Here is a 98795-nt window from a genome sequence, read left to right as displayed (position 1 = left end):
ACCCTCTCCCAGCGGTTCCTTTCTGCCTCAGCGGCAGGAAAAGTCATAAGACAAGTGATTCCGGTTCGGATCGAACCGGAATCACTCTCCTTGTTCTGTCGTGTTTTCTTCCCGCGAACCGGTTCCCACTTCGCTCGAAAACACTCTATTGCGGCGCGCGATTTTTTCGACGCTCCGGTTTTTGCGAAAGAGACGTTTATGACCGCGACCAAGCCCAAGAAGAAGCTCGTGATCTTTTGCGACGGCACGTGGAACGAGCCGACCGAGCGCGGCACCAATGTCGTGCGAATGCTGCAGGCCACCGATTTTGTCGACGCCGACGGCAATCCGCAGCTCACCCATTACATCGCCGGAGTCGGCACACGCAAAGACGAGAAGGTCGTCGGCGGCGCATTCGGCTTCGGCATCTCCGACAATATCAAGGACGCCTACGCCTTCATCGTCAGCAATTACGAACCGGGCGACGACATCTATCTCTTCGGCTTCAGCCGCGGCGCCTATACGGCGCGCAGCATCGCCGGCCTCATTCACAATCTCGGCGTGCTGCAACGCTGGAATCTGCCGCTCGTCTCCATCGCCTATGACCATTACAAGGACAGGGCCGAGGAGTGGCGCCCGGGCGGCGCCTCCGCGCAGACATTCCGCGACGAGAATTGCCATCCCTATCCCGCCAAGGTCAAATTCCTCGGCGTGTGGGACACGGTCGGCGCGCTCGGCGCACCCTATGGCGAAATTCTCGGCCGGCTCATCGACAAATTCTTCCACACGAGCTTTCACGATGTGACGCTGAGCACGAGCGTCGATTCCGCCTATCACGCGCTGGCGGCGGACGAGCGTCGCTGGCCCTTCCGGCCGACGCCGATCGCGCTCACCGACTATCATCGCGAGCGCAATGCGAGAAACATCGCCGAGCGCGGCTTTCCCTTCTACACCGAGCGCTGGTTTCCGGGCGTGCACTCCAATGTCGGCGGCGGCTATGAGGAGCACGGCCTCTCCGACTATGCGCTGGTGTGGATGGCCGAGCGCGCCGCCGATAATGGCCTGAAGCTTTTGAACTTCGCCAATGTGAAGCTCTCCTTCACCCGGCCCTTCGGACCCGATCCGGCCGAGAAGATTCAGAACAGCCAGACATTCTTCTATCGTCTGGCCACCGTGCTGCTCGTGAAGCTGCCGGCGACGCTCGGCCTGCCCTCCGTCTATCCGCTCGCCGACCAGCGCCTCGCCAAATATGTGACCTGGAGCGGCGATTACATCCGCCCGATCAACGCCGGCGAGGATTTCGGCCCGGTGCGCGAAAAAGCGGAGATCGACCCCGCCTATCGGCCGAAGCAGCTGGCCGCTCTCGCCGTCGCGACGGAAACAGCGCCAGAGAAGGAGAAAGTGCGCGAGCCTGCGTGAGAGGCGCTCGCGCTCAGCGCCGCCGCTCTCTCACATAGCCCCGCAGGACAGCGTTGATGCGCCGCTGATAGCCGGGACCTTCCTTCTTGAAGAAGTCGATGAGGTCCTGGTCCAGCCGGATGGAAATCGTCTGCTTCTTCGGCGGAATGACGACCTCGGCCTTGCTCCAGTCGATCGGCTCGAATTCCGCCCAATCGGGATCGCTCGCGATCGCCGCATCGATTTCGGCGTCCTCTCGATCGCCCGTGCGCTGCGCGGTTTTCGAACCGCTCCCGCTCGATCTGTCCTTCATTCCGGTTCGCCCCGCGGCTCGAGCCTAGCGCTCGACGAAGGGATGCGTATATACAATCGCATTGCATGTCGAGTGGGCTGCCGACCGACCGTATTGTGGGTAGCGGGCACAAAGCCGACGCCGCGCGCGCCGAATGCGTCGACAATGCTACTAGGACACGATGCGATACCCTCCCTCCTTCCTCGATGAAATTCGCGCCCGCGTGCCGGTCTCGGCAGTGGTGTCGAAGAAGGTCAAGCTCAAGAAGGAGGGGCGCGAGTGGCGCGGGCTTTCGCCCTTTCAGGCGGAGAAGACGCCCTCCTTCTATGTCAATGACCAGAAGGGCTTCTACAAGGACTTCTCCTCCGGCAAGCATGGGGACGGCTTCACCTTTCTGATGGAGACCGAGGGCCTCACCTTTCCCGAGGCGGTCGAGCGGCTCGCCGGCATGGCCGGCCTGCCCATGCCGGTGGAGACGAAAGAGGCGCAGGAGGCCGAGCAGCGGCGCGGCTCGCTGACCGAAGTGCTGGAATGGGCGGCGCAATTCTTCGAGAAGCAGCTGCGCGGCCCGGCCGGCGCCGAGGCGCGCGCCTATCTCGCCCGCCGTGAACTAGGTGAAAAAGAGCAGGCGCAGTTTCGGCTAGGCTACGGGCCGAGCGAGCGCTATGCGCTGCGCGACCATCTCGCCGGCAAGGGCGCCAGCGTCGAGACGATGATCGAGGCCGGTCTGCTCGTCCATGGCGAGGACATTGCCGTCCCCTATGACCGCTTCCGCAATCGGATCATGTTTCCGATCGCAGACCGCTCCGGCCGCGTCATCGCCTTCGGCGGGCGGGCGATGGAGAAGGACGCCAAGGCCAAATATCTCAACTCGCCGGAGACGCCGCTCTTCCACAAGGGCGCGACGCTCTACAATCTGCACAACGCCCGCAAACCCGCTCATGAAGCGGGAAACATCATCGCCGTCGAGGGCTATGTCGATGTCATCGCCATGACCGCGGCCGGCTTTCCGCAGACGGTGGCGCCGCTGGGGACGGCGCTGACGGCCGAGCAATGCGGCCTGCTGTGGAACCACGCCGAGGAGCCCATTCTCTGCTTCGACGGCGACAAGGCCGGCCGCAACGCCGCCTTTCGGGCGATCGACACGGCCCTGCCGCTGATCGGCCCCGGCCGCAGCCTGCGCTTCGTGCTGCTGCCGGACGGCCAGGACCCCGATGAGCTCTATCGCTCCGCCGGCCCTTCCGCCGTGGCCGCGGCGGTGGCGGCGGCGCGGCCTCTGGTCGATCTCCTATGGGCGCGGGAGACGGAAGGCGCGCTGCTCGACACGCCCGAGCGCCGCGCCGGGCTCGAGCGTCGCCTCTCCGAGCTCGGCCGCGCCATCGCCGACGAGAGTTTGCGCCGACACTATCAAAAAGAATTCTCCGACCGCTGCGATTCGCTGTTCGGCCGCACGCGCGGCCAATTTCAGCGTCGGCCCGAGGGGCGCCGCCCCGGCGGACAGCAGCAGCGCTTCCGCCGCGATGCGGAGCCCAGGCGCGGCCCGCTGACCATCGGCGCGGCCCTCGCCAATTCCCCGCTCTATCGCGGCACGACGCCCGCCATCGCCCCGCGCGAGGCGCTCATTTTGTTGATTCTCTTGAATCACCCGGAGCTGCTCGCGGCCAATCTCGAGGCGGTTGCGGCGCTGGACTTCGCCTCCGCCGAAGGCGAGCGGCTGCGCGCCGTGCTGGTGCGCAGCCTCGCCGACGGAAGCGGCGCGCGCGAAGAATTCGCTCGCGCCGCCGCCGAAGCCGGGCTACAAGCATTTTGCGAGAAATTGGCCGGCATGGGAGCCCATGCGACGCTGTGGAGCGTGCGCGCAGAGGCGGCTCCGGCGGACGCCGGCGAGAGCTTGCGTCAAGCTCTCGTCTTGCAACATCGCGTGCGCGCATTAGATAAAGAACTTCGGAAAATCGAGGCGAGGTTGGCGATTGCCCCCAACGACCACGATTCCGCGCGTTTAAGCGATATTCAGGCGCAATTGAACGCGCTCGATGGAACCGAAGCCGCTCTCGACGGGTTCGGTTCCCAATCGGGCCGTTCGCTGAGAAGCCTTTGACCGGCAAGCCGAACGGCCGACGAGCCAAAGCTCTACGGATTTGGTTAGGCGGACGTTAAGCCCTGGCCGCGACTGTGGGCTGGAGCGAATCGGTCGGGTCCGTTGCGGAGTCCGCCGGCTTGTCATGCGGTCGGCGCTGTGGTTTTCGTTAAAATGCGGCGAGCGAGAAAGTTAACGATCCCGGCATGGCGCAGCCTTCGGCTCGGGAAGGCGGCGTGGAGTGGGGCTTGGAGCGAAGAATGGCGAAAAAAGACGACGAGAAGGTCGAAAACGAGGGCGCAGTGGCAGTGGAGACCGCCGACGGTCCGCTGCTCGACCTCAACGACGCCGCCGTCAAGCGGATGATCAAGCTCGCCAAGAAGCGCGGCTTCGTCACTTATACCGAGCTCAACGCCGTTCTGCCCTCCGAGGAAGTCTCCTCGGACCAGATCGAGGACGTCTATGCGATGCTCCAGGAGATGGGCATCACCGTCTCCGAGGGCGACGATCCGGACGACGCCGAGGGCGAGGAGCAGCAGGAGGAGGAGGAGGCCGAAGGCGGCGAGCTCGTCGAGTCGCCCCGCGCCACAGCCGTCGCCACGCGCAGCTCGGAGCCCGCCGACCGCACCGACGATCCCGTCCGCATGTATCTGCGCGAAATGGGTTCGGTCGAGCTTTTGTCGCGCGAGGGCGAGATCGCCATCGCCAAGCGCATCGAGGCCGGCCGCGAGGCGATGATCGCCGGTCTCTGCGAGAGCCCGCTGACCTTCCAGGCCATCATCATCTGGCGCGAGGAGCTCGAGGCCGGCAAGGTCCTGCTGCGCGACATCATCGACCTCGAGGCCACCTACGCCGGCCCCGAGGGCAAGAACGCCGGCAAGCCGCCGGTCACGCCGTCCGATCTCGCGCCGGCCACCGCGCCGCGCTCGCCGCCGGCCGCGCTGGGCGACGCCGGCACGCCGCCGGAGGAGGCTTTCGAGGAGGAGGACGACCTCGAGAATTCCGTCTCGCTCTCCGCCATGGAGACCGAGCTGAAGCCCAAAGTGCTGGAGACCTTCGCCCGCGTCGCCGACGCCTATAAGAAGCTGCGCCGGCTGCAGGATCAGAATGTCGAGAACAAGCTCAAGAACGAGACGCTGACCCCGGCGCAGGACCGCAAATACAAGCAGCTCAAGAAAGAGATCGTCACCGACGTCAAATCTCTCTCCTTGAACCAGAACCGTATCGAGGCGCTGGTCGAGCAGCTCTACGACATCAACAAGCGCCTCATCGGCTATGAGACCAAGCTGTTGCGCCTCGCCGATGCGCAGGGCGTGCAGCGCGAGGACTTCATCGACAAGTTCCAGGGCTCGGAGCTCGATCCGAAATGGATCATGCGCGTCTCCAAGCTCGGCTCGCGCGGCTGGAAGGAATTCGTCGCCAACGAGAAGGACCGGATCAAGGAGCTGCGCGGCGAGATTCACGCGCTGGCCACCGAGACGGGCCTCGAGATCGCCGAGTTCCGCAAGATCGTCCATATGGTTCAAAAGGGCGAGCGCGAGGCCCGGCAGGCGAAGAAGGAGATGGTCGAGGCCAATCTGCGCCTCGTGATCTCCATCGCCAAGAAATACACCAATCGCGGCCTGCAGTTCCTGGACCTCATCCAGGAGGGCAATATCGGCCTGATGAAGGCGGTCGATAAGTTCGAATATCGCCGCGGCTATAAATTCTCGACCTACGCCACCTGGTGGATTCGGCAGGCGATCACGCGCTCCATCGCGGATCAGGCGCGCACGATCCGCATTCCGGTGCATATGATCGAGACGATCAACAAGATCGTGCGCACCTCGCGCCAGATGCTGCACGAGATCGGCCGCGAGCCGACGCCGGAGGAATTGTCCGAAAAGCTCGCCATGCCGCTGGAAAAAGTGCGCAAGGTGCTGAAGATCGCCAAGGAGCCGATCAGCCTGGAGACGCCGATCGGCGACGAGGAGGATTCGCATCTCGGCGATTTCATCGAGGACAAGAACGCCGTTCTGCCGATCGAGGCGGCGATCCAGTCCAACCTCCGCGAGACGACGACGCGCGTATTGGCGTCCCTCACGCCGCGTGAAGAACGCGTGCTGCGCATGCGCTTCGGCATCGGCATGAACACCGACCATACGCTCGAGGAAGTCGGCCAGCAATTCTCGGTGACGCGCGAGCGCATTCGTCAGATCGAGGCGAAGGCGCTGAGGAAGCTGAAGCACCCGAGCCGAAGCCGGAAGCTGCGGAGCTTCCTGGACAATTGAGCTATTGGCGATGCCGACGATCGCTTCGTTCTACGGCATCGCCATTCGGATGTACCTCGAATCAAACTGGCGTCGCCGCGAGACGTTGGAGCAGATCGATGGGTTCGATGCCGAACGAGGTCGTTCAGATCGCGGCAGTAGGCCATTACTGCATCGCTGTCCGTTTTCAGGATGGCGCCTCGGGCCTTCACGACTGCTCCTCGCTCCTTCGGGAGGAAGGTCCGATGGCAATTCCGTTTCGTGATCCCGAATTTTTTGCGAAGGTACGGCTCGAGGACGGCGCGCCGACATGGCCGAACGGCTACGACATGTGCCCGGATTGGCTGCGGATGGAAATGGAAGCCGGCGGCGAATTGTCGGGGCCGCTCGCAGCGGAATAATCCGTCGCCGCTGTGAGCGGCAGCAGTCGGCGCATTCGCATTCATGGATGAATCAGTCTCCCGAGGACGGCTTTCCGAAGGACGCAAGCGCCGCGGCGTCGTCTACACGCCCGCCCCCATCGCCCGTTTTCTCGTCGCCCGCACCATTGCGCTGTCGCTCGACGAGCGGCGCGCGGCGCTCCTCGCGCAGCATGGCGGATGCGAGACGCCCGCCTTCTGGCGCGCATGGCTCGACGCTCTCCGTTCCTTCAAGATCATCGATCCCGCCTGTGGCGATGGCGCGCTTCTCGACGTCGCCTACGACGAAATGGCGCGACGCTATGAGGAGATTGCGCTCGGCGCGATGATCGCGCTCGATGTGGCGCGCGAGACGATCGCCAATAATCTCTTCGGGGTCGACATAGATGCGCACGCGGTGGAAGCCGCGCGCCATGCGCTATGGAGCCGATGCCCGAAGATCGGCACGACGAGCGAGCCAAACGGTCCGCGCGACAATTTGCGCGCCGGCGACAGCCTCATCGACGATATTGCGGCGCCCGGCGGCTTCGATGTCGTCATCGGCAATCCGCCCTATGTGCGGATGGAATATCTCAAAGCCGCGAAACCCTATCTCGCGAAACATTACGCCGTCGCCGCGGAGCGCGCCGATCTCTACGCCTATTTCTTCGAGAAAGGCGTGCGATTGCTGAAAGATGGCGGTCGGCTGGGATTCATCTCCTCGTCGAGCTTCTTTCGCACCGGCGCCGGCGAGAGCTTGCGCCGCTTCCTCACGGCAAATGCGATGATCGAGAGCGTCGTCGACTTCGGCGATTTGCGTGTCTTCGACGATGTCGTCACCTATCCGGCGATCGTGACGCTGAGGAAGAGCGCCGAGCGCGGCGATCTTTCCTTTGTTTTGTTGAAGGAGCGCGCGCCGAAGGACCTCGAAACGGAGTTTGCGGAGAAAGCGCGGCGCATGCCGCAGGCTCGGCTCGGCGCCTCCGTCTGGCGTTTCGAGGAGGAGGCGCTGGCGCGGCTGCGCGCGAAGATCGCGAAGGGCCGCAAGACGCTGCGCGAGGTCTATGGATCGCCGCTCTGGGGGATCAAGACGGGGCTCAACGACGCTTTCGTGATCGACGGCGCGACGCGCGACGCGCTCGTCGCCGCCGATCCGCGCAGCGCCGAGATTTTGAAGCCCTATATGCGCGGCGCGAGCATCGGCCGCTGGCGCAGGGCGAGCGAGGACTGGCTCGTCGATGCGCCGAAAGGCGCTTTCGACATTGCGGAATATCCGGCCGTGGAGGCATGGCTCACGCCGCTGCGCTCACGGCTGGAGCGCCGCGCCACGCGACAAAAATGGTTCGAGCTGCAGCAGGCGCAGCTCGCCTATCGCCCTGGATTCGCGGCGCCGAAGATCGTCTTTCCAGACATTTCGCAAGGGCCGAAATTCGCGCTCGACGATAGCGGCGACCTCATCGACGCGACCTGTTTCTGCCTGCCCTGCGCCGATTTCGCTCTGCTCGCCTTTCTCAATTCGCGGCTCTGCTGGTTCGTGCTGCATGCCGTCTCCAATCCGCTGCGCGGCGGCAAATGGCGGCTGCGGCTGAAGGCGCAATATTTGGAGCCGCTGCCGCTGCCCGACTTCGACCCGCAGGCCGCGGACCGGCTCACGGCGCTGGCGCGCGCCAATTGCGATGCGGCCGCCGACCCCGACGATGCCGAGCGCCTCGCCGAGATCGAAATCCGGGAGAGGGAGATCGATGCGATCGTCTACGATCTCTTCGGCTTGTCCGCGGCGGAGGCGGAATTGCTGGAAGCCTCGCTCGCCGGCCAATATTGACACGCGAAATCCCGCCGGGATTGCGCTATATTGCGCTGCATGAACCCGCATCTGCGCCCGATCGGCCTTCCGCTCGAGACTCAGGCCGCCGAGGGACTCCCCCGGCGCTGCTGGAGCGTGGCGGAAATCGAGGAGATGCTGCGCGCCGGCATCATCGATGACGACGAGCGGTTCGAGCTGATCGGCGGGGAGGTCGTGCCAATGTCGCCCAAGGGCGCCCGACACGAATGGGTGAAGGGCGAAGTCAATCGTTTCCTCCAGAAGGCGGCTCCCGCCCATTTGGCCATTATCCCGGAGACCACGCTGCGCCTCGACGCGCGCACTTTCGTCGAGCCGGATTTCTGCGTCTTTCCACGCGGCCTCCCGCTGACGGCCCTCGACGGGCCGGCGCTGCTGCTGGCGATCGAGATCGCCGATTCGAGCCTCGCCTATGACAAGGGCCGCAAGATCGGCGTCTACGCCGCTTTCGGCGTGCGCGAGGTCTGGGTCGTCGACGCCGTGCGGGCCGTGACCTTCGTTCATCGCCGGCTGGGCGCGGCGGGCTATGCCGAGATCGTCGAGCTCGCCGGCGGAGCGCGCCTCGAGCCCATGCTCGCGCCCGAGCTCTCCTTCAGCCTCGCCGAGCTCGGCGTGACGCCCGGCGCGGAAACGCAGTGATCCCATGACGCCGACGACGATCGCCCGGCCCTCGACGACCACCGCGCTGCTGCGCGGCTTTCTGCGCAAATGCCCCCGCTGCGGGCAGGGCGCGCTCTTCGACGGCTATCTGAAGCGCGCCGACGCCTGCCCGCATTGCGCGGAGAGTTTCATCGGCGTCGACGCCGATGATGGCCCGGCCTGGCTCACCATCGGCGTCGTCGCCCATATCATCGTGCCGCTGCTCATATTTCTGGAGACGCGCGCAACGCTGTCCTACGGCGCGGAGGCGGCGCTGGTGCTGTCCGCGACCGTCGTCTCCACCCTGCTGCTGCTGCCGCTCTGCAAAGGCTTTTTCATCGCGGCGGTGTGGGCGTTGGCGAGAAAGGCCGGCTGATCGCCTCGCGCCGATCCTCGATCAGAAAAACTTCACGCGCAGCGTGCCGCCGACAGTCCGCACCGTGTCGGGCAAGCCGATCGTCGTCGGACTGGTCGCCGTGCCGGGACTGAAAGAGTCCATTGGCCGGACGTCGGCGATGTTCTTCGCCCAGACGTTGAGGCTGTAGCGGTCGTCGTCGGTGCGAACGCCGAAGCCGAGGTTGATCAAAGCGTAAGCGTCTTGCCAATAATGAATGACCGCGGTCGGGTCCGTGAGCTCGGATTTGTCGCGCCAGGCGACATTGGCGTAGGTGAATCCGGTGACAGGACGATTCGCCCAATCGCCGAGGCCGTCGAAAATCACGCCGAGCGGACGCTCGTAGTTGAAACCCACGTTGAAGGCGAAAGTCGGCACATCGTTGAAGCGCGAATGCGACCTCGACACCTGGGTCGGCGCCGCCACGGCTCCGCCGCTCCATGTCCAGGCGGCGTCGAGCGGAGCATCGTCGAAGTCGATCCAGCGCGGCTCGGTGATGGCTCCGGCGAAATTCACCCACAGCCCTTCATAGGCGTTCCAGCGGCCGTCGAACTCGAAGCCGCGCAGGCGGGCGTGCTTGGCCGTGCCGAGATAGGTCTGCCGCGTCGGCACGCCGTTGGCGTCGACGACGGAGGTGTCGACGAAATTGGTCTGGAAATTATAGAGATCGTTCCAATAGAAATTCGCATTGATGATCAGCGTCTCGTCGAACCAATTGGTCTTGACGCCGATCTCATAGTCCCATGAGGTCTCCGGCTTGGTGATGACGGGCTGGAACTTCTGGAACACGCCGCCGACGAATATGGCCTGCGCGCCGGTGTTGACGGCGCCCGCCTTCTCGCCGCGTCCGACGAGACCGTAGAAAGTCACATTCTCGGTCGCCTTGTATTGCGGATTGAAAATGCCGGTGAGCGCGTTGAGCGTCGCCTTCTGTCCGCCTGTGTCGTAGAAGCGCTGCCCGCCGCCGGCGACGATCGCGTCGACCTGCTCGATGATCGCGCCATTGCCCGGAACGATCGTGTTCCAGCTGAAATTGGAGCCCGAGCGCACCTCCCAGCTGTCGCGGAGCCCTAGGGTCAGGCTGAACTGCTCGTCGATATGATAGGTGGCGTTGCCATAGGCGGCGATCTGCAGGTCTCGCGCCTTGCCGTCGCGATTGTTGGTCATGTCGCGCAGCAGACGCGGTGCGCTGAACCAAGCCGCGGCGTCCGAGCCGAAATTCGTGTAGGACCGGTTCCAGACATATTCGTAGAAGGAGAAAAGGCCCACCTTCCACTCCAGTGGCTGGTCCTCGGGGGAGGAGAGTCTGAACTCCTGGGAGAACTGCTCCACATAAGTGTTCGAGGCGGTGTTGGTGATCTCGGTCAGATTATTGCCGCCGGTGTTGCGCGGCAGCAGGCGGAACTTGCCGAAGGCAGTGATAGACGTGAAAATGTTCCGGCCGACCTCGACGTTCAGCTCGTTGGAGACGAGATGCTGGCGCTCGTCGAGCGTGCCGAGCCTGGTGTTGAGCGACTTGTAGGGATCGAGCGTCAAGACCGAGCGCCCCAGCCGGCTCTGGAGATTTTGGAAATAGCTGCGGGCCGGCGTCGTGCCATTGGCGTAGATCAACGACGTGTCGCCGATCGGACCGCTGGCGCTGTTGTTGTATTCGTGCGAGGCCGAATAATTGAAAATCAGCCGGTCGGTGAAATTCTCGCCGACATAATAGAGCTGCCCGCGCACGCCCCAACGATTGTCGCCCGGCATGCTCGCGCCCGATATCTGATCGAAGAAATAGCCGTCGCCCTTGTCGTAATAAGCGGCGATGCGATAGGCGAGCTTGTCGTCGATGATCGGCCCGGTGGCGTTGAACTGCTGGAGAACATGCAGATGATTGCCGAACTGGGTCTCGAAGACTTCTTTGCGCTGGAAGGACGGAAGCTGCGTGCGGATCACGATGGAGCCGACCGTCGTGTTCTTTCCGCCATTCGTTCCCTGCGGGCCGAGTGCGACCTCGAGCGATTCGGTGTCGATGAAATTCGCCCATTGAAAGCCGACATGCTTCAGGAACACATTGTCGACCATGAAGCCGGTGTCGAACTCCGATCCGTCGCCGGCTCCCGCGCCTTTGGCGACGCCGCGGATCGCCGGACGCGAGGTGCGTGGATTTCCGAGGCCCGGATTGTAGCTCGGCAGTTTTTGGGCGAAATCGCGCAGATTGTAGAGCTGCTCGCGTTCGGCGGTCTTGGGATCGACGACGACGATCGGACGCGGGATTTTCAACACCTCGACCTTTCGCTTCGACAATTCGCCCGGGAGCCCCGGGTCGCCGGCTCCGACGACGACATCGGCGATTTGCGCCTCCTCGGCGCGCGCGAGAGCGGCGACGGCCGCGGCCAAAGCGAGCGCGGACGACATGGTCAGCATCGCGCGCAGAAGCGCGGGGTAGGCGAGGAAGCAGCGGCGCGGCGCGAGTTCGAAAGTCATGAAGGCCCCCATATATATCTATAATCATACTAGATAAATATATTTATTTGACGCGCGCAAGCACGAATCGTCTGCATGTGACGTCGTCAGCGGCGGCAGCCCGCTTCGTCGAGCGAGGCCACTATCCTATCACTGCAATAGGATTTAGTCCGGGCGCGGCTCCGGCTGGCGCGGCTCCAACGGATGGCCGGCGGCGGACCAGCCATCCGTGCCGCGAGAAAACCAGGAGACATTCGAATAGCCGAGCGCGAGCGCCCGCTTGGCGGCGTTCCACGACATCCAGCAATCGGCGAGGCAATAAAAGACGAGCGGCCGGCTTTTGTCTTCGGCGGTCGCCCTGGCGAGGCCGCTTTCGAAATAATGCAATGCGGCCGGCGCCAATTCGCCATAGCCGGTCTCGGGAAGCCAGACGCTGCCCGGAATGTCGAAACGCGGCTTGTCGCGCCAGACGGCGTCGGGCGGCAAGCCGTCGGGCCTCGGCGGGCGCGGCAGAACATCGACGAAAACCGCCGCCTTGTCCCGCCAGATCGCGAAAGCCTGCGGCGTGTCGATGACGCGGGCGCCGCGCAGAGTGGCGGGAACGGCCGCGCGAAAATCCGACATCCTGTAGCCGTCGGGCTCCGGGACGGTCTCGGCGGCCGCCGCCGTTGCGGCGAGCAGCGCGAGGCCGATCGCGGCGACGAACCCACGGGCGCCGGTCGGCCGCCGCGTCATGGGGCGGGCGTGACCGGGGCGGGCGTGATGGGCGCGTCCGCCTCGTCGATCATCGGAACGCCGAAATCGGCGAGCAGCCTGTCGATCTCGTTCTGATTTTGGGCGATGAGCCGATTGAGCTCGCGCTTCCACTCCTGGTCGGAATGGCGCACCCCCATGGCGATGCGAAAGCTCATGCGCGCGCCCTTGTCCCCCGAAAGCAGCGCCAGCTTCAGCCGGCCCGCGGATTTTTTCGCATGATAGCCGGCGATCGGCCCCCAGAGAATAGCGACGTCGATCGCGCCGCTCTCGAGATCGCGGATCATATCGGCGCCCGGCGCGTCGACGCGCGTGTCGACGACCAGCGGATAGGGCTTCACTGCTCCGAGCAGACCATAGCGCGCCAGAAGATTGCCCGGCGGCGTGTTGGCGACGAGGCCGATGCGCTTGGCCTCGGCGAGGCGCGGATCGGCGAGAGAGGTCAGCCCCTCGAGGTCGGAGCCCGCGCGATAGACCGCCGCATAGGAGGTCCGATAATAGGGATTGGTCGGCTGAACGAGATCGTCGCCCTGCGGCATTCCCATCACCACATCGCACAAATGCGCATTGAGCGTGTTGCGGATGAAGCCGGTCGCGCCCGGATAATAGGAATAGGCGAGATCCTTGCCGAGCTTCTTGGCCAGCAACGCCGCCAGCCGATTCTCGAAGCCGTCGCCGGCGCGGTCGGAGAAGGGCAGATTGCTGGGATCGGCGCAGACGCGCAGAACTTTGGGATCGACGAGTTCGATCGAGCCGCGCGCGTCATCGGCGGCGCCCCGAGGGCGCGCGACGAGCCCCGGCGATTGGGAATGGGCAGGGGCCGTCGCGAGCAGGCTCGCGACGGCGACCAGGGAAAAAGCGAGACGGCGCGACATGGCGCGCGCGGACGCTATTTGGCGCTCATGCACTTCGATTCGGCCTCGGCGAAAGCCGCGGGCTTCTCGGCCTTCTTCTCTGGACGACCGCGGCCGACCGCCTCGGTCGAGCGGGCGCGGATGTAGATGTAGAGGTCGTCGATATAGCACATGGCGTTCTTATTGTCGGCGAAAGCCGGCATGACGCTGTCATTGCCCGCCTGCTTGTTCTCGCGACCGCCGACGACGATGCCGTAGAATTCTTCATAGTTGAAGTTCTTCAGCGAGTTCTTCAGCGCCGGAGCATAGGTCGAGCCTTCGGCGTTGGGGCCGTGGCAGACGTGGCATTCGGCATGATAGCGGCGATAGCCGGAGAAAGTGTACCAGTCGACCGTGCCGTCCGCCTGCACCTTATAGGTCGGCTTGCCCTGGGCGTCGAACCACTTGCCGTCCACTTCCTTGACCGCGGTCGGGTCTCCCGGCGCTTCGGCGCGCGCGGTCGTTCCAACACCCATGAAGACGCTCAGGGCGAGGGCCCCGACGAGCGGCAGTCTCATTACTCCATCCTCCAGCTTTCCATCCACTTAAACACGAGGCGCCCGGCGACGCGCCACGGGGCGTTCGCCGAGCGCCAATCTTATTTTTGGCCGTATCAGTTCGCCGGAGCGACGATCGGCAGCGCGTAGTCGGGCAGAGCGAAGACGGTCAGCACGCCGCCGAGGGCGGTGTAGTCGGACAGCGCCTTATAGCCGCCGACCGCGCCGAGGCCTTCATTGCTCTTGGACAGGCCGGCCGCGAGGCCGATGCCGGCCCAGCCGCCGACGCCGGACAGAACCGCGACATACTGCTTGCCCTTGTGCTCATAGGTCATCACATTGCCGATGATGCCCGACGGAGTCTTGTACTTATACAGCTCCTTGCCGGTCTTGACGTCGACGGCCTTCAGATAGCCCTCGAGCGTGCCGTAGAAGGCGAGACCGCCGGCCGTGGTGACCGTGCCGGACCAGACCGAGAACTGCTCCTTGTTGGACCAGACGATCTTGCCGACGCGAGCGTCCCAAGCGATGAAATTGCCCATATTGGTGTCGCCGGGCGGCGGGAACATCTCCAGCGTCGCGCCGACATAGGGCTGACCCGCCGTGTAGCTGACGCGGAAGGGCTCATAGTCCATGCAGACGTGGTTGGTCGGCACATAGAACAGGCCGGTGTCCGGGTTGAAGGACGCGGGCTGCATGTCCTTGGAGCCGAGAGCCGCCGGGCAGACGCCCTTGGTGTTGACGTCCTCGCCGTTCTGCTGCGTCGAATATTTCGACACGACGAGCGGACGGCCGTAGGTCTTGGAGTTCTTGTCCATGTCGACCTTGGTCGCCCAATTGACGGCCGGGTCATACTTCTCGGCGACGAGCAGCTCGCCGGTCACGCGGTCGAGCGTGTAGCCGAAGCCGTTGCGGTCGAAGTGGACGAGCGTCTTGCGCTTGGCGCCGCCGATCGTCTGGTCGGCGAGGATCGTCTCATTGATGCCGTCATAGTCCCACTCGTCGTGGGGGGTCATCTGATAGACCCATTTGGCGACGCCGGTATCGAGATCGCGCGCCCAGATCGTCATGGACCAGCGATTGTCGCCGGGACGCTGAGACGGGTTCCAGGTCGAGGGATTGCCCGAGCCGTAATAGACGAGGTTCAGCTCCGGGTCATAGGAATACCAGCCCCAGGTCGTGCCGCCGCCGATCTTCCACTGATCGCCTTCCCAGGTGTTCAGGCCCGAGTCCTTGCCGACCGGCTTGCCGAGATGGGTGGTCTTCTCGCCGTCGATCAGCGTGTCGCTGTCCGGGCCCATGGAGTAGCCGCGCCAGGCGAGCTTGCCATCGGCGACATTATAGGCCGTGATGCTGCCGCGCACGCCGAACTCGCCGCCGGCGATGCCGACGAAGACCTTGTCCTTGAAGACATGCGGAGCGGCGGTCGAAGTGGCGCCCTTGGACGGATCGCCGTTCTTCACCGACCAGACCAGCTTGCCGGTCTTGGCGTCGAGAGCGACCAGGGTGGTGTCGGCCTGGGCGAGGAAGATCTTGCCGTCGGCATAGGCGAGGCCGCGGTTCACCGTGTCGCAGCACATCACCGGAACGACGCTCGGATCCTGCTTGGGCTCATACTTCCAGAGGATCTTGCCTTCGTTGTTGAGGTCGAGAGCGTAGACGATATTGGGGAAAGGCGTATGCAGATACATCACGTCGCCGAGGACGAGCGGGGCGCCTTCGTGGCCGCGCAGCACGCCGGTCGAGAAGCTCCAGGCGGGAGCCAGCTTGCCGACGTTCTCGGTGGTGATCTGCTTCAGTTTCGAGTAACGCAGATTGGCGTAGTCGCCCGTCGGCGACACCCAGTCCTTCGGGTTCTTCTGGAGCTCGAGAAGCGCGTCGGCGGCGTTCGCCACGCCGGCCCCGAACAGCGCGAGAATCCCCACCGAAGTCGACAACAACAGCTTATGCATGAGCTTTTCCTCCTGACGACATCACCGTGCGAAAGGCCCGGCGACGCCGCCGACATCGCGCCTTTTCGACGCCCTAAGGCTTTGGGAAGCCGTTTCCTCGTTTTTGCCACGTCGATCAGACGGAACGCCGCGCCCGCAGCCCCGCCAACATCTCCGTCGAGACGCCTTCCGGTTCCCGGCCGGAAAGCCTCTTTTAGGTCGGAAACGGCGGGATAATATGTCGCACAGAATTGAAGCGCAATCCCCAAAACAAGTTCCCGACTTTCCTGATTTCGTGCGTGAAACCGGCGAAAAGCGAGGCTGAAAAACCGATGCTGCAATGCACTATTCGACGGCTCGCCATCGCGTGTCTCTGCCTCGTCGCGAGCGGCGCGAAAAGCTTCGAGCTGACCGAGATCGCGCCCGGCGTCTTCGTCCATCAGGGCGAGACCGCTTTGATGTCTCGCGACAACTTGGGCGGTATCGCCAATCTCGGGGCGATTGTCGGCGAAGAGGCGATCGCTGTCATCGACACCGGCGGCAGCCGCGCCGAGGGGGAAGCGTTTCTCGCTGCGTTGCAGCAGCGCTCGACCAAGCCCATCCGCTATGTGATCGACACCCATGTCCATCCCGATCATATTTTCGGGAATATTGCCTTTCGAGACACGGGAGCCGTCTTCGTCGGGCACAAGAATCTTCCCCGCGCCATGGCGGCGCGCGGCCCGCATTATCTCGCTTCGTTTCGCGAGACGATGGGAACGCTGCTCGACGATGTGAGTCTGGTCCCGCCGACCCTCACCGTCGAGCGCGAGACGACACTCGATCTCGGCGGCCGCAAAATCGTGCTGAAAGCCTGGCGCACCGCTCACAGCGATAGCGATCTCACCGCGCTCGATCCGCAGAGTGGCACGCTCTTTACCGGCGATCTGCTGTTTTTGCAGCATGTTCCGATCGTCGACGGCAGCCTTTTGGGCTTTCTCTCCGTCATCGACGAATTGCGGACGATCGCGGCGGTCCGGGTGGTTCCCGGCCATGGGCCGGCGGTCGCCCCCTGGCCGCAGGCGCTCGATGCCCAAAAGGCCTATCTCGACCATCTCACTCGCGATTTGCGCGCCTCTATCGCCAAGGGCGAGAGTCTCGCGCACGCGGCGGCGGCCGCCGGCCGCAGCGAAAAGCCCAATTGGCTTTTGTTCGAGGATTATCACACGCGCAACGCCACGGCCGGCTTCGCCGAGCTGGAATGGGAGGCCCCTTGAGCGGCCCGCGCGCGGGGCGCTATGATTTTAAAAAGCGCCGGAGGAAGCCAGATGAGCCCTTGGACCGCGAGCCTTCAGGCTCGCAAATCGCCGAATGAGAGCGAGCCTCGAGGCTCGCGGCCCGGTCTCCTTCGTGTCGCGACGGCGGCGGCCCTCTTTTGGGCCGGCGCGGCGCTGGCCCAGGAGCCCAAGATCGATCCTTGGCCGGGCCTCGTCACCGATATTTTCCACGACCGCGCGATAAAGGAGCATGAGGGCGTCGTCGCGCTCGATGCGCCGAAGCGGGCCGAGGACGCCGCCATCGTGCCGATGACGATCACCCTCCTCGAGCCGGGCCTGCGCGCGGCGACGCTGGTCATCGACGAGAATCCCATGCCCATGGCCGCCGCCTTCTCCTTCGGCGTGGGCGCCGGCGTCGCCAAGATCGAGACGCGCGTGCGCGTGAATTCCTACACCAATGTGCATGTCGTCGGCCAAACGGCCGATGGCGCCCTGCATTCGGTGGCGAAATTCGTGAAAGCCTCGGGCGGCTGCTCGGCCCCGGCGATCAAGGATCAGGACGAGGCCGCCGCCAATCTCGGCAAGATGAAATATCGCGAGTTCACGAGCGAGACCCCCGCGCTGCGCGAAGCGCAGATCATGATCCGCCATCCCAATAATTCGGGATTGCAGATGGACCCGATCACCCGCGCCTATCTTCCCGCCCATTATGTCGACAAGGTGGAGGTGCGCCAGGGCGAGGCGCTGATCTTCTCCATGGAGGGCGGAATTTCCCTGTCCGAGGATCCGAGCTTTCGCTTCGCCTACAAGCCAAATGGCGCCAAGGTGATGCGCGTCGAGGCGCGCGACAATCAGGGCAATGTGTTCAAAGGGGAGTGGCCGATCGGCGGGGCGTCCTGAGGCGCTTTTCTTCCGTCGCCTCCACCCATTCCCGCGCCCGTGCCTCCGGCTCGGCGGCGCGCAGAACGTCGGTGACGACGCAGGCGCTGTCCGCCCCCGCAGCCAGCGCCGCGCGGGCGCGCTCCGGCGTCAACCCGCCTATGGCGACGAGCGGAATCGCGCCGATGCGGCGTTTCCATTGGCCGATCTTGTCGAGGCCCTGCGGGGCGAAGGCCATTTGCTTCAGCAGCGTCGGATAGATCGGCCCCAGCGCGACATAATCCGGGTCGAGCGCCAGCGCCCGCTCCAGCTCCGCCTCGTCATGCGTGCTGACGCCGAGCCTTATTCCATGGGCGCGAATGGCGACGATATCGGCCGTATCGAGATCGCCTTGGCCGAGATGCACGAAATCGCAGGAAAGATCGATGGCGAGCCGCCAATAATCATTGACGACGAGCAGCGCGCCATGGGCCGCGCAAAGATCGCGGGCGCGGGCGATCTCCGCGCGCAGCGCCGCCTCCGCGCGATCCTTGACGCGCAATTGCACGAGCCGCACGCCCTGCGGCAACAGCCGGGGCAGCCAATCGGCGGAATCGACGATGAGATAGAAGGGATCGAGCAAAAGCGCGCTCATGACGGGATGACGCTCGATCGAGAGGCGCGCCCCACCCTCCCCTTCAGGGGGAGGGTCGGCCTGCGCAGCAGGACGGGGTGGGGTGCAATCCCCGAGCTTCGGGGGCTCACCCCCCTCCCGAGCGCCTTCGGCGCTCGACCTCCCCCCTCCAGGGGGAGGTGGAAACGAAATCGCGCTCATGCCTCGAGTCCATCGTCGAAGGCGCGGCCGAGCACGGGCGTCGAGGGCGCCGCCATGTCACGCGGCTCCATCAGGCCGGAGAGATAGGCCGCCCGGCCCGCCTCTATGGCGAGCGCGAAGGCCCGCGCCATGGCCACGGGATCGCCGGCGCGCGCCACCGCCGTGTTGAGCAGCGCCGCGTCGAAGCCGAGCTCCATCACCGCCGCCGCCTGCGAAGGCGCGCCGAGGCCGGCGTCGACAATGAGCGGCGTATCGGGAAAATGCGCGCGCAGCGCCCGCAGACCGAAGAGATTGTTGATCCCGCGGCCGGAGCCGATCGGCGCCGCCCAGGGCATCAGCACGCGGCAGCCGGCGTCGAGCAGCTTCTCCGCGACGACGAGATCCTCCGTCGTATAGGGAAAGACGCAAAAGCCGTCGTCGCTGAGGATGCGCGCCGCCTCGACCAGGCCGAAGACATCGGGTTGCAGCGTGTCCTCCTCGCCGATCACCTCGAGCTTGATCCAGCTGGTTCCGAACAGCTCGCGCGCCATTTGCGCGGTGGCGACGGCCTCCTTGGCCGTGCGGCAACCGGCCGTGTTGGGCAATACGCGCACGCCGAGCTCGCGAATGAGCCGCCAAAAGCTCTCGCCCGCGCGCGAGCCCCCCGCCTCCCGCCGCAGCGAGACGGTGACGATCTCCGCTCCCGCCGCGCGGATCGCCTCGGCGAGAATGGCGGGCGAAGGATAGCGCGCCGTGCCCAGCAGGAAGCGGGAGGATAGGACCTCGCCATAGAGGAGGAGAGACGCAGTCATCGCATTCGGCTGGTTCGGGGCTCGACCGGAAACCGCATCGGCCATCAGTGCAGGAACAGCTTTCCGAGCACCAGAAGCGTGAGCGTGATATTGGTCGCGAGCATCCATTTCACGGTGTTGAACTCGCCCTTCAGCAAGGCGAACTCATGCTGAACGTCGCTGTTCTTCGAGTCGAAACGACGACTTCCGCAGCCTTGCGCGCTTTCTCCTCGCTCGCGCCGGCTTCTCGGAGGGCGTCGTAGATTTCCGTGACGATCGTGCTCATGGGCCGACCCTAACATGGAGTTCGTGGAGGAGGTAGCAAGTTCGACAATCCCCTCACCCTCCCTGCCGCGGCGTGACGATCTCGATCGTATCGTCCTCGACCAGCAGCGTCTCGCCGCGATCCTTGCTGCGCACGAATTCCTGGTTGACCGCCGTGGCGACGGTCTGCTCGCTAAAGCCCAATTCCTCGATGAGGCGCTCCAACGTGGGCGCCTCGACCTCGAGCGTCTGCCCATTCACCCTGATTCGCATTCATGACCTCCGGGAAGACCTCACCCGTGAAGAGGAAGCGCGCGACGCGACGCGCCAGCGCCGGCGCCAGAAGAAATCCATGCCGATAGAGCCCATTGACATAGAGCGTCCGACCCTGGCGCGAAATGCGCGGCAGATTGTCCGGAAACGCCGGCCGCACATCCGATCCCGTCTCGACGATCTCCGCCTCGGCGAAAGCGGGATGAATGGCGAAGGCCGAATTGACCAGCTCGACGATGGAGCGCGCGGTGACGCGGGAGCGCTCCTCATTCTCGATCATGGTCGCGCCGACCATGAACACGCCCTGCCCGCGCGGCACCACATAGACCGGATGGCGCGGATGCAGCATGCGGACGGGGCGGGACAATTCGATCTCCTCGCTGCGCAGCACGAGCATCTCGCCCTTGACGCCGCGCAGCGCCGCCAGCTCGCCGCGCGCGGCGAAGCCACGGCAATCGACGATCCAGTCCGCCCGCGGGACAGAATCGGCGCAGAGCCGGATGCGGACATTGTTCATTGTCTGCAAACGTTCGAACAGCGCCGCCATCGCTGCGCGCGGCTCGAGATGCGCCTCCTCGCGAAAATAGAGCCCGCCCGAGAAACGTCCGGCCAGCGCCGGCTCCAGCGCCGCGAGGGCGTCCGCGTCCAGCCGCTCGAAACGCCGGGTGCGACGGGAAAATTCGGTCAGCTCGGCGCGGTCGCGCGGCGGCGCGACGACGAGGCTGCCGGCGATTTTCGCGACGGGAATGTCCTTGGTCCAGAAGGCGAGCGCCTCCTCGCCGAGCGTCGCGACGACGGGCTCGGCGCTCTCCAGCTCGCACCAGGGCGCGATCATGCCGCCGGCGAAATGCGAGCAGCCGCGGCCCGGCCCCGCCGCTCTCTCCACCAGCTCGACCTCGGCGCCGAAAGCCGCGCCGGCGCGGGCGATCTCGAAAGCCGCGGTCAGGCCGGCGACGCCGGCGCCGATCACGCCGATCAGCATCGATGCGGCCCGATAGGGCCGAGGAATATCAGAAACATGCGGCCTCCCTACGCCAGCGCGAACTGGATCAGGTTCGAAGGGTCGCCGAGCCGCTCTTTTTAAAAAAAAAGCTCTTCGGCCTCTCAGCCTCTTGCCGCGCGCAGGGCGCGCCGGCGGCGAGGCTCCCCCGGGCGTTGCGAGAGTCGCGCAGGAATGGCGATGCGTCAAGCGGGGCCGCAACGGCTAGACGCCGGCTAGCCCCCGGATCGCCCCGTCAGCCGCCGCCACAGGCTGAGAAACGGCCGATAGACGAACCGCACCTCATGCCTGCCCTGCGGCGCGGCGACGGCGCGGAACATCACATTGGCGCGCATGATGTCCGCCGGCTCGCCGTCGATCTGCGCCGTCCAGGACGGATGAAAAATATCGTTCAGCACCACATAGCCGCCGCCCTGCGGAACATCGGCGTCGATGATTACCTCCGTATTGCCGTAAGAGCGGATGCGCGCGCCGCTCGCCTCCCCCGGCTCGGGGCGCGAATGCCGGCAGACGGGCGGCTCCTCGAGAAGCACGCTGGCGCGATAGTCGAGATCGGGCCACACGCCATCCTCGATCATCTGCGCGAAATCGACGCGCGTGGCGCAGGTCGCGAGCAGCACGCGCGGCAACGCGCGCTTGTTCTCATAGACATAGGCGTCCTTGGTGCGCGCGATGAATTCGAGATCGCCCGGCTGCAAATTCTTGTCGATCTCCTCGATCGGAACGCCGGTCGCGATGAAGCGCAGCCCGATGAGATCGGCGAGCGTCGAGCGATAGGAGGGATAGAGCTTGGAGAAGACGCGCTGATCGGGAAGCGCGAGATGATCGCCGACGCCGGTCGCCTCCTCGAGCAGGCGCAGCCGCACCGGGTTGTAGCCGAATTCCTGATCGAAGCCATGCACCAGCGAGGCGTTGGGCCAGTGGAAATCTATGCCCGCGAGCTCGGCGCGGTCGCGCCGATCCGGCGCCGCCGTCGCCGCGAGACGCGCCCGCAGCAGAGCGATCGTGTCGTTTTGCGTGTCGGCGCGCAGCACGTCGAAATTCTGCGGCGGCAGCGCGGTCGATTCATTGGGGCCGTTGTTGACGGCGAGATCGAGCGTCATCGTCGCGCCGACGGCGGCGAGCAGCGCATAGCGGCGCGCGGCGAGCTGCGGCGCGAAGGCGATGACGAGAAAGGCCAGCGCGGCGAAGCCGGCGCTCTCGGCGAGCGGCAGCAGCGCCGCGGAAAGATGATCCTTGCTCCAGGCGAGCGCAATGGCGAGCGCAAATAGCGCGGCCAGCGCCGCCGTGAGGAAGCGCAGCGGCGGTCTGCTCGGCGCATTGGCGACGACGTTGAGGCCGAAGCCGGCGAGAAGGGCGAGCACGGCGCAGAGCGGAAAGGTCGCGTCCGCCGGGCGGCGGAAGAGATCGACTCCCGGAATATGGAACATCAGCGCAAAGGCCGGCGTGAAGCGGCCGAGCGCATAGAGCAGCAGCGCCAGCGCTGCGGCGGTGAAAAAGCTTATCTCGCGATTGGACGGCAGGCCGTGGCGCGTCAGAGCGATGAGCGAGACCAGAGGCAGCGCGCCCATATAGACGTCGCACATATTGCGCGCGAGGAAGAGATCCGGCGAGCCGAAGACGAGCGCCGGCGGACCCCAGAAATTCGCGAGCGGACCATCCGTGCCGAAGAGATTGGCCGAGACGAAAGTGAGCAGCGCCGCGGGATGCAGCGAGCCGCGCAAGGCGCCCGCGAGATCGATGGCCGGCCGATTGGATTGTGACGCCAGCTCCATCGTCAGCGAGAGCGGAACGATGATGATGGCGACGCCGCAGGCCGCGCCGGCGACGAGCGGCGCGATGGCGGTGGAAATCTTCGCGTCGTCCGAGAAGACGCGAAAGACGGCGTAGGCCGAGAGGACGAGCACTTCGAGAAAGGCGACCTGATCGCGGCCGAGCACGAGAAAGGCCGCCGCCACGCCGGCATAGGCGCCCCATTGCGCCGAGCGGCGATCGAGCGCGCGCGCGAGCAGGAACAAAGTCACGGGGAACCAGGCGAGGCTCATCACCTGCCCCGTGTGCTGAATGCGCCAAGCGGCCGAGCCGCCGAAGGCGAAAGCCAGCGCGCAGAGCAGCGCGCCTTCCGCCGAGAATTTGCGGTCGCGGAAATAGCCGATGAAGGCGAGCCCGCCCATCGCCAGCATCGCGAAGACGATTGCATCCTCGAGCGCGAAAGAGGGCTCCGGAACGAGCCAGGCCGCGATGAGGAAGAAGGGTGAGAAGATCAGCGATTGCGGATCGGCGAGCTGCGGCGAGCCGGCGAAGACATTGGGCGTCCAGAAGGGCGATTGGCCAGAATGCAGCGCATGGGCGAGAAAGGCGAATTGCGGCTGGAAATGCGCCTTGGCGTCCCAGGGGACGGTGACGCGGCCGGACAGCCACGGAAAAGCGAGAGCTACCGCCGCCGCCAGAAAGACGAGCGCAGCGGCGCCATAGGAAACAGTGGTCTGCGGACGCTCGGTCACTCTCGGCTCACTCCGACGAATCTCGATCACGCGGCATTGCGCATGATTTTTTCAAAAGCGCAAAGGAGAAGGCCGCGCTGGCGCGCTCACGCGCCGACGGCGCGCTGCGGCCGCGGCGCAGCGGCCTGCTTTTCCGCCTCGCCGTCGAAACGGCGCCGCGATTCCTCGATGGTTTCGACATTCTCGAGCGCCCAGTCACCCAGCCGATGCAGCGGCTCACGCAGAGAGCGGCCGAGCGGCGTCAGCTCATAATCGACGCGGGGCGGGATGGTCGGAAAGACGGTGCGCGTCACGAAGCCGTCGCGCTCGGCCGCACGCAGCGTCAGCGTCAGCATACGTTGCGAAATGCCGCCGATGCGCCGCCGCAGCTCGTTGAACCGCAAAGGCCCGTTCCCGAGCGATTCGACGACCAGCACGGTCCATTTGTCGCCGATGCGCGATAGAATGGCCGCAATACGCCCGCATTGGGCAGGAACATGAATGTGACCGCGTTCCAAAAATGTGCCTCCTTGCGCGCCGTCGCGACAGGGAGCAGCCTAGCCTAAGTTACCTCTTTATACTAGGAGCGAGCCGCATGACCCGCCTGTTGCACATCGATTCGAGCATTATGGGAGAAAAATCGCTCAGCCGCCGCCTCACCGCCGAGCTGGTGGAGAAGCTGCGCGGCGACATCCCCGGCCTCGAGGTCGCCTATCGTGACGTCGCCGCCGCGGCGCCGCCCATGCTCTCCAGCGCTCTCTTTTTCGCTCGCGGGGCCGGGACGGAGCCGGAGGACGCCGCGCTGCGGGCCGAGCTGTCCACCGCCCGCGACATTCTCGAGGAGTTTCTCGCGGCCGATATCGTCGTGATCGGCGCGCCAATGTATAATTTCTCCATTCCCACGCAGCTTCGCGGCTGGATCGACCATCTCGTCGTGCCCGGCAAGACCTTCGCCTATACGGCCGCCGGGCTTCAGGGCCTCGTGACCGGCAAGCGGCTCATCGTCGTCTCGACGCGCGGCAGCCTCTATGCGGGGAATGAGGCGCTTTCGGCGCAGGACCATCAGGAGGCCTATTTGCGCACCACCTTCGGCAATCTGGGCGTCACCGATTTCGCCTTCATCCGCGCCGAGGGCGTCGGCCTCGGCCCGGCGCAGAAGGAGGAGGCGCTCGCTTCCGCCCGCCGCGACATCGCCGCTTTGGCGGCCGCCTGAGCAAAAAAAACGGCCCCACGGGCGAACGTGGGGCCGCGACCTGAAGGGGAAATGACTACGTCCTAGAATTCCGCACGACCGCCGGAAAAGCGGCGACTCGCGACGCCACACGCAACCGACGCGATCAATCGAACACGGAGCCCAGCGCCGCTCCGATGAGACCGAAAACCACTGCGCTGGCGAGAATGGCCGGGCCGCCCAGCAGGCCGTAGCCCACCACGCCGCCGATGACCGCCGCTATGCCGCCGACGATCAGCTTGCCCGTGTAATTGTCCTTCTTGCCGGCCTCGCCGGACTTTTCCGCGATATTGTCGGCCATTTGCGCTGCTCCTCGAGAAGGGTGAGCCCTCGACGCCGCATCACGGCTCCTCTCCTAGCAGGCGCGTGTAATGCTCTCGTGAGAGTCTCTTGACGGGGAAGTGACAGGCCTTTCGCCCGGCGCGGCTTTCGCCGGGGACGAAAGCTTAGTAAAGTCGCGCCGCAATTTCGGCCGGCGCGGGGAGCCGGTCCCCAATCGAGGACAAAAGACGTGACAGGGACATTGGATACGAGCGGGCGCGCCACGGCGAGCGTCAATGCGCTGGCGGGCGAGATCGTCGACAGGCTCGTCGCGGGCGCGGAGCGCTATCGCCTCGCCGTTTCGCGCGGAAGCCTCGGAGAGCTGCTGATCGACGCCGGCGCCAAGGTGGCGGGCGGCATAGACGCCGGCCTTCTGCTCACCGAGATCTGCCTCGGCGGCCTCGGCAAGGTCACGCTCTCGCCGGCGCCCGGCCAGAAGAATTGGCCCTTCTGGCTCACCGTCTCCAGCAATGACCCGGTCGTCGCCTGCCTCGCCAGCCAATATGCCGGCTGGAGCCTCAGCCACGAAAAATTCTTCGCGCTCGGCTCCGGCCCCGGCCGCTCGCTGGCGCGCAAGGAGGCGCTGTTCCAGGAGCTCCCCTATAAGGACTCCGCCGATCGTTCGACCATCGTGCTCGAGGCCGGCGCGCCGCCGCCGGAGGCCGTCGTGGCCAAGGTCGCCAATGATTGCGGCGTCTCTCCCGACAAGCTCGCCTTCGTCTATGCGCCGACGCAGAGCCTCGCCGGCAGCGTGCAGGTCGTCGGCCGCGTGCTCGAGGTGGCGCTGCACAAGGCGCATGAGCTGAAATTCCCGCTCGAGCATATTGTGGACGGCATCGCTGCCGCGCCGCTCTCGCCGCCTCACCCGGATTTCGTCACGGCCATGGGCCGCACAAACGACGCGATCATCTATTCCGGCCGCGCTCATCTCTTCGTGCGCGGATCGGCGGCGGCGGCCAAGGAGCTGGCCGAGAAACTGCCGAGCTCGACCTCGCGCGACTACGGACGGCCTTTCGCGGAAATTTTCAAAGCGTATAAGGGCGACTTCTACAAGATCGACCCCAGCCTGTTCTCGCCCGCCGAGGCGATCGTGACGGCAGTGGAGACAGGCGAGACTTTCCGTGGCGGAGCCATCGACGAAAAACTGCTCGAAGCCTCTTTCGGCTGAGCCCGCGCGCCCCCGTGAGGGGGCGCCGCGCATCGCGATCTTCACCGACGAGCTCGACTGGCATGTCGAGCGCCTCATCAAGGGCTTCGCGCGCCATGGCGCGCGGGCCGTTCCCGTGCGGCTTTCCGCCTGCAAGATCGACACGACGCGGCCGCAGCACATCGCCATTCCTGGCTTTCACGGCGGCCTGCCGGACGCCGCCGTCGTGCGCGCCATCGGCGACGGCTCGCTGGAGACGGTCACGCTGCGGCTCGGCGTGCTGCACGCGCTCGGCGCGCTCGGCGTTCCGCTGGTCAATAGCGCGCGCGCGATCGAGCGCTGCACCGACAAATCCGCGGCGAGCTTTCTGCTCGCCGCCGCGCGCATTCCGACGCCCGCGACTTTCGTGACCGGCTCGCGCGCCGAGGCGCTGCGCATCATCCGCAGCGAATGCGGGCGCGCGCCGCTGGTGCTGAAGCCGCTGTTCGGCGCGCAAGGCTGGGGCCTCAAGCTCATCCGCCGCGAGGAGGATCTGCCGACGACGGAGGAAGCGCGCGGCGTCTTCTATCTGCAGCGCTTCGTCCCGCCGCGGGACGTCTGGTACGAAGATATGCGCATTCTCGTCTCCCATGGCGAGATCATCGGCGCGATGCGGCGGCGCTCGCGGCGCTGGATCACCAATATCCGCCAGGGCGCAAAGCCGACTCCCTGCGAGCCGAGCGCGCGCGAGCGCGAATTGGCGCTGCGCGCCGCCGCCGCGCTGGGCGCGGATTTCGCCGGCGTCGACATCATCGCCGGCGCGGACGGCCTGCCCATGGTGCTGGAGGTCAATAGTATGCCGGGCTGGAGCGGGTTGCAGAGCGTGACCCCTTTCCAGATCGCCGAGCGCATCGCCGGCGACATAATGGCGGCGATCGGCGCCGCCGCGCGCCGCGCCAATGGCTGACGCGGAACAAATCGCGAGCGCCTTCATCGCCGCCTGCGCGGACGAACTCGCCGCGCCCAAGCCCGGCAATGTCCATATCTATGCGCCGGGCCATGGAATGGAGGCCGCGGATTTCATCGCCAGCGCGAAGGCCGCCGCGCCGCATATTTCCGCGCCAGGCGCGCGCGTCGGCGCCCGCATATCGGAGGCCGTGGAAGCGACCTGGACGCGCGTCGGCTGCAACACCAATCTCGGCATTATTCTCTTATGCGCGCCGCTCGCTCACGCCGCCTCACGAGCGGGCGAAGGCTCTCTCGACGAAAAACTCGCGCGGACGCTGGAAGCGCTCGATTTTTCCGACGCCGATCTCGCCTTTCGCGCCATTGTGCGCGCCTCCCCCGCCGGGCTCGGCGCCGCGCCGCAGCACGATGTCGCCGCCCCGGCGCGCATCTCCCTGCGCGAAGCCATGGCGCTCGCCGCCGATCGCGATCTCGTCGCAAGGCAATACGCCAACGGCTTTTCCGAGATTTTCGGCATGGGCCGCGAGGCGATCCGGCGCGCGCGAGAGAGAGGCCATGACAGAGAGACCACGACCCTGCTTCTCTTCATGACTTACGCGCGACATTTCCCCGATACGCATATCCAGCGGAAATTCGGCGAAAAAGTCGCGCGCGAGACCTTGACGCGCTTTCAAGAAGCGGCTTCTCTTATCGACGCCGTCGACGACAGAGACTCCATGTTCCGCATCGCGCTGGAACTGGATCGTTCTCTCAAAAAAAGCGGCTATAATCCGGGCGCCTGCGCGGACCTGACGGTCGCCGCGCTTTTTGTCGATTATCTGCTCGCCATCTTGCCGAACGTTCACAAAAATGGTTGAGTTCGCGCCGCGCGAGATGGTCTCGCGACCGGCTCGTCCGGCTCGGCCGCATTTCGGCCTGACGCCGGAGAGATGGGGGAGGCGCCCGCGCCGGCAGCCGCGCGGGCGACAAGTCGAGTTTATCGAAAGGAAGAAACATGGCCGTGATCAACAAGCTCCTGGTCGGCGAGTCGCTCGTCGGCGAAGGCAATGAAGTCGCTCACATCGACCTGCTGATCGGACCGCGCGGCAGCGCCGCCGAGACCGCCTTCGCCAATGCGCTGGTCAACAACAAGGACGGCTTCACCACGCTGCTCGCCGTCGTTGCGCCGAACCTGCTGGCCAAGCCGAACACGATCCTCTTCAACAAGGTCACCATCAAAAACGCCAAGCAGGCCGTTCAGATGTTCGGACCGGCCCAGGCCGGCGTCGCCAAGGCCGTCGCCGATTCGGTCGCCGAAGGCGTGATCCCGGTCGCCGAGGCCGACGACCTGTTCATCTCGGTCGGCGTGTTCATCCATTGGGAAGCGAACGACGACAAGAAGATCCAGGAGTACAACTATCAGGCCACCAAGGAAGCCATCGCGCGCGCCGTCAAGGGCGAGCCGAAGGCCGCCGAAGTCGTCGCCAAGCGCAACGACGTCAAGCATCCTTTCGGCGCCAACTGAGCTTTTGCTCGGTCGGCCGGCGAGCGACGGCGCGCATCCCGCGCGCCGCTGTCTCGCTGCGATGCGGCGCTCCGTCGCCGGATTTTCGAGGAGCCGTTCGCGGCTCCTCTTCGTCGACTCGAATTGAAGCGAATCGATCCGCGGTCGGCGCGTCACCAGTCGGCTTCCTGACGGAAGTTGCAGCGAGATTGGGGGGCCTCGCGCAGGCCGAGAACAACGCCGCCAAGGCGTGACGAACAGACCGAAAGGAAATCGAATATGGCTTCGATACTGGACAAAATTCTCGGCGCTCTCTTTCCGAAGGCCGGCGCCTCCTCCTCGACTCCGAAGCTGCTGGTCGGCGAATCGCTCGTCGGCGAGGGCAATGAGGTCGCCCACATCGACCTGCTGATGGGCCCGCGCGGCAGCTCCGCCGAGACGGCTTTCGCCAATGCGCTGGTCAACAACAAGGACGGTTTCACGACGCTTCTCGCCGTCGTCGCGCCGAACCTTCTGGTCAAGCCCTACACCATTCTCTTCAACAAGGTGACGATCAAAAACGCCAAGCAGGCGGTTCAGATGTTCGGCCCGGCGCAATATGGCGTCGCCAAGGCCGTCGCCGACAGTGTCGCCGAGGGGATCATCCCGATCGAGCAGGCCGAGGACCTCTTCATCTCGGTCGGCGTGTTCATTCATTGGGAAGCCAATGACGATCAGAAGATCCAGGACTTCAACTATCAGGCCACGAAGGAAGCCATCGCCCGCGCGATGAAGGGCGATCCGAGCGCCTCCCGCGTCCTCTCCGAGCGCGTGACCGCCAAGCACCCCTTCGCCGCCGCCGAGTGAGGCGCGGACATATTTCGATCGATCAAAGAGGAGCCGCCGCCCGCGGCTCCTCTTTCTGTTTTGGCGACGCTCATTTCCGCACGGCGCATTCATACGGTTTCCGTCGGATTCGAATATCGCGAAACTCTGCAGCCGTCTTGACCGGGACGAGCCCGGCCAGGACGCCGTGGGGCGCGGAGCGTGTGCATTCGATAGCCGCGAGCGGGAGAAGGAAGCGGCAATTCCGCGCCGAGCGATCAGACGAAAACCCATCACATGGCGCGACGCAGCTCCTGCGCCGACAGCCGCCCGTCGTGCAGCGCCGAGGCGACGAGAACGCCGGCGACGCCGATGCGCGCCAGCGCCTCGAGATCGCGGGCGTCGCGCAGCCCGCCGGCGGCGTAGATTTCCCTGCCCTGCGCGCGCCGCGCCAGCGACGACAAAAGCGCGAGATCCGGCCCGGCGAAGGCGCCGACGCGCGCCAGAGTCATGGCGATGAGTCGCGGCGGCCAGAGTTGCGGATCGTCCAGAAGCGCGCGCGGGCCGAGAAATTCATCGCCGCGAAAATCGAGCGAGAGAATCGCCCCCGTCTCGCGCGAGAGATCGGGCGCGACAGTCTGCGCGAGACTTTCGCTGCCGATGACGGGCGCAAGATTGGCGAGCCCGAAGGCTCGCGGTCCAGGCGCCGCATCGGACCGCGCGCCTTCGGGCGCGCTTCCGGCGCCATTATCGACCCAGAAACAGATTTGCGGAAAGCGCCGCGCCAGCGCCTCGATCGCCGCGCCATGATCGCCGCATCGCTCTATGGCGTCGAGATCGGCGATATAGATCGTATCGAAAGCAAAGAGCCGCAGAAATCCCGCGACGATCGCCTCCGGCGCGCTGCCGGCGGCGAGCGGCGTGACGATCGGCGCATAGGCGGCGCGCTCGCCGCGAAAGGCGCGCACGACATGGCCGGCTTTCAGGTCGATGACGGGGATGATCCGCATGGGGCGGATTATAGGGGATGACCGGCGCCCGAGCGCCGGCGGGGTCGCGGTTTGAATTTCCATGATGCGCCATGAGCCGTCATTCGCGTGAATTCCGTATCGCACATCGAGGTCTTCATGCGTGGCGACCGGGGTGTTCCCGTGAGCGAGAAAGGTGGCGCGGCCGTTACTCCTCCAGACCTTCGAGCAATGTAGCGAGCGCCGCCTCGATGGCGTCCGGTCCGACTTTCTCAGGCCGAAGCAATCCGCCGATGGAAAGCATAGTAAGCCCATGCACCAGCGCCCAGCATGTCGTCGCTTGGCCTCGAATAGCCCGTTTTCGCAAGACGCCTTCGCTCTGGCCGCGCTCCAGCGTTTCGAGCATGACGCCGAACGCGGCGAGCGCGCGTTCGCCCGAGTGGACGTCCGGCGCCTTGCCCGCATCCGCGCCGAACATCAGCCGGTAGAGCGCCGGACTGGAAGTTCCGAACCCGACATAAGCGTGCGCCAAAGTCAAGAACTCCTCGCGGTGCGAGGCGAAAGCGCCGCGTCTGGCCGCCGTCAGTTCTTCACGGAGACGGTCGAAGCCGAGCATGGCCATTTCAGCGAGCAGGGCGCCCTTGTCGGCAAAGTGCTTATAGGGAGCGGCATGGCTCACGCCAGCTCGACGCGCGACCTCTCGCAGCGTGAATTGCCAGCCCTGCTCCTCGTCCAGCATCTCCATCGCCGTCTCGATAATCGTCCGTCTCAGGTCCCCGTGGTGATACGGGCGCTCGGATGTCTCTTGCATGGCTCCTCGAAGTTGCCAGTGAAAACATATGTAGACACTGCCTACTTTTGGGCCTATGTCAATGCCGGGATGTTTTCGCTGTCAACATTGACGGAGGCGCCATGAACTCTTCTTCCGAAATCCCGACCGACGCCCGGTTCCGCGACATCTTCGCCCGTCAGCGCGCCGCCTTCCTGAACGAAGGCCCGCCTCCGCTCGGCCGACGCCGGGCTGATCTGAAGAAGCTCAGAGCCGCCGTTATAGCCCGGCGACTCGCCATCGAAGCGGCGCTGAACGCCGATTTCGGCCATCGCTCGCGGCATGAAACGGCGATGATGGAGATCATGACGCTGGTCATGGGCATCGACTATCTTCACCGCAATCTGCGCCGCTTCATGCGGCCGACGCGTCGGCATGTCGCGCTGTCCTTCCAGCTCGGCAGCGCACGCATCGAGTATCAGCCGCTCGGCGTCATCGGCGTCGTGTCGCCATGGAACTATCCCTTCTCGCTGGCGCTGATGCCGCTGGCCACGGCGATTGCGGCCGGCAATCGGGCGATGATCAAGCCGTCGGAGCTCACGCCTACGACAAGCGATCTGCTCGAGACGCTGCTCGCGGATATCTTCCCCGAGGAGCAGGCGGCGGTGGTGACCGGCGACGCGGCGGTGGGCGCCGCCTTCTCCGGCCTGCCGTTCGACCATTTGGTGTTTACCGGCAGCACCGCCGTCGGGCGCGCGGTCATGAAGACCGCCAGCCAGAATCTCGTTCCCGTGACGTTGGAGCTCGGCGGCAAGTCTCCGGTCATCATCGGCAAGGGAGCTGCGCTCGATCACGCGGCGGCGGGCGTCGCCTGTGGCAAGCTCGCCAATGCGGGCCAAACCTGCGTCGCCCCGGATTACGCGCTCGTGAGCGAAGCCGACATCGACGCCTTCGTCGCCGCCTATGGCGCGGCGGTAGCCGCGCAGTATCCGGATGGTCCTTCGAGCGATGATTACACCTCCATCGTCAACGACCGACACTATGCGCGTTTGACCGGCTTGATCGATGACGCCCGCGCCAAAGGCGCGCGCATCACGGAGGTCGGACCGAGGCCGAACGAGGCGCGTGGCCGTCCGCACACTATGCCGCCGACGGTTGTCCTCGGCGCGACGGACGACATGGCGATCATGCAGGAGGAGATATTCGGCCCCATCCTGCCGGTGCTGCCCTATCGCGACATCGACGAGGCCGTCGCATACGTCAATGCTCGGCCGCGACCGCTGGCGCTCTACTATTTCGGCGGCGACGGCGAGGACCGCCGTAAGGCGTTGACGCGCACCACCTCCGGCAACGTCACGATCAACGGCGCTCTGATGCACTACGCGCAGGACGACCTTCCCTTCGGCGGCGTCGGGCTCAGCGGCATGGGCGCTTATCATGGCATAGAAGGCTTCCGCTCCCTCAGCCATGCCAAAGGCGTTTTCGACCAGGGTCGATGGAACGCGAGCATACTTCTCCGCGCGCCCTTCGGACGAATCGCCGACAATATCCTCAGGCTGATGCTCCGTTAGGTCGTCCGAAAACGGCGCTGTCGGCGCGCGGGGACGACGATCTGGCCGCACCCGAACGCCGATCAAAAAACCGCGCCACTGATCGATCGAATTCTCAAAAGGTTGCGGCCTGCCGGAGACAGGCGAGAAGGTCGAGCGTCGATTTCAGCGAATACCATCGCCTCACCGAATGACCGTGACGGGGTCACAGTGCCTCCTTCGCCGTCGGATCACATATTCACGAAACTCTGCGGCCGTTCTGGCGGCGAGCGGCGTGACGATCGGCGCATAGGCAGCGCGCTCGCCGCGAAAGGCGCGCACGACATGGCCGCCTTTGAGATCGATGACGGGGATGATCCGCATGGGGGCGAATTATAAGGGATGACGCGCGCCCGCGCGGCAGCGGCGCTGCGGTTTGGAATCTGGCCGTCCCAGAAGCCGACGCTCGCCGCTCGATACGGTCCTACGGCGACACCCGCTAACTCAACGACAATGAAACAAAGGAATAAATCCACTCGGTCGCTATTTCCTGTACCTTTTCATTGCGCTGTGTCAATAACAAGATACGGCCCTTATCCACCTTCCAAAACTCATACCCTCTCTCGGAATCGAGAACAATTCCGTCCCAGCCGTCTTTACAGGTCAGCGCGGTGTCTTCGAGATGGTTTTTACCAATGAAAACGACCCAATGCCCGATATCATCCTCATGGTCTTCTTGTACAACCGTTAGCCCTAGGACGTCCTCTGCGTTGGCGAACCGCGTTTCTGTGCCGGGGCGAAAATAACTCTCCCACGCATCAGGCGGCCTTCCATATGGATCTTGTGAAAGGTCTTCCTCAATTTTGACCTCGCCACGGACGTAGAATAGCGAAAGCGCCCGCGATAAGGCGTCCTTCATCATTTGTGATTCTAGCCCAGTGTCTCCAAATGGCCGCTCGGGGAAAAAGCCGCGGAAGCCGCCCGCGTCGATAAATCGGCTAAACCTTTCAAAAGGCTTTTTCTCGTGAAATCCCGGTGCTCCTATAAAATCCGTGCTTCTATTTTCCTTGAACTTCAGGAAATTAACGAGATTCAGGATAGCGTAAAACCCGCAATAAGTGTCCAGTCCGCCCTGATGATACACGCGAAAGCGACCTTGGCACATGTGCGACCCGTGCGCGCTCCGTGACAACTTTATCCTCCAATGCTAAAAATAAACGGCGAGAATAGGTACGCCAACTTAGTGCAAATGTAAAGGCGCGCGCAATGATTGACGTAGCCGCAGCACGACGAGCGCTAGATGAGAGAAATCGCTTGCGCGTCGAAGCGGGTTTGCCGCAATTGTCGGCAGAGGGCGAACTTCAGAGACTTTCAGAGACTGAGCGCCGCAAGGCCTTCGACGAGTTTTTTGAAAGCTCCCCACTTCGCCAGCGCATCGAAGAAAAGCTCCTCAACAGGGTCAGGCGCGTCAACAACGACCCCGACTGGCGTCCAACGGGCGCGCTATCCGGGGGTGGCTGGGCGTTCTATTTATCCGCGCGTAAACGCATGAGATCGATATGGTTACGCCGACAGCGCAAGTCTTAGATCGAGGAGGTCCGCAATGATCAAAACCCGAATCCCCCACCGTCGGCCCCTTGACAGATCCTGAAAATATTCCTATCTCTCCCTCGCTCCCGCCGACGCAAGGGCGCGTTTCTCGGGTCAGGGAACGCGGGCGGGGGCCGGCTCCATCCGGGACGGCGACCCCCGTCCATGGACAGGCGGCGCGTCGCCGGAACGGCGTTTCTCTCCCGTCCATAGGGAAGAGCGAGAGCCGTTCCGTGAGCCCAAGCCTTCGGAAGCGATCGGATCTTGAATGCGAAAGCCCAGGATTCGCGGGTCTGAATGCGCCTCGGGACGTCGACGAGAAGGCGAAGCCGCGTTTCGGGACGCTCCGGAACCGACAGAATTTTATAGCGCTGCGGCCGAAAGGGGCCGGAGCGTCCCGAACCGCCCCTCCTCCCCCGCCGCCGTGAGGCGCCGGGCGCTTCGGCGCGCCTTTGCGACGCGCGGCGAAAAGGCGTAAACGGGGCCCGTCGCTCACAGCCGCAGATCGCTCCCATGAAGACTCGCCTCTCCGCCGCTCTGGCTCTCGCTCTCTGCTGCGCCTTTGCTGCGCGCGCCCAGGCGCAGGCGCAGGGCGATTGGCCCTGCCGCCAGGTGAAGGTGCAGAGCGTCGCCGTGGCCGGCGTCTGGACCGGCCCCTCGCTCGAGGGCGCGAAGGCATGGCGCGACGATTTAGCGCTCGCCGATCTCGTCGCCCGCGTCAGCGCCCGGCGCACGCCGATCGAGACGGCGCAAAAGCTCGTCTCCGACTTCGCCGCGGCCGCCGGCGCCGGGCGCAAGGCGCGGCTGACGACGCTGTTCGCCGGCGTCTATGACACGCTGGAGGCCGAGCGCCGCGAGGTGCTCTCCGGGCTCGATCGCTATGGCGCGAAGCAGAAGCTGCTCGCCGAAAGACTGCGCGAGGAGACGCAGGCGATGCGCGCCGAGCAAGACAAGAATCCGCCGGATGCGCAGAAGATCAAGGACGCCAGCGAGGCGCTGCAATGGGATTTGCGCATCTTCGACGAGCGGCGCCATGCGCTGTCCTATGTCTGCGAGACGCCCGCGCTGATCGAGCAGAGGCTCGGCGCTCTGGCGCGCGTCATAGAGGCGGCGATCGATTAGCGATCGGCGGGGAAGCGGCTCATCGAGATTTCGCGCCGCTCGGCGCCAGGGAGAGTTGCGATGCAGGATCATAAAGACGCGCCTTCGCATCATCTCGTTTTCGCCGAGCGCTACGCCGCCGGCAAGGAGCGGCGGCGCTTCGTCCGGCGCGAGAGCCTCGCGGAATTCTCGCCTGTGGAGCGCGATCCCACCGCCATTCTCGCCGCGACGGACGAGGGCCGCGTCGCCTCGCTGCTGCCCATTCGCTATGAGCGCATGGCGCAATCCTCCTTCGCCTTTCTGCGCGGCGCGGCCTCAATCATGGCGGAAGACCTCGCCGCTCTGCCGACGCCGGGCCTTTCGACGCAATCTTGCGGCGACTGCCATTTGATGAATTTCGGCGCGCTCTTGTCGTCGGAGGGCAATGTGCTCTTCGACATAAACGATTTCGACGAGACCTCGCCCAATGTCGATTTCACCGTCGATCTGCGGCGCCTCTGCGCGAGCTTCGCCGTCGCGGCGCAGGACGCCGGGCGCTCCGACAAGCGCGCGCGGCAGGCGGCCGAGCGCGCGGCGCGCGCCTATCGGCAACATATGCGCGGCCTCTCGCGCCTGTCGCCGTTGAAGGCGTGGCGCGACCGCATCGATCTCGTCCATGTCGCGGATGGGCTGGACGAACGGCTCGCGCGCAAATTGCGCGGTCTCGTCGCCGCGACGCGGCCCGATCGCGAGGATGATAATTTCCCGCATCTCGAATCGACGCCAATGGGCCTGCGCATAGAGGAGCGGCCGCCGCTCATCTATCACATCGGCAATGGCGGCGGCGCCGCGACGCGCTTCGACATACCGGCGACATTCGCGAGCTGCGGCGCGACGCTCAATCCGGAAGTCGTCGCGCTGCTGCGCCGCTATGCGCTGGCGGATACGGCGTTCAAGGTCGTCGGCATCGGCAGCGTCGGCACATTCTGCGCCATCGGCCTCTTCGCCACCGCCGACGACGAGCCTTTGTTCCTGCAATTGAAGGAAGCGCGCCCCTCCGTGTTGGCGCGGCTCGCGCCGGAGGCCGCCGCGCAATGGAAGGACGCCGAAGGCAAGCGCGTCGTGCATGGCCAACGCGTGATGCAGGCCTCGACCGATCTCTTCCTCGGCTGGGCCAAGGACGAATCGACGGGCCGCCACTTCTATGTGCGCCATTTGAAGAATCGCCGCCTCGGCTCGGTGGCGGAGCTGTTCGAGGAGCACGCGCTCGACGATTACGCCGCGCTCTGCGGCCGCGTGCTGGCGCGCGCCCATGCGCGCTCCGCCGATCCCGCCATCATCTGCGGCTATATGGGCAAGAGCGGCGCCTTCGACGACGCGATGGCGTCCTTCGCCATGCTCTACGCCGCGCGCAACACATGCGATCACGCGGAGTTTCTGGCTTGGCGCGCGCGGGCGAAAGACGAATCCGAAGGGAGCGACAAAGGCCGATGAATGATTCGACATCGAAGCTGCGCATCATCGTCGAGGACGGCGTCGCGCGCATCCTCATCGACAACGCCGAGCGCCGCAACGCTTTCGACTTCTCCATGTGGCGGGCGCTTCCCGATCTGCTCGCGTCGCTCGACGCGAACGAGACCGTGCGCGTCATCGTGCTGACCGGCGCGCCGAATCTGCCTTTCTGCTCCGGCGCCGATATTTCGGAATTCTCCACTGTCCGCGCGACGGCGGAAGGGGGACGCGCCTATGAGCAGGCCAATGTCGAAGCCTTCGACGCGTTGTCGCGATCGGGCAAGCCGGTGATCGCGGCGATCGCCGGCTTTTGCATGGGCGGCGGCATGGGGCTCGCGGCCGCCTGCGATCTGCGCATAGCGGCGGAGGCTTGCGTGTTCGGCATTCCGGCGGGACGGCTCGGCGTCGGCTATCCGCCAGAAGCGATGAGCTATGTCGTCGCCGCCGTCGGCCCGCAGAACGCCATGGATCTCTTCTTCACCGCGCGGCGCATAAACGCCGAGGAAGCGCGCGCCGCGGGCTTCGTCTCGCGCGTGCTGCCGAAGGACGGATTCGACGCGGCGATCATGACGATCGCGCGCGGGATCGCCGCCAATGCGCCGCTCACGCTGCGCGCCGCCAAGGCCGCGATAAGACGCGCCGCCGGCCTTCCTCATGCGCTCTCGGCGGAAGATTGCGAGAAGCTCACAGCCGCCTGTTTCGACAGCGCCGATTATGCGGAAGGCCGCACGGCGTTTCTCGAGAAGCGCGAGCCGAAATTCACTGGGAAATGAGCTGGGGAAATGACATGAGCGCGCCGCTCACACTCGCCGATGTGGAAGCCGCAGCAGCGCGTATCGCTCCGCATGTGGAGGCGACGCCTCTGCTCGCGGCGCCGCTGCTCGACGAGGAGATCGGCTTTCGCCTTTTGGTGAAGGCGGAGAATCTTCAGCCGATCGGCGCCTTCAAGCTGCGCGGCGCCTTCAATCAAATATTGCAATTGACGGAAGAGGAACGGCGCCGCGGAATCATCGCGGTTTCTTCCGGCAATCATGCGCAGGCCGTCGCCTTCGCCGCGCGGGCCATGGGCGTTTCCGCGACGATCGTGATGCCGCGCGACGCGCCGCGCGTAAAGCTCGAGCGCACCAAGGCGCTGGACGCGCGCGTCGAATTCTATGATCGGCTGAGCAATGATCGCGACGCGCTGACGCGCCGCCTCGCCGAGCAGGAGGGCTTGCGCTTCATCCACCCTTACGACGATCCGCGCACCATCGCAGGACAAGGAACCATCGGCCTCGAGATTTTCGCGCAGACGCGCGCGAAGGATATTGCGCCGGACGCCGTCATCGCCTCCTGCAGCGGCGGCGGGCTCGCCGCCGGCATTGCGCTGACCTCGCCGCTCTTCGAGCGCGCGCCACAAATGTTCACAGCGGAGCCGGCGGACTTCGACGATATGCGCCGCTCATTGGAGAGCGGCGTCGCGCAGGTGAACGCCGCGCTCACCGGCTCGATCTGCGACGCGCTGCTGGCGCCGACGCCCGGCCGCCACACGCTGCCGATTCTGCTGGCCTGCGGCGCGCAAGGGCTGACGGCGACAGATGCGCAAGTCGAAGCGGCGATGCGCGTCGCGGCCGAGCATTTCCGCATCGTGCTGGAGCCCGGCGGCGCCGCGGCGCTCGCCTGCGCGCTGATCGAGCGCGAGCGCTTCGCGGGAAAGACAGTGGCCGTCGTCGCCTCCGGCGGCAATGTCGATCGCGCGGATTTCGCGTCGATTCTCGATCGTTCGCGCTGAGGCGAGCGGCGCCGCGCGTCACGAATCCAGGCGCGCCGCGCCGCTCCTCCGCGCGCCGCGCGCGGGCGCTGCGGAGGTTTTCCCTTTCTCCTGCGCGGCCTCCTCCAAAAACCCCTCGAGCGCGCGGGCGAGGCGGCGGAAGGTCTCCTTGCGCGCCGAGGAGGCGCGAAAGACGAGGCCGATACGGCGGAAGGGCGCCTCGCCCGAGAGCGGTCGCACCACGAGATCGAGCCCGCGCAATATTCCGGCGTCCAGCGCCATTTGCGGCAGCAGCGTCACGCCGAGCCCATTGGCCACCATTTGCGCGAGCGTATAGAGGCTCGTGCCCTGAAAGGCGACATTGCGACGCGCGCCCTCGAGCGCGCAGGCGGCGAGCGCATGATCGCGCAGGCAATGGCCTTCCTCGAGCAGCAGCAGATCCTCGGCCGCCATATCGTCATGGCCGACCGCCGACAGGCGGCTCAGCCGGTGTCCCGGCGGGCAGACGACGACGAAAGGATCGACGCCTATGTCGATCGTCTCCATGCCGCGCGAGGGATAGGGCAGCGCCAGCACGGCCGCGTCCAGCTCGCCGGCGTCGAGACGCGCGAGCAGAGGCTCGGTCTGCTCCTCGCGCAGATAGAGCTTCAATTCTGGAAAGGCGGAGCGCAGCCGCGGCAACACGCGCGGAAACAGAAACGGCCCTATGGTCGGGATGACGCCGAGCCGCAGCGGCCCGGACATGGGCGCCTGGGCGGCGCGCGCCAGCTCGACGATATCCTGCGCCTCGCGCAGCAGCGTGCGGGCGCGCTCGGCCAATTCGCGCCCCACCGGCGTCGGCGAGACCTTACGCTTGGTGCGCTCGAACAAGCGGACGCCGAGCAATTGCTCGAGCTCCAATATTCCGGCGCTGAGAGTCGATTGGCCGACGAGGCAGACCTCGGCCGCGCGGCCGAAATGCCGCTCGTCGATGACGGCGACCAGAAAACGCAGCTGCCGAAGTGTGGGCAAAACCGCCATCGGTCCAATATAATCGCTAAATTCGATTAGTGAAGCCGGTTTTTTTCGCTTTTATCGATGATGAAACCCCTCTAGTTTCCGCGCGTCTTCCCCGAGGGCCCACGGACGATTTTTCTCCGGCGCGCCTTCACCATGAAGAGGAAAAATCGAATGTCTCTCATCGGCTCCGAAATCAAGCCGTTCAAGGCGACCGCCTTCCACGCCGGCAAATTCGTCGACGTCACCGAAGCCACGCTCAAGGGCAAGTGGTCGGTGTTCTTCTTCTATCCGGCCGACTTCACCTTCGTCTGCCCGACCGAGCTCGAGGACCTCGCGACCAATTACGCCGCCTTCAAGGCGGTCGGCGTCGAGATCTACGGCGTCTCCACCGACACGCATTTCGCGCATAAGGCCTGGCACGACACCTCGCCGGCGATCGGCAAGATCGAATATCCGCTGGTCGGCGATCCGACGCTGACGCTGAGCCGCAATTTCGACGTGCTGATCGAAGAGGCCGGCCTCGCCGACCGCGGCACTTTCGTCATCGATCCGGACGGCAAGATCCAGATCGTCGAGATCAACGCGGGCGGCGTCGGCCGCAATGCGCTCGAGCTGCTGCGCAAGATCAAGGCGGCGCAGTATGTCGCGGCGCATCCGGGCGAGGTCTGCCCGGCCAAGTGGGAAGAGGGCCAGAAGACCCTCGCTCCCTCGCTCGACCTCGTCGGCAAGATATGATTCGCATTACGCCTCCGGCCGGTTCGCCGGCCGGGGGCTCTTCCAGGCCATCGAAAATTCCCCCGCCTCATCCTGAGGCGCTTTTTGCGGAACGCAAAAAGCCTCGAAGGATGCTCCAGCGCGCGAAATGATGCGTCCTTCGAGACGCCCGCTTCGCGAGCTCCTCAGGACGAAGGGACTATTGTCGCAGCGAATGGCGCGCATAGCGCGCGACATTCCAAGATCGGGAGTCGAAGATGCTGGACGCCGCTCTGAAAACCCAGTTGCAGGCCTATTTCGCGCGCATCGTCACGCCCATCACGCTCCGCGCCTCGCTCGACGACAGCGAGAAATCCACAGAGCTCGCCGAACTGCTGCAGGAGGTCGCGAGCGTCTCGGACAATATCTCCTATGTGCGCAGCGACGATGATTCGCGCCGTCCCTCTTTCGCGATCGCGCGCGACGGCGCCGATATCGGCCTGCGCTTCGCCGCAATTCCGGGCGGCCACGAGTTCAACTCCTTCGTGCTGGCGCTGCTGCATGTCGGCGGCCATCCGCCGAAGGAGGACGAGGAAACCCTCGCGCGCATAAGGGCGCTCGACGGCGAGTATCGTTTCGAGACCTATTTCTCGCTCACCTGCCAGAACTGCCCCGAGGTGGTGCAGGCGCTCGACACGATGGCGGCGCTCAATCCGCGCGTGCGCCATGTGGCGATCGACGGCGGCCTCTTCCCCAAGGAGGTGGAGGAGCGCGGCATTATGGCGGTGCCCGCCGTCTATTTGAACGGCGAGCCTTTCCAGCACGGCCGCGCGACGCTGGAGCAGATTCTCGACAAGCTCGACGCCGGCGCCGGCGAGAAGAAGGCCGCGTCCATTTCCGCCAAGGAGCCTTTCGACGTGCTGGTGGTCGGCGGCGGCCCGGCGGGCGCCGCCGCGGCGATCTACGCCGCGCGCAAGGGCGTGCGCACCGGCATTGTCGCCGAGCGTTTCGGCGGCCAGGTGCAGGACACGGCGGGGATCGAGAATTTCATCTCCGTTCCGCACACGGAAGGCCCGCATATGGCGGCGGCGCTGGAGCGTCACGTCGCGGAATATTCCGTCGATGTGATGAACGGCCAGATCGCCTCGACGCTGGTTCCGGCGGCGGAGGCCGGCGGCCTCGCGGAGCTGAAGCTCGCCAATGGCGCGACGCTCAAATCGAAGACGATCATTCTGGCGCCGGGCGCGCGCTGGCGGCGCATCAATGTGCCGGGCGAGACCGAATATATGACGAAAGGCGTCGCCTATTGCCCGCATTGCGACGGGCCGCTGTTCAAGGGCAAGCGCGTGGCGGTGATCGGCGGCGGCAATTCCGGCGTCGAGGCGGCGATCGATCTCGCCGGCCTCGCCTCGCATGTCACCTTGCTCGAATTCGACGCGAAGCTGCGCGCCGACGGAATCTTGCAGGAGAAGCTGCGCTCGCTGCCCAATGTGACGATTCTCGTCTCGGCGCAGACGACGGAGATTCTCGGCGATGGCGCCAAGGTGACGGGGCTCGTCTATCGCGACCGCGAGAGCGAGGAGACGCGCACTGTCGAATTGGAAGGCGTGTTCGTGCAGATCGGTCTGCTGCCCAACACGGAATGGCTGAACGGCGCGGTGACGCTCACGCAATATAAGGAAATCGAGATCGACCGCCGTTGCCACACTTCCACGCCGGGCGTGTTCGCCGCCGGCGACGCCACGACGGTTCCCTATAAGCAGATCGTCATCGCCATGGGCGAAGGCGCGACGGCGGCGCTGTCGGCCTTCGACCATCTGGTGCGGATGTGATGCGAGTTCGCTTCTCGGTCTATGCGAGAAGCGTGAGCCGCGAAGCAATCCAGAGCGCCCCTCGTCTCTGGGTTGCTTCGCTCCGCTCGCAAAGACGGCGCGCGCCGGTTAGATCTGACCTTTGATTTCCAATAGCTCGACATCGAAGATGAGCGTGGCGTTGGGCGGAATGACGCCGCCGGCGCCGCGCGCGCCATAGCCCATCTCCGGCGGAATGACGAGCGTGCGCTTGCCGCCGACCTTCATGCCGAGAATGCCCTTGTCCCAGCCGGGAATCACCTGTCCGGCCGAGAGGCGGAACTCGAAAGGCTGGCCGCGGTCGAGCGAGCTGTCGAACTTTTTGCCCTTGGCGCCGTTCTGCGAGACCCAGCCGGTGTAATGCATCTTCAGCATCTGCCCCGGCTCCGCGCCGGAGCCGGTCCCGACTTTCGTGTCGGTGATCTTGAGACCGTCGGCGGTCGTCGTCGTCGCGGGGCTCTGCGCGAGCGTCGGGACGGGCGCGACAACAAGCGCCAATGCGGCGAGAGCGGGCAGGACATGGAGACGGAAAGCGGCGCGCATGAGAATCCTCGAGGATAAAGCGCGGCGAAGCAGCTGCGCTCGCATCGGCGAAAAACGTCGATATCGCGTCGATTTTGGCAATATCGCCGCCGCGCCGCTGTCTGCCAGCGCCGCACGCCAGTGTCAACACGAGCGGCGCGCAGGGGCTCACCCCGGCGTGCGATCGGGTCTATAAGGGCGGCGGGCGCGGGGGCGCTTACTTCGGCTTAAGGCGCGGCGCTTAAGGTCGCGGCCCTGGTCTTTTCCCGGAGCCCCCATGGCCGGTTTCGCGCCCAATGTCGTCATCTGCATCGACCACGGCTCCGTCACCGGGGGCCAGGCCAAAGTGGCGATCGAGAGCGCGCTCGGCCTCGCCGCCCATGGCGCTCGGCCCATCGTCTTCGCCTCCGCCGCGCCGGTGGACGAGCGGCTCACCGCGGCGGGGATAGAGGTCGTCTGCCTCGGCCAGCATGATCTGCTCGGCAATCCATCGCGCATCGCCGCCGCCTTTCAGGGCACATGGAATTTGCGCGCGGCCCGTGCGCTCGGCGATCTGCTGGCCCGGCTGCCGAAGGACAATACGATCGTCCATGTGCATGGCTGGGCCAAGGCGCTGTCGCCGGCCATCGCCGCGCCGATCCGCGCCTCCGGCCTGCCGCGCGTCTACACGCTGCACGAGTATTTTTTGTTCTGCCCCAATGGCGGCTTCTACAATTACCAGAAGCACGAGCTCTGCCGGCTGGAGCCGCTCTCCGCGTCCTGCTGGGCGACGGCCTGCGATGCGGTCAATTATCCGCGCAAGATATGGCGGAGCGCGCGCCTCGCCTATGCGCGCGGTCCGGCCAAATTCGCCGAGCTCTTCGACGATTACATCTGCATCTCGAATTATCAGGAGGAGATCATCGGCCGCTATCTGCCGAAGGGCGTGCGGCTGCATCGCGTCTCCAATCCGGTGGACGCGCAGGACCTCGGCCGCAAGAGCGATCCCGCCTCCGGCGATTTCATCTTCGTCGGCCGCCTGTCGCCGGAGAAGGGCGCCTTTCTCTTCGCCGAAGCGGCGGCGCGCGCCGGGGTCACGCCGGTCTTCATCGGCGATGGGCCGATCGGCGAGGAGCTGCGCGCGCGCTATCCGCAGGCGCGCTTCCTCGGCTGGCTGCCGCCCGCCGAGGCGCGCGCGCATATGCGCGCGGCGCGGGCGCTAGTCTTTCCCTCGCTGTGGTACGAGGGCCAGCCGCTCACTGTAATGGAAGCCAAGGCGATGGGAACGCCCGTCATAGTCTCCGACGTCTGCGCCGGACGCGAGGAAGTGAGCGACGGCGAGACCGGGCTCTGGTTCGCGAGCGCCAATGTCGACTCGCTCGCTGGCGCGCTGACGCGAATGAAGGATGATGCGCTGGTCGCGCGTCTTTCAGCGGGCGCCCATGACGCCTATTGGCGCGATCCACCGACGTTGGATCGGCATATCGAGCGCATTCTCGCCGTCTATCGCGAGATCGCCGAGCGCCACAACACGGCGGCCTGAGGCGTAGCTCGTCCTGATTTCGTGATCCGTGATGATAATATTCGTCGCGAAGACGAGCTTGCCGAGACTTTCTTCTCTGTTCCGAGTCCCTGGTCTGGACTGAACTCCCGACGCCGACGGTATGAACGCAGCTTTCCCAGGCCCTGCGACCGTGGACGCATGAAAATTCTCGTATTACGGCGAATGATAGACGGAATTGACGAATAGCATCGCCTATTTGAAATAGCCGTTCGAAATATCCTCGATAATAATGGAATTAATTCTACAGATATCGCTATAGACATTGAATTGATTGGCAATTTTGTCTTGCATAAACTCTAGCACAGCGATTAGGCTACGAATAATTCAGCCAGAAGGCGGTCGATCGACATCGGCTGGCGCGAGTGTTCGTGCGTTCGCGGCAACACCAATTCGTTCTTTTCTGAGGAGAATAGCCATGACTTTCCTTCGCGCCGACCTCCACCCCGCTCGCGCCGCCTCTCCTTCGTTGCATCGGATGACGAAACGCCTCGGCGCGAGCGTGCTGGCGCTGGCGGCGGCGATCATGTCCCCGGCGGCGCGCGCCCTCGACGGCGGCGAGCAGAAACCGCGTGAGGCGGCGATCGAGGACGTCATCGTGACCGGCACGCGCGACTATGGCGTCAAGGCGCGCGAGAGCACGGCGCCGATCACTGTTGTGAGCGGCGAGAGACTGAAAGCGACGGGACGCACGAATCTCGTCGACGCGCTGCAGCGGCTCGATCCGTCCTATTCGATCTATGGCGTCGGCGGCGACATCAACAATCTGGTGCGCTCGCCGCGGCTGCGCGGCCTGACCGCCAGCCATGTGCTCGTGCTCGTCAACGGCAAGCGGCGGCATGGCACCGCCAATCTGTCCTCGAGCGGCTTCACCAAGGGCGCGGCCGGGGCCGATCTCGACCTCATTCCCGTGGCGCTCGTCGATCATGTCGAGATTCTCGAGGACGGCGCCGCCGCCCAATATGGGTCTGACGCCATCGCCGGCGTGATCAACGTCATATTGAAAGCCGATTCCGAGGGCGGCCGACTCTCCGCGCTCGTCGGCTCCTATGGGCAGAGCTACAATCCCAACACGCATGGCAATGGGCTGACGCGCAATCTGCAGGCGGACAAGAGCTTCGCGCTCGGCGAGCAGGGCTTTCTGACGCTCGGCGCCGACCTCACCTCGCATCTGCACAGCAATCAGACCGGCCCGGACCGCACGCAGGACGGGACCGGCCTGCGCGTCGGTCCCGGCACGCCCTACCCTTGGGTCGATCCCAATGTCACGGCGATCATCGGCGATCCCGCCTATATCACCGGCTCGGCCGGCCTCAACGCCGGATATGAGCTCGACAATGGCGTCCAACTCTATCTCTTCGGCACGGGCGCGGGCCGGCGCGGCGAATCCTTCCAGAACTATCGCGCGCCCAATCTCAACGGCACGGCGGCGAACAAGATCATCGACCCTTCCGGCTTCGTTCCGGCCGAGACGATCCACGAGGAGGACTGGTCGCTGAGCGGCGGCGCCAAGGGCAAGGCCTTCGACGATGTGCGCTGGGATCTCAGCCTGACCTACGGCTCCGACAAGATCGACGTCGGCCTGAACCAATCCGCCAATGTCGCGCTGTTCAACGACACGCTCAAAGCCTTCGGCGCCGGCTGGACGCCGCGGCAATTCTACATCGGCCAATATTTCCGCACGCTGCGCATCATCAATCTCGATCTCGGCAAGGAGTTCGCGCCGAGCTTCCTGCCCGCGCCCGTCAATGTCTCCATCGGCGCAGAGAATCGCCACGAGACCTATGCGGTTCGGCAGGGCGACTTCTTCTCTTATTACTCCTCTGGTCCGGCCGCCTGGGTCGGCATCCGGCCGACCGACGCGAGCGATCACAGCCGCGAATCCTTCGCCGGCTATGCGGACATCAGCAGCAAGCCGCTGCCCGATTGGAAGATCGACATCGCCGGCCGTTACGAGACGTTCAGCGATTTCGGCGACACGATCAACGGCAAGCTCTCGACGCGCTACGACATTTCTCCCGCGATCGCGCTGCGCGGCACCGTCAGCACCGGCTTTCGCGCTCCCACGCTCGCAGAGCAGTTCTTCTCGCAGACGACCGTCTCGCCGACCATCGCCAATATCGTCCTGCCGCCCAACTCTTCCGCGGCGAGCGTCGCCGGCGCGCAGCCGCTCAAGCCGGAAAAATCGACGAATATCAGCCTCGGCGTGGTGACCGAGCCGCTCCGCGATCTGCATGTCTCGGTCGACGCCTATCAGATCGACCTGCGCGACCGCATCGTCGCGACCGGCAGCCTCACCGGCCCGTCCGCGCTCGCCGCCATCGCCGCGAGCGGCAATACGTTGCAGGCGGGCGCGGCGGGCACGGTCAGCTTCTTCGTCAACGGCGCCTTCACGCGCACGCGCGGCGTCGATGTGAAGGCCGATTATGCTTACGATCTCGGCCCCTATGGCGCGCTGCGCTTCGACGCCGCGGCGAGCTTCCTCGAGACGACGATCCTCTCCGTCGCGCAGTCGCCGGCGGCGTTCAACGGCGCGCCGCTGCTCAACGCCGCGGCGCGATCGAACATCACCGATCTCACGCCACGAACCAAGGTCATATTCGGCGGGTCCTACAGCTATGACGCCTGGACCTTCTCGCTGCACTTCACGCAATATGGCAACGTCAGCTCGGTCGTCGCCTCGCCGCTCACCGGCGGCGCGCCCTTCTACACCAATGTCATCACGCCGAAATTCATCACCGACGGCGAGATCGCCTATGATTTCGGCTCGGGCCTGCGCGCGGCGATCGGCGGCAACAATCTCTTCGGCGTGCGGCCCGATCAGACCCTGCCCTGGACGCGCAGTTTCGGCGCCGCGATCTTTCCGGCCTTCTCGCCCTTCGGCGTCAACGGCGGCTACTACTACGTCCGCGCGTCGCTGAAGTTCTGACGCTCAGCTCGCGAGCCGCGTCGCATCCGCTTGCGCCGCGGCCTCTTCCTTCTCGGCCCGGCGCGGCAGGCGCGCCAACATGCCGAGCAGGGCGCGGTCGCCCAGCACGACGAGACGCTCGCCGCGATCGAGCCATTCGACCGCATCCTCGAGCGATTCGGCGTCGGCGAGCTTGGCTTCCGCCAAAGCGCGATCGGCCGAGACGACGCCGCGTTTGCGCGGCGGGCGCGCCGGCAGCCAGGCCTCATGCAGCGCGCGCAATTCGGGATCGCCATGAATGGCGACGAGGCAATTTTCTTCGTCCAGCCCGGCGCGCGCCAGCAGGCGATGCAGCGCGCGGCCCTTGCGCGCGATCTTGGGCGTCGTCGTCTCCTCCGGCGTGATCAGCACGCCCGCGCGGCGGAAGACGAGGCCGAGCCAGCGCTGGCCGGTGATGTAGGAAATGCCGATCGCCAATATGAGGCCGGCGATGGTCGGCGACATCCAGGCGACGAGCGAGGGCGAGATCATCAGGCCGGCGACCAAGGTCAGCGCGCCGAGCGCCACATGCCATTGATGGCGTCGCACGATGGCGTTGAAGGGAACCGAGCCGTCGTCGCGGCGCTGCGGGTCCCAGCCGGTGTCGAAGCCGAACAGAATATGGAAGACGTGGCCGGTCTGGATCAGCATCATGATCGGCGCCAGCAGCGCCGACATCAGCACCTCGAACAAGGTCGAGACCAGCAGCATGACGACGCCGCCAGAGCCGCGCCGCGTCTCGCGATCGATCATCGCGAGAATGAGGCCGAGGAATTTCGGCGCCAGCAATATCGCCATTGTGAGCGCGAACAGCGCCAGCGAGCGCTCCGCATCGAAGCGCGGCCACACGGGGAAGAGCGTGAATTTGGCGGTGAAATATTCCGGCCGGAAATAGCTCGCCTGAAAGACGAGCGCTATGCCTACGAGCAGCTGGCAGAGCCACAGCGGCGAGGTGAGATAGCCGAAGATTCCGGTGAGGAAATGCTGCCGCGTGGCCCAATGGAAGCCGCGCGCGCCCAATATGCGCGAATGCTGCAGATTGCCCTGGCACCAGCGGCGGTCGCGGATCGAGAGATCGATCAGCGATGGCGGGCTCTCCTCGAATGATCCGCCGAGCGTCGGCATCATATAGACCGAGTAGCCGGCCCGGCGGATGAGCGCCGCCTCGACGAAATCATGGCTGAGAATATGCCCGCCGAAGGGCGGACGGCCCTTGAGATCGGGCAGGCCGCAATGATGCGCGAAAGCCTGCGTGCGAATGATCGCGTTATGGCCCCAATAATTGCCGTCGCGCCCCATCCATTGCGCGAGGCCGGCGGCGATGACGGGACCATAGATGCGCGCCGCGAATTGCTGCACGCGCGCGAACAGCGTGTTGCGGTTGATGATGAGCGGCAGCGTCTGGATGATGCCGGCGTCGGGGTCCGCCTCCATCGCCGCGGCGAGCCGCACGATGGTCTCGCCGGCCATCAGGCTGTCGGCGTCGAGCACCACCATATGCTCATAGGCGCCGCCCCAGCGGGTGACGAAATCGGCGATATTGCCGGCCTTGCGGCTGACGTTCTTCTCGCGCCGACGATAATAGACGCGCGCGTCCGGCCCCAGCCGGCGGCGCATGGCGGCGAAGGCGCGCTCCTCGGCGACCCAAATATCGGGGTTGGTGGTGTCGGAGAGGAGGAACCAGTCGAAATGCGCGCCGAGGCCGGTCGCCTCCACATCTTGCAATATCGCCTGCAGCGCGCCGAAGACGCGGCTCGGCGCCTCATTGTAGATCGGCATCACGACGGCGGTGCGCGCGGCGAGCGATTCCGGCAGCGGCGGAGGCCGGCGCGAGAACAGCAGCGCGAAAAAGCCGACGACGGCGCTGGCGAAGGAGAGCGCGATCCAGGAGAAATTCAGCACGAAGAGCGCGAGCAACGCCCATTTCAGCGTGGTGACGCCGCCGACATCGATGACGCGATACATCTCGTGTCCGCCATAGGCGGTGAGCGCGAGGCCGCCGCCGAAGGTGACGAAGCGCGAGATCCAGGGCGTTCGCCAGAGCTTCGGCGCAGCGCGCCGGCGGCGCTCCTTGGCCTTGAAGCGCCAGAAGGATTGCGTCGGCATGTCGAGCCGGCGCTCCGCCGGCATGGGCGGCGCGGCGGCGGGATCGACGGGCGGCGGCGGGGCGGCGGCGTCCGGCGAAACGGGTTCGACGAGAGAGAGAGCTACACCGTCCATCTGTAGAGCCAGGTTTCGCTGATCGGCTCGTCGCCCGATTGGAGGACGAGGCGCAGCTCGCAAAAGGTCTCGCCGGCCGGATCGACGTCGAAGACGATCCGGCATGTCTTGGCCTTCGGATTGGGATAAGCGCGAATGTTCGTCGCCGATCCCGGCGAGGTCGTCAAGACGGGCCGCAAATTGGCGATTCGTTGCGGATCGCCGAGAGTGTCGCCCGCAAACTGGACGATAAAGCGGCGCAGTTTCGGCGCCGGCGCGCGACCGCCATAGGCCGCGACGGCGACCGCGAAAGGCGGACGCGCCGGCGGGCTCCAGCACCAGAACTGACGGTAGGCGAAAGTCGCCTCCTTGCCGGCGGCGAGCGGCTGCTTGGGCCGCCAATAGGCGACGATATTGGCGTTCACCTCCGATTCGGACGGAATCTCGACGAGCTGCACCGAGCCCTCGCCCCAATCGCCGATCGGCTCCACCCAGAGCGAGGGGCGCCGCTCCCAATGCTGTATGTCGTCCTGATAGGTCTCTATGTCACGGTCCCGCGTCAAAAATCCGTAGCCTTTCGGATTGGCGTCGACGAAGGCCGAGATTTGCAGCGTGTCGCGATTGGAGACGGGGCGCCACAGCCATTCGTCCTTGCCGGTGAGCATTTGCAGCCCATTGGTCTCGGCGACGAAAGGCCGCGGATCGTCGGCGCGGCGATGGTCGAGCGGCGTGAACAGTGAGGCCGCAGCCGCGCCGCCGAGCCCCAGATGATCGATGGCGACGCGCGGGAACAGCGTGAATTCGGCGTCGATGATCGTCGCCTCGCCCGGCCGCAGCGTGAACAGATAAGCGCCCGTCACGCTCTGCGAATCGAGCAGAGCGTGAATGACGAGGGCGTTGTCGGCCAGCGTCGGCTTCTCGATCCAGAAGCTGCGGAAGACGGGAAACTCCTCGCCGCGCGGATCGGCGGTGCGAATGGCGAGGCCGCGGGCGGTGACGCCGAGCGTCTGCCCACGCGCCTGGGCGCGATAGAAGCTCGCCCCCTGGAACAGAGCGAGCTCCGTGTCCGGCGCGCCGGCGGCCTGAGGAGCGAGAATGCGAAAGCCGGAAAAGCCGATGTCCGGCGATTTGTCGCCGACTTTCAGACCGCCGTAATCGAATTTCCCCGGATCATAGCCGATGCGCCTGGCGATTTTGTCCTCGACGACGAAGAGCTCGACCGGCGCGCCGAAAATGAATCCCCTATGCAGCGGCTCGATCGAGAATCCCCGATTCTCGCCGCTCCATATGGCTGCGCCTTGCTTCGTCCTTATGCCGACATATTGCTCATAGCTCAGATTGGCGAAGGGCTCGCGCAATTCCGCCGCGGGCGCGGCGAAAGGACGCTTGGCGAGCGCGCGGGCGAGATCGAGGACGATATCGCGGCCGAAGACGGGGGGCGCCGGCGGCGGGGCCGGCGGAGCCGATTGAGCGAGGGCGCGGCCGCCGGGGACGCCGGCGACGAGCGCGGTGATCGAGGCTTTCAACAGGTCTCTGCGTACGAACATGCGGGACCGGGACCCGTGACTGACGAGCGAGGTGGGATTACGACGGACTTGTCTATCGGATATACCTGAAAGAACGATGTTCGAAATGCGAATCTTTCGTTTTTGATCGCAGAGCGGAAACCCCACGCCGAGGCGGCGCTTGCCGGCTCGCCCGCGAATCTGCCAAGACGAATATGAACGAGAGGAAAACAGCGCGGGGCGAAAACCCCTTACGTCCTCTCCCCCGCCCCTCGAGCCGAGGCCGCGCAGCAAGATGGAAGCTCGACCGACCGACCGCCGCTCCCTCGCCGTAATTCTCGCCGCCGGCGAGGGCACGCGCATGAAATCGCGCCGCCCCAAGGTCCTTCACGAGGTCGCCGGGCGGTCCATGCTCGGCCATGTGCTGGCCGCCGCGACCGCTCTGGACGAGATCGCCGTCGTCATCGGCGCCGGCAAGGAGGAGGTCGCCGCCGAGGCCCGTCGCCGGCGGCCGGACGCGAAAATCTTCGTTCAGGAAAAGCAGCTCGGCACGGCCCACGCTGTGCTCGCGGCGCGGCAGGCCTTCGACGGAGCGGACGATATCGTCGTGCTCTTCGCCGACACGCCGCTGGTGCGCGCCGAGACGATCGCCGCTTTGCGCGCGGCTCTGGCCGAGGGCGCCGCCGTCGCCGTGCTCGCTTTCGAGGCGGCGGACCCTTTCGGCTATGGCCGCATAATCTGCGACTCGCAGCGACGACCGACGACGATTCGCGAGGAAAAGGATGCGAGCGAGGCCGAGCGCGCCTGCAAGCTCTGCAACGCCGGGCTGATGGCCATCGCCGGCGCGAAGGCGCTCGATCTGCTGGACGGGATCGACGCCGCCAATGCGCAGAAAGAATATTATCTCACCGACGTCGTCGCCCGCGCCGCAGCGGCGGGGCTGGAGACGCGGCTCGTGGTCGCCGCGGAGGAGGAGGTTCTCGGCGTCAATGATCGCGTCCAGCTCGCCCGCGCCGAATCGCTCGCCCAGGAGCGCCTGCGACGCGCCGCAATGCTCGGCGGAGCGACGCTGATCGCGCCGCAGACGGTCTTCCTCTCCCATGACACGAAGATCGGCCGCGATGTGACGATCGAGCCCGGCGTCGTCATCGGCCCGGGCGTCGAGATCGCCGATGGCGCGGTCATTCACGCCTATTCCCATCTCGAAGGGGCGCTGGTGGGCGAGCGCGCCACGGTCGGCCCCTATGGGCGGCTGCGGCCGGGCGCAAAGCTCGCGGCGCAGGCCAAGGTCGGCAATTTCGTCGAGATCAAGGGGGCCGAGATCGGCGAAGGGGCCAAGGTCAATCATCTGACCTATATCGGCGACGCTTCCGTCGGCGCGCATTCCAACATCGGCGCCGGCGTCATCACCTGCAATTACGACGGTTTCTTCAAATATCGCACCATCATCGGCGAAAACGCCTTCATCGGCTCCAATTCGGCTCTGGTGGCCCCGGTGACGATCGGCGACGGCGCCTATGTCGGCTCCGGCTCGGTCGTCACCAAGGACGTCTCGGCGGACGCCCTCGCCGTGGCGCGCGGCCGCCAGATGGAGAAGGAAGGCTGGGCGGAGAGCTTCCGCCGCATCCAGAAGGCGAAGAAGGACAAAAAATAGAGCGCTGTAGAGTTTTGCTCTATAGAGTTGTACCGTGATCCAGCGCCGACGCTCGAGATCGAGCGCGCCGACCGGATTTTTTCATGAATAGCGTCGAATCGGACCCGATGGATGACGGTCGAATCCTCGAACCCCGAGGATTGATCGCTGAAAATATTCTCATTCCCGAAAACGCGACCGGAGAAGAAGATCTGGTCGAGGCGGTCGTCGATTTCGTGAACTGGGCGATGGACGAAGCCCGTCTCGTCCCCGGCGAGATCGCGCAGCAAGCCTTCTGGAGCTATCACTCGGATTATTATCTCGCCCAGGTCAACAACGGCGGCCATCGGCAATTCGCCTTCAACAGCGGCATGTCCGGGCAGACGATCGAGAATTGCCGATGCGGCCTCGCTGCGATGAGCGCGTCGGACCATCTGCAAGTCTTCGAAGAATTTCTCGCTTTCTTGAGCGCCGAACCGGCGCGCCTCGCAGCTCTGAACGAAGAAGTCACGTCGGGAGGCCGGTTTTTCCGAGACTCACTCGCTCCCCTCGACCATCGCTTCTTCGCTCTCGAAGACATGAAGCGAATCCATGCGGCGTGGCTGCGCGCCCTTCCGATCATGCGGCCGCTGCCTCCCGATCGCCTCGCCGCCGAGCGCGACGCTCTGATGCGACGCAATTCTCTGCGCGAGACGCGCGCCGATCTTGTCCGGCGTCGAGCCGACGCCATCTTCGCGAAAGACCCTCTACATGTCGCGGCGCGTGCGACCTGCGCGCGGGACGACGTGGCGTTTCAATATGTCGGCGTGGGCCAAAAAGCCGGACCGGACAGCATCGCCTGGACATTGGCGACATCCGGCGGGCCGCGCACGCTCGTCATGCGCGGCGACAAAGCCATGCTCTATGCGGGAACCTCTTTGCGGAGCGTGCATTTTTTCCGCGACCCCGCCTCCGCTCCCGTTCCGATCGGCGACGGAGCGGCGCGCCGCGCGCTGATGGAAGAGAAGCCGCGCAAAATTCGCGAGACGGCGCAAGCCGCTTTCACCGAGACGAGCAAGGAGGCGATGCTCGGCGAATTTTTCGCCCAGCCGATGAACACATTCTGTGACACATTGGCTGGGGCCTCGTCGAACGCGCGGGTCGCCATATACGCGCCCTATCTCGCCGAGAATGCGAAATTTCTCGCCCATGTGCCACGCGCCGCTTCGCCGCTTTTCGCGACGCGCGCGGATTACGGGCTGATCCGCCTCATAATCGCCGACACATTGCTCGACGTTGCGCTGGCGGATGAAGCTCTGCCGATCGCGATTCTGGAGCGGCCGGACAGAGGCGCGGCCATGCTCATCAACATAGGCGCGATGGCTGCGGCTGCGGCGGCCGGCTTACGCATCCTCGATCCCGAACGGCTCGCGGCGCTCTCGCGCATCGCGCCAAACGATTTCCTGCGGGAGCGCAACAATGTCGAGGCGCAGCTTTTCGAGATCGCGCATTGGTGGCCCAATGTCGTGCGCAACATCGCCGATGTTCTGCCCGGGACCGGCTTCACCGCTCTGCCCTCGCTCTTCTCCAATGTCCGGCTGCATCACGCCAAAGCGCTCGGCCGGCAATTGGCCCCGACTCTCGGTCTGCTCGTGGAGCATCTGGCGCCGTTCTGGCTCGACTATCCCAAACCGAAGGTCGAGTCCATGATCGAGGCCTATTCCAAAGGCGTCGTCGCTTTCGCGTCGCGATTCGCGAGTTCACGAGCGAAAGCCGAACGATGGACCGCGATCGTGCGTGTGATGCGCACGCGCGTCGCGCGAACGAAGCCGCCTGTCTCGGTCGGCGTGTCCGCATTCGACCCCGGCCGCTTCGGCCTCGAATCAAAAGAAAAATTGGTGGGCGTCGTCGCCGTGGTCGATGACGGGACAGCCTATCGACAAGGGTTTCGTTTACTAAAAGACGGCGAACGCGCGCTTTTGGGCGGGAGCGCCGCCTCGAAGAGCGCGTGAAACTGCTAAGCTCGTCAAAGGCCGGGCCGCGGGCTATGACGAAAGCGGCTGGGCCAACCGTTTTCGGAGAGCTTTCATGTGCGGCATCGTCGGCATTCTCGGACGCGAGCCCGTCGCGCCCTCTCTCGTCGAGGCGCTGAAGCGGCTCGAATATCGCGGCTATGATTCCGCCGGAATCGCCACGCTGGAAAAGGGCAAGCTCACGCGCCTGCGCGCCAGCGGCAAGCTGCGCAATCTCGAGGAGAAGCTTTCCGCCTCGCCACTGCAGGGGACGAGCGGCATAGGCCATACGCGCTGGGCGACCCATGGCCGCCCCACCGAGACCAACGCCCATCCGCATACGAGCGGCGGGCTCGCCGTGGTCCACAACGGCATCATCGAGAATTTTCGCGAATTGCGCGAGGAGCTGACCGGCAAGGGCCATGTCTTCGCCACCGAGACGGATACGGAAGTGGTCGCCCATCTCGTCGGCGAGGAGCGCAGCAAAGGCGCCGCGCCGCGCGAGGCGGTCGCGGCCACGCTCGCTCGGCTCGATGGCGCTTTCGCTCTCGCCTTCCTCTTCGAGGGCGAGGAGGATCTTATGATCGGCGCCCGCCGCGGCGCGCCGCTCGCCGCGGGCTGGGGCGACGATGGCGTCTATCTCGGCTCCGACGCTCTGGCGCTGGCGCCTTTCGCGCGTCAGATCGCCTATCTCGAGGAGGGCGATCATGTCGTGCTGACGCGCGAGAATATCACTTTCTACGACGCCGCCGGCAAAGAGGCGGAGCGCCGCCGCCAGCCCTTGCAGGCGGGCTCATTCCTCGTCGACAAGGGCAATTACCGCCATTTCATGGCCAAGGAGATTCACGAGCAGCCGGAGGTCGTCGGCCGCACGCTCTCGCATTATCTCGATCTCTCCGCCGGCGAGGTGCGCCTGCCCCTCGCTCTGCCCTTCGACCCCAAAAAGCTTTCGCGCGTTACCATCTCGGCTTGCGGCACGGCCTATTACGCCGGACTCATCGCGCGCTATTGGATCGAGCGCCATGCGCGGCTCGCGGTGGATATCGATATCGCCTCGGAGTTCCGCTATCGCGAGGCGCCGCTGGCCGAGAACGGGCTGATGATCGTCGTCTCGCAATCGGGCGAGACGGCCGACACGCTGGCGGCGCTGCGCTACGCCAAGGCGCAGGGCCAGCACATTCTCTCCATCGTCAATGTCGAGACTTCGACCATCGCGCGCGAGAGCGACACCGTTGCGCTGACGCTCGCCGGCCCCGAGATCGGCGTCGCCTCCACCAAAGCCTTCACCTGCCAGCTCGCCGTTTTCGCCAGCCTCGCCATTGCTCTCGGCCGCGCCCGCGGCGTGCTGAGCGAGGCGGACGAGAAACGCCTGGTGCGCGAGCTGGCGGCGACGCCCGGCCAGATGGCCGCCGCCCTCGCCCGCGAGGCGAAGGTCGAGCCTGTCGCCCGCGATGTGGCGCGCGCCTCCAGCGTTCTCTATCTCGGCCGCGGCGGCGCCTATCCACTGGCGTTGGAAGGCGCGCTGAAGCTGAAGGAGCTCTCCTATATTCACGCGGAGGGCTATGCGGCCGGCGAGCTGAAGCACGGGCCGATCGCGCTGATCGACTACGCAATGCCGGTGATCGTGCTGGCGCCGCCGGACGCGACGCTGGAGAAGACCGTCTCCAATCTGCAGGAGGTCGCCGCGCGCGGCGGCCATCTCATCCTCATCGGCTCCGCTGCGGCGCGCGAGGCGGCGGCGGCCGAGCTCGCCGGCTTCATCGAGCTGCCGGAGATCGCCGGAGCCTTCGCGCCGCTGGTCTATGCCGTCCCCGTGCAATTGCTCGCCTATCATGTGGCGGTGTTCATGGGGAAGGATGTGGACCAGCCGCGCAATCTGGCCAAGAGCGTCACTGTGGAATGACGGGGAGCGGCTCTGTCAGAGCCGCTCGATCTTGCGGGCCGCTTCGTCGATGAGATCGGCGACTTGAAACAGCAGCTCCTTGTCCGGCGCGCCGGCGAGGCGCTGCTGCAGCACGGCCTTCAGATTGCCCATGGCCCGGAACACCGGCCCCGTGTCGACGCCCGCGCTTCTGGCGCGCAGCTCCTCGAAACGGGCGAGCGCCGCCTCCGCCTCCTTGCGATTCTCCGTGAGATGGGCCTTGCCCGCATCGGTGATCGCATAGAGCTTCTTGGCGCCCTCGGTCGGCTGGACCTCCACCTGCCCCAGCTCCTCGAGCAAAGTCAGCGTCGGATAGACGATGCCCGGGCTCGGCGCATAAGCGCCGCCGGTGCGGGTCTCGATCTCGCGGATGACGTCATAGCCATGACGCGGCTCGCTCTCCAGCAGCAGCAGGATCACCAGCCGCAGCTCGCCGCCCTCGAACATGCGCCGCCGTCCGCGGCCGCCGCCGCGCTCGCCGTCGCCATGCCGCGAGCCAAATCGCGACCCGCCATCTCCGCCGAAGCCGCGATGGCCGCCACGTCCGCCCCGGCCGAAAGTCTCATCCCCGCCGCCGCGCATCGCGCGCAGCGCAAAAGCCGGATGCTCGGCGGATCCCCAGAAGTGATGATGCTTCATAAACATGTCTCCTTTTGTTTAGACGCATCTAAGATATATCTTATAACGGTCTCGTCAACCCCTTCCTCGAAAGGCCGCGTCGAGCGCGAATCGCTTGACTCGCGCCCCCGCAATGCCCCACCCCACGCCGATGAGCACGCCCTTCGACGACATTCGCGATCTTTTCGCCGATCTCCCCGCCCCCTGCCATGACAGCGCCCTCGCCGTGCGGCGGCGCGACGCCGAACTGACCAAGCCGCCGGGATCGCTCGGTCGGCTCGAGGAAATCGTCGAATGGCTGGCCGCATGGCAGGGCCGCGCCGAGCCGCGGATCGAGCGGCCGCTCGTCGCCGTCTTCGCGGGCAATCACGGCGTCACGGCCAAGGGCGTCTCCGCCTTTCCCGCCGCCGTCACGCGGCAGATGCTCGACAATTTCACCGCTGGCGGGGCGGCGATCAATCAGATCTGCAAGGCCCATGGAATCGGCCTCAAGGTCTTCGAGCTGGCGCTCGACCATCCGACGCGCGACTTCACGGAAGCCCCCGCGATGGAGGAGCGCGAGGCCGCCGGCACTCTGGTCTATGGCATGGAGGCGGTGGACGGCGGGATCGATCTGCTCGCGCCGGGCGAGATGGGCATAGGCAACACCAGCTCGGCGGCGGCGATCTACGCCGCGCTCTATGGCGGGCCCGCCGCGCGCTGGACCGGGCGCGGAACCGGCCTCGACGATGAAGGGCTCGCGCGCAAGAACGCGGTCATCGACGCGGCGCTGGCCTTTCACGCCGGCCATTTGTCCGACCCTTTGGAGATTTTGCGCCGGCTCGGCGGGCGCGAGATCGCCGGCATGATGGGCGCCATTCTCGCGGCGCGACGCAATCGCGTCCCGGTTCTGCTCGACGGCTATGTCGCCTGCGCGGCGGCGGCGCTGCTGCACGCCATGAATGCGGACGCAATTTCCCATTGCTTCGCCGGCCATGTCTCGGCGGAAGGCGCGCATAGGGATGTGCTGGAGCGGCTCGGCAAGAAGCCGCTGCTCGATCTCGGCATGAGGCTCGGAGAGGGCTCCGGCGCGGCGCTGGCCATCGGCCTCGTCAAGGCGGCGCTGGCCTGCCACAGCGGCATGGCGACTTTCTCGAGCGCCGGCGTCAGCGGCAAGGACGCATAATTTCGCGGTCGAGCCGTCCTCGCAGACGCCCATTGGCGGCAAATTAATCTTTGTCCCCTTGCATGGCGGCGCCGCCCCTTTCAGCGGGGCGAAAGGCGATCTCGACAGCGATGACGCGCAGCAGAAAGAGACGATGCCTCGCCTTCATCATCGTCTTCACGGCGGCGGCGGGCGCGCTCTGGCCGCATGTCGCCGGGGTGGCGGCGATGGCGACGGCTTTCGTGGGCGTGCTGCATCTCGCCGTGCTGGCCTATGAGGAGATCGCCTTTCCGCAATATAGCGACGACATGAGCCCGGAGGATTACGAGCATTTCTGCGCGGCGCTGCTGCGCGAGGCGAGATGGAGCGCGCGGGTCACGCAGCTGAGCGGCGATCAGGGCGTCGATATCGTCGCGGAGAAACGCGGGCGCAGGATCGTCGTCCAGTGCAAGAAATATTCGAAGCCGGTCGGCAACAGGGCCGTGCAGGAGATCGTCGCCGCCATCGCCCATGAGGAGGCTGAGCGCGGAATCGTCGTCGCCACCAAGGGCTATACGGCGAGCGCGGTGCAGCTCGCCGCCTCCAATGAGGTGCTGCTGCTGCATCATTGCGAGCTGACGAAGATCGACCGGCTGCTCAGGCGGCCTCTTCTATCGGCGTGACGCTGACGCTGACGTCGAGCTTCTGCTTTCCCGCGGCGAAAATCACGCCGTCGATCGGCGAGACATCGGCGTAATCGCGGCCACGCGCGATGACGACATGATCGTTCAAAGCCAGAATGGCGTTGGTCGGATCGACGCCGAGCCAGCCGAACTCGCGCCCGCACCAGACCGAAATCCAGGCGTGCGAGGCGTCGGCGCCCTCGAGCTTCACCGCGCCCGGCGGCGGAATGGTGCGGATATAGCCGCTGACATAGGCCGCCGGCAGACCGAGGCCGCGCAGCGCGGCGATCATGATGTGGGTGAAATCCTGGCAGACGCCGCTGCGCTTGTCGAAAGCCTGCGCCAGCGGCATTGCGACATGGGTCGCGTTGGGATCGTAGAGAAAATCGCGATGGATCCGCCGCATCAGCTCGACCGCGCCAGCCAGCATCGGCCGGCCGGGCGGAAAGCTCTCGCGCGCATACGCCGTCGCGGGCTCGTAGAGCGGGGCGAGCCGGCTCGGAAAGATGAAATGCGCCGGCGCGTCGGGTCCGAGCGAGGGCGTCTCCAGCGCCTCTGCGCGCACGACCTCCCAAGGCGGCGTCAGCGCCTCGGCGGGCGGGGCGGCGCGCTCGACGCGCACGCGCGCGCTCATCGCTATGCCGAGCTTCACATGGGGCGCGTCGAGCTGCGCCTCGGCGACGCGATTGCCGTAGAAATCGACGCGCTCGCGCCAGTCGTGCGGCGCAGGCGTGATGTCGATGCGGCCGAAGACGACGCGCTGGCCGGCGTCGTCGCGCGGCAATAAGCGCAAAGCGCAGCGCGCCGCGGCGACGGGCGCCTCGTAGCTGTAGGTCGTCACATGGGTGATGTCGTAGATCACGCTAACCGGATCGGCTCTTCGAAATGGGCCGCATTGGAGCCCTGCAGGAAGTAGCGGGCGGCGAGCGCATCCGCAAGGCTCATCAAGCGCTGCTCCAGGGTGAAGATTTTGGCGGCGTCCAGCTCGGCGGCGTTCGCCACCTCTATCTCCGCGCGCAATTTCACGGCGAGACGGCGCGGCGCCTCCAGCAATCCGTCGTGACGCAGGGTCGGCAGAGAGGAGAGATGCTCCTCTATCTTGGCCACCTGAAAGCCGACCGAGCGTGGATTATAGGGATCGAGCACCGCCATATCGAGCACGGGCGCGAGAGCGGCGCCGGCGAGATAGCGTGAGCGATAGGTGATCTGCGAATCGATCAGCTCGAGCAGAGTGTCGAGGCTGTCGATGGTCGCGCCCTCGTCGGCGAATTGGCGGGAGAAGCGGCAGGCGTTGATCGCCCGCTCGACGCGCTTGCCGAGATCGAGGAAGCACCAGCCGGCGACGCGGTTGAAATTCTCGTCGATGAGGCCGGAGAGCGCCGCCAATATATGCAGCGATTGCTCGACGCCCTCGAGCACTTCCGGCTCCGAGGCCGGGCCGTGAGAGAAATCGTCGAGCCGCGCCTCCAGCAGGCGGACGAGATGCCAAATATCCTGCGACAGGCGCTCGCGCACGATGGAGGCGGCGTGCTTGGCCGCGCGGGCGATGGAGAGGGCGGAGCCGGCCGTCTCGGCGCCGCTGGCGGCGGCGAGGGCGAGCTCGGCCGCCGAGAGGCGCGGGTCGCGCGTCGGCGCGGCGCCCCAGGCGAGCAGCACGCGCTCCAGCCGCTCGATCGGCTGGCGGCCGCTGTAATTGGGCGCATCCGCCTCGGTGAGGCGATTGCAGAGCGAGCGCACCAGCCGCAGCGTCGCCTCGGCGCGCTCGAAATAGCGGCCCATCCAGAAGAGATTGTCGGCGGCGCGGCTCGGCAGATCGCCGACCATGCGGACGATCTCGACATCGTCGCTCGTCGGCAGCAGAGTGGAATTGTCGGTCGGCCGATCGCCGAGCACCCAGACATCGGCCGATTGCGCGCCCGCCCCCATGGAGATGGCGCGCACATCGAGACGATCCGACACGCGGCAGAAGCCGCCCGGCATCACCCGCCAGCCATCCGCCGTGGCGGCGGCGAAGACGCGCAGCGCGAAGGGGCGCGGAACCAGCGCGCCATCCTTCCAGACCGGCGTCGTCGAGAGCTGCACGACCTCCTGGCCGACATAATCCATGCCGCGGGCGCGCATCGCCTCGGTGAGACGCGCCCGCTCGGCGGCGTCGAACTCGGCCCCCAGCGCCACGCGGCGGCCGGGAAAGCCGGCGAGATGCTCGCCGAAGGCGGGGGCGACGGCGCGGTCCTCGAGCGAGGCGAGCACGGCGTCGCGGGCCTCGTCCTGGCCACACCACCATGTCGCGATATTGGCGAGGCGCAGATCCTCGCCGAGCAGGCGGCGGGCGATGGCCGGCAGAAAGGAGAGCAGAGCGCGCGATTCGATGAGGCCGGCGCCCGGCATATTGGCGATGGTGACATTGCCCTCGCGAATCGTGTCGAGCAGTCCCGGCACGCCGAGATGCGAGGCGGCGTTCAGCTCCAGCGGATCGCACCAATCGGCGTCGACTCTGCGCCACACCACATCGACGCGCTTCAGCCCGGCGATGGTGCGCACATGCAGCTTGCGCTCGCTGGTGACGAGATCGGCGCCTTCGACCAGCAGAAAACCGAGATAGCGCGCGAGGCTCACCTGCTCGGAATAGGATTCGCTGAACGGGCCGGGCGTCAGCAGGCAGATGCGCGGGTCCTTCTGTTGCGCGGCCTTGGCGAGGGCGGCGCGGAAATCGCGGAAGAAGGGCGCGAGCCGCTCGACCTTCATGTCGCGATAGAGGCGCGGGAAGGTGCGCGCCATCACCAGCCGATTCTCCAGCGAATAGCCGGCGCCCGAGGGCGCCTGGGCGCGGTCGCCGAGCACCCACCAGCGTCCGTCCGGGCCACGGCCGATCTCGGCGGCGTAAAAGCGCAGCCAGCGTCCGCCCGGCGGCGTCGCGCCGCTCATCGGGCGAATGTAATCCGGCGAGCCGGCGACGACCGCCGCCGGCAGCGCGCCCTCCTTGACGAGGCGCTGCTCGCCATAGGCGTCGCGCAGCACCATGTCGAGCAGCTCGGCGCGCTGGGCGACGCCCGCGGCGATCTCGCGCCATTCGGCCTGCGGCAGCAGCAGCGGCAGCCGGCTCAGCGGCCAGGTGCGCTCTTTGTTTTCGCCGAGCACGCGATAGGAGACGCCCATGTCGCGGATGCGACGTCCGGCGGCGGCGAAACGATCGTCTATATCCTCGCGGCTGAGGCCTCCCAGCGTGTCGAGCAGGCTCGCCCAATGGGGACGCACGCGTCCGTCCGGGCCGACCAGCTCGTCCGGCACGCCCTTCGGCGGCGCATAACGGGCGATCCAGGAGGCGACTCGCCGCGCCGCTTCTCCCGTGCTCGCATCGATCGTCCGCTCAGCCGGCACAACTCCTCCGCAGGTCCAAAGTCAGCGGGAACTCTCCCGCCGGCTCCTCGCGCGGCGGCCTCACCCTGCCGGGCGTATGGCCGTGATCCTGGAACCGCGCCAGCCTGCGAGCCTCCGCCTCATGGGAGTTTACCGGAAAAGTGTCGTAGCTGCGACCGCCCGGATGCGCCGTGTGATAGACGCAGCCGCCGAGCGAGCGCTCGCTCCAGCTGTCTATCACGTCGAAGGTCAGCGGCGAGTGGACTGGGATGGTCGGCTGCATTCCCGAGGCCGGCTGCCAGGCCTTGAAGCGCACGCCCGCCACCGCCTCCCCCGAGGCGCCGGCGCTGGCCATGGGCACGCGGCGGCCGTTGCAGGCGATCACATGGCGGCCGGGGACGAAGCCCTTGGCCTTCACCTCGACGCGCTCCACCGAGGAATCGACGAAGCGCGCCGTGCCGCCGGCGACGCCTTCCTCGCCCAGCACATGCCAGGGCTCCAGCGCCTGCCGAATCTCGAGCTCCACCCCGCCATGTTCGACGCGGCCGGCGAGCGGGCAGCGGAATTCCTTCTGCGCCTCGAACCATTCCGGCTCGAAAGCATAGCCCGCCCCCTGCAGATCGCCGAGCACGTCGAGGAAATCGCGCCAAACGAAATGCGGCAGCATGAAGCGGTCGTGCAGCGCCGTTCCCCAGCGCACCAGCCCGCCCCTCTGCGGCTCGCGCCAGAACCAGGCGACGAGCGCGCGCAGCAGCAATTGCTGCGCGAGGCTCATGCACGCGTCCGGCGGCATCTCGAAAGAGCGGAACTCGACGAGGCCGAGGCGTCCGGTCGGACTGTCCGGCGAATAGAGCTTGTCGATGCAGATTTCGGCGCGATGCGTGTTGCCGGTCACGTCGACGAGCAGATTGCGGAACAGGCGATCGACGATCCAGGGCGGGAAATTCGTCGTCCCCGCCTCCGGCACATTGGCGAGCGCGATCTCCATCTCATAGAGCGAATCGTGACGCGCCTCGTCGAGCCGCGGCGCCTGGCTCGTCGGACCGATGAAGAGGCCCGAGAAGAGATAGGAGAGCGACGGATGGCGCTGCCAATAGAGCACGAGGCTCTTGAGCAGATCCGGCCGGCGCAGGAAGGGCGAATCGAAAGGCGTGCGGCCGCCGAGCACGACATGATTGCCGCCGCCGGAGCCGGTCTGGCGGCCGTCGATCAGGAATTTATCGGCCGTCAGCCGCGATTGCCGGGCGTCCTCATAGAGGCCCGTGGTGGTGGCGACGGCGTCACGCCATGTGTCGCCCGGATGGATGTTCACCTCGATGACGCCGGGGTCCGGCGTGACCTTGATGACCTCGAGGCGCGGATCGACCGGCGGCGGATAGCCCTCGATGTGAACCGGCAGATTCATCGCCTTGGCGGTCGCCTCCACCGCGGTCAGCAGCTCCAGATAATCCTCGAGCGTCGAAACCGGCGGCATGAAGACGCAGAGCACGCCGTCGCGCGGCTCGACGGCCAGCGCGGTGCGCACCGCGCCTTCGACGATGAATTGCTCGCTCTGCTCCTGACGATCATAGAGCGCGCTGCTCTCGTAGATCTGCTGGAATTGCGCGGGATCGGGCAGCGGCGGCCGCGGCTCGCTCGGGTCCTGCTGCCAGCTATAGGGATAGGCGCTCGGCGGAATCCAGGGCAGCGAGCTGATCGGCAGGCGCAGGCCGATCGGCGAATCGCCCGGCGCGAGGAAGAGCCGTCCGCGCCGCAGCGGCCAGCGCTCCGACACCCAGCGCCGCTCGGCGCGGGCGTTCCAGCGCTGCACGGGCAGAACATAGCCGGCGGGCTTGGACAGGCCGCGCTCGAAGGCGCGCAACATGCGGGCGCGCTCCTCCGCGTCGTCGATCTTCGAATCGAGCGGATCGACATTGACCGGGAGCGAGCCCTCCTTCAGCAGCCAATGAGAGGGATCCTCGAAGGCCGGAATCACATAGCGCCGGCCGAGCCCCAGACGCTCGGAGAGATCGACGACGAACTCCTCGCCCTGCTGGATCGTCGGGATTTGAGTCGAGCCGATGCGGGTGACGAGATCGGGGTCGCGCCAGACGGGCTTGCCGTCCTTGCGCCAATAGATCGCGAAGGCCCAGCGCGGCAGGCTCTCGCCCGGATACCATTTGCCCTGCCCGTAATGCAGGAAGCCGCCTTTGGCGAAACGCTCGTGCAGGCGCCGCACCAGATCGTCGGCGCGGGCGCGCTTGGTGGGGCCGACGGCGGCGGTGTTCCATTCCGGCGCCTGGAAATCGTCGATGGAGACGAAGGTCGGCTCGCCGCCCATTGTGAGGCGCATGTCCTGAGCCCGGATGTCTTCGTCGACCTTCTCGCCGAGCGCGTCGAGCCTCGCCCAGGATTCGTCCGAGAAAGGCGCGGTGATGCGCGGCGCCTCGCGGATGCGCTGCACCCTCATCTCGAAACCGAACTCGACCTCCGCCGGCTCGACGACGCCGGAGAGCGGCGCGGCCGAGCGATAATGCGGCGCGCTGCACAAAGGCAGATGCCCCTCGCCGCAAAAGAGGCCGGAGGTGGCGTCGAGGCCGATCCAGCCGGCGCCGGGAATATAGACCTCGGCCCAGGCGTGCAGATCGGTGAAATCATGATCGGTTCCGGTCGGGCCCTCGATCGGATCGACGTCCGCCTTCAATTGAATGAGATAGCCGGAGACGAAACGCGCCGCGAGGCCGAGGCGGCGCAATATCTGCACGAGCAGCCAGGCCGAATCGCGGCAGGAGCCGGTCCCGGCGGCGAGCGTCTCGTCCGGCGTCTGCACGCCGGGCTCCATGCGGATCACATAGCGAATGTCGCGTTGCAGCCGCGCATTGAGCGCGACGAGGAAGGGAACGATCGCGACCGCCTCGCGCGGGCGCACGGCCTCGACGAAGGCCTCGGTCAGCGGTCCCAGCTCCTCCGCCTCGAGACAGGAGGCGAGTTCGGTCCGCAGTTCCTGAGGATAGGCGAAGGGAAAGCTCTCGGCATAAGGTTCGACGAAAAAATCGAAAGGGTTGTAGACGGCGATTTCCGCATGGAGGTCGACCTCGATGCGGAATTCCTCCGCCTTCTCCGGAAAGACGAGGCGCGCCAGCCAATTGCCATGCGGGTCCTGCTGCCAGTTGATGAAATGCTCGGCGGGCGCGATCTTGAGCGAATAGCTCGGCACACGGGTGCGGCAATGCGGAGCGGGCCGCAGCCGGATCACCTGCGGCCCGAGCGCGACCGGCCGGTCGTATTTGTAATGGGTGAGATGGTGGAGCGCGACCTTGATCGACACGGGAGCTGCTGCGCCTCCTCGAAGCGACGCCGGAAAGGGCGACGGGCGATTAGCTTATGCGCTCGGCGCCCTGTCAATCGCGCCAGCGGGAAAGCGCGGCCTTTTGCCGGAAATTGCCGCATGACGCATTCCGCCGGGGCGGCGGGCGCCGACCAATTCGGCGCCCTTTTTCGCGCTCACAAATCATTGGCGGCGGAAGGGGGCGGCGGCTCGTCCGCGAAGACGACTCCGCCGCGCCCGCTGCGTTTCATCCGGTAGAGCGCCGCATCGGCGCGGGCGATGAGCTGCTCGAGCGTCACGCCGTCGCGGGGCGCGATCGCCACGCCTATGCTGACGCCGATCTGAATTGTGCGCCCTTCGATCTCATAAGGCGCGCCGAGGGCGCGAATGATGCGATGGGCGAGCAGCAGCGCCTCGCCCGGCCGCCGAAGCTCGGTCTGCAGCACGACGAATTCGTCGCCGCCGAGCCGCGCCGCCGTATCCTCCCGGCGCACCGCCGACGAAAGGCGGCCCGCCGCGGCGCGCAGCAGCATGTCGCCGGTCAAATGGCCGTAAGAGTCGTTGACGGCTTTGAAGCGATCGAGATCGAGGCAGAGGATCGCCAGAAGATCGCTCTCCTCGCTCAGGCCGGCGACGGCGGCGTCGAATCGGTCGCGCAATTCGACGCGGTTGGAGAGGCCGGTCAGATCGTCGCGCCGCGCCATAATGGCGAAATCGAGCTTGGAGACGATCTGCCGGACCGCCCCCTCGTAAGTCACCGAGGCCCAGCCGAGCCCGGCGAGCGCGAAGCCGGTCAGCAGCAGCGCCTGCAAAGCGAAGCCGACAGCGACATGAATGTCGGTCGCCTGCGCCGCGCGATCGAGGCAGCCGGCGATGGTCGGCGTCGCCGACAGCGCGATGCCGATGCCGCATAGTCGCGGTCGAAAGGCGACATTGGAGAGCACGCCGCCGGCGAAGACGAAGGCCATGCCCGATGTCAGCATCGGCACCAGCGCCGAATCGACGGGATGCGCCGAGAACAAGCCGCGCGCATTGATCGCGCCGAGCAGTGCGGCGAAGGAAAAAAGCCCGAGGGCGTAGCGCCTCTCCCAGAGCCGCGCCTCATCGGCGACGATCGTCGCCTCGGCCGTGCGCCGCCGATAGGCGAGCACCATGAAAACGCTCGCGACATCCACAGCCATGGCGGCGAAGGTCAAAACGAGCAGCACGATATCCTGCTTGCGCGAGGCGAGCAGCAGGCCGACGCAGGCAAGAGCGACGCCCATGAAGACCACGGGCAGCGCCGGGCGCACGACCATATCGACGAGCTCGACATAAGCCGCGTCGGGTAGCCGCTCCGAGCTTCGAGAAGTTTGTCCTAACCGCCGCCACATGCGCACCGCCAACGCGGTCTCATCTATGGCCGACGAAATCGAAGTCCAGCCTTGCCGGGGGAGCCGCCGCGCGTCTTGATTTTCGTAGAGACGACGCATATAGATATCTTTATATCTAATCAGTCGAGCCCCCGACAAAGGCCAAATGACCGAGTCTCGCCCTCTTTTGCTCGAGCCCGCGCTCGCCGCCCTCAATGCGGCGGGCGAGGAGACGCGTCTGCGCCTGCTCGGTCTATTGGCCGAGACGGAGCTGACGGTGAGCGAGGCCGTGGCCATCCTCGGCCAGTCGCAGCCGCGCGTGTCCCGCCATTTGAAGCTTTTGGTGGAGGCCGGGCTGGTGGAGCGCCGCCGCGAGGGCGCCTGGGCCTTCTTCCGCCTCGCCTCGGCGGATGCGCCCGGCGAGATCGCCCGCAGCGTCGTCTCCTGGCTCGATCCGCTGGATCCCCGCATCGCCGGCGACCGCGCCCGCCTCGCCGAGGTGCGGCAGGCCCGCGCCGACGCCGCCGCCCGCTATTTCGCAGAGCATGCGCCCGAATGGGACGCGATCCGCTCGCTGCATGTGCCGGAGGCGCAAGTCGAGGCCGCCATGCGCGAGGCGGTGGGCGAGAAGCCGCTGCGCCGCCTGCTCGATCTCGGCGCCGGCGCCGGCCGCATGCTGGAGCTGTTCGCGCCGCAGGCGGAGCAGGCCATCGGCGTCGATCTCTCCTCCGCAATGCTCGGCGTCGCGCGCGGACGGCTGGAAAAAGCCGGCGCACGCAATGTGCAGCTGCGCCAGGGCGACATGTATGCGCTGCCGATCGAACGGGGCAGCTGCGATCTCGTCATCGTGCATCAGGTTCTGCATTATCTCGACGATCCCGGCCGCGCCTTGCGTGAGGCGGCGCGCACGCTCGCGCCCGGCGGCAGGCTGCTGGTCGTCGATTTCGCGCCGCATCGCGAGGAGACCTTGCGCGACGAGCATGCGCATCGCCGCCTCGGCTTCTCGCAGCAGGAGGTCACGACTTTGCTGGAGCAGGCCGGCCTCGAGATTCTGCGCCATCGCGATCTCGCGCCTTCCGCCGACGACGGCGCGAAGCTCACCGTATCCCTGTGGCTGGCGCAAGATCCTCGCGTCATCGCCGATCCTTTGCCCAAAGCCAGCTTCGAGACCGCATGATGTCCGACAATCGCAGCCTGTGGCCTCCGGGCCATTTCGATATTTCTTACGAATTCTTCCCGCCGAAGACGCCGGAGATGGAGGCGCAGCTCTGGGATTCGATCGCGCGGCTCGCGCCTTTGAAGCCCAAATTCGTCTCCGTCACTTACGGCGCCGGCGGCTCCACGCGCGAGCGCACGCATAATATCGTCGCGCGCCTCGCCGCCGAGACCGACATTCTCCCCGCCGCGCATCTGACCTGCGTCTCCGCCGCGCGCGCGGAGATCGACGAGATCGTGCGCGACTATTGGAACGCCGGCGTTCGCCATATCGTCGCGCTGCGCGGCGATCCGCCGACCGGCGTCGGCACGCGATTCGAGCCGCATCCAGAGGGCTATCGCAGCTCCACCGAGCTCGTGCGCGGCATTCGCGCCATCCGCGATTTCGAGATTTCCGTCTCCACCTATCCAGAAGGCCATCCCGAGAGCCGCACGATCGACGATGATCTCGATGCGCTCGAGGCCAAGATCGACGCCGGCGCGACGCGCGCCATCACGCAATTCTTCTTCGAGAACGACGTCTATTTTCGCTTTCTCGACAAGGCGCGCGCGCGGGGAATCGCGATCCCGATCGTGCCCGGCATCATGCCGGTGCAGAACTTCAAGCAGACGGCCAATTTCGCGCGCAAGGCCGGCGCGAGCGTGCCCGATTGGCTCGCGCATCGCTTCGAGGGATTGGACGATGATCCCGTCACGCGCCGCCTCATCGCCGCCGCGGTCGCCGCCGAGCAGGTGCTCGGCCTCGCCGAGAACGGCGTGAGAGAATTCCACTTCTACACCAATAATCGCGCCGATCTCGTCTTCGCGATCTGTCATCTTCTGGGCGTGCGCCCGGTCACCGAGAAAGCCGCAGCATGAGTTTCGACAAGACCCACGGACCGAAGATTCAGGCGGCGCTGGAGAATGCGGCGAGCGAGCGCATTCTCGTGCTCGACGGCGCCATGGGCACGATGATCCAGCGCCACAAATTCACCGAGGCCGATTTTCGCGGCGAGCGCTTCAAGGATCATGAGAAGGATTTGCGCGGCGACAATGATCTGCTGACGCTGACGCAGCCGGCGGCGATCAAGGCGATTCATCGCGCCTATCTCGAAGCCGGCGCCGACATTATCGAGACCAACACTTTCTCCTGCACCTCTATCGCGCAGGCCGATTACGGGCTCGAGCACATCGTCTATGAGCTCAATTACGAAGGCGCGCGCCTCGCCCGCGCCGCGGCTGACGAAGTCGCGCGCGAGACCGGCGTGCCGCGCTTCGTCGCCGGCTCCATGGGGCCGACCAATCGCACCGCCTCGATCTCGCCGGACGTCTCCAATCCCGGCTTTCGCGCCGTCACTTTCGACGATCTGCGCGCCGCCTATCTCGAGGAGGCGCTCGGCCTGCTGGAGGGCGGCGCCGATATTCTCCTGATCGAGACGATCTTCGACACGCTGAACGCCAAGGCGGCGATCTATGCGGTGGAGGACGCATTCGAGAAGGTCGGCACGCGCTTTCCGGTGATGATCTCCGGCACCATCACCGATCTCTCCGGCCGCACGCTCTCCGGCCAGACGGCGGCCGCCTTCTGGAACTCGATTCAGCACGCGAAGCCCTTCTCCATCGGCTTCAATTGCGCGCTCGGCGCGCGCGAGATGCGCCAGCATATCGCGGAAGTCGCGCGCATCGCCGACACGCGAATCTGCGCCTTCCCCAACGCCGGCCTGCCCAATGAATTCGGCCTCTATGACGAGAGCCCGGAATATATGGCCGAGCTCGTCGGCGAATTCGCCAAGTCCGGTCTCGTCAATGTCGTCGGCGGCTGCTGCGGCACGACGCCGCCGCATATCGCCGCCATCGCCGGCGCCGTGAAAGGCGTCGCGCCGCGCGCTGTTCCGACGATCGCGCCGCTGCTGCGCCTCGCTGGCCTCGAGCCGTTCACGCTGACGAAGGACATCCCCTTCGTCAATGTCGGCGAACGCACCAATGTCACCGGCTCGGCGAAGTTCCGCAAGCTCATCACCGCCGGCGATTACGCCGCGGCGCTGGATGTGGCGCGCGATCAGGTCGCCAATGGCGCGCAGGTCATCGACGTCAATATGGACGAAGGCCTGCTCGATTCCAAAAAGGCAATGGTCGAGTTCTTGAATCTCCTCGCCGCCGAGCCCGACATAGCGCGCGTGCCGGTGATGGTGGATTCGTCGAAATTCGAGGTGATCGAGGCCGGCCTGCAATGCCTGCAGGGCAAGGGCGTCGTCAACTCGATCTCGCTGAAGGAAGGCGAGGAGAAATTCATCGAGGCGGCGACCAAGGTGAAGCGCTATGGCGCCGCCGTCGTCGTCATGGCCTTCGACGAGGCGGGCCAGGCCGACACTTTCGCGCGCAAGGTGGAAATCTCCGGCCGCGCCTATAAGATTCTCACGCAGGAAGTGGGCTTCGCGCCGCAGGACATCATCTTCGATCCCAATATTTTCGCGGTCGCGACCGGCATCGACGAGCACTGCAATTACGGCGTCGATTTCATCGACGCCGCGCGCGCGATCAAGACGACGTTGCCGCATGCGCATGTGTCAGGCGGCGTGTCGAACCTCTCCTTCTCCTTCCGCGGCAATGAGCCGGTGCGCGAGGCGATGCACTCCGTCTTCCTCTATCACGCCATTGCGGCGGGGATGGATATGGGCATCGTCAACGCCGGCCAGCTCGCCGTCTATGAGAAGATCGACCCCGAGCTGCGCGAAGCCTGCGAAGACGTCGTGCTCAATCGTCGTCCCGACGCGACCGAGCGCCTCGTCGAAATGGCCGAGCGCTTCAAAGGCGCGGGCGCGAAGGCCGCGGAGAAGGACGCCGCGTGGCGCGAGGCCAGCGTCGAGAAGCGTTTGGAATATGCGCTGGTCAATGGCGTCGCCGATTATATCGAGCAGGATGTGGAAGAGGCGCGTCTCTCGAGCACGCGTCCGCTCGATGTGATCGAAGGTCCGCTGATGGCAGGCATGAATGTCGTCGGCGATCTCTTCGGCCAGGGCAAAATGTTCCTGCCGCAAGTAGTGAAATCCGCGCGCGTGATGAAGCAGGCCGTGGCGCATCTCCTGCCCTTCATGGAGGAGAACAAGGAGACGCGCTCCACCGCCGGCAAGATTCTTCTCGCGACGGTGAAGGGCGACGTTCACGACATCGGCAAGAATATCGTCGGCGTCGTGCTCGGCTGCAATAATTTCGAGATCATCGATCTCGGCGTGATGGTGCCGACCGCCAAGATTCTCGAGACGGCGAAAGCCGAAAAGGTCGACATCATCGGCCTCTCCGGCCTCATCACGCCTTCGCTCGACGAAATGTGCTTCGTCGCCTCGGAGCTGGAGCGCGAAGGTTTCGACGCGCCGCTGCTCATCGGCGGCGCGACGACGAGCCGCGTGCATACGGCGGTGAAGATCAGCCCCAATTACACCAAGGGTCAGGCCGTCTATGTGACCGACGCCTCGCGCGCGGTGGGCGTCGCCCAGGCGCTGATGTCGCAATCTTCGCGCGCCGAATATGTCGCCAAGACGCGCGAGGAATATGAGAAGGTCGCCGACGCTCACGCGCGCGCGCAGGCCGACAAGCAACGCGTCTCGCTCGCCGCCGCGCGCGCCAATGCGCTGAAAATCGATTGGGCCGCCTATGCGCCGCCCAAGCCGACATTCCTCGGCGCGCGCGTCTTCGCTTCCTATGATGTCGCGGAGCTGGTTCCCTATATCGATTGGACGCCCTTCTTCCAGACATGGGAGTTCAAGGGCCGCTATCCCGCTCTGCTCGACGATCCCGAGCGCGGGCCGGCGGCGCGGCAATTGCTCGAGGATGCGCAGGCGATGCTCGCGCGCATCGTCGAAGAGCGCTGGTTCAATCCCAAGGCCGTCATCGGATTCTGGCCCGCCAACGCCGTCGGCGACGATATCGCGCTCTATACAGGCGAGGGCCGCGTCGAGCGGCTCGCGACGCTGCACACGCTGCGCCAGCAGCTCACGCGTCGCGACGGCAAGCCCAATGTCGCGCTGAGCGATTTCGTCGCGCCGGAGGGCTCCGGCAAGGCGGATTACATCGGCGCCTTCGTCGTCACCGCCGGCGCGCAGGAGGCGAAAATTTCCGAGCGCTTCGCCCGCGCCAATGACGATTACGGGGCGATCATGGTGAAGGCGCTGGCCGATCGCCTCGCCGAAGCTTTCGCCGAGCGCATGCATCAGCGCGTTCGCCGCGAGTTCTGGGCCTATGCTGCGGATGAGACGCTGACGCCGGAGCAGCTGGTCGGCGAGGATTATCGCGGCATTCGCCCGGCGCCCGGCTATCCGGCGCAGCCCGACCATACGGAAAAGGCGACGCTCTTCGATCTGCTGGAGGCGACGAAGCGCACCGGCGTGGCGCTGACGGAGAGCTACGCCATGACACCGGCCTCATCGGTGAGCGGACTCTATTTCGCGCATCCGCAGGCGCATTATTTCGGCGTCGCCAAAGTGGAGCGCGATCAGGTCGAGGATTACGCCGCGCGCAAGGGCGTCTCCGCCGCCGAGATCGAGCGCTGGCTCGCCCCCGTGCTCAACTATGAGACGCGCGTGGCCGAACCAGCGGAGTGAGGCGCGCTCACCCTCCCCTTCAGGGGGAGGGTCGGACCGCGAAGCGGTCCGGGGTGGGGTTTCACTGCAGAGATTCGGGGCGTCACCCCCTCCCGATCGCCTTCGGCGCTCGACCTCCCCCCTCGAGGGGGAGGTGGAAACGCCTCTCCGAGCGGCGCTCCTCGATCACCCGATTGCTCTCAGCCGCCGAGCGCCGCCTTGACCGCGGCGCTCGCCTTGCCGAAATCGATACGGCCTGTGTATTTCGCCTTGAGCGCGGCGACGACCTTGCCCATATCCTTGATCGAGGCGGCGCCGGTCTCGGCGATCGCGGCCTTTATCGCCTCGGCGACCTCGGCCTCGCCGAGCTGCTGGGGCAGATATTCCGTGATCACCGCGATCTCGGCGCGCTCCTTCTCGGCGAGCTCGGGGCGGCCGCCCTTCTCGTAGATTTCCACCGATTCCTGGCGGCTCTTCACCATTTTCTGCAGCAGAGCGAGAATATCGTCGTCGCCGAGCGTCTTGCCCGTGGCGCGCGCCTCGATGTCGCGATCCTTGAGCCCCGCGGTGATCATGCGGATCGTCTCGACCTTTTGCTTTTCGCCGCTCTTCATCGCCGCCTTGAGGTCGGCCGTGAAACGTTCGCGCATTGTATTTCCACTTCGCAGTGAAATGTTCTAGACGTGCTTGCGATCCGAAAGGATCGCGGCAATCTAGATTTTTCGAGGGATGGCGGGCGCCCGATGGCGGCGCGCCGGCGGATGAGGTGAGGCATAGAGCGCGGATGAGCCCGGATCAAGACGCAGCGACGGGTTGGACGGTTCCGGTCCACACGGGGGTTCTGGTTCTCGCCAGCGGCGAGGCGATTTTCGGCTTCGGCTTCGGCTTCGGCGCCGTGGGCTCGGCCGTCGGCGAGGTCTGCTTCAACACCGCCATGACCGGCTATCAGGAAATCCTCACAGATCCCTCCTACGCCGGGCAGATCGTCACCTTCACCTTTCCCCATATCGGCAATGTCGGCGTCAATGACGAGGACGTCGAGACCGTCGATCTCGACAGCCGCTCCGGCGTGCGCGGCGTGATCGTCGCGGCGCCGTCGAGCGACCCGTCCAATTATCGCGCGCTGCGGCCGCTCGGCGAATGGCTCGCCGCACGGGGGATCATCGGCCTCTGCGGCCTGGACACACGCGCGCTGACGGCTCTGATCCGCGAGAAGGGCATGCAGAACGCCGTCATCGCCTTCGCGCCGGACGGCGTGTTCGACCTCGCCGCGCTGCGCGCCGAGGCCGCCGCCTGGCCGGGCATTGATGGCATGGATCTCGTGCCCTCCGTCACCGCGCCTGCGCGCTATGAATGGGACGAGACCGTGTGGCGGCAGGCCTCCGGCTATGGCAAGCGCGACGGGAAGAAGCTCCGCGTCGTTGCCGTGGATTATGGCGTGAAGCGCAATATTCTGCGGCTGCTGGCCGAGGCCGGCTGCGAGGTGATCGTGGTGCCGGCGACGACCAGCGCGACGGATATTCTCGCGCTTTCGCCGGATGGCGTGTTTCTCTCAAACGGGCCGGGCGATCCGGCCGAGACCGGCAAATACGCCGTGCCCACCATTCGCGAGCTATTGGCGGCGAAAATTCCCACCTTCGGCATATGCCTCGGCCATCAGATGATGGCGCTCGCCGTCGGCGCGAAGACGCAGAAAATGCCGCAGGGCCATCACGGCGCCAATCATCCAGTGAAGGATTTCACCACCGGCAAGGTGGAGATCGTCTCGATGAACCATGGCTTCGCCGTGGATCGCGACAGCCTGCCGGCCAATGTCGCCGAGACGCATCGCTCGCTGTTCGACGGCTCCAATTGCGGCATTGCGCTGGCCGATCGCCCGGCCTTCTCCGTGCAGCACCACCCCGAGGCCTCGCCCGGCCCGCAGGACAGCCATTATCTCTTCGCGCGCTTCGTCGATATGATGGAGAAGGCGCAGGCGTGAGCCTATAGCGAGAGCCATGAGACGCGACGAGGCCATGGAACGACTGAGAGCGCACGAAGCCGAGCTGCGACGGCTCGGTGTGCTCAGTCTCTATTTGTTCGGCTCCACCGCTCGCGACGAAGCCGGCTCGACATCGGATGTCGATTTGTTTTTCGACTATCGAAAAGGCGAGCTCGGCCTTTTCGAACTGATGGACCTAAAGGATTATGCGCGCGACCTTCTCGGGACCCCAGTCGACATCATGACTCGCGACAGCTTGCACAAGGCGTTGCGGGAACGGATCGAAGTAACCGCGTTGCGTGTGTTCTGATGGCGATCCCTTCGAATGTTCCGCGCCTACAGGACATCCTCGAAGCCATAGAGCGCATTCACGAGTGCATGGCGGAGGCCTCGCTCGACGATTTCGAAGCCGATTGGCGGCGACAATGGCTCGTCGAACGAGGCGTCGAGATCATTTCCGAAGCCAGCCGGCATCTCGATGATGAGCTGAAAACGCGTCATCCGGAAATTCCTTGGCGGAAAGTGGCCGGCATCGGCAATGTGCTCCGGCACAGCTACGAGACAGTCGCCGCCGCAGTCCTATGGAAGCTCGCGCAGAGCGACCTCCAACCATTGGAGAAAGTCTGCCGCGCGGAACTCGAATCCATACGAAAAAAGCCTGTTTCTGATTAACAGGCGTAGCCGATCGCGATCGCCGACACCAGCCGCCCATAATCCGGCTCCTTGCGATGCACGCTGCGGCGATAGCTGAAGCAGCGCGCCTCATCCGCATAAGTATCGATGCGCAAATTCTCGAAAGAAGCGACATTCGCCGCTTCGACGCGCCGCGTGATGAAAGCGGGCAGATCGAACATGGAATGCCCATCGCGCGTCGAAGGCGTGAAGAACCGCGCGAAGGCCGCATCCTCGGCGAGGAAACGCTCGACGAACTCGCCGCCCACCTCGTAGCTGTCGCGGCCGATGGCCGGGCCGAGCGCGACATGAATATCGGCGCGATGCGCGCCGCGCGTCTCCATCAGAGCGATCGTCGCCTCGATCATGCCGGTGAGCGCGCCCTTCCATCCCGCATGGCAAGCGCCGATGACTCCAGCGCGCGCATCGGCGAAGAGCAGCATTCCACAATCGGCGCCGGTGACGCCGAGAGCCAGCCCTTCGACATCGGTGACGAGACCGTCGCAGCGCGGCCGCTCCGTCTCGGCCCAAGGCTCGGCGACATAGAGCGCGTCGCGCGAATGAATCTGATAGGGCACGAGCAGACGATGCGCCTCAGCGCCGATGCGCCGCGCCATGCGCGCGCGATTCTCGGCGACACGCGCGGTTTCGTCATTAGAGCCGACGCCGCCGTTGAGCGAGGCGTAGACGCCCTCCGACACGCCGCCGGCGCGCGTGAAGAAAGCGTGGCGAACGCCCGGCAGAGCGAGATTGCCGGCGCCGAGCGCGCCCGGCGCCTCCATCGTCTCGGTCATTGGAAAAACCCTGGCAGAAGCGGCATGTCGGGATGCGTCACGGCGATGACCTTGAACAATTCGCCCATGTCACGCTTGGGATCGCCGGCGCCGATGAGACGCGCGAGCGCAATGTCGATCTCGGCGCGCTGCTCTGTGGTCGCGCGCTTCTTCAGCGCCTCCGCGCGCTCGACGACGCCGAGCTGGCGCAGAAAGGCGCCCTGCGTCACCGGCCCTTGCACTTTCGCGCCGGCTGCGGCGGCGGCGCGCGCCAGCGCCGCGAAATCGACATGGGTGGTGAGATCGGCCTCGCCCGGCGCCTCCAGCGGATCGACATAGGCGTGGCGCGACACCGCCTGCAATGTCTCGCCCAGCGCGGTCTGCGTATAGCCATAGTCGATGACGAGCAGCGCCCCGCCCTGCGCGACGAGACGCGCGGCGATATCGCCCATGATGCGCGCGCCGATCGCGCCGATCTCTATGATCGAGCCTTCCGGCGCCGCGATGGTGAGATCGGGCTCCACGCCCTCGCCGACGCCGAAGGCGAGCGCGCCGCTCTCGTCCAGGCCGACGAGGCGCTCGCTCCAGCCGCGCTCCGTCTGCACGAAATGGCGCACCGGCAGCGCATCGAAAAACTCATTGGCGATGATGATCGCCGGCCCCTCTGGAACGCGCGCGACATCCGCGCTCCAGGACGCCGAGATCGGCGCATTGGCCAAGGTCTGCCGTTGCCGCGCCTCGAGCAGAGAGCTCGTCTCGACGAGATGCACATCCAAAGCCGAGAGAAATTCCGGCGCGATGCGGGCGACGCGCAGCGCATCGCTCATCAGCGTGCCGCGACCGGGGCCGAGCTCGACGAGGCGCAGCGGCGAAGGCGATTGCGCGGCGCGCCACGCCTCCTGCGCCCAGAGGCCGATGAGTTCGCCGAACATTTGGCTGATCTCCGGCGCGGTGATGAAATCGCCGCCCGCGCCGAAAGGATCGCGCGTCATGTAATAGCCCTTCGACGGATGCGACAGGGCGAGCGTCATATAGGTTTCGAGCGTGATCGGCCCGTCCTGCGCGACGAGTTCGGCGATGTCTTGTCGCAATGCGCTCATGCTTCGACTCTCTGCGGGCGCAAGGCATAGAGGATCAGTCCGACGCCGATCAGCACCATCGGCGCCGACAGCGCCATGCCCATTGTGAGGCCATTGTCCAACGCCTCCGAATGATCGGGCTCGCGGAAGAATTCGCTGACGATGCGCGCCACGCCATAGCCGACGCCGAAGAGACCCGTCGCGAGGCCAGGACGTTTCAGCGCGCCGCGCTGCACGGCGACGGCGAGCAGAATATAGAGCGCGACGCCCTCGAGCCCCGCCTCATAGAGCTGGCTCGGATGGCGCGGCGCATCGCCCGCGCCGGGAAACACCATGGCCCAAGGAACGTCGCTCTCGCGGCCCCACATTTCCGGCTTGATGAAATTGGCGAGGCGGCCGAAGAAAATTCCGATCGGCGCGACGGCCGCGCAAATGTCGCTGATGGTGAGCGCGAAAATCTTCTCGCGCCAGGCGAAGACGGTCATGGCGACGATCGCGCCGATGAGCCCGCCGTGAAAGGCCATGCCGCCTTTCCAGGTTTTCACGATCTCTTCTGGATGCTGGAAATAAAAATCGCGCTCATAGAAGAGCACATGGCCGAGCCTGCCGCCGATGATGACGCCGATCGCGACATAGACGAGCAGATCGTCGAGGCTCTCGCGCGAAGGATGCGCGACCTCGCCCCACAAATGCTCGCGCGAGACGAGGCGGCGCGCATAGAGCCAGCCGAGCGCGAGCCCGGCGATATAGGCGAGCGCATACCAGCGTATGGGCAGCGGTCCGAGCTCGACGAGAACGGGGTCGATCATCGGAAAGGGAAGCGCGAAGATAGGCATGACGACTCGTGGTTGCAGCGAATGGCCGCGAGCTTAGCGCGCGACGGCGCGTCTGTCATGACCGCTTCATTTCGGCTCGAAGGGCGCGGGGCGACGAAAAGCGCCCTGACGCTCGAGCATCCAGCCCGGATATTCCTTCGCCAGCGCGCTCACCGCATCGAGCCGCGCGAGATCATCGGCCGTGAACTGCAGCTTCGCTGCGGCGAGGTTTTGCTCGAGCTGATCGATGCGCCTCGCGCCGATGATGACGCTGGTGACGAAAGGCTTAGCGAGAACATAGGCGAGCGCGACCTCGGCGACGCTCGCGCCATGCTTCGCGCCGATCTCGCGCATTGCCGCGACGCAAGCCCAGGCGCGATCCTTGTCGACGGGCGGGAAATCGAAAGAGACGCGGCGTCCCTCGGCGCCTTCCGGCGCGCCCGGTCCATATTTGCCCGAGAGCAGGCCGCCGGCGAGCGGCGACCACACCATGAGGCCGAGCTTTTCCTCTGTGAGAAGCGGGACGATCTCGCGCTCGAGATCGCGGCCGGCGATGGAATAATAGGCCTGCGCCGTCTCATAGCGCGCAAAGCCCAGCCGCTCCGAGACGCCGAGCGCCTTGGCGATGCGCCACGCCTGCCAATTGGAGAGGCCGATGTAACGCACCAACCCGCGCGAGACGAGATCGTCCAGCGCGCGCAATGTCTCCTCTATCGGCGTCACGGCGTCATTGCCGTGGATCTGATAGAGATCGATGTGATCGGTCTGCAGGCGCTCGAGGCTCGCCTCGACGCTGTCCATTATGTGTCCGCGCGAGGCGCCGCGATCATTGGGGCCGGCGCCGGTCTCGCCATAGAATTTGGTGGCGATGACGACATCCTTGCGCTTCACGCCGAGATCGGCGAGCGCCTGCCCCACCATTTTCTCCGAGCGGCCGAAGGAATAGACATCGGCCGTATCGATGAAATTGACGCCCGCCGCGAAAGCGCGCTCGACGATGCGCGTCGCCGCCTGCTGATCGACATCGGCGATCGCGCCCCAGATTCCAGCGCCGCCCGCCTCGCCGAACGTCATCGCGCCGAGGCAGATTTCCGAGACGAAGAGGCCTGTGCGGCCGAGCTGATTGTAACGCATCACGCCGCCTTCGCCTGCGCGCCATATTTGCCGTAGAAGCTCTCGCCCGTCTTCGCCATCTCGCGCAGCTCGGCGGGCGCGGCGAAGCGTTCGCCATATTTCTGCGTCAGCGCATCGCAAATTGCGACGAAGGCCGCCGTTCCGACGCCGTCGATGTAAGACAAAGTGCCGCCGGTGAAGGGCGCGAAGCCGAAGCCGAGAATGGAGCCGACATCGGCCTCGCGCGGATCGGTGACGACGCCCTCGAACAAGACGCGCGCCGCTTCCACCGCCTGCACGACGAGGAAGCGCTGCTTCAGCTCCTCCACATCTATGGCGTCGGGATCGAGCTTCTCGTCGGCGAGCGCCGAGAGGCCCGGCCACAGGCTCTTCTTGCCCGTCGCCGGATAATCATAGAATCCCTTGCCGTTCTTGCGGCCGAGTCGCCCTTCTTGCTCCACCATGAAATGCAGCACGCGCTCCTGCGTCGGATCGACGGCGGCTGCGCCGAGATCCTTCTTGGTCGCGAGATGGATTTTCCAGGCGAGATCGAGCGCGATCTCGTCATTGAGCGAGAGCGGGCCGACCGGCATTCCGGCCATGCGCGCGGCGGTCTCGATCATCGCCGGCGGCACGCCTTCAGTGAGCATTATGTGCCCCTCGCGCACGAAATTCAGCACGCAGCGATTGGCGTAGAAACCGCGTGAATCATTGACGACGATCGGCGTCTTCTTCAGCACGCGCACGAAATCGAGCGCCGTCGCCACGGCGCGGTCATTGGTCTTCTTGCCGCGGATCACCTCGACGAGCAGCATTTTCTCGACCGGCGAGAAGAAATGAATGCCGACGAAATTCTCCGGCTTCAGCGAGGTCTCGGCCAGTGAGGTGATCGGCAGAGTGGAGGTGTTGGAGGCGAAGATCACATCCGGCCCCACCACGGCTTGCGCTTTCTTCGTCACTTCCGCCTTCACGCCGCGCTCCTCGAACACGGCCTCGACGATGAGATCGGCGCCGGCGAGCTTCTCATAATCGGGCGTCGCTGTGATGCGCGCGAGCAGCGCTTCCCTTTCGGCGGCGGTGGCGCGGCCACGCGACACCTGGCCGGAGATGAGCTTGTCGATCACCGCCTTGCCCTTGTCGGCGCTCTCCTGATCGCGATCGATCAGCACCACCTCTATGCCGGCGAGCGCGCTGACATAGGCGACGCCCGCGCCCATGAAGCCGGCGCCGAGCACGCCGATCTTGGCGAATTTCGCCGGCGGAATTTCCTTCGGCCGATGCGCGCCCTTCTCCAGCTCATTCTTGGAGAGGAAGAGCGAGCGGATCATCGCCGCCGCTTGCTTCGAGCGCAGAATATGCGCGAACCAGCGCGCCTCGACGCGCAGGCCGAGATCGAAAGACAATTGCAGCCCCTCGAACACGCTGTGCAATATGGCCTTGGCGGCGGGATAATTGTCGAAGGTCTCGCGGCGGTAGATGGCGTTGGCGGCCGGCCACACCATCATGCCGCCCGGCGAGAACACACGGCCCGACGGCGGCTTGAAGCCTTCGACGTCCCAGGGCGCCTTGCCCTTGCCGCCATTGACGATCCACGCGCGCGCCCGCTCGACGATCTCAGTCTCCGGCGCGAGCTCGTGCACGAGTCCGGCGGCCTTGGCTTTGGCGGGCTTCAATTGCTCGCCTTTGAACAGCAATTGCAGCGCGTCGCCCGTCTGCATCAGCCGCGCGATGCGCTGCGTGCCGCCGGCGCCGGGGAACAGGCCGACCTTGATCTCCGGCAGGCCGACCTTGGTCTTGTCCGAGTCGGAGAGCACGCGATAATGGCAGGCGAGCGCCAGCTCGAAAGCGCCGCCGAGACAGGCGCCGTGAATGGCGATGGCGAAGGGTTTGCCATTGGTCTCGAGCTTGCGATAGAGCAGCGACAGTCTGCGCGCGCCTTCGAAGAACTGCTTCATCGCAGCCTCCTCGCCCTGCTCGCGCACCGCCTTGGCGTATTCCACCGCGCTCTTCTGCAGCATGGAGAGATCGGCGCCGCCGGAGAAAGCCGGCTTGCCCGATGCGATCACGCAGCCCTTGATCTCAGGATTGCTCGCCACCTCGTCGATGACTTTTTCCAATTCGTCCATCACCTCGAAGGTGATGACGTTCATCGAGCGGTCGGGGCTGTCCCAGGTGAGCAGAGCGACGCCGTCGGCGCCGGTCTCGAAACGGAAATTGACGAGGTTCATGAGGCGCTCCCGCAGGCTTGAAATTCACACGCGCTCGATGATCGTCGCGGTTCCCATTCCCGCGCCGATGCAGAGCGTCACCAGCGCCGTGGACTGGCCGCTGCGCTCCAATTCGTCGAGCGCCGTACCGATCAGCATCGCGCCGGTCGCGCCGAGCGGATGGCCGAGGGCGATGGCGCCGCCATTCACATTCACTTTTGCTTCGTCGAGACCGAAAGCCTGCATGAAGCGCAGCACCACAGCGGCGAAAGCCTCGTTCACCTCTATGAGGTCTATGTCGGAAAGGCCCATGCCGGCCTTGGCGAGCAGCTTCTTCGTCACATCGACAGGACCGGTCAGCATCAGCGCCGGCTCGGAGCCAATATTGGCGAAAGCGCGCACCCTCGCGCGGGGCTTCAGCCCATGGCGCTCGCCCGCCTCGCGCGAGCCGAGCAGCACAGCGGCGGCGCCGTCGACAATGCCGGAGGAATTGCCGGCGTGATGCACATGATTCAATTTCTCGACGTCGGGATGCGCCTGAATGGCCACCGCGTCGAAGCCCGCCTGCTCGGCGAAGAAAGCGAAGGACGGCTTCAGCGCGGCGAGCGACTGCATATCCGTCGCGGGGCGCATATGCTCGTCGCGATCCAGAATGGTGAGGCCGTTGACGTCCTTCACCGGCGCGATGGATTTCGAAAAGCGCTTCTCCTCCCAGGCGCGGGCCGCGCGCTGCTGCGACTGCACGGCGTAAGCGTCGACATCGTCGCGCGAGAAATCATATTTCGTCGCGATGAGATCGGCGGAGACGCCCTGCGGCATGAAGTAAGAGGGAATGGCGATGGTCGGATCGACCGGCCAGGCGCCGCCGGAGGCGCCGATGCCGACGCGGCTCATGCTCTCGACGCCGCCGCCGATGGTCAGCTCGTGCTGGCCGGACATGATCTGCGCAGCGGCGAAATTCACCGAGTCGAGACCCGAAGCGCAGAAGCGATTGATCTGCACGCCGGGCACGTCATAGCCATAGCCGGCGGAGATCGCCGCGGCGCGCGCGATGTCGCCGCCCGCCTCGCCGACGGGATCGACGCAGCCGAGGATCACATCATCGACCGGCGCGCCATCGAGATTGTTTCTCTCCTTCAGCGCGGAAAGAGCGGTGACGGCGAGGCCGAGGCTCGACACCTCATGCAGCGAGCCATCGGGCTTGCCGCGCCCGCGCGGCGTGCGCACGGCGTCGTAGATATAGGCTTCGGGCATGAAGCAGCTCCGTTGCTGGGCGAATAGCGAATAGGGAGCAGCGAGTAGCTCGCCTCTCTCTATTCGCTACTCCCTATTCGCTATTCGCTTCGTCAAAACATCTCCGCCGGCAGACTCATCAGCGTATCGACGCCCGCCGTGATGCGCGCCAGGCGAAAGCCCGTCTCGGGCAGCATCTTCTCCATATAGAATTTGCCCGTCGTCAGCTTGGCGTCGAGCCAGGCGCCGTCCCCTTGCGCCTCCTTTTTCTTGGCGAGCGCAGCGCGGGCGATGCGCGCCCATGTGTAGCCGAGCGCCACGCGGCCAAAGAGATGCATGTAATCGTAAGATGCGCCGGCGCCATTGTCGGGCTTGGCGAGCGCATTCTGCATCAGCCAGATCGTGGCCTTTTGCAAATCGCCGAGCGCGGCCTTCAAAGGCTCCACGAAGGGCTTCATCTCGTCGGAACTCTCATGGGCGATGAACTCGCTCACCTCGGCGAAATAGGCCATTGCGGCGCGGCCATTGTCCTTGGGCAATTTGCGGCCGACGAGATCGAGCGCCTGAATGCCATTGGCGCCCTCATAGATCATGGTGATGCGCGCGTCGCGCACGAATTGCTCGACGCCATTCTCGTCTATGTAGCCGTGCCCGCCCCATATCTGCTGCGCCTTCACCGCGCTCTCGAAGCCGAGATCGGTGAGCACGCCCTTCAGCACCGGCGTCAGCAGGCCGAGACGATCGTCCGCCGCCTGACGCGCCTTGGCGTCCTCAGAGCGATGCGCGATATCGCTGTCCAGCGCGGTGGCGAGAGCGAGGCCGCGCGCCGCCTCGTTGAAGGCCTTCATCTCCATCAGCGCGCGCCGCACGTCGGAATGCACGATGATGGGATCGGCGCCGCCGCCGGCGTTCTTGGCGCCGGTGAGCGCGCGTCCTTGCAGGCGCTCCTTGGCGTAGGCCGCCGCATTCTGATAGGCGACCTCCGATTGCGCGAGGCCTTGCACGGCGACGCCGAGCCGCGCCTCGTTCATCATCACGAACATCGCATTGAGGCCCCGATTGGGCTCGCCGACCAGAAAGCCCCTGGCGCCGTCATAATTCATCACGCATGTGGCGTTGCCGTGAATGCCCATCTTATGCTCGAGCGCGCCGCAGCGCACGGCGTTGCGCGCGCCGAGCGTCCCATCGGGATTCACCTCGTATTTCGGCACGATGAAGAGCGAGATTCCCTTCACCCCGGCCGGCGCGCCTTCGATGCGCGCGAGCACGAGATGAATGATGTTCTCGGAAAGATCATGCTCGCCGGCGGAGATGAAAATCTTCTGCCCGGTGATGGCGTAGGAGCCGTCCGCGCGCGGGCTCGCCTTGGTGGTGAGCAGGCCGAGATCGGTACCGCATTGCGGCTCGGTGAGATTCATCGTGCCGGTCCAGCGGCCCGCCGCCATGGGCGGCGCGAAGAGGCGCTTCTGCTCCTCGCTGCCATGGCGCAGCAGCGCGGCGAGCGCGCCTTGCGTCAGGCCCGGATACATTGCGAAGGACATATTGGCCGCCGAGGCGAATTCATTCGTCACCACGGCCAACGTATAGGGGAGGCCTTGTCCGTCATATTCGGGCGGAACCGCCAGCCCCACCCAGCCGCCGGCGACGAATTCCCGATAGGCCTCCTTGAAGCCGGCCGGCGTCGTCACCTCGCCGGAAGCGTCCAACCCGCACCCTTCCGCATCGCCGCTGCGGTTCAAAGGCTGCAGCCGCTCCTCGCAGATTTTCCCCGCCTCGCCGATGATCTGCGCCAGCACGTCCGGCGGAACATCGGAGAAGCCGGCGAGATTGCCGTAACGTTCGAGATGCAGAACGTCGTTCAGCAGAAATAAAGTGTCGTCCACGGGGGCTTTGTAGATCGGCATGAGCGGCTCTCCCTGCGCGGATCGTCTGTTTTCGCTAGGTATTCGCCCGAGATAGGCGGTTTCCCGGTCATCGGCCGACGGGAATGGGGACTATGCGCCTCCGTGGTTACGAAATCGCAACTCGGCCGAATTCGAACGCCGCCGGCCAAGCCCTTCATTCCACGAATGAATCATGGTTCCGACGGCGCATTCTGCCCAGCAATAGGTAGAGAGCCGGACCCGCGTGCGCAATAGGTCGCGCGCCGGTCGGCTCCACGCAAGCGTTAACCCTTTATTTACCTTCTTCGAAGGAAATTCCCCGGCGATGGCGTCCCCCGCCCTCACAGCGTTCCGGCGCGATTCGCGCCTCTCGAGTCGTCGCTCGTCCAGTTTTCCCCAGAGCCAACACGGGTCGAGCCCGCCGGATATCCGATGACAGAGGCATTTCCCTGGAGCTTCAAAGGCATACATCACGAGACCCGCGATGTCGCACGCGCTGCGGCGCGGCGCTCGGGCAAGAGCCTTTCGGATTGGCTCGATGATGTGATCCAAGAAAAAGCGCAAGAAAAAGCGCATATCGACGACCGTTCCTTCGCCGTCGACGACGACGATTCCTCCGCTCCGGCGCGTCGCCGCGCGCTGCGCTCTCGCATGTACGGCCGCAATGATCGCGGCCGACTGCGCCGCGACGCTTCGCCGAGGCGCGATTTGCGCGAGGAGGAGCCGGATGAGGATTTCCGCCCGGTTTCGATTCGCAGCCGCGGCTGCGGCGATGTGGACGCCAAAGCCATCGTCGACGACGCCGTCGCCCTTTTCGAACGGCGCTCCGCCGAGAGCGAGCGCAAGACCGCGAACGCCCTCTCCGGCCTCGCCAGGCTGATCGATCGCAACCATTCGAGCCGGGCGCGGCTCGGCGACGATATCGGCGCCGTGATGGAGCGGCTCGGCCATATAGAAGAGCGCATCTCCACCCGTCCCGACGAAGGCGTGAAGCCGATCCGCAGCGCTCTGGCGCGGCTCGAGGCGCGCATCGACAGCCTCTCGAGCGACGACCGCGCCTATGAGTTCGAGAGCGCGCTCGGCGCGCTCGACCAGCGGCTCGCCGATATCGCCGCGCGACTCGACGAGGAGGCCGAGGACCGGCGCCGCGCCGCGGAGGCGCGCCGTCGACAGGAGAGCGACGAGAGCGCGCGCGACAATCGCGAGAGCGAGAGGAGGCAGGAACGCGAGCGTCGCGCTGCGACGCGGCGTCCGCTCGCCGACGCCGTCGCCGAGATCACCGAACGCCAGCGCGCGCTCGGCGAGCAGATCGGCGCCCGCGAGGCGGAAGTCGTCCGGCCGGCGATCGAGGCGCGGCCGGCGATTTTCGACGGTCTCGCCGAATCCATCGAGGCGCTCTCGCGCCAGCTCGCGGCGACGCGCGCCGAGCAGCACGTCCAAGGCGAGCAGCAGGCGGCCGTCGTCGCCCAGATCGATCTTCTGCGCTGCGATCTCGAGGGCCTCTCCCGCGCCCTCGTCGATCTCGCGCCGCGCGCCTCCGTCGCCGCCGTCGAATCCGCTCTGCGCGAGCTGACCGAGCGCGTCGCGGCGCAGCGTCACTATGGCGTCGAGGAAATCGTGTTGGCGCCGATCGAGCGCCTCACCGCCGATCTCGCCTCGGTCTTGCGCGATCTCGATCCGAGCCGGGTCGTCAACGTCCTCTATGAGGAAGTGCGGGCGCTGAACGAAAAGCTCGCCGAGCAGCACGCCGCCGGCGGCGCCGATCGCGCCGCCCTCGACGAGATCGCCGGCGAGACGCGCGAAATTCACGAGCTGCTGAAGGCGGTCGCGCGCCGTCCGCTGCCGATCGAGAAGCTCGAGGCCGGCATCGCCGCGCTTACGACGCAGGTCGACGAGCTCAGCGCCGGCGTCAATGTCGCGACGGCCAAGGATGTGAGCGAGCTCGTGCAGAGCATTCGCTCCATCGTCTCCACCGAGATCGGCGGCTCCTTCGCCGCGCTCGAGCGCCGGCTCGAATATTTCGCAGCCAAGCTCGACAACATCTCGACGAAATCGGGCGGCGGCAAGCGCTTCGACGAGATCAACGAGCGCATCGAGCAGGTCCACAAATCGCTCGCCGCGCGCATAGAGCGCAGCGGCGCGGGCGTCGACGTCGATCAGGTCCAGCAGCTCTTCGCCTCCTTCGCCAAAAAGATCGATGCGGCCGCCGAAGCCAAGATCGTCCATCCCGTGGACGAGCTCGGCCGCAAGATCGAGAAGCTCGAGCAGCGGCTCCACCAGCCCGCCGCTCCCACGCAGCAATCCGCCGATGCGGAGCAATTGCGCGAGATCGCCAAGAATATGGACGAGCTGCGCGCGGAGATGAAACGCAAGCGCGGCGGCTCCGGCGTCGATCCCAATCAGTTCGAGCGGCTGTTCGCCTCGCTGGCCGAGAAGATCGACGCGGCGACAGAGGCCAGAATCGTTCATCCGGGCTTCGACGAGCTCGGCCGCAAGATCGAGAAGCTCGAGCAGCGTTTGCAGCCGGTCGCCGCCGGCGCGCAGAAATCGGCGGGCTCGGAGCAATTGCGGGCGCTCGCCGAGCGTATCGACCATGTCCACGCCGAGCTCGCCGCGCGCATCGATTCGACTGCGCGCCGGCGCGCCGACGACGCCAATCTGCAATTGGCGGAGCTGGTCGGGCAGCTCGCGCAGAAGATGGACGCGGCGCTCGATCCGGACGCCGACCGCACCACTTTCACCGCGCTGGAAGCGCAGATCGGCCGACTGGCGGAGCGGCTCGACCGCTCCGATATCAACGCCGATTCCTTCTCCGCCATAGAGCGCGCGCTCGGCGCGCTGGCGACCAAAGTCGAGGAGACGCGCAGCTCCACCATGCGCGTCGCCGAGATCGCCGCCCGCGAGGCCGCGCAGGATGCGCTGCGCGACGCGACCGCCCTCAGCGGCGTTCCTGGCGGATTGCAGGAGGCGCTGGAAAAGGAGCTCTCCGAGCTCCGCAATTTCCAGGACGAGGCCGGCCATCGCACCAATCAGACGCTCGCCGCCGTCCATGAGACGCTGCAGCGCGTCGTCGAACGTCTCTCCATGTTCGAGGACGAGCTGACCAATCTGCGCAAGGCCAAGCCGGCCGCCGCCGAGGCCCCGCCCCGCGCCGCGGCGCGGGTGAAGCCGGCGGCGCCGGTCGGCGACGTCGAGGACATGCTGCTGGAGCCGGGCGAGCGCCGTCCGCGCCGCGAGCCGACGATCTCCCGCGAGAATGATCGCTCCGGCTCGGTGCAGCAAGATTTCATCGCGGCCGCGCGCCGCGCCGCCCAGCAGGCCGCGGTCGACGCCCAGGCCGCCGCGGCGCAGGGCAAAGCGGCGCAAGGCAAGGCGGCCAAGAAGATCGCCGCCGAGCAGAAACAGGAGCCCGAGCGAGTCGCGGCGACGGGCGGCGGAGTGGGCGCGGCGCTGCAATCGCGGCGTCGGCCGCTGCTGCTCGGCGTCGGCGTGCTGGTGCTGCTCTATGGCGCCTATCAGATCGCCCGCGTCACGCTCGACGATCCGGCGCCGCAGGCCTCCGCCATTCAGGCGGAGCCGAGCGAGGCGACGGCCTCCGTCCCGGCCGAGAAATCGGCGCCGGAAGCCGCCGCGCCCGCGCCTTCCGCCAAGGACGCCGCCGCCGCGGAGCCGAGCGCGCCCGCCGCCGCGACTTCCGCTCCCGCGGCGCTCTCCGCGGCGGAGCCCGCCGCCAAAGCGCCGGCCCTCTCTCCGAAACCGCTCGGCGTCCCCTCGCTCGCGCCCGGAGCTTCGGGCGTCGGCTCCTTCTCGCCTAATCCGCAGGCTCCGGCCCCCGGACGTTTCGGCGCGCAGACCATCGATCCTCTGCCGGTCGGCGCGATCGGAACGCCGGCGGCGACCGCCCCCGTGACGCCGCGCCAGGATGTGTTCGCGACCATCAAGGAGATCGCCGCCTCCGGCGACGCCCATGCGCAATATGAGCTCGGCCTGCGCTATGCGGAGGGCCGCGGCGGCGCGCCGCGCGATCCCAAGCTCGCCTTCCAATGGTTCGAGAAGGCGGCCGACAAGGGCTTCGCCCCGGCGCAATATCGGCTCGGCTCCATCTATGAGAAGGGCATGGGCGTCGAGCGCGACTACGCCAAGGCGCTCTCCTGGTACAAGCGCGCCGCCGACGCCGGCAACGCCCGCGCCATGCATAATCTCGCCGTGCTCTTCGCCGGCGGCGGCGACGGCAAGCCGGACTACGACCAGGCGGCGCAATGGTTCCGCAAGGCGGCCGAATATGGCGTGCGCGACAGCCAGTTCAATCTGGCCATTCTCTGCGCCCGCGGCCTCGGCGTTCCTCAGAATCTGGCGCAGGCATATCTTTGGTTCTCGGCCGCCGCCGCGCAGGGCGACGAGGACGCCGGCAAGAAACGCGACGAGGTGCGCGCCCGGCTCGACTCCAAGGACATGGCGGCCGCCAAGGCGCTGGTCGACGGCTTCCGCCCCAAGCAGCCGGACAGCGCCGCCAATGACGCGCCGCCGCCCCCGGGCGGCTGGGAGAACGCCAAGGCGCCCGCCAAGCCGGAAGGAAAGCCCGTCGGCAAGCCGAAAGTCTCGGCGCTCTGAAAGTCCCTGTGTCGCCGCGGCGACAGGCGGACGGATTTCGACGCCTCGCGCCAGGCCGAGAACGGGCGACGAGCTGAAGACCGCGGCGGTCGCGCTCGCGGCGGCTCCGGCGACGGCTCGCGCGAGACGGGCTATGCCCTCTCCTCGACGTCGAGCGCCACGCGGACCGACACGCCGCTCATCGACACGCCGCAATCGGTGCAGGCGGCGCCGAGCGAGGTCATTCGCGACCGGCAGATTCTCGACGTGCTCGAGGCGGCGCATGGAACGGCAAGGGACGCCTTCCTACGCTGGCAATGGCCGCTTCATTCGGGACAGGCTTTCGGCATGACGGGCACTGATGATGATGGCGAGCGGATTGCTCTGTCCGCTGCTGTTCGTCACCGGACTCATCCGCTGGCTGCAGAAGAGATGCGCCCGGCGCGCTCGTGCGCAGGCGGGATGAATTTCGCGCGCAGTCCGCTTCTGCTATAAGACGGCGCCCGCGCGGCGCCCGTCGCGCGGGCGAGGAGCCCTCATGTCGGATCAGGACAAGCTCGCATTGCTCGAGCGCATCGCCGCCGCGCTGGAGCGGCTCGCCCCGCCGCCGCCGCGCGCGCCGGATTTTTCCTGCGCGGAAGCTTTCGTCTGGCGGGCGGCGCGCGGCGAATTCTCGGCGGTCGCGCAGATCAATCGCGTCGATCTCTCGCTGCTCGAGGGCGTGGCGCGGCAGCGCGATCAGCTCATCGACAATACGCGCCGCTTCGCGCGCGGGCTGCCGGCCAACAACGCTTTGCTGTGGGGCGCGCGCGGCATGGGCAAATCCTCGCTGGTCAAGGCCGTTCATGCGGCCGTCGCGCGCGAGAAGGATTGTTTGCGGCCGCTGAAGCTCATCGAGATTCATCGCGAGGACATAGAGAGCCTGCCGACGCTGCTCGCCATTCTGCGCGAAAAGCCGTTCGGCTTTCTGCTGTTTTGCGACGATCTTTCCTTCGACGGCGCCGAGACGAGCTATAAATCCTTGAAGTCCGTGCTGGAGGGCGGCGTCGAGGGGCGGCCGCGCAACGCCCTCTTCTACGCCACCTCCAACCGGCGGCACTTGTTGCCGCGCGACATGATGGAGAACGAGCGCTCCTCGGCGATCAATCCCGGCGAAGCGGTGGAGGAGAAGGTCTCGCTCTCCGATCGTTTCGGCCTCTGGCTCGGCTTCCACAATTGCTCGCAGGACGATTATCTCGCCATGGTGTTCGGCTACGCCCGCCATCATGGGCTCGATGCGCCGCGAGAAGAGATCGCGCGCGAGGCGCTGGAATGGTCGATCACCCGCGGCGCGCGCTCGGGGCGCGTCGCCTGGCAATATGTGCAGGAGCTCGCCGGACGGCTGGGCAAGCGCCTCGACGGCTGATCAGCTCGCGTCGCGGAGCGGCAGCGCGATGAAGAAGGTCGCGCCGACATCGGGCTGCGCCTCGACGCTGAGGCGCCAGCCATGGCGATCGGCGATCGCCTTGCAGATGGCGAGGCCGACGCCCGAGCCCGGATAATCGACCTTGCTGTGCAATTGTTTCAGCGGCTCGAATATCTTGTGCGCATATTGCGCCTCGAAGCCGATGCCCTCGTCGGCTATGGCGAGGCAGAGTGAATTCTCGTCGCGAAAGGCCCTGACGTCGATCGTCGCCGGCAATCCGGGCTTTCTGTATTTGATGGCGTTGGCGAGAATATTCTGCACCAGACGCTGAAATTGCGTGGCGTCGGCCTCGATGGCGACATCGGGCAGATCGATCTCCACCCGCGCTCTGGTCTCGGCGATCGTCTGCGACAAGGCCGCGAGCGCGAGCTCGATCGCCGCGCGCAGATCGAGCGAGGCGAGCTCGAGCTCATCATTCACGATGCGCGAGAAGGACAGAAGATCCTGCACCAGCGCGCGGGCGCGCAGCGCCGAAAGCCGCATCACCTCATTGGCGCGCAGAATCTCGTCCGTGTCGCGGCGCAGAATGGCCTCCTCCATCAGATCGCCGAAGACCGCGATCTTGCGCAGCGGCTCCTGAAGATCCTGCGAGGCGACGAAGGCGAAACGCGCGAGACGCTCATTGACGCGCTCGAGCTCCTCGGCGCGCGCGATGAGCGCCGCCTCCTCGGCGTTGGTTTCGCGCAGATCGACGATCGTCGCCAGAAGGATCGTCGCGCCGTCGCGCGCGAGCGAGGAGAAATGCGTATCGACCGGAAAGCGCGCCCCGTCGCGGCGAAGGCCTTGCAGGCCGAGATCGGAGCCGCCGGCGACCGGCGACGCTCCCGGCAGCAGAAGGGAGAGCGGCAGGCCGACGATCTCCGCCTCGGCGACAAAGCCGAACATACGGCGCGCCCAGGCGTTGGCGCCGACGATCTTCCCCGATTTGTCGACGAGCAGAAACCCCGCGACTGTCTCATCGAACACGAGTCGACGCCAGTCGTCGGCCGTCGCGGCCTCCGACATTCTCCCTCCTTATGATCGTATCCGGCCGCAGCGCGGTTTCTCCGCGCGCATTATCGAGCTCTCGTCTCTCCGAATACAGTCTCCCTTTGCGGATACTGGCCCGAGGCCCCGCCGAGGTAAAGAAAAAATTGACACGACACTCGCTCGATTTGCCGAATAGCCAGGACTGCGCCGAGTCGAATGTGTTTTGAAGCGATGACAATTCGATTCAATTCAGTTCTATTCTACTCGAACGTCTTCAGCTCGGCCCGCCTGTATTGCAGGGCGGAGTGTGAGCGCCCTTCGTGGCGTTCCTCCCGATCGGGGGCGCGCCGCGCGTCACGCCTTGCCGCCCCTATAGAGAACGAGCTCCGGCCGCCCCGCCGCGGCGGGACGCACCACGCGCCGGCTGGCCGGCTCCAGCAGACGAAAGCGCGCCTTGCTCGGCGCGATGATGCGAAAGGATTTCAGCCGCAGCGGATCGGCCGGGGCGACGCCGAGCCAGCGCGGACGACGGGCGGGCGCGAGAGCGCCGAGGACGCGGGAGTGCGTCTTGCCGAAATGACGCAAGGGCAGCAGGAGCAGCTCGAGCTCCAATAGGTCGCCGTCGTCGCCGGCGCGCCCCTCGACTCCGGCGACCACAGGCGCCACCCCGTCGATGACGGTCAGCATGACCGAGGCGAGCGTGCGACGGTCGTCGGGAGACCACAGATCGAGAAAGGACTTGCCTTTCTGCTCGTCGAGCCAGAGCGCATTGAGCCGTGTGCCGCACAGCCGGATCGGAAAGCGGCCCGCCTCATCGATTTCGATGATGAAGGAGTCGGGCAGCGCCTCGCGAATCTCCGCCGGGTCGATCTCGGATCGCTCGGGAGCCGACCGCGCCCCTTTCAGGCGGCTCCAATAGGCGTAGAGTTGCTGGTTGACCTTGTGTCTCATTTTGTTTCCAAAACGGCGTATCGTGAAGGGCTTTGCGTCGAATCGGCGCGCCCTGCCGCCCGCCCCCGAGCGGCGAGAGCTGAAGAGCAGGCCGCGTGCCAGCGGCAAGGAATCGGTAACCACGCGGAAGGGCTGTCCGCACAATTCGAAGACGGAAGAGACATGAACGAGCGCTTGGGAGCGAGACCCGAGAGAGAGAAAATCCTCAATCTGCCCCGTGAGGTGACGGCGCTGCTCATCGCGCTCGCGGCGATCCAGATCGCTGCGGGCGCGCTGCCGCGATCGTGGGTCTCCGAGATTTTCTCGGCGCTGGCCTTCGTTCCGGCGCGGATTTCCATCGTCCTCGCGCCGGAGGCTTTCATGCGCTCCCTGGCGGGCGAGCTCGCGCCCGGCGTCGAGGCCGGCGATATCGCCGAGGCTCTGGGCGCCGAGCATCTGCCCTGGTGGACTTTCGTGACCTATGCGCTGCTGCACGCCAATTGGACGCATCTCGCCGTCAATGGCGTGACGCTCGCGGCCTTCGGCTCGCCTCTCGCGCGCCGTTTCGGCGCGGCGCGCTTCCTCGCCTTTCTGGCATTGACGGCGGCGGCGGGCGCGGCGGCGCATTTCGCGGTCCATCCCTTCGATCTCGGTCCGGTCGTCGGCGCCTCCGCCGCCATCTCGGGAACCATGGCGGCGAGCGCGCGTTTCGCTTTCGCCCAGGATGCGCAGTTCGGCGTCCCGCACGAGTCGCGGCGCGCGGCGAGCCTCGCCGAGCTCTGGTCCAACCGGCGCGCGCTCGCTTTCGTCGGACTCTGGTTCGCGGTCAATCTGATCTTCGGCCTGTTCCCCGGGGCGGCGGGGTCGACGGAGCAGATCGCCTGGGAGGCGCATGTCGGAGGCTTCGCGGCCGGCCTTTTGCTGTTCGGCGCATTCGACCGCCGGCGCGAGGGAGGCCGTGAGTAACCGCAACAACTAGCCGCAGGTCGAGAGCAATAAGATAAACTAGCGAGAGGGGAGGGATTTCATATGAACGTCGCCCGCATACTCGCCCGCAAGGGGGCGGAGGTCGTCACCATCGCGCCAGGACGGACATTGCTGCAAGTGGCGGAGGAGCTGACCCGCCGCGGCATCGGCGCGCTCGTCGTCGTCGACGATGATGACGAGGTCGTCGGCCTCATCACCGAGCGCGATATCGTCGGCGCCATAGCGCGCCGTGGCGTCGAGGCGCTCTGCGACGAGGTCGCGCGCTTCATGACCGTCGATCCCATGTCGATCGGCGAGGATCATACGCTGGAAGCGACGATGGAGGCGATGACGGTGGAGCGCCGCCGTCATCTGCCGGTTCTGCGCGAGGGGCGTCTCGCGGGCCTCGTCTCGATCGGCGATGTGGTCAAATGCCGTATCGACGAGATCGAGTCCGAGCGCCAGGAGCTGCGCGCCTATATAGCGACGGCCTGAGAGCCGCTCCGCCAGGGTGACGCCGGAGCCGCTTTCGGCGGCTCACGGCGTCGCGCCGACCAGCGGTATATGGGCGAAGATGTTGGGCAGCGAGCGTTTCGTCGCCTCGTGGCCGAGCTCGATCAATTCCTCGGCGCGGTGGAAGTCGAACATGCCGACGTCCTCGTGGCGGGCGTGGATGGTGGCGTCCGGCGGATCGCCCGCCATGCGCGAGCGCAAGATGCGATCCTGAATGATGTTGAAGGCGTCGATCATCGAGGCCGCGACATTGGGCGCGGCGCCGGGGCGGCGCTGGAAATAGCGCGGCAGCAGATGCGCCGCGAGGCCCGGCTCCGAGGCGTCGACGAAAGGCGCGCTTTCTTTCGCGCGGCCGCCGGCGGCATGGGCGTGGTGGTCGTGGATCACATGGGAGCGATACATCGTATCGGCGGTGACATTGACCGCTATCACGAAATCGGCGCCCAGCGCCCGGCAGACTGTGATCGGAATCGGATTGACGAGCGCGCCGTCGAAGAGCCAGCGGTCGCCGATGCGCACCGGCTCGAAAATTCCGGGCAGAGCGTAGGAGGCGCGCACCGCCGGCGCCAGCGCGCCGCGCTTCAGCCAGACCTCGTGCCCCGTGCCGACCTCGGTGGCGACGGCGGCGAAGCGGAGCGGCAGGTCCTCGATCGAAAGATCGGTCAGCTCTTTCTCGAGCGCCGCGCGCAGGCGCTCGCCGCCGATGAGGCTCATGCCGGAAAAGGAGATATCCATGAAAGTGAAGACGCGCCTTTTGGTCATTGAGCGCGCGAAGGCTTCTACGGCGTCGAGCTTGCCGGCCGCGTAGCAGGCGCCGACCACGGCGCCGATGGAGGTGCCGGCGACCACATCGGGCACAATGCCATGCGCCGCCAATTCGCGCAGCACGCCGATATGCGACCAGCCGCGCGCCGCGCCGGCGCCGAGCGCGAGGCCGATCTTGGGCCGGGCGGTCGCGGGCGGGGGCGTCGGCTCGCGCGCGATGGGCGGCGCATCGACGCCGCCGCCGCCATCCGGCGCCCATCTGTCGAAGGGATTGCGAAAAAAGGCCGTCATCGCGCCTCTCCTGCTTCGCCGTCTCCGCCCGTCTTGGTTTTTCTTATATTGGGCGGAAGGCTGCGCGCATAAAGTAGCGGGGCGGTTAACGGCGCCGTCGCGGCGGCGAGGGGGCTGGATCGGCGGCTCGGCTCAGGCCGGCTCGGTTCCGAAGATCGACCAGCCCATGCGCCGCGCCAGCTTCTCCAGCGCGATGCGGCCGAGATGGGAGTTGCCATTGGCGTCGAGGCCCGGCGACCAAACCGCGATCGAGGCTCTGCCGGGCGCGACGGCCAATATGCCGCCGCCGACGCCGCTCTTGCCGGGCAGGCCGACGCGATAGGCGAATTCGCCGGAGCCGTCATAATGGCCGCAGGTCAGCATCAAGGCGTTGATGCGGCGGGCGCGCTCGGGCGAGACCACCGACGATCCGGTGGAGGGGATACGGCCGGAATGGGCGAGATAGCGCCCCGCCATCGCCAGCTGCCGGCAGGTCATGGCGATGGCGCAATGGTGGAAATAGACGCCGAGCGTGAAATCCACCGGATTGGCGATCACGCCGAAGGATTTCATATAATTGGCGAGCGCTATGTTGCGAAAGCCGGTGCGTTTCTCCGATTCCGCCACCGCCCGGTCGACATAGATCGTCTCGTCCTGGGCCAAAAATTGCAAAAAGCGCAAAATCTCGCCCAGCGCCTCGCGCGGCTGATGGCCGGACAGGATCACATCCGTCACCGCTATGGCGCCGGCGTTGATGAAGGGATTGCGCGGCACGCCGCGCTCGCGCTCCAGCTGCACGATGGAGTTGAACGGATTGCCGGAGGGCTCGCGGCCGACGCGCCGCCACAGAAGATCGCCGACCATGCCGAGCGCCAGCGTCAGCGTGAAGACCTTGGAAATGCTCTGTATCGAGAAAGGCGTGTCGGCGTCGCCCCCGGCGACGGCGTTTCCATCGGCGTCGATGACGACAATACCGAAAGCGCCGGGATCGACGCCCGCCAGCTCGGGGATGTAGCTCGCGACCTCGCCGCGATCCGGCCGCGCCGCCATTTCGGCGGCGATCTCCTGCACGGCTGCTTCGAGTTCGGTCACGACTGCCTCACGAGCGCCCGAGCGGAAGACGTTCAGTCTCGGAAAACGAGGCGCGGGGTCGCGCCGCCTTCGACGCGGCGATAGAAGCAGGATTTTCGTCCCGTATGGCAGGACTTGCCGTCGCCGCCGGGCTCGACCGTCATCAGCAGCGCGTCCTGGTCGCAATCGACCTCGAGCGACACCACCCTCTGCACCTGGCCGGAGGTGTCGCCTTTGCGCCACAGGCTCTGCCGGGAGCGCGACCAATAATGGGCGATCCCGGTCTCCAGCGTCTTGGCGAGCGCCAGCTCGTTCATATAGGCGACCATGAGCACGTCCCTGGTCGCCGCCTCGACGGTGACGCAGACGATGAGCCCCTGGGCGTCGTAGCGCGGCGCGAAGGCGAGTCCTTCTTCGAGCGCATGGGCCTCGGCCGGCGGCAGAGCGGACATGAAACGTCTCCCGAAAGGGGGCTCAGCGGCCGCCGCGCAGCAGCGTGTAGAAATGCACCTGCTCGGCCGGATCGTCGCGGAACACGCCCGAGAACTGCACCGTCACCGTGGAGGAGCCCTGTTTCATCACGCCGCGCATGGACATGCACATATGCTCCGCCTCCACCAGCACGGCGACGCCGCGCGGCGTCAGATGCTGGTTGATCGCGGTGGCGATTTGCGCCGTCATCGCCTCCTGCGTCTGCAACCTGCGGGCGTAGACGTCGACCAGCCGCGCCAGCTTGGAGAGGCCGACGACGCCGCCGGTCGGATAATAGGCGATATGCGCCTTTCCGACAAAGGGGACGACGTGATGCTCGCAATGCGAGAAAAACGGAATGTCGCGGACCAGCACGAGGTCGTCATAGCCTTCGACCTCCTCGAAGACGCGGGCCAACTCCTCGCCGGCGTCCTCCTGATAGCCGCGGAAGAATTCCTCATAGGCCTTCACGACGCGGCGCGGCGTCTCCTTGAGGCCTTCGCGGTCGGGATTGTCGCCCGCCCAGCGCAGCAGCACGCGCACCGCCGCCTCCGCTTCCTCGCGGGTCGGACGTTCCACGGGCGTGTCGGCCGTCTCTTTACGGTCGAGCAAGGACTTAACCACGGCATCCATGTGGCGCCTCCAGAAAGACTACGGGCCCGACCACTTCGGGGAAGACGGCCGCTTTCAACGCGGCCTGCGGAATTATATACTCAGTGGAAGGAATCCACGTAACCCCCCGCTAGCAACTTATCGGCCACAATGCTCGATCAAGTCTACAACCAGCGCATACTGGAGCTCGCCGCGCAGACGCCGCGCATCGGTCGTCTCGCCGCTCCAGACGCGAGCGCCACCGCCCATTCCAAGCTGTGCGGATCGACCGTGACGGTCGATCTCACCCTGTCGGATGGAAAAGTGGCGGATTTCGCACATGAGGTCAAAGCCTGCGCTCTCGGCCAGGCGGCCTCCTCGATCATGGCGCGCAACATTGTCGGCTCCACGCCGCAAGAGCTGCGCGACCTGCGCGAGACCGTCCGCAAGATGTTGAAGGAAAACGGCGCTCCACCCCAGGGAAAATGGGAGGACATCGCCGTTCTGGAGCCGGTGCGCGATTTCAAATCGCGTCACGCCTCGACGCTCCTGACCTTCGACGCCGTCGTGGACGCGATCGGCCAGATCGAGAAACGACAGGGCTGAGGGGGACGCTTCGGCGTTCCCCAGAGCGATCGCATGAAGGTTTCCTCATCCTGAGGAGGCGGCGCAGCCGCCGTCTCGAAGGACGAGGAAATCGTCGGCGCGGCCTTCTGGAACTCCCCCTCGTCCTTCGAGACGCCCGCTTCGCGGGCTCCTCAGGATGAGGGGGAGTGTGACTGCCGATCGCCCTCGAGGCGCCGCTCGGGCCGGCGCGAGAGCCGGCTCGTCTCCGACGGGCCGGCGACGATGGCGCGCGCCATGGGAGAATGCGAGTGCCGACGACCTATCTCCCGCGCGTCACTGCGGCCGATCACGAGCTTTTGCGTCACAGCGTCGATAATTATCCCGCCGACACTCACGAAAAATGGCTTCGCCTCCAAGCGAAGGAAATCGCCAATTGGCGCGCGAGCGGCTGGGATGTCGTCATGATCGACGTCAGCGCCGAGGATTTCGACCGCTATTGCCGCGAAACCCGAGCGAGCCCCAATTTCCATACGTTCCGCGGAATCGCCTCCGCCAAGGCGATCGGCAAATTCGCATGAGCGCCGCGCAATCCTCGAAGGACCCGCGATGATTATTTCCTCCGCCGCCGATTATCGCGAGGCCGCGCGGCGGCGCCTGCCGCGCTTTCTCTTCGACTATATAGACGGCGGCGCCGGCGCCGAGCGCACGCTCGCCGCCAATATGGCCGATCTCCAGAGCGTCGCTCTGCGCCAGCGCGTGATGCAGGGCGTCGCGAATGTCGATCTTTCCACTGAGTGGCTCGGCGTCGCGGCGGATTTGCCGGTGCTGATCGCGCCCATCGGCATGTCCGGCATGTTCGCGCGGCGCGGCGAGGTCCAGGGCGCGCGGGCGGCGGCGAAAAAGGGCGTGCCCTTCATTCTCTCCACCCTCTCCGTCTGCCCGCTGGAGGAGGTCGCCGCGGCGAGCGCGCGGCCGATCTGGCTGCAGCTCTATATGCTGAAAGATCGCGGCTTCATGGAGAATATGCTGGCGCGGGCGCGAGCGACGGGGATAGAGCATCTCGTCTTCACCGTCGATCTGCCGGCGCTCGGAATTCGCTATCGCGACGCGCATTCCGGCATGGCCGGGCCATTCGCGCCGCAGCGGCGCCGATCGTGCCCCAGAGCGTGGTGTAGCTCTGGTCGGTCCCGTCGAGGGGCTCCGG

At 65.9% G+C, this 98795-nt stretch carries 83 protein-coding genes, 1 pseudogene and 1 riboswitch; of the genes and pseudogenes, 44 read left to right on the top strand and 40 right to left on the bottom strand.

The window, feature by feature from the left end; genetic code table 11:
* Positions 1 to 198 precede the first annotated feature (198 nt).
* Complete coding sequence (locus KP010_RS15490) at positions 199 to 1398, top strand: DUF2235 domain-containing protein (protein ID WP_142861863.1); 1200 nt, start codon at positions 199 to 201, stop codon at positions 1396 to 1398.
* A gap of 13 nt (positions 1399 to 1411) precedes the next feature.
* Here the strand turns inward: KP010_RS15490 and KP010_RS15485 are convergent, their stop codons facing one another.
* Positions 1412 to 1690, bottom strand: a complete 279-nt coding sequence (locus tag KP010_RS15485; protein ID WP_216281056.1) for a BrnA antitoxin family protein — start codon at positions 1688 to 1690, stop codon at positions 1412 to 1414.
* A 160-nt stretch (positions 1691 to 1850) separates the two neighbouring features.
* Between KP010_RS15485 and dnaG the strand changes: the two genes are divergently transcribed.
* The 6 genes from dnaG (at position 1851) to KP010_RS15455 (ending at position 9248) form a co-directional block, all read left to right on the top strand.
* On the top strand, positions 1851 to 3767 hold the full coding sequence (dnaG, locus tag KP010_RS15480) for a DNA primase (RefSeq protein ID WP_142861865.1): 1917 nt from the start codon (positions 1851 to 1853) through the stop codon (positions 3765 to 3767).
* A gap of 239 nt (positions 3768 to 4006) precedes the next feature.
* The gene (gene rpoD / locus KP010_RS15475; RefSeq protein WP_142861866.1) at positions 4007 to 6016 is read left to right on the top strand and encodes an RNA polymerase sigma factor RpoD; all 2010 of its coding nucleotides are present in this window, start codon (positions 4007 to 4009) and stop codon (positions 6014 to 6016) included.
* Positions 6017 to 6114: 98 nt separating this feature from the next.
* A complete protein-coding gene (locus KP010_RS15470) occupies positions 6115 to 6396 on the top strand; it encodes a DUF2442 domain-containing protein (protein ID WP_207783360.1) in 282 nt (93 codons plus the stop codon).
* A 43-nt stretch (positions 6397 to 6439) separates the two neighbouring features.
* Positions 6440 to 8215: an Eco57I restriction-modification methylase domain-containing protein gene (locus KP010_RS15465; protein WP_142861867.1), complete on the top strand. Its 1776-nt coding sequence runs from the start codon at positions 6440 to 6442 to the stop codon at positions 8213 to 8215.
* Between the two features lie 39 nt (positions 8216 to 8254).
* Positions 8255 to 8872: a Uma2 family endonuclease gene (locus KP010_RS15460; protein ID WP_142861868.1), complete on the top strand. Its 618-nt coding sequence runs from the start codon at positions 8255 to 8257 to the stop codon at positions 8870 to 8872.
* A gap of 4 nt (positions 8873 to 8876) precedes the next feature.
* The gene (locus KP010_RS15455) at positions 8877 to 9248 is read left to right on the top strand and encodes a DUF983 domain-containing protein (RefSeq protein WP_142861869.1); all 372 of its coding nucleotides are present in this window, start codon (positions 8877 to 8879) and stop codon (positions 9246 to 9248) included.
* A gap of 21 nt (positions 9249 to 9269) precedes the next feature.
* On the opposite strand, the gene KP010_RS15450 is transcribed toward KP010_RS15455, so the two are convergent.
* The 5 genes from KP010_RS15450 to xoxF5 all read right to left on the bottom strand — a co-directional run bounded on the left by KP010_RS15450 (position 9270) and on the right by xoxF5 (position 15809).
* A complete protein-coding gene (locus KP010_RS15450; RefSeq protein WP_246659725.1) occupies positions 9270 to 11735 on the bottom strand; it encodes a TonB-dependent receptor in 2466 nt (821 codons plus the stop codon).
* A 144-nt stretch (positions 11736 to 11879) separates the two neighbouring features.
* Positions 11880 to 12449 carry a PQQ-dependent catabolism-associated CXXCW motif protein gene (locus KP010_RS15445; protein ID WP_142861870.1) on the bottom strand — a complete coding sequence of 190 codons (570 nt, stop codon included), beginning with the start codon at positions 12447 to 12449 and terminating at the stop codon, positions 11880 to 11882.
* On the bottom strand, positions 12446 to 13342 hold the full coding sequence (locus KP010_RS15440) for a substrate-binding domain-containing protein (RefSeq protein ID WP_108917882.1): 897 nt from the start codon (positions 13340 to 13342) through the stop codon (positions 12446 to 12448). The genes KP010_RS15445 and KP010_RS15440 overlap by 4 nt, the downstream gene beginning before the upstream one ends.
* Before the next feature lie 14 nt (positions 13343 to 13356).
* The gene (locus tag KP010_RS15435) at positions 13357 to 13836 is read right to left on the bottom strand and encodes a c-type cytochrome, methanol metabolism-related (RefSeq protein WP_108917883.1); all 480 of its coding nucleotides are present in this window, start codon (positions 13834 to 13836) and stop codon (positions 13357 to 13359) included.
* Positions 13837 to 13973: 137 nt separating this feature from the next.
* Complete coding sequence (xoxF5, locus tag KP010_RS15430; RefSeq protein ID WP_108917860.1) at positions 13974 to 15809, bottom strand: lanthanide-dependent methanol dehydrogenase XoxF5; 1836 nt, start codon at positions 15807 to 15809, stop codon at positions 13974 to 13976.
* Positions 15810 to 16120: 311 nt separating this feature from the next.
* Here xoxF5 and KP010_RS15425 point away from each other — a divergent pair, with 311 nt between their 5' ends.
* Both KP010_RS15425 and KP010_RS15420 read left to right on the top strand, forming a co-directional pair.
* Positions 16121 to 17044, top strand: coding sequence for a quinoprotein relay system zinc metallohydrolase 2 (locus KP010_RS15425; RefSeq protein ID WP_142861871.1), 924 nt, complete (start codon positions 16121 to 16123; stop codon positions 17042 to 17044).
* Positions 17045 to 17095: 51 nt separating this feature from the next.
* Positions 17096 to 17944 (top strand): quinoprotein dehydrogenase-associated SoxYZ-like carrier, encoded by an 849-nt coding sequence (locus KP010_RS15420; RefSeq protein WP_167398725.1) that lies wholly within the window; start codon positions 17096 to 17098, stop codon positions 17942 to 17944.
* Here the strand turns inward: KP010_RS15420 and KP010_RS15415 are convergent.
* The 6 genes from KP010_RS15415 to KP010_RS15390 form a co-directional block, all read right to left on the bottom strand.
* On the bottom strand, positions 17910 to 18557 hold the full coding sequence (locus KP010_RS15415) for a thiamine phosphate synthase (protein WP_216281055.1): 648 nt from the start codon (positions 18555 to 18557) through the stop codon (positions 17910 to 17912). The two genes, KP010_RS15420 and KP010_RS15415, sit on opposite strands and share 35 nt — an antisense overlap.
* 176 nt (positions 18558 to 18733) lie before the next feature.
* Positions 18734 to 19528, bottom strand: a complete 795-nt coding sequence (locus KP010_RS15410; protein ID WP_142861873.1) for a thiazole synthase — start codon at positions 19526 to 19528, stop codon at positions 18734 to 18736.
* A gap of 318 nt (positions 19529 to 19846) precedes the next feature.
* Positions 19847 to 19996: a sulfur carrier protein ThiS gene (gene thiS, locus KP010_RS15405; protein ID WP_245267409.1), complete on the bottom strand. Its 150-nt coding sequence runs from the start codon at positions 19994 to 19996 to the stop codon at positions 19847 to 19849.
* Positions 19965 to 21026, bottom strand: a complete 1062-nt coding sequence (locus KP010_RS15400) for an FAD-dependent oxidoreductase (RefSeq protein WP_216281054.1) — start codon at positions 21024 to 21026, stop codon at positions 19965 to 19967. The genes thiS and KP010_RS15400 overlap by 32 nt, the downstream gene beginning before the upstream one ends.
* Positions 21027 to 21053: 27 nt before the next feature.
* Positions 21054 to 21204, bottom strand: a riboswitch (TPP riboswitch).
* 55 nt (positions 21205 to 21259) lie between these two features.
* Positions 21260 to 23548 carry a YfhO family protein gene (locus KP010_RS15395; protein ID WP_142864583.1) on the bottom strand — a complete coding sequence of 763 codons (2289 nt, stop codon included), beginning with the start codon at positions 23546 to 23548 and terminating at the stop codon, positions 21260 to 21262.
* Between the two features lie 86 nt (positions 23549 to 23634).
* Positions 23635 to 24045: a helix-turn-helix domain-containing protein gene (locus tag KP010_RS15390; protein WP_108917866.1), complete on the bottom strand. Its 411-nt coding sequence runs from the start codon at positions 24043 to 24045 to the stop codon at positions 23635 to 23637.
* Between the two features lie 77 nt (positions 24046 to 24122).
* Between KP010_RS15390 and KP010_RS15385 the strand changes: the two genes are divergently transcribed.
* Positions 24123 to 24740 (top strand): FMN-dependent NADH-azoreductase, encoded by a 618-nt coding sequence (locus KP010_RS15385; RefSeq protein ID WP_108917867.1) that lies wholly within the window; start codon positions 24123 to 24125, stop codon positions 24738 to 24740.
* A 124-nt stretch (positions 24741 to 24864) separates the two neighbouring features.
* Here KP010_RS15385 and KP010_RS15380 read toward each other — a convergent pair whose 3' ends face one another.
* Positions 24865 to 25059 carry a hypothetical protein gene (locus KP010_RS15380; RefSeq protein WP_108917868.1) on the bottom strand — a complete coding sequence of 65 codons (195 nt, stop codon included), beginning with the start codon at positions 25057 to 25059 and terminating at the stop codon, positions 24865 to 24867.
* A gap of 210 nt (positions 25060 to 25269) precedes the next feature.
* On the opposite strand from KP010_RS15380, the gene mch reads away from it, so the two are divergent.
* From mch to fae (KP010_RS15355), 5 genes are all read left to right on the top strand, one after another.
* Positions 25270 to 26247, top strand: coding sequence for a methenyltetrahydromethanopterin cyclohydrolase (gene mch, locus KP010_RS15375; RefSeq protein ID WP_036291185.1), 978 nt, complete (start codon positions 25270 to 25272; stop codon positions 26245 to 26247).
* Entirely contained in the window at positions 26201 to 27172 is a 972-nt protein-coding gene (locus tag KP010_RS15370) for a RimK family alpha-L-glutamate ligase (protein WP_142864584.1), read from the top strand. The genes mch and KP010_RS15370 overlap by 47 nt, the downstream gene beginning before the upstream one ends.
* A complete protein-coding gene (locus KP010_RS15365) occupies positions 27165 to 28028 on the top strand; it encodes a triphosphoribosyl-dephospho-CoA synthase (RefSeq protein WP_142864585.1) in 864 nt (287 codons plus the stop codon). The genes KP010_RS15370 and KP010_RS15365 overlap by 8 nt, the downstream gene beginning before the upstream one ends.
* A 137-nt stretch (positions 28029 to 28165) precedes the next feature.
* Positions 28166 to 28675 (top strand): formaldehyde-activating enzyme, encoded by a 510-nt coding sequence (gene fae / locus KP010_RS15360; protein WP_216280700.1) that lies wholly within the window; start codon positions 28166 to 28168, stop codon positions 28673 to 28675.
* A gap of 258 nt (positions 28676 to 28933) precedes the next feature.
* A complete protein-coding gene (gene fae / locus KP010_RS15355; RefSeq protein ID WP_142864586.1) occupies positions 28934 to 29500 on the top strand; it encodes a formaldehyde-activating enzyme in 567 nt (188 codons plus the stop codon).
* A gap of 251 nt (positions 29501 to 29751) precedes the next feature.
* Here fae (KP010_RS15355) and KP010_RS15350 read toward each other — a convergent pair whose 3' ends face one another.
* Both KP010_RS15350 and KP010_RS15345 read right to left on the bottom strand, forming a co-directional pair.
* Complete coding sequence (locus KP010_RS15350; RefSeq protein WP_142864587.1) at positions 29752 to 30468, bottom strand: HisA/HisF-related TIM barrel protein; 717 nt, start codon at positions 30466 to 30468, stop codon at positions 29752 to 29754.
* A 166-nt stretch (positions 30469 to 30634) separates the two neighbouring features.
* Positions 30635 to 31237 (bottom strand): TetR/AcrR family transcriptional regulator, encoded by a 603-nt coding sequence (locus KP010_RS15345; RefSeq protein ID WP_216281053.1) that lies wholly within the window; start codon positions 31235 to 31237, stop codon positions 30635 to 30637.
* A gap of 101 nt (positions 31238 to 31338) precedes the next feature.
* On the opposite strand from KP010_RS15345, the gene KP010_RS15340 reads away from it, so the two are divergent.
* On the top strand, positions 31339 to 32766 hold the full coding sequence (locus KP010_RS15340; RefSeq protein WP_216281052.1) for a coniferyl aldehyde dehydrogenase: 1428 nt from the start codon (positions 31339 to 31341) through the stop codon (positions 32764 to 32766).
* A gap of 243 nt (positions 32767 to 33009) precedes the next feature.
* Here the strand turns inward: KP010_RS15340 and KP010_RS15335 are convergent.
* Both KP010_RS15335 and KP010_RS15330 read right to left on the bottom strand, forming a co-directional pair.
* A pseudogene (locus KP010_RS15335) lies at positions 33010 to 33108 on the bottom strand (histidine biosynthesis protein); the annotation flags it as partial.
* 115 nt (positions 33109 to 33223) lie between these two features.
* On the bottom strand, positions 33224 to 33868 hold the full coding sequence (locus KP010_RS15330) for a hypothetical protein (RefSeq protein ID WP_216281050.1): 645 nt from the start codon (positions 33866 to 33868) through the stop codon (positions 33224 to 33226).
* A 122-nt stretch (positions 33869 to 33990) separates the two neighbouring features.
* Here KP010_RS15330 and KP010_RS15325 point away from each other — a divergent pair, with 122 nt between their 5' ends.
* From KP010_RS15325 to KP010_RS15305, 5 genes are all read left to right on the top strand, one after another.
* Positions 33991 to 34311 carry a hypothetical protein gene (locus tag KP010_RS15325; RefSeq protein WP_216281048.1) on the top strand — a complete coding sequence of 107 codons (321 nt, stop codon included), beginning with the start codon at positions 33991 to 33993 and terminating at the stop codon, positions 34309 to 34311.
* 516 nt (positions 34312 to 34827) lie between these two features.
* Positions 34828 to 35436 (top strand): hypothetical protein, encoded by a 609-nt coding sequence (locus KP010_RS15320; RefSeq protein ID WP_216281047.1) that lies wholly within the window; start codon positions 34828 to 34830, stop codon positions 35434 to 35436.
* Between the two features lie 60 nt (positions 35437 to 35496).
* Complete coding sequence (locus KP010_RS15315) at positions 35497 to 36888, top strand: DUF2252 domain-containing protein (protein ID WP_216281046.1); 1392 nt, start codon at positions 35497 to 35499, stop codon at positions 36886 to 36888.
* Positions 36885 to 37679, top strand: a complete 795-nt coding sequence (locus KP010_RS15310) for an enoyl-CoA hydratase (protein ID WP_142864592.1) — start codon at positions 36885 to 36887, stop codon at positions 37677 to 37679. Before KP010_RS15315 ends, KP010_RS15310 begins: the two co-directional genes overlap by 4 nt.
* Positions 37680 to 37693: 14 nt before the next feature.
* Positions 37694 to 38677 carry a threonine/serine dehydratase gene (locus KP010_RS15305; protein WP_142864593.1) on the top strand — a complete coding sequence of 328 codons (984 nt, stop codon included), beginning with the start codon at positions 37694 to 37696 and terminating at the stop codon, positions 38675 to 38677.
* Between the two features lie 18 nt (positions 38678 to 38695).
* On the opposite strand, the gene KP010_RS15300 is transcribed toward KP010_RS15305, so the two are convergent.
* A complete protein-coding gene (locus tag KP010_RS15300; RefSeq protein WP_142864594.1) occupies positions 38696 to 39676 on the bottom strand; it encodes a hydrogen peroxide-inducible genes activator in 981 nt (326 codons plus the stop codon).
* Between the two features lie 150 nt (positions 39677 to 39826).
* Here KP010_RS15300 and ahpC point away from each other — a divergent pair, with 150 nt between their 5' ends.
* Positions 39827 to 40390, top strand: coding sequence for an alkyl hydroperoxide reductase subunit C (gene ahpC, locus KP010_RS15295; RefSeq protein WP_024881072.1), 564 nt, complete (start codon positions 39827 to 39829; stop codon positions 40388 to 40390).
* A 236-nt stretch (positions 40391 to 40626) separates the two neighbouring features.
* Positions 40627 to 42180, top strand: coding sequence for an alkyl hydroperoxide reductase subunit F (gene ahpF / locus KP010_RS15290; RefSeq protein ID WP_142864595.1), 1554 nt, complete (start codon positions 40627 to 40629; stop codon positions 42178 to 42180).
* A 108-nt stretch (positions 42181 to 42288) separates the two neighbouring features.
* Here the strand turns inward: ahpF and KP010_RS15285 are convergent, their stop codons facing one another.
* Positions 42289 to 42741 (bottom strand): FKBP-type peptidyl-prolyl cis-trans isomerase, encoded by a 453-nt coding sequence (locus KP010_RS15285; protein ID WP_142864596.1) that lies wholly within the window; start codon positions 42739 to 42741, stop codon positions 42289 to 42291.
* 256 nt (positions 42742 to 42997) lie between these two features.
* Here KP010_RS15285 and KP010_RS15280 point away from each other — a divergent pair, with 256 nt between their 5' ends.
* Both KP010_RS15280 and KP010_RS15275 read left to right on the top strand, forming a co-directional pair.
* A complete protein-coding gene (locus tag KP010_RS15280) occupies positions 42998 to 44242 on the top strand; it encodes a glycosyltransferase family 4 protein (RefSeq protein WP_216281045.1) in 1245 nt (414 codons plus the stop codon).
* Positions 44243 to 44678: 436 nt separating this feature from the next.
* The gene (locus KP010_RS15275) at positions 44679 to 47189 is read left to right on the top strand and encodes a TonB-dependent siderophore receptor (RefSeq protein ID WP_216281044.1); all 2511 of its coding nucleotides are present in this window, start codon (positions 44679 to 44681) and stop codon (positions 47187 to 47189) included.
* 3 nt (positions 47190 to 47192) lie between these two features.
* On the opposite strand, the gene mdoH is transcribed toward KP010_RS15275, so the two are convergent.
* On the bottom strand, positions 47193 to 49427 hold the full coding sequence (gene mdoH / locus KP010_RS15270; RefSeq protein WP_142864599.1) for a glucans biosynthesis glucosyltransferase MdoH: 2235 nt from the start codon (positions 49425 to 49427) through the stop codon (positions 47193 to 47195).
* The gene (locus tag KP010_RS15265; RefSeq protein ID WP_216281043.1) at positions 49415 to 50953 is read right to left on the bottom strand and encodes a glucan biosynthesis protein; all 1539 of its coding nucleotides are present in this window, start codon (positions 50951 to 50953) and stop codon (positions 49415 to 49417) included. Before KP010_RS15265 ends, mdoH begins: the two co-directional genes overlap by 13 nt.
* Positions 50954 to 51206: 253 nt before the next feature.
* Between KP010_RS15265 and glmU the strand changes: the two genes are divergently transcribed.
* The 3 genes from glmU (at position 51207) to glmS (ending at position 56438) form a co-directional block, all read left to right on the top strand.
* On the top strand, positions 51207 to 52565 hold the full coding sequence (glmU, locus tag KP010_RS15260) for a bifunctional UDP-N-acetylglucosamine diphosphorylase/glucosamine-1-phosphate N-acetyltransferase GlmU (RefSeq protein WP_142861287.1): 1359 nt from the start codon (positions 51207 to 51209) through the stop codon (positions 52563 to 52565).
* A gap of 140 nt (positions 52566 to 52705) precedes the next feature.
* Positions 52706 to 54535, top strand: coding sequence for a hypothetical protein (locus KP010_RS15255; RefSeq protein WP_142861288.1), 1830 nt, complete (start codon positions 52706 to 52708; stop codon positions 54533 to 54535).
* A 76-nt stretch (positions 54536 to 54611) separates the two neighbouring features.
* Entirely contained in the window at positions 54612 to 56438 is a 1827-nt protein-coding gene (gene glmS / locus KP010_RS15250) for a glutamine--fructose-6-phosphate transaminase (isomerizing) (protein ID WP_142861289.1), read from the top strand.
* Positions 56439 to 56453: 15 nt separating this feature from the next.
* Here glmS and KP010_RS15245 read toward each other — a convergent pair whose 3' ends face one another.
* A complete protein-coding gene (locus tag KP010_RS15245) occupies positions 56454 to 57095 on the bottom strand; it encodes a PadR family transcriptional regulator (protein ID WP_142861290.1) in 642 nt (213 codons plus the stop codon).
* A 112-nt stretch (positions 57096 to 57207) separates the two neighbouring features.
* On the opposite strand from KP010_RS15245, the gene cobT reads away from it, so the two are divergent.
* Positions 57208 to 58239 (top strand): nicotinate-nucleotide--dimethylbenzimidazole phosphoribosyltransferase, encoded by a 1032-nt coding sequence (gene cobT / locus KP010_RS15240; RefSeq protein WP_246659649.1) that lies wholly within the window; start codon positions 57208 to 57210, stop codon positions 58237 to 58239.
* A 110-nt stretch (positions 58240 to 58349) separates the two neighbouring features.
* The gene (locus tag KP010_RS15235) at positions 58350 to 58880 is read left to right on the top strand and encodes a restriction endonuclease (protein WP_246659650.1); all 531 of its coding nucleotides are present in this window, start codon (positions 58350 to 58352) and stop codon (positions 58878 to 58880) included.
* Here the strand turns inward: KP010_RS15235 and KP010_RS15230 are convergent.
* The 4 genes from KP010_RS15230 to KP010_RS15215 all read right to left on the bottom strand — a co-directional run bounded on the left by KP010_RS15230 (position 58855) and on the right by KP010_RS15215 (position 66917).
* Positions 58855 to 59742 carry a transglutaminase family protein gene (locus tag KP010_RS15230; protein ID WP_142861292.1) on the bottom strand — a complete coding sequence of 296 codons (888 nt, stop codon included), beginning with the start codon at positions 59740 to 59742 and terminating at the stop codon, positions 58855 to 58857. The two genes, KP010_RS15235 and KP010_RS15230, sit on opposite strands and share 26 nt — an antisense overlap.
* Positions 59739 to 62258: a circularly permuted type 2 ATP-grasp protein gene (locus KP010_RS15225; protein WP_142861293.1), complete on the bottom strand. Its 2520-nt coding sequence runs from the start codon at positions 62256 to 62258 to the stop codon at positions 59739 to 59741. The genes KP010_RS15230 and KP010_RS15225 overlap by 4 nt, the downstream gene beginning before the upstream one ends.
* Entirely contained in the window at positions 62248 to 65544 is a 3297-nt protein-coding gene (locus tag KP010_RS15220; RefSeq protein WP_216281041.1) for a transglutaminase family protein, read from the bottom strand. The genes KP010_RS15225 and KP010_RS15220 overlap by 11 nt, the downstream gene beginning before the upstream one ends.
* Positions 65545 to 65720: 176 nt before the next feature.
* A complete protein-coding gene (locus tag KP010_RS15215; RefSeq protein WP_108917699.1) occupies positions 65721 to 66917 on the bottom strand; it encodes a GGDEF domain-containing protein in 1197 nt (398 codons plus the stop codon).
* A 145-nt stretch (positions 66918 to 67062) separates the two neighbouring features.
* Between KP010_RS15215 and KP010_RS15210 the strand changes: the two genes are divergently transcribed.
* From KP010_RS15210 to metH, 3 genes are read left to right on the top strand one after another with little or no spacing between them, the layout of a single operon-like run.
* The gene (locus KP010_RS15210) at positions 67063 to 68073 is read left to right on the top strand and encodes a metalloregulator ArsR/SmtB family transcription factor (RefSeq protein ID WP_142861295.1); all 1011 of its coding nucleotides are present in this window, start codon (positions 67063 to 67065) and stop codon (positions 68071 to 68073) included.
* The gene (metF, locus tag KP010_RS15205) at positions 68073 to 68969 is read left to right on the top strand and encodes a methylenetetrahydrofolate reductase [NAD(P)H] (protein WP_142861334.1); all 897 of its coding nucleotides are present in this window, start codon (positions 68073 to 68075) and stop codon (positions 68967 to 68969) included. Before KP010_RS15210 ends, metF begins: the two co-directional genes overlap by 1 nt.
* Entirely contained in the window at positions 68966 to 72688 is a 3723-nt protein-coding gene (gene metH / locus KP010_RS15200; RefSeq protein ID WP_142861296.1) for a methionine synthase, read from the top strand. The genes metF and metH overlap by 4 nt, the downstream gene beginning before the upstream one ends.
* 179 nt (positions 72689 to 72867) lie before the next feature.
* On the opposite strand, the gene KP010_RS15195 is transcribed toward metH, so the two are convergent.
* The gene (locus tag KP010_RS15195) at positions 72868 to 73317 is read right to left on the bottom strand and encodes a GatB/YqeY domain-containing protein (protein WP_024881032.1); all 450 of its coding nucleotides are present in this window, start codon (positions 73315 to 73317) and stop codon (positions 72868 to 72870) included.
* Between the two features lie 134 nt (positions 73318 to 73451).
* Here KP010_RS15195 and carA point away from each other — a divergent pair, with 134 nt between their 5' ends.
* The 3 genes from carA to KP010_RS15180 are packed head-to-tail and all read left to right on the top strand — an operon-like array spanning position 73452 to position 75320.
* Positions 73452 to 74648: a glutamine-hydrolyzing carbamoyl-phosphate synthase small subunit gene (gene carA / locus KP010_RS15190; RefSeq protein ID WP_142861297.1), complete on the top strand. Its 1197-nt coding sequence runs from the start codon at positions 73452 to 73454 to the stop codon at positions 74646 to 74648.
* Positions 74649 to 74682: 34 nt separating this feature from the next.
* Complete coding sequence (locus KP010_RS15185; protein ID WP_370464694.1) at positions 74683 to 74958, top strand: nucleotidyltransferase family protein; 276 nt, start codon at positions 74683 to 74685, stop codon at positions 74956 to 74958.
* Positions 74958 to 75320: a DUF86 domain-containing protein gene (locus KP010_RS15180; protein ID WP_108917705.1), complete on the top strand. Its 363-nt coding sequence runs from the start codon at positions 74958 to 74960 to the stop codon at positions 75318 to 75320. Before KP010_RS15185 ends, KP010_RS15180 begins: the two co-directional genes overlap by 1 nt.
* Here the strand turns inward: KP010_RS15180 and pgeF are convergent.
* The 7 genes from pgeF to KP010_RS15145 all read right to left on the bottom strand — a co-directional run bounded on the left by pgeF (position 75317) and on the right by KP010_RS15145 (position 84444).
* Positions 75317 to 76114 carry a peptidoglycan editing factor PgeF gene (pgeF, locus tag KP010_RS15175; RefSeq protein ID WP_142861298.1) on the bottom strand — a complete coding sequence of 266 codons (798 nt, stop codon included), beginning with the start codon at positions 76112 to 76114 and terminating at the stop codon, positions 75317 to 75319. The genes KP010_RS15180 and pgeF overlap by 4 nt on opposite strands.
* Positions 76111 to 77193 carry a class I SAM-dependent methyltransferase gene (locus tag KP010_RS15170; RefSeq protein WP_142861299.1) on the bottom strand — a complete coding sequence of 361 codons (1083 nt, stop codon included), beginning with the start codon at positions 77191 to 77193 and terminating at the stop codon, positions 76111 to 76113. The genes pgeF and KP010_RS15170 overlap by 4 nt, the downstream gene beginning before the upstream one ends.
* Positions 77190 to 78008, bottom strand: a complete 819-nt coding sequence (gene lgt / locus KP010_RS15165; RefSeq protein ID WP_142861300.1) for a prolipoprotein diacylglyceryl transferase — start codon at positions 78006 to 78008, stop codon at positions 77190 to 77192. The genes KP010_RS15170 and lgt overlap by 4 nt, the downstream gene beginning before the upstream one ends.
* A gap of 66 nt (positions 78009 to 78074) precedes the next feature.
* Complete coding sequence (locus KP010_RS15160; protein ID WP_142861335.1) at positions 78075 to 79121, bottom strand: aldo/keto reductase; 1047 nt, start codon at positions 79119 to 79121, stop codon at positions 78075 to 78077.
* On the bottom strand, positions 79121 to 81328 hold the full coding sequence (locus KP010_RS15155; RefSeq protein ID WP_216281039.1) for a 3-hydroxyacyl-CoA dehydrogenase NAD-binding domain-containing protein: 2208 nt from the start codon (positions 81326 to 81328) through the stop codon (positions 79121 to 79123). The genes KP010_RS15160 and KP010_RS15155 overlap by 1 nt, the downstream gene beginning before the upstream one ends.
* A 24-nt stretch (positions 81329 to 81352) precedes the next feature.
* On the bottom strand, positions 81353 to 82561 hold the full coding sequence (locus KP010_RS15150) for an acetyl-CoA C-acetyltransferase (RefSeq protein ID WP_142861302.1): 1209 nt from the start codon (positions 82559 to 82561) through the stop codon (positions 81353 to 81355).
* A 92-nt stretch (positions 82562 to 82653) separates the two neighbouring features.
* On the bottom strand, positions 82654 to 84444 hold the full coding sequence (locus KP010_RS15145; protein ID WP_142861303.1) for an acyl-CoA dehydrogenase C-terminal domain-containing protein: 1791 nt from the start codon (positions 84442 to 84444) through the stop codon (positions 82654 to 82656).
* Positions 84445 to 84855: 411 nt separating this feature from the next.
* Between KP010_RS15145 and KP010_RS15140 the strand changes: the two genes are divergently transcribed.
* The 3 genes from KP010_RS15140 (at position 84856) to KP010_RS15130 (ending at position 90418) form a co-directional block, all read left to right on the top strand.
* On the top strand, positions 84856 to 89034 hold the full coding sequence (locus KP010_RS15140) for an SEL1-like repeat protein (RefSeq protein WP_142861304.1): 4179 nt from the start codon (positions 84856 to 84858) through the stop codon (positions 89032 to 89034).
* A 198-nt stretch (positions 89035 to 89232) separates the two neighbouring features.
* The gene (locus KP010_RS15135; RefSeq protein ID WP_185966357.1) at positions 89233 to 89508 is read left to right on the top strand and encodes a hypothetical protein; all 276 of its coding nucleotides are present in this window, start codon (positions 89233 to 89235) and stop codon (positions 89506 to 89508) included.
* A gap of 43 nt (positions 89509 to 89551) precedes the next feature.
* The gene (locus KP010_RS15130; RefSeq protein WP_108917718.1) at positions 89552 to 90418 is read left to right on the top strand and encodes an ATP-binding protein; all 867 of its coding nucleotides are present in this window, start codon (positions 89552 to 89554) and stop codon (positions 90416 to 90418) included.
* On the opposite strand, the gene KP010_RS15125 is transcribed toward KP010_RS15130, so the two are convergent.
* Positions 90419 to 91483: an ATP-binding protein gene (locus KP010_RS15125; RefSeq protein WP_142861305.1), complete on the bottom strand. Its 1065-nt coding sequence runs from the start codon at positions 91481 to 91483 to the stop codon at positions 90419 to 90421. It abuts the gene before it with no gap.
* Positions 91484 to 91801: 318 nt separating this feature from the next.
* Entirely contained in the window at positions 91802 to 92398 is a 597-nt protein-coding gene (locus tag KP010_RS15120; protein WP_142861306.1) for a PAS domain-containing protein, read from the bottom strand.
* A 162-nt stretch (positions 92399 to 92560) separates the two neighbouring features.
* Between KP010_RS15120 and KP010_RS15115 the strand changes: the two genes are divergently transcribed.
* Together KP010_RS15115 and KP010_RS15110 are read left to right on the top strand one after the other, a co-directional pair.
* Positions 92561 to 93343 (top strand): rhomboid family intramembrane serine protease, encoded by a 783-nt coding sequence (locus KP010_RS15115; protein ID WP_142861307.1) that lies wholly within the window; start codon positions 92561 to 92563, stop codon positions 93341 to 93343.
* 63 nt (positions 93344 to 93406) lie between these two features.
* On the top strand, positions 93407 to 93838 hold the full coding sequence (locus tag KP010_RS15110) for a CBS domain-containing protein (RefSeq protein ID WP_142861308.1): 432 nt from the start codon (positions 93407 to 93409) through the stop codon (positions 93836 to 93838).
* 42 nt (positions 93839 to 93880) lie between these two features.
* On the opposite strand, the gene KP010_RS15105 is transcribed toward KP010_RS15110, so the two are convergent.
* From KP010_RS15105 to folE, 4 genes are all read right to left on the bottom strand, one after another.
* Complete coding sequence (locus KP010_RS15105; RefSeq protein WP_142861309.1) at positions 93881 to 94912, bottom strand: patatin-like phospholipase family protein; 1032 nt, start codon at positions 94910 to 94912, stop codon at positions 93881 to 93883.
* A 132-nt stretch (positions 94913 to 95044) separates the two neighbouring features.
* Positions 95045 to 95983 (bottom strand): glutaminase, encoded by a 939-nt coding sequence (locus KP010_RS15100; protein WP_142861310.1) that lies wholly within the window; start codon positions 95981 to 95983, stop codon positions 95045 to 95047.
* 32 nt (positions 95984 to 96015) lie between these two features.
* Entirely contained in the window at positions 96016 to 96414 is a 399-nt protein-coding gene (hisI, locus tag KP010_RS15095; RefSeq protein ID WP_142861311.1) for a phosphoribosyl-AMP cyclohydrolase, read from the bottom strand.
* Between the two features lie 22 nt (positions 96415 to 96436).
* On the bottom strand, positions 96437 to 97066 hold the full coding sequence (gene folE, locus KP010_RS15090) for a GTP cyclohydrolase I FolE (RefSeq protein WP_142861312.1): 630 nt from the start codon (positions 97064 to 97066) through the stop codon (positions 96437 to 96439).
* A gap of 129 nt (positions 97067 to 97195) precedes the next feature.
* Here folE and KP010_RS15085 point away from each other — a divergent pair, with 129 nt between their 5' ends.
* From KP010_RS15085 to KP010_RS15075, 3 genes are all read left to right on the top strand, one after another.
* On the top strand, positions 97196 to 97630 hold the full coding sequence (locus KP010_RS15085) for an iron-sulfur cluster assembly scaffold protein (protein ID WP_142861313.1): 435 nt from the start codon (positions 97196 to 97198) through the stop codon (positions 97628 to 97630).
* A 269-nt stretch (positions 97631 to 97899) separates the two neighbouring features.
* Positions 97900 to 98169 (top strand): cobalamin B12-binding domain-containing protein, encoded by a 270-nt coding sequence (locus KP010_RS15080; RefSeq protein WP_142861314.1) that lies wholly within the window; start codon positions 97900 to 97902, stop codon positions 98167 to 98169.
* 28 nt (positions 98170 to 98197) lie between these two features.
* Positions 98198 to 98795, top strand: a 598-nt coding sequence (locus KP010_RS15075) for an alpha-hydroxy-acid oxidizing protein (RefSeq protein WP_216281037.1), incomplete at its 3' end; no start/stop codon positions are given.

The organism is Methylosinus sp. KRF6, assembly GCF_018887255.1.
Lineage (GTDB): Bacteria > Pseudomonadota > Alphaproteobacteria > Rhizobiales > Beijerinckiaceae > Methylosinus > Methylosinus sporium.
This window is presented reverse-complemented; position numbering and strand designations above follow the sequence as displayed.

Coding starts and splice junctions, on each gene's coding strand:
- ahpF (WP_142864595.1), top strand. CDS start 40,627: ATGCTGGACGCCGCTCTGAAAACCCAGTTGCAGGCCTATTTCGCGCGC.
- KP010_RS15180 (WP_108917705.1), top strand. CDS start 74,958: ATGGCGATCCCTTCGAATGTTCCGCGCCTACAGGACATCCTCGAAGCC.
- KP010_RS15305 (WP_142864593.1), top strand. CDS start 37,694: ATGAGCGCGCCGCTCACACTCGCCGATGTGGAAGCCGCAGCAGCGCGT.
- KP010_RS15130 (WP_108917718.1), top strand. CDS start 89,552: ATGTCGGATCAGGACAAGCTCGCATTGCTCGAGCGCATCGCCGCCGCG.
- KP010_RS15120 (WP_142861306.1), bottom strand. CDS start 92,398: ATGAGACACAAGGTCAACCAGCAACTCTACGCCTATTGGAGCCGCCTG.
- KP010_RS15380 (WP_108917868.1), bottom strand. CDS start 25,059: ATGGCCGACAATATCGCGGAAAAGTCCGGCGAGGCCGGCAAGAAGGAC.
- KP010_RS15325 (WP_216281048.1), top strand. CDS start 33,991: ATGATTGACGTAGCCGCAGCACGACGAGCGCTAGATGAGAGAAATCGC.
- KP010_RS15105 (WP_142861309.1), bottom strand. CDS start 94,912: ATGACGGCCTTTTTTCGCAATCCCTTCGACAGATGGGCGCCGGATGGC.
- KP010_RS15160 (WP_142861335.1), bottom strand. CDS start 79,121: ATGCGTTACAATCAGCTCGGCCGCACAGGCCTCTTCGTCTCGGAAATC.
- KP010_RS15470 (WP_207783360.1), top strand. CDS start 6,115: ATGGGTTCGATGCCGAACGAGGTCGTTCAGATCGCGGCAGTAGGCCAT.
- KP010_RS15150 (WP_142861302.1), bottom strand. CDS start 82,561: ATGCCCGAAGCCTATATCTACGACGCCGTGCGCACGCCGCGCGGGCGC.
- KP010_RS15280 (WP_216281045.1), top strand. CDS start 42,998: ATGGCCGGTTTCGCGCCCAATGTCGTCATCTGCATCGACCACGGCTCC.
- KP010_RS15490 (WP_142861863.1), top strand. CDS start 199: ATGACCGCGACCAAGCCCAAGAAGAAGCTCGTGATCTTTTGCGACGGC.
- KP010_RS15410 (WP_142861873.1), bottom strand. CDS start 19,528: ATGACTGCGTCTCTCCTCCTCTATGGCGAGGTCCTATCCTCCCGCTTC.
- KP010_RS15440 (WP_108917882.1), bottom strand. CDS start 13,342: ATGTCGCGCCGTCTCGCTTTTTCCCTGGTCGCCGTCGCGAGCCTGCTC.
- KP010_RS15115 (WP_142861307.1), top strand. CDS start 92,561: ATGAACGAGCGCTTGGGAGCGAGACCCGAGAGAGAGAAAATCCTCAAT.
- KP010_RS15125 (WP_142861305.1), bottom strand. CDS start 91,483: ATGTCGGAGGCCGCGACGGCCGACGACTGGCGTCGACTCGTGTTCGAT.
- KP010_RS15460 (WP_142861868.1), top strand. CDS start 8,255: ATGAACCCGCATCTGCGCCCGATCGGCCTTCCGCTCGAGACTCAGGCC.
- folE (WP_142861312.1), bottom strand. CDS start 97,066: ATGGATGCCGTGGTTAAGTCCTTGCTCGACCGTAAAGAGACGGCCGAC.
- KP010_RS15320 (WP_216281047.1), top strand. CDS start 34,828: ATGAAGACTCGCCTCTCCGCCGCTCTGGCTCTCGCTCTCTGCTGCGCC.
- KP010_RS15085 (WP_142861313.1), top strand. CDS start 97,196: ATGCTCGATCAAGTCTACAACCAGCGCATACTGGAGCTCGCCGCGCAG.
- metF (WP_142861334.1), top strand. CDS start 68,073: ATGTCCGACAATCGCAGCCTGTGGCCTCCGGGCCATTTCGATATTTCT.
- xoxF5 (WP_108917860.1), bottom strand. CDS start 15,809: ATGCATAAGCTGTTGTTGTCGACTTCGGTGGGGATTCTCGCGCTGTTC.
- rpoD (WP_142861866.1), top strand. CDS start 4,007: ATGGCGAAAAAAGACGACGAGAAGGTCGAAAACGAGGGCGCAGTGGCA.
- KP010_RS15465 (WP_142861867.1), top strand. CDS start 6,440: ATGGATGAATCAGTCTCCCGAGGACGGCTTTCCGAAGGACGCAAGCGC.
- KP010_RS15245 (WP_142861290.1), bottom strand. CDS start 57,095: ATGAAGCATCATCACTTCTGGGGATCCGCCGAGCATCCGGCTTTTGCG.
- pgeF (WP_142861298.1), bottom strand. CDS start 76,114: ATGACCGAGACGATGGAGGCGCCGGGCGCGCTCGGCGCCGGCAATCTC.
- KP010_RS15425 (WP_142861871.1), top strand. CDS start 16,121: ATGCTGCAATGCACTATTCGACGGCTCGCCATCGCGTGTCTCTGCCTC.
- fae (WP_216280700.1), top strand. CDS start 28,166: ATGGCCGTGATCAACAAGCTCCTGGTCGGCGAGTCGCTCGTCGGCGAA.
- KP010_RS15185 (WP_370464694.1), top strand. CDS start 74,683: ATGGAACGACTGAGAGCGCACGAAGCCGAGCTGCGACGGCTCGGTGTG.
- KP010_RS15445 (WP_142861870.1), bottom strand. CDS start 12,449: ATGACGCGGCGGCCGACCGGCGCCCGTGGGTTCGTCGCCGCGATCGGC.
- KP010_RS15155 (WP_216281039.1), bottom strand. CDS start 81,328: ATGAACCTCGTCAATTTCCGTTTCGAGACCGGCGCCGACGGCGTCGCT.
- KP010_RS15365 (WP_142864585.1), top strand. CDS start 27,165: ATGGCTGACGCGGAACAAATCGCGAGCGCCTTCATCGCCGCCTGCGCG.
- KP010_RS15170 (WP_142861299.1), bottom strand. CDS start 77,193: ATGAGCGCATTGCGACAAGACATCGCCGAACTCGTCGCGCAGGACGGG.
- KP010_RS15310 (WP_142864592.1), top strand. CDS start 36,885: ATGAATGATTCGACATCGAAGCTGCGCATCATCGTCGAGGACGGCGTC.
- KP010_RS15315 (WP_216281046.1), top strand. CDS start 35,497: ATGCAGGATCATAAAGACGCGCCTTCGCATCATCTCGTTTTCGCCGAG.
- cobT (WP_246659649.1), top strand. CDS start 57,208: ATGCCCCACCCCACGCCGATGAGCACGCCCTTCGACGACATTCGCGAT.
- KP010_RS15215 (WP_108917699.1), bottom strand. CDS start 66,917: ATGTGGCGGCGGTTAGGACAAACTTCTCGAAGCTCGGAGCGGCTACCC.
- ahpC (WP_024881072.1), top strand. CDS start 39,827: ATGTCTCTCATCGGCTCCGAAATCAAGCCGTTCAAGGCGACCGCCTTC.
- KP010_RS15340 (WP_216281052.1), top strand. CDS start 31,339: ATGAACTCTTCTTCCGAAATCCCGACCGACGCCCGGTTCCGCGACATC.
- KP010_RS15435 (WP_108917883.1), bottom strand. CDS start 13,836: ATGGGTGTTGGAACGACCGCGCGCGCCGAAGCGCCGGGAGACCCGACC.
- glmS (WP_142861289.1), top strand. CDS start 54,612: ATGTGCGGCATCGTCGGCATTCTCGGACGCGAGCCCGTCGCGCCCTCT.
- fae (WP_142864586.1), top strand. CDS start 28,934: ATGGCTTCGATACTGGACAAAATTCTCGGCGCTCTCTTTCCGAAGGCC.
- KP010_RS15285 (WP_142864596.1), bottom strand. CDS start 42,741: ATGCGCGCCGCTTTCCGTCTCCATGTCCTGCCCGCTCTCGCCGCATTG.
- carA (WP_142861297.1), top strand. CDS start 73,452: ATGAGCCCGGATCAAGACGCAGCGACGGGTTGGACGGTTCCGGTCCAC.
- dnaG (WP_142861865.1), top strand. CDS start 1,851: ATGCGATACCCTCCCTCCTTCCTCGATGAAATTCGCGCCCGCGTGCCG.
- glmU (WP_142861287.1), top strand. CDS start 51,207: ATGGAAGCTCGACCGACCGACCGCCGCTCCCTCGCCGTAATTCTCGCC.
- KP010_RS15140 (WP_142861304.1), top strand. CDS start 84,856: ATGACAGAGGCATTTCCCTGGAGCTTCAAAGGCATACATCACGAGACC.
- KP010_RS15400 (WP_216281054.1), bottom strand. CDS start 21,026: ATGCTGATCGGCGTGATCGGCGCCGGCGTCGCCGGCCTGACCGCGGCT.
- mdoH (WP_142864599.1), bottom strand. CDS start 49,427: ATGGACGGTGTAGCTCTCTCTCTCGTCGAACCCGTTTCGCCGGACGCC.
- KP010_RS15210 (WP_142861295.1), top strand. CDS start 67,063: ATGACCGAGTCTCGCCCTCTTTTGCTCGAGCCCGCGCTCGCCGCCCTC.
- KP010_RS15110 (WP_142861308.1), top strand. CDS start 93,407: ATGAACGTCGCCCGCATACTCGCCCGCAAGGGGGCGGAGGTCGTCACC.
- KP010_RS15350 (WP_142864587.1), bottom strand. CDS start 30,468: ATGCGGATCATCCCCGTCATCGACCTGAAAGCCGGCCATGTCGTGCGC.
- metH (WP_142861296.1), top strand. CDS start 68,966: ATGAGTTTCGACAAGACCCACGGACCGAAGATTCAGGCGGCGCTGGAG.
- KP010_RS15300 (WP_142864594.1), bottom strand. CDS start 39,676: ATGGCGGTTTTGCCCACACTTCGGCAGCTGCGTTTTCTGGTCGCCGTC.
- KP010_RS15195 (WP_024881032.1), bottom strand. CDS start 73,317: ATGCGCGAACGTTTCACGGCCGACCTCAAGGCGGCGATGAAGAGCGGC.
- KP010_RS15265 (WP_216281043.1), bottom strand. CDS start 50,953: ATGTTCGTACGCAGAGACCTGTTGAAAGCCTCGATCACCGCGCTCGTC.
- KP010_RS15420 (WP_167398725.1), top strand. CDS start 17,096: ATGAGCCCTTGGACCGCGAGCCTTCAGGCTCGCAAATCGCCGAATGAG.
- hisI (WP_142861311.1), bottom strand. CDS start 96,414: ATGTCCGCTCTGCCGCCGGCCGAGGCCCATGCGCTCGAAGAAGGACTC.
- KP010_RS15450 (WP_246659725.1), bottom strand. CDS start 11,735: ATGACTTTCGAACTCGCGCCGCGCCGCTGCTTCCTCGCCTACCCCGCG.
- KP010_RS15235 (WP_246659650.1), top strand. CDS start 58,350: ATGACGCGCAGCAGAAAGAGACGATGCCTCGCCTTCATCATCGTCTTC.
- KP010_RS15345 (WP_216281053.1), bottom strand. CDS start 31,237: ATGCAAGAGACATCCGAGCGCCCGTATCACCACGGGGACCTGAGACGG.
- KP010_RS15385 (WP_108917867.1), top strand. CDS start 24,123: ATGACCCGCCTGTTGCACATCGATTCGAGCATTATGGGAGAAAAATCG.
- lgt (WP_142861300.1), bottom strand. CDS start 78,008: ATGCCTATCTTCGCGCTTCCCTTTCCGATGATCGACCCCGTTCTCGTC.
- KP010_RS15415 (WP_216281055.1), bottom strand. CDS start 18,557: ATGAGCGCGCTTTTGCTCGATCCCTTCTATCTCATCGTCGATTCCGCC.
- KP010_RS15145 (WP_142861303.1), bottom strand. CDS start 84,444: ATGCCGATCTACAAAGCCCCCGTGGACGACACTTTATTTCTGCTGAAC.
- KP010_RS15455 (WP_142861869.1), top strand. CDS start 8,877: ATGACGCCGACGACGATCGCCCGGCCCTCGACGACCACCGCGCTGCTG.
- KP010_RS15485 (WP_216281056.1), bottom strand. CDS start 1,690: ATGAAGGACAGATCGAGCGGGAGCGGTTCGAAAACCGCGCAGCGCACG.
- KP010_RS15275 (WP_216281044.1), top strand. CDS start 44,679: ATGACTTTCCTTCGCGCCGACCTCCACCCCGCTCGCGCCGCCTCTCCT.